Here is a 112,559-nt window from a genome sequence, read left to right on the forward strand (position 1 = left end):
TGGCCCTGGACCTGCTGACCACCGACGAGGACACCGGTGAGGTCACTGTCCGTTCCGCCGGTCGGAAGGTCGTGATGGACCTCCACATCACCGACGGCACGCTGCGAGGTGAGAACCCCGTCGGCAGGTGGGGAGACAAGCCGGTCACCACCGCACAGATCAAGCAATGGCTCCGCTCCCGCGAGACCACCAGCATCATCGTCAGGCCCGTCATCAACCTGGCCGACTGCATCCCGGTCGACTCCTACGAGATCCCCGACCGCCACAAGCACCGCGTCCGCTCACTTCGCCACACCTGCAGCTTCCCGAACTGCACCACACCCGCCGTGAAGTGCGACATCGACCACGAGATCCCACATCGCGAGGGCGGACCGACGTGTCCGTGCAACCTCCACCCGCTCTGCAGACGACATCACCGCGCCAAGACCTTCAGTGAGTGGCGCTACCTGAGCCTCGCACCCGGCCACTTCCTCTGGACCAGCCCGCACGGGCGGCTCTTCCTCGTCGGACCCGGCGGCACGAGAGCCCTCGACCCACCCAAGGCGATCGAGCCCTGACAGACCGCCTCAACCCCGCCGAGTGAGCACCATCGGCGGGGTACAGGCACGCCTTCATCGTCGGTCGAGGAGGCCACCCGCGGCCGCCGGTGGTCGAGGAGGCCGCCCGCGGCCGTCTCGAGACCACCCGCCACGGTGCACCCACCTGCCCGTGGGCGAGTTCCGGCACCGGGTCACCAGGTCTCGAGATGGTCGCTGCGCGACCTCCTCGACCAACGGGGGTCGGTCCCGGTGCACCCACCTGCCCGTGGGCGAGTTCCGGCACCGGGTTGCCGGGTCTCGAGATGGTCGCTGCGCGACCTCCTCGACCAACGTGGGCGAGTTCCGGCACCGGGTTGCCGGGTCTCGAGATGGTCGCTGCGCGACCTCCTCGACCAACAGGGGGTCGGTCCCGGTGCACCCACCTGCCCGTGGGCGAGTTCCGGTACCGGGTTGCCAGGTCTCGAGATGGTCGCTGCGCGACCTCCTCGACCAACGGGGGTCCGCTCCGATGTACCCCGTCTGCTCGTGCCCGGGTGCGGCACCGGGTTGCCGGGTCTCGAGATGGTCGCTGCGCGACCTCCTCGACCAACGGAGACCGGCCCCCCGAGTGCAGTCCGGACGAGCTCAGGCGGGCTGTCGCAGCGCTGCCTGGTAGCGCCGCCGGTAGAAGGGCTGGGCGAGCAGTGCGGCAGGGAACAGGAGCCGTCGCCACCCGCCCGATGCGCGGGTCAGTGACCGGAGGGTCAACCACACGGTTCCGTCCGTCGCGCGGTGGACGATGAACGCCTCCTCGCCGGACACGGGATGGCCGGGTCGGGTGCCGTAGGCGAAGCCACGGCGGTCCGGAAGATCCACGACGTCGACCACCCGGACCGGTTCCTGCAGGCGCACCGGGCCGATCCTGGCGACCAGGGTGTAGTCGCGGTCGGGGACGACGTGGAGGTCGTCGGAGGCCGAGGCGGCAGAAGGCCGTACGTCGAAGCCGCTGCGGGTCTTCACTCCCCACTGCAACACGTCGGCGGCGGAGGCCCAGGCGGCGTCGCCGCGTCCGATCACCACCGAGCTCTCGAAGCGTCGGTAGCCGTCCGGCCGCCGGTCCCAGGTGCGCTCGTGGATCTGCGTCTGCGTCACCGCGTCGTAGCTGAGACCGGGCGGCACCACTCCTAGATCCCGATCGGGTGCCAGACCGTCTTCGTCTCCACGAAGGCGGTCATCGCACCGATGCCGGGGTCGGCGGACCAGTCCGGTTCGGCAGCGGGGGCGCGGCGGACCCGCTTGAGGTTGTCGGCGGCAGCGACCTCGAGCGAGGTGGCGAGCTCGGTCGAGCCGGCGACACCGGCCAGGTCGATGGCGTTGACGTCCATGTGCGCGGCCAGCCAGGGGCCGAGCGCGGCGGCGTCACCGGTGAGGATGTTGATCACGCCGCCGGGGACGTCGGAGGTGGCGAGCACCTCGGCGAAGGTGACGGCCGGCAACGGGCGGTCGTACGACGACACGACGACTGCCGTGTTGCCGGTGACCACGACGGGCGCGACCACGGAGACCAGGCCGAGCAGCGAGGACGACTGCGGCGCCAGGACGCCCACGAGGCCGGTCGGCTCGGGAGCGGAGTGGTTGAAGAACGGCCCGGCCACGGGGTTGGCGTTGCCGACCACCTGGGCGAGCTTGTCCGCCCAGCCGGCGTACCAGACCAGTCGGTCGACGGCGGCGTCCACCTGCGCGCGCGCCGCGGCGGCGGTGCCACCCTCGGACTGCTTGACGGCCTCCTCGAACTGCGGGCGACGGTCCTCCATGACCTCGGCGATCCGGTAGAGGACCTGGCCGCGGTTGTAGGCGGTGCGCGCGGACCAGCCGCCGAAGGCCTTGCGGGCCGCGACGACGGCGTCCCGCACGTCCTTGCGCGAGGCGAGGGCGGCGTTGGCCACGAACTTCCCCAAACTGTCGGTGACCTCGTAGGAGTGGCCCGACTCCGAGCGGGGGAAGGCCCCGCCGATGTAGAGCTTGTAGGTCTTGCGGACGTCGATGCGCGCCATCAGGCCTCCTCCGCCTTCAGGTAGGCCGCCAGGCCCTGGCGGCCGCCCTCACGGCCGTAGCCGGATTCCTTGTAGCCGCCGAACGGGCTGGCCGGGTCGAACTTGTTGAACGTGTTGGCCCAGACCACGCCGGCCCGCAACTCGTTGGCCATGTGCAGGATCAGCGAGCCCTTCTCGGTCCACACCCCGGCCGAGAGGCCGTACGGCGTGTTGTTGGCCTTCTCGACGGCCTCGGCGGGCGTCCGGAAGGTCAGGACCGACAGGACCGGTCCGAAGACCTCCTCCCGCGCGATCCGGTGGGCCTGGGTGACGCCGGTGAAGATCGTCGGCGGGAACCAGAAGCCGCTCGAGGGCAGGTCGCACTCCGGCGCCCAGCGCTCGGCGCCCTCCTCCTCGCCGATGCCGGCGAGCTCGCGGATCCGGTCGAGCTGCTCGCGGGAGTTGATGGCACCGATGTCGGTGTTCTTGTCGAGCGGGTCGCCGACGCGCAGCGTTCCCATCCGGCGCTTGAGCCGGGACAGCACCTCGTCGGCGACCGACTCCTGCACGAGGAGGCGGGACCCGGCGCAGCAGACGTGGCCCTGGTTGAAGAAGATGCCGCCGACGATGCCCTCGATGGCCTGGTCGATGGGGGCGTCGTCGAAGACGATGTTGGCGGCCTTGCCGCCGAGCTCCAGTGTCGCCTTCTTGTCGGTGCCCGCGATCGCGCGGGCGATGGCCTTGCCGACGCCGGTGGAGCCGGTGAAGGCGACCTTGTCGACGTCGGAGTGTCCGACGAGGGCCTGGCCGGTCGAGCCGGCGCCCGTGACGATGTTGACGACGCCCGGCGGGAGGTCGGCCTGCTGGCAGATCTCCGCGAACAGCAGCGCCGTCAGGGGAGTGGTCTCGGCCGGCTTGAGGACGACGGTGTTGCCGCACGCCAGGGCGGGGGCGATCTTCCAGGCCAGCATCAGCAGCGGGAAGTTCCAGGGGATCACCTGGCCGGCGACGCCGAGCGGCTGCGGGTTCGCGCCGAGGCCGGCGTGCTCCAGCTTGTCGGCCCAGCCGGCGTAGTAGAAGAAGTGCGCGGCGACGATGGGTACGTCGACGTCGCGGCTCTCCTTGATCGGCTTGCCGTTGTCGATCGACTCCAGGACGGCCAGCTCGCGGCCGCGCTCCTGGATGATCCGGGCGATCCGGAAGAGGTACTTCGCGCGCTCCTTGCCGGACATCCGCGACCAGCCGCGGAACGCCCGACGAGCGGCCTTCACGGCCAGGTCGACGTCCGCGTCGGACGCTTCGGCGATCTCGGCGAGGGTCTCCTCGGTGGCGGGGTTGATCGTCTTGAACGACGAACCGTGGCCATCGACGAAGTCACCGTCGATGAACAGCCCGTAGGACGCCTTGATGTCGACGATGCTGCGCGACTCGGGTGCTGGTGCGTACTCGAAGGCCATGTGTCAGTCCAGGGTGAAGTAGTCGGGACCGCTGTAGCGGCCGGTGGTCATCTTCGTGCGCTGCATCAGCAGGTCGTTGAGCAGCGTCGAGGCGCCGAAGCGGAACCAGTCCGGGTCGAGCCAGTCGTCGCCGGCGATCTCGTTGACCATGACGAGGTACTTGATGGCGTCCTTGGCGGTGCGGATGCCGCCCGCCGGCTTCACGCCGATCTGCACGCCGGTGGCCTCGCGGAAGTCGCGGACGGCCTCGAGCATCACCAGGGTCACCGGCAGCGTGGCGGCCGGCTGGACCTTGCCGGTGGAGGTCTTGATGAAGTCGCTGCCCGCGAGCATCGCCAGCCACGAGGCGCGGCGGACGTTGTCGTAGGTCTGCAGCTCGCCGGTCTCGAAGATCACCTTGAGGTGGGCGTGCGATCCGTCGGGACGGGCGCAGGCGTCGCGGACCGCGACGATCTCCTCGAACACCTGGAGGTAGTGGCCGGCGAGGAAGGCGCCCCGGTCGATCACCATGTCGATCTCGTCGGCGCCGGCCGCGACCGCGTCGCGGGTGTCGGCGAGCTTGATCGCCATCGACGCACGACCGCTGGGGAAGGCGGTGGCGACGGCGGCGACGTTGACCCGGTCGCCGACGACCGCCTTCACCTCGCCGACCATGTCGCCGTACACGCAGACGGCCGCGACCGAGGGGCAGCCCGGGTCGGCGGGGTCGGGGCGCAGGGCCTTGCTGGCCAGCGCGCGCACCTTGCCGGGCGTGTCCTGGCCCTCGAGCGTGGTGAGGTCGACCATCCGGATGGCGAGGTCGAGTGCCCACGCCTTCGAGGTGGTCTTGATGGAGCGGGTCCCGAGTCCGGTGGCGCGCGCCTCCGCGCCGACCTGGTCGACGCCGGGAAGGCCGTGGAGGAAGCGGCGGAGCGAGGCCTCGCTGGCCGTCACTTCGGAGTACGCCGCGAGTCCCTGGACGGGATCGCTGGGGGCGGTGGTCGGCATCCCCTCAGCATAGGGTTGCAATCGTGCGGAACGAAGGTGTCGAGAAGTCGGAGCTGTTCAGGTCGGGCGGGATCGTGGTCGGGGCCATCGGCCTGGTGGCCGCGGCGGTCGTGCTCGTCTACAGCACCGCGGTCGTCGGGTTCGACCCCCTGACCTGGTCCGCGACGCTGCTGCTCGCCGTCATCGTGTGGTCGGTGCTGATCCGCCCGGCCGTGGTCCTGCACGTCGAGGAGCTGGAGGTGCGCAACGTCTCGCACACCCTGCGCATCCCGTACCAGCGCATCCGCGAGGTCGAGATCAACCAGGTCACCCGGGTGCACACTCCGGAGCGGACCTACGTCGCGGGCGGCTTCGGGCGCAGCCGCGGCACCATCCGCAAGGACGCGCGGGTGGCCCCGGACGCCAAGCTCGGTCAGCACTCGCTGGGCCACCTGGTCGAGGAACGGATCAACCGTCGCGCCACCGAGGCGAAGCGGACGGCCGTCGAGGGCGCCGAGGTGGCACCGGTCCGCCGCACCTGGGCGGCGGCGGAGCTCGGTGCCGGTGCCGTGCTGGTGGTCGCGACCCTGCTCGCCTCTGTCCTGCGCTGACCTGCCCGAGCGGTCAGATCCCCGCCGCAGCGGCGATGTCGGCGCGCAGCCCGGCCAATCGGGTCGCCGCGTCGGCGCGCGCAGCGGCCACGTCGCCGTCAGCGACCGGCACCACGACCTCGAGGTAGCACTTGAGCTTCGGCTCCGTGCCGCTCGGTCGTACGACGACCCGGCTGCCGTCGTCGGTCCGGTAGCGCAGGCCGTCGGTCGGCGGGAGGTCGGCGGATCCGACGGTCAGGTCCTCGGCGGACGTGACGGCCGAGCCGCCCAGCGAGGTCGGCGGGGTGGCGCGCAGACGCTCCATGGCGGTCGCGATCTGCCCGAGGTCGGTGACCCGCACCGAGAGCTGGTCGGTGGCGTGCAACCCGTGCGCGACCGCGATGTCGTCGAGCAGGTCGAGCAGCGAGCGACCGGCGTCCTTGGCCTCGGCGGCGATCTCGCAGAGCAGGAGTGCGGCGGTGACGCCGTCCTTGTCGGCGACGTTGACGGGGTCGACGCAGTAGCCGAGCGCCTCCTCGTAGCCGAACACCAGGTCCGGGAGGCGACCGATCCACTTGAAGCCGGTGAGGGTCTCCGCGTAGCGCTGCCCGTGCGCGGCGGCCATCGTGCCGAGCAGGGAGGACGAGACGATCGAGGTGGCGTAGACGCCGGTGCGTCCGGCCCGCAGCAGGTGGTCGGCGAGGAGGGCGCCCACCTCGTCGCCGCGCAGCATCCGCCAGCCGCCGTCCGGGTCCGGCACGGCGGCCGCGCAGCGGTCCGCGTCGGGGTCGTTGGCGATCACGATGTCGGCACCGTTGCGCTCGGCGAGCGCCACGGCGAGGTCGATCGCACCGGGCTCCTCCGGGTTGGGGAAGGAGACGGTCGGGAAGTCCGCGTCGGGGTGCTCCTGCTCGGCCACGATCTGCGGCTCGGTGAACCCGGCGGTCTCCAGCACGGCCGGGAGCGCGCCGCCGCCCACGCCGTGCAGTGGCGTGTAGACGATCGCCAGGTCGCGCGGGCCGTCGCCCGCGATCGACGCCGCGGTGTCGAGGTAGGCGTCGACGATGCCCTCGTCGAGGACCCGTCCGCCGGTCGACTCGAGCGGCTCGCGCGCCACGGCGCGGAGCGAACCCACCGCAGCGATGTGCTCGGCGATCCCGGTGTCGGCGGGCGGCACGATCTGGCTGCCGTCGCCGAGGTAGACCTTGTAGCCGTTGTCCTGCGGCGGGTTGTGGCTCGCGGTGACCATCACGCCGGCCGCGCAGCCGAGCTCGCGGATCGCGTAGGCCAGCAACGGGGTGGGCAGCGGCCGCGGCAGCAGCAGCGGCTTCAGGCCGGCGCCCGCCATCACCTCCGCCGTGTCACGTGCGAAGACGTCGGAGTTGTGGCGGGCGTCGTACCCGATCACGACGGGCGTGCCCGGCTCGGTCCCGCCCGCGATGAGGTACGACGCGAGGCCGGATGCCGCGCGGATGACCACGATCCGGTTCATCCGGTTCGGCCCGGCACCGAGCGCGCCGCGCAGGCCCGCCGTGCCGAACTCGAGCGTGCCGCGGAACCGGTCGGCGAGGTCGACGCGCGCATCGGCGTCGCCGGCCTCGACCGCGGCGATCACCCGGGTCAGCTCGTCGCGGGTCTGCTCGTCCGGATCCTCGGCGAGCCAGGCCTGCGCGCGGGTGATCAGGACGTCGGTGTCGGGCGTGGTCACCGGGCCACGTTAGCCCCGGTCAGGCGTCGATGCTGCTCAGGTCGCCGTACCGGTCCCCGGCGACTGCGTCGCGGGGCACCGCGACCTCCAGTGCGGCGAGGTCGGCGGCCGTGAGCGTGACGTCCGCGGCACCGACGTTCTCCTCGAGGTAGCGCACCCGCTTGGTGCCGGGGATCGGCACGACGTCCTCGCCCTGCGCGAGCACCCAGGCGAGGGCCAGCTGGCCGGGCGTGCAGCCGTGGGTGCCGGCCAGCGCGGCGATCTGCTCGACGAGGGTGAGGTTGGTGGCGAGGTTCTCGCCCTGGAAACGAGGGAAGTAGGCCGTCGAGCGGCTGTCGCCCTCAGCAGGGGTGGCGGTCATGGCACCGGTCAGGAGTCCGCGGCCGAGGGGCGAGTAGGGAACCAGCCCGATGCCGAGCTCACGCAGGACGGGGAGGATCTCGTCCTCGAGGTCGCGGGTGAACAGCGAGTACTCCGTCTGCAGCGCGGTGATCGGGTGGGTCGCGTGGGCGCGGCGGACGGTCTCGGCCGATGCCTCCGAGAGGCCGAGGTGGCGCACCTTCCCGGCCTCGACGAGCTCCTTCATCGCACCGACGGTGTCCTCGATCGGGACGGTCGGGTCGACGCGGTGCTGGTAGTAGAGATCGATGTGGTCGACACCGAGGCGCTGCAGCGAGGCGTCGCACGCGGCGCGGACGTAGTCGGGGCTGCCCTGGATGCCGCGGCGAGCGCCGTCGGGACCGCGGTCGATGCCGAACTTGGTGGCGAGCTGCACCTCGTCGCGACGTCCGGCGACCGCCTTGCCGACGAGCTGCTCGTTGGTCCAGGGGCCGTACATGTCAGCGGTGTCGAGGAAGGTGACGCCGAGGTCGAGCGCGCGGTGGATGGTCGCGATGCCGCCGGCCTCGTCCGGGGCGCCGTAGAAGTCGGACATGCCCATGCAGCCGAGTCCCAGGCCGGAGACGGTGAGGGGGGAGGTGGTTCCGAGAGTGCGGGTGGAGATCGTCATGACCACCAGCAAACCCCTTGGAGTGCGCTCCAGGTCAAGCGCTGGCCGAGAGTTTCTCCAGGGTGTGCTCGTAGATGCCGATCTTGTGGTCGATCGCCCCGAGGTGGGCGGTCACCTCGGCCAGTTGCCGCAGCACGTCCTCGCGGTGGGCCTGGAGCAGGGCCAGTCGCTCCTCCTCGTTGCCCTCGCCGGCACGCACGAGGTCGGCGTACCTCCGGACGTCCCGGATCGGCATGCCCGTGGCGCGCAACCGGGTCACCAGCGTGATCCAGCGCAGGTCGGCCTCGGCATAGGTCCGGTGGCCGCTGCTGGTGCGGGGGACCGCACGCAGGAGGAGGCCGTCCTTCTCGTAGTAGCGCAGCGTGTCGGCGCTCAGGCCGAGCTCGTCGGCGGCTGCGGCGATGCTCACTCCGGTCATCTGCCGATCTTCCTCCCTGGAGTGCACTCCAGGTCAAGTGGCCGGTCCGTGCGGCCGCGGCATGATGGCGGCATGGAGGCCAGGTTCGAGTTCACCGATGCCTGGGACGTCGCTGCTCCGGTCGACGCCGTCGCGACCGCGCTCACCGACCTCGAGCACTATCCGCGCTGGTGGCCGCAGGTCCGTGCGGTCGCCAAGCTCGGGCCGGACACCGCCTGGGTGTGCTGCCGCTCCGCGCTGCCCTACACGCTCGACCTCGTGCTGGACGCCGTCACGCGCACACCGCCGGTCGTCGAGGTCGCGCTCGGTGGTGACCTCGAGGGATTCGCCCGCTTCACGCTGACCCCGACGGACGGCGGGACCCGGCTGGACTTCGCGCAGGCGGTCACCGTCACGGGGCTGCTGGCCCTGGCGTCGTACGTCGGCCGGCCGGTGCTGAGCTGGAACCACCGCCGGATGATGGCCGGCTGTCGCGAGGGCCTCGCCTCAGCCGTTGCGGGCTGACGACCTGCGGTGACGGTGCCGCCACGGTTGGAGGACCACGACGAGGACGAGCCCGATGGCAGCGCCGACCAGGGCGCCGGTGACGTTGTCGACCACGTCGGTGACGTCGCAGGCACGGTCGATCCGGGCGAGCTCGAGCTGGGTCTTCTCGATCAGCGCGGAGTAGCCCGCGAGGCCGATCAGGCCCAGTGGGGCCAGCAGCCAGCCCGAACGCCAGCGAGCGACCGCCAGCAGCAGCAGGGCTCCCGCCGGCACGAAGAGCACCGTGTTGAGGGTGCGCTGCCCGGACTCGAAGATCCAGAAGCCCTCAGGGGCCGGGCCGCCGATGTCCCAGGAGCACGTGGCCATCCGGGTCTCGGCGGCGACGATGCCGGTGTGCGCGGAGGTCGGGACCAGGGTGACCAGTCCGATCACGGCGAGCGACCAGCCGAAGCCGGCGATCGAGATCGCGGAGACCCAGCCCAGGGAACGGGCCAGGAGCAGGCCGAGCAGCCCGAAGACGACCGCCGAGGCGGTGACCCCGAGCAGCATCACGCCCGTGCCGCCGAACTCGACCATGGGGCAAGAGGCTATCGGCCCCCACCCAACGCCTGTGCGCGCTGTCGGGCGATGAACTTCGTGGCCATCTTGTTGACGAAGGTGGGGGACAGGCGACCGAGCCGCCAGGCGAACCGGGCCTGACGCGGCTCGACGACGTAGGCCTCGTCGGCAGCGATCGCCTCCAGCACCCGTCGTGCCAGCACGTCGGGATCGACCGGATGCTTGATGCCCTGGCCCTCGAGGTAGAAGTCGCGGCCGCGGAAACGACCGATCTCGCCCTTGTCGAGGATCGGGGTGTCGACGGCCGCCGGGCAGACCACGGTGACGCCGACGCCGTGCGCCGCCGCCTCGGTGCGCAGCGCGAGGGACAGGCCGACGACGGCGTGCTTGGTGGTGACATAGGAGGTCATCAGGCCCGCCGCCATCAGGCCGCCCATCGAGGCGGTGTTGACGATGTGGCCCGAGCCCTGCGCGATCATCCGCGGGTACGCCGCGTGGACGCCGTGCACGACGCCGCGCACGTTGACGTCGATGATCGCGTTCCACTGCTCGAGCGAGAGGTCCTCGGTGTTGCCGAGGAAGGTGATGCCGGCGTTGTTGAAGACCAGGTCGATCCGGCCGTGTGCCGCGACCAGCGCGTCGACGGCACCTTCGACGTCCTCGGCGGAGGTGACGTCGACCCGTCGCGCGGTCGCCGTGCCCGGGCCGCTCACGCCGGCGGCCACGGAGGTGGCCGCGGCGAGGTCGAGATCGGCGCACAGCACGTGCGCGCCGTCGCGCACGAGGGTCCGGGTGAGGGCGGCCCCGATGCCGGAGCCGCCACCGGTGACCAGGGCCGTGCGGCCCGCGAGGCCGGTCCGGTCCGTGCGGCTCACCCGAACGCCTTCTCGACGAGCCCGACGAGGTCGGGGTAGCGCTTGAGGTGGGCGCCCCCGTTGATGTCGAGGGTCTCGCCGGTGATCCAGGCGGAGTCCGGCGAGAGCAGGAACCGGATCGCGGCGGCGATCTCGCCCGGCTCGCCCGGACGACCGAGGGCGGTGTTGTCGACGTACTCATCGCGCACCCCGGGGATGTCCATCGCCGGAGCGGTGAGCGGGGTGATGACGAGACCGGGGGCGACGGCGTTGACCCGCACCCCGCGGCTGCCGAGCTCGAGGGCGGTGACCTCGGTGAGGGCGACCAGGCCTGCCTTCGAGGCGCAGTACGCCGCGAGGCCGGCGCCGGGCTGGCGGGCGTTGAGCGAGGACAGCGAGACCAGCGAACCTCCGTCGGCGACCCGCTGTCCGGCGTGCTTGAGGACGAGGAAGGAGCCGGTCAGGCAGACGTCCACGACCCGGCGCCACTCGGCGGCGTCGTGGTCGACGACCCGCGCGAGGGTGCTGACGCCGGCGCAGTTCACGACGCCCTGGAAGGCGCCGTGCTCGGCGAGGACGTGGTCGAAGAGGGCGGCGACCGAGGCCTCGTCGGTCACGTCGACCTCGACGTCGGCCTCGGTGCCCGGCAGGTCCGCCACGACCACCCGGTGGTCGGAGGCGTCGAGCACCTGTGCCGTCGCACGGCCGATCCCGGATGCGCCGCCGATCACGACTGTCACCTGCATGGAAACTCCTGACGCTCGTCGGTGGTGATTGACACGTGTCAACTCACCGGCTTAACGTGACGCCCGTCACCCAGTGTTGTCAAGCAAGGAACAGGTCTCTCCGGGAACGGCGGGGGCGAGGAGGAAGTCATGGGCGGACCACGCGTCGCCGTGATCGGGGCCGGGATCAGCGGCCTGACCATGAGCAAGATGCTGGCCGACTACGGCCTGGAGTTCGCGACCTTCGAGTCCTCGGACCGGGTCGGTGGCAACTGGGCGTTCGGCAACCCCAACGGGCACAGCAGCGCCTACAAGTCGCTGCACATCGACACCTCGAAGCACCAGCTGTCCTTCAAGGACTTCCCGATGCCCGAGGAGTACCCCGACTTCCCGCACCACACGCAGATCAAGGACTACCTCGACGCCTATGCCGACGCGTTCGACATCCGCCGGCACATCGAGTTCGAGAACGGCGTGGTCCACGCGCGCCGCTCCCCGGAGGGAGGGTGGGACCTCGACACCCAGCGCACCGGCACCCGGCACTTCGACGTGCTGCTCGTCGCCAACGGCCACCACTGGGACCCGCGCTTCGCCGTGAAGCCGGGCGAGTTCACCGGCCTGACGATGCACTCGCACGCCTACATCGACCCGCGCTCGCCGCACGACCTCACCGGCAAGCGGATCCTGATCATCGGCCTGGGCAACAGCGCCGCCGACATCGCGGTCGAGCTGTCCAGCAGGACCCTCGACAACGAGGTCGTCATCTCGACGAGGTCGAGCGCCTACATCGTGCCGAAGTACTACGGCGGCACGCCCGCCGACAAGTACTACCGGACCTCTCCGCACATCCCCGTGGCCTGGCAGCGCAAGGTCCTCCAGACCATGCAGCCGATGATGGGACGCCCGACCGACATGGGCCTGCCCGCGCCCAACCACAAGTTCTTCGAGGCCCACCCGACGCAGTCGGTCGAGCTGCCGCTGCGCATGGGATCCGGGGACCTGCGGGCAAAAGGCGACATCGAGCGCTTCGACGGGCAGACCGTGCACTTCGTCGACGGCACCTCCGAGGACTTCGACGTGGTGGTCCACGCGACGGGGTACAACATCACCTTCCCGTTCTTCGACGAGGACCTGATCAGCGCGCCGGAGAACGAGATCCGCCTCTACAAGCGGGTCTTCAAGCCGGGCATGGACGACATCGCGTTCGTCGGCTTCGCCCAGGCCACACCGACCCTGTTCCCGTTCGTCGAGTGCCAGACCCGCATGGTCGCGGCCTGGCTGGTCGGGCGCTACGCCCCGCCGGCGGAGGCCGAGATGGAGCGGGTGATCGACGAGGACCAGCAGAAGTACACCGCCCACATGGTCCAGCGGCCGCGGCACACCCAGCAGCTCGACTACTTCCTGTACGAGCACGACCTCCGGGTGAAGGAGATCCCCGCCGGACTGGCCCGGGCAGGCACCCGGTGAGCGAGGAACGCGCCTGGGCGCGGCTCGTCGACCGGCGCAGCGTCAACCGTGGCGACGTACGTCGCGAGGCGCTGTTGAACGCCTTCGACGAGCTGCTCCGTGAGCAGACCCTCGACGAGGTCAACGTCGCGGAGATCTCCCGGCGCGCAGGGGTCACCCGGTCGGCGTTCTACTTCTACTTCGAGAGCAAGGCCGTCGCGGTGCTCGCCCTGATGGCCGCGTTGTACGACGACGCGTCGGACGCGACCGACCTGCTGGTCAAGGCCGAGGGGGACCCGCGCGAGCGGATCCGTGCCGTCATCACCACCCTCTTCGACTCGGTCGACCGCACACCGCACACCTACCGGGCGCTGCTGGAGGCGCGCGCGAGCAGCCCGTCGGTCCAGGACCTCTGGGACGCCGGACGTGCGGAGTTCGCCTCGATGGTCGCCGAGATGATCACCCGGGAGCGGGCCGCCGGCCGTGCGAGCGACGGCCCCGGCGTCCCGGACGCCGCGACCCTCGCCGCGGTGCTGCTCGACCTCAACGACCACTCCGTCGAGCGGCACGCCCGGGGCACCGGTCCCGGCCGCGAGCAGCACATCGACGCGCTCACCCACCTCTGGATCAACGCCGTCTACGGGAGCACCTCATGACCCCCTTCACCTTCACCTCCGGTGGCGTCACCTGCGCCGCCTCCCATGTCGCGGGCCGCGACGGCGCACCCGTCGTCGTGCTGGCGCACGGACTCGCCGGCACGCAGGACGCCGGCATGTGGCCCTTCGCCGAGGCCTTCGGGGCAGCGGGCCTGCACGCGGTCACCTTCGACTACCGCGGCTTCGGCGCCAGCGGCGGTGCCGAACGCCAGGTCGTCTCGCTCGCCGCCCAGATCGCCGACCTCCATGCGGCCGTCGACGCGGCGAAGCGGCTGCCCGGCGTGGATCCGGAACGGATGGTGCTGTGGGGGATCTCGCTCGGTGGCGGCCACGTCGTCAGCGTCGCGACGGAGCGCTCCGACATCGCGGCCGTCGTCTCGGTCGTCCCCCTGGTCGACGGCCTCGCCGCCGCCCGGCTCGCGGCCAAGCACCACACCCCGGGCCAGCTGCTCGCGTCCACCGGTCGCGGCATCGCCAGCGCCGTACGCCGTCGGGCGGGCCGTGGTCCCTCGATGATCCCGGTCGTCGCGCGTCCCGGCGAGATCGGTGCGCTCACCGTCAGCGGCGCCTACGAGGACTACCTCGCGGTCGCCGGCCCGACCTGGCGCAACGAGATCGCGGCGGACGTCGTGATGGAGCTCGGCACCCGGGCGCCGGCGAAGGCTGCGGCCGACCTGGAGGTCCCGTGGCTGGTGCAGGTCGCGGACTTCGACCGCAGCGCGCCGCTGCAGGCGGCGATGAAGGCGGCCTTCGCCGGGCGCGCCGAGGTGCGGCACTACCCGGGCGACCACTTCGACCTGTTCGCCGGGAAGCCGTTCCACGAGCCCGCAGTACGCCATGCTGTTCACTTCCTGGTCCGGCAGTTCCCGGACCTCACTCCGGAGAACACCCCGGAGAACACCCCGGAGAACATCGAGGAGCAGGCATGTACGACGTCGTCGTGAGCAACGGCCGTTGGTTCGACGGCACCGGAGCGCCCTCGGCCGTGCGCCATCTCGGCATCCGTGACGGCCGCGTCGTCACCGTGAGCGCAGAGGCGCTCGACACCACCGACTGCCCGCGGGTGATCGATGCCGCCGGCAAGTGGGTGCTCCCGGGCCTGGTCGACATCCACACGCACTACGACGTCGAGGTCCTGGTCCAGTCGGGCCTGGAGGAGTCGCTGCGGCACGGCGTCACCACGACCTTCCTCGGCTCCTGCTCGCTCTCGACGGTGCACTCGAGCGCGTCCGACGCCGGCGACCTGTTCGGCCGGGTCGAGGCGATCCCGCGACCGCACGTCGTCGAGGCGCTGAAGGACCGGACCTGGACCACGGCGGGCGAGTACGTCGAAGCCCTCGAGAAGCTGCCGCTCGGCCCCAACATCGCCGCGTTCATCGGCCACTCCGACATCCGCGCCACCCGGATGGGCCTGGAGCGATCGACCGACTCCTCGGTGCGTCCGACCAGCGCCGAGCTGAACCGGATGGAGGCCGACCTGGTCGACGCCCTCGACGAGGGCTTCATCGGGATGTCCTCGCAGCAGCTGATGTTCGACAAGCTCGACGGCGAGACCTGCCGGTCGCGGACCCTGCCGTCGACGTACGCGAAGGGCAAGGAGCGGCGCCGTCTGAACCGGGTGCTCCGCGCCCGTGGCCGTGCCCTGCAGGGTGGACCCGACGTCGGGCGCCCGCACAGCCTGGTGCAGATGGCGTTCAGCAGCGCGGGCTACGGCCGCAAGCCGGCGCTCAAGGTCAGCCTGCTCTCGGCGGCCGACATCAAGGCGATCCCGTTCGTGGCGTACCTCTTCCCGTTCCTGGCTCGCACCGTCAACCGTTGCGGCGGAGACCTGCGCTTCCAGCACCTCCCGGTGCCCTTCGAGGTGTACGCCGACGGCATCGCGCTGGTCATCTTCGAGGAGTTCGGTTCTGGTGCCGCGGCCCTGCACCTCTCCGACCGGATCGAGGAGCAGCGTGCGTTGCTGCAGGACGAGGAGTACCGCCGCCGGTTCCGCAAGGACTACGACGCCAAGTACGGCCCCCGGGTCTGGCACCGCGACTTCTTCGACGCCCAGATCACCGAGTGCCCGGACGCGTCCGTCGTCGGGAAGACCTTCGGCCAGGTGGGCGTCGATCGTGGCGGCCTGCACCCGGTCGACGCCTTCCTCGACCTCGTCGTGGAGCACGGCGACAAGGTCCGGTGGCGCACCACGATCTCCAACCACCGCCCGAAGGTCCTCGACATGCTGAGCGCCGATCCCGGTGTGCAGCTCGGCTTCTCCGACGCGGGCGCGCACTTGCGCAACATGGCGTTCTACAACTTCGGCCTGCGCCTGCTGCGCCGGGTCCGCGACGCGGAGCGCGCCGGTTCGCCCTTCATGAGCCTCGAGCAGGCCGTGCACCGGCTGACCGGCGAGCTGGGGGAGTGGTACGGCATCGAGGCCGGCCACCTGCGCGAGGGCGACCCCGCCGATCTGGTCGTGATCGACCCGGAGCGGCTCGACGACTCCCTCGACGCCTATGCCGAGGCGCCGGTGGCGGCCTACGGCAACCTGTCACGCATGGTCAACCGCAACGACGCCACCGTGACGGCAGTGCTGGTCGGTGGCGAGCTCGTGGTGGACCAGGGCGTCCCGACCGAGACGGTCGGGGTGCGACGGACCGGGAGGTTCCTGCGGGCTCAGGCCGCGCGGTAGCGCTCGATCTGTCCGCCGAGCTCGTCGAAGAGCGCCTGGTTGAGGCCGAACACGACCCGGACCTCGTCGACGACGCGGCCGACCTGCTCGGGGGACAGGCCGAGGCCGTCGAGCGCGGCACGGTAGGAGTCCTTGAACAGCTTCGGCTTCGGGATCTCGGTGAACTCGTAGAACGCCGTGCCGCGGTCCTCGGGCACGTCGTAGGTGCGCCGGAGGATGCGGCCGATGATCTGGCCGCCCGACAGGTCGCCGAGGTAGCGGGTGTAGTGGTGCGCGAGCAGCAGCCCGGCCCAGTCGGCCTGCTCGATCTGGGCGACGTACGCCGCCGCTGCGGGTGAGTCGACCCCGGCCGGGTCCACGCCGGGCGCCCAGTGGGCGAGGTCGGCATCGATGGCGGCGAGCCGCTCGAGTGCCGAGTCGTGGATCGGCGCGATCAGCGGGTCGGAGGAGTGGCGCGCGATGGCCGTCTCGAGGGCGGCGTACACGCGGCGCAGGCGCAGCAGGAGGTCGGTGTGTGCCTGGATGTCGAGCTTGCCCTCGAGCAGCTCGGACATGAAGGTCGACCCCTCGGCGGCCTCGTGCTCGGCGCGGGAGCCCTCGCGCATCGCGGCGGACAGCGTCACGGCCTCGTCGCGGACGGTGGTGGCCACGGACATGGGGGAACTCCTCGGGGAGTCGTTGGGGGCGTCGTACGACGGCGTCGACAGGTTGTTGACTAAGTGTCAGGAAAAAGCGCCGGCGATGTCAAGACCGCGAGGCCAAAATTCTTAGGTTTGCCTAACTCATGTGGCCGAGGCCGCGGAGAACGAACTCCTCGACCGCGCCCACGGGCAGCTGGCGGGTCGCCAGGGCGGCATGGAGCAGCGACATCGCTGCCTTCCGGTCACTGACCCGGAAGGCTCCGCTCGCGATCCCCTCGTCGAGGATCTGCTCGAGCACCTCCTCGACGGCCGCGACGTGGTCGTGGATCTTCTCCATCGCCTCCTCCGAGAGGAGGTGGTAGAGGATCCCGCCCATGCCGGTGTGGAACTGCTGCCCCGCGCGCAGCTGGTGGCGCAGGTAGACCCGGATCCTTGCGACCGGGTCGGGCACCAGGTCCAGGTCGCGCCGGAGGTCGGCCAGGTAGTGCTGGGTCTCCTCGGTCGCGAACGCGACCACCACCGCTTCCTTGTTGTTGAAGTGGTGGTAGATCGCGGTGCGGCCGATGTCGGCCCGCGCTGCGATCTGGGCCATCGTGATGGCGTCGAAGCTGCGCTCGTCCATCAGCTCGGCGAAGGCGTCGAAGATCTTGCGCCGCACCAGGTCGCGGTGGGCGTGGACGGTGTCGGCAGCGATCTTCGGCACGATGTCGATTCTAGGGTCGGGAGCGGTCGGGAGACGGTGGACGACGCGCGCAGGCGACGGTCGGGGGACCGTCGACTGCGCGCGCCTGTCCATCAGGGAGCCGTGGTCAGCGCTTCGCCGTGGCGAACTTCAGCGTGTACTTGCCGGCGTTGACCTGGCTGCTCCCGGCGTACGACGCCGTCAGCACGTAGGTCCCCTTGGCCAGCTTCGGCAGCGCGAAGGTGACCGTGCCGGCCGACGTCACGTTGGCCTTGGCCGACTTCACGGTCTTGCCCTTGGCGTTCTTGACCGCGATCGTCACCGCGCCGGTCGGCTTCACGCCGGCCTTCACGGTGATCCGGATGCCACCGGCCTTGGCGCCGGTCGGCTTGCGGGGCGACCAGGCACCGCTCACCTTGGAGGCCACCTTCGCGATCTTGACCGTCGTGCTCTTCGTCGAGCCCGCGACGTTCGCGTCACCGGCGTACGTCGCGATCACCGTGTAGGTGCCGACGACCCGCTTGGCGAGGGCCACTGTGGCCACACCGTCGGCGTCGAGTGCCGCCGACGCCGACGAGGTCGAGCCCGTCGAGCTCTTGAGCTGCACCAGCACGTCGCCCGTGGGGACGACGCCGTCCTCGGAGGGGTCGACGGTCACCTTGACGGAGCCGGCCGCGAGCGGCGTCGGCACCTTGGTGACCTGCACGGCCGTGGTGGAGGTCGCCCTGGCGATCGTGAAGTCCGTCGAGGCCGTCGCCGTCGTGATGTTGGCGTTGCTGTTGGCTGCCCCGTCGTACGACGCGGTGAGGGTGTAGTCGCCCGCGCTGCCGGCGGGCAGGGTGATCGTCGCCTCACCGGCGGTGAGGGCGGACGGGGCGGTGACGACGACGTTGTCGGCCGCGTCGGTGATCGTGTAGCTGGCGTTGCCGGTTGCGGCCCCGCCGTCGGCGTCCTCGACCGAGATCGTCGCTGCGCCGCTGGCGGTGCGGGTCGGAACGGTGTCGACGGTCGCGGTGGCGGTGCCCGGCGCGGCGGCGAAGGTGATCGGCGTGTAGGTCTCGTAGAGCGGCTGGGTGGCACCGGAGCCCGGGTAGGTGTAGATCCCGTAGTTGACCGCGGTGGCGACCGAGGCGGCCGCGGTGTCGGCCGCCGCCTTGTCGACCGTCAGGGTGGCGGTGAAGGAGCCGTCGGGGGCGAGCTCGATGGCGCCGGCGTTGGGACCTCCGACGGTGCCCATGTCAGCCGCGAGGACGGCCCACTGCTGGGAGCTCACCTTGCGCAGCGAGCTGGCGACCGAGGCCGACGGCTTCCACACCTCCGGGAACTTGCCGAAGACGACGTACGCGCCGGCGGGCTTGCCGGACAGTGGCTGGCGGGTGCCGGTGGCCAGCGCGGGATCGAACCCGGTGCCGGTCACCGTGACCTCGTGCGCGCCGTTCGGCAGCAGCTCGACGTCGCTGACCTCCACGGCCGGCGGGGGCGGCGTGGCGTCGAACGACACCTCGAGCGGGAGGGTGGGCTTGCGCGCGTCGGCGCCGCCGCCGGTGGAGTACCAGTAGGGGCCGCCGCCGGTGAGCTGCTGGAAGTCGACGAAGCTCGACGGGAAGGAGCCCCAGCTGCCGCCGGTGCGGACCTGGGGGCTGCTGGAGGCGGGCGCGGTGTACTCGACCTCGGTGTAGGCCGGGGTCGAGGTGAAGCCCAGGGTGGCGACGTCGACGCCGCTCAGCGTGGCGAGGGTGACCTCCTGGTCGGCGAGGTCGTTCCACACCGCAGGGTTCGCCATGTCGGCGGCGTAGCCGTCGACGGTGGCGGTGACCTCGCCGGTGCCGTCGGCGTCGACCGTCAGCTCCGGGTCGGAGAGGTAGAAGAACGTCATGCCGGAGTAGTAGAGGATCGTGGCGTCGCCGTCCCACTGGATCGAGGCGGTGTTCGCGGCGACGTCGACCTCACCGGTGCCGTTGCGGAAGACCAGCTGGTTCTCCCCGCTGATCCCGTTGCCGGTCGTGCCCGTCGTCCCGGCGGCGTTCTGCCGGGTGCCGACGAAGGTGGTCGGGGCGTAGCCGCCACCGGTCTGGAGGTCCTCGATGGTGACGTTGCCGTCGGTGTTCTTCCACCCGGCGGCGGCGCCGTCGGTCCAGGTGGCGCCCTCGTCGGCGGTCTTGAGCGCCTGGCTCTTGCCGGGGTTGCCGACCTTGCCCGCGGACATCAGGTTCCACGTGCCGGGGGCGAAGGCAGCACTGCCGGACTCGACATTGATGCCCCAACGGAGGACGGCGTCGTCGACGCTGACGGTGGCGGCGTGGGCGGCAGGGGCCGTGGCGGCCCCCAGGACGGCGAGTCCTGTGGCGGTGAGGGCTGCGGCAGCAATGCCGGCGATGCCCCGACGTACGGTTCTCATCGGTTTCCTCTCAGGCGGTTCATCAGGGGGTTGAGCTGGGGGTTCAACAGGGTGATTCCGCCCGCTCCGAGCAGCAGCAGGAATCCGAGGGCCCACTCCCAGCCCCGGTTCACGCCGATCGGGCGGTCCGGGGTGGTCGGGGAGGAGGCGAGTGCATAGGCCACCGGCGGCTGGTACGACGCCGGGGTCGAGGCCGCGACGGCGGCGGCCGGGTCGAAGGGCCGGACGGGCAGGACCGGGCCGGGAGGCTGGAAGGTGCTCGTCGGCAGGGCCGGGCCCCGGGGCTGGGTGATCGGCGGTGCCTGGCCGGTGGGGTTCTCGGGCTGCTCGGTCGGCGTGGTCGGGGTGAGGGGCGGTGCCTCGGGCTCGATGGCCGTCCCGGCGTCCCAGCTGACGGTGAGTGGCTTGGTCGGCTTGAAGCGGTCGCCGCTGCCTCCGGAGGAGTACCAGTAGGCGCCCATGCCGACCTTCTCGAGGAAGGCCAGCATCGCCCCCGGCACCGCGCCCCAGCTGGCGCCGGTCCGGACCTGGGCGACGGCGCCGGCGGGCGCGTCGTAGCGGACGCCGAGGTACTTCGTCGGGGCGGTGAACCCCTCGTCCGCTGCGAGCTCCTCGACACCGACGCCCTCCAGGTCTGCCAGCGTGACCGGCGTCGCGGGGACGGGCGCCCAGACCGAGGTGTCCTCCATCGAGCTGGAGTAGCCGGAGCCGGAGGCGGTGATGCGGGCGCCGTCCGGGGTGACCTCGAGGACCGGATCGGTCACCGTGTAGAAGCTCATGCCGGAGTAGTAGAAGACGGTGAAGGAGCCCTTCCAGCGGATCGTCGCGGTGCCCGCATCGGGGTCGACCTCGCCCGTGCCGCCGGTGATGACGACCTGGTGGTTGCTGAAGATCGCGACGCTCGGACCGCCGAGGGACTGGCCGTCGGGACCGGTCTTCAGCCCTTCGAAGGTCGCGAGCACGGGACCGGCCGAGGTGTTCTTCTCGATCCGGACCCTGCCGCTCGTCGCGCGCCAGGCGGTGGCGCCGGTGCCGGGCCACTTCGCGCGGGCATCGATGACCTGCCCACCGCTGCCCGGGTCGGGCGCCTTTCCGGCGGAGAGGAAGTTGAAGGTGCCGGGCGCGAAGGCGTTGTTGTTGCTCTCGTCGTTGACGCCCCAGCGCAGGACCGCGTCGTCGACGGTGAACGCTGCGGGGCCTGCGGGATCGGTGCCCTCGTCGGCCGGTTCGTCGGCCGGTTCGTCCGACGGCTCGTCGCTCGCAGCCGAGGAGACGGCCTGCTCGGCCTGCTGGGCCTGCTCGGTCGGCTGCTCGGTGGGCTGCTCGCTCGAGGTCGTGCTCGCCTCGGTGGGGGCCGGGTCGTCGGCGGTCGCGGGGGCGAGCGAGGTGAGGAGCAGGCAGAGCGCGGCCGCGAGGGCGAGGACGAGGGGGACCAGTCGGCGTGTCATCACGCGACCCCGAGCGGGGTCCGCGGACCGCGGCGGCGCAGCAGCAGCCGCAGCGCCACGACGAGGACGGCGATCGCGAACAGGGCTCCTGCGGCGATCAGGAAGATCCGTGAGTCGCTCAGCCCGTCGTCGGAGGCGTCGGCCGCAGCGGGGACGACGGCGGGCTCGTCCGCCGCGCGCACGGCGAACCGCTCGCTGGCCCGGCTGCCCGAGGCGGCACCGGAGAGGCGCAGCTCATGGGTCCCGGCCGCCAGGGTCGCCGGCAGCGGCAGGATGCCGGCGACCTCGCCCGACGGTCCGGCCACCAGCGGCCCGATGCCGGCGGCGCCGTCGTCGAGCACGCCGATCACCTGCTCGCCCGGACGGAAGCCGGTCCCGGTGAAGGCGAGGGTGTTGCCGACCTTGGCGGTCAGCCGGTCGGTGAGGACCTTGGGCTTGCCGGTCGCCTGCTGGGCGCCCGAAGCGGTGCCGTTCGCGGGCGTGTCGCCGGTGGCCACCGACTCGCCGGTCGTCGTCGCGTCCTGCGGCGTCGCGGACTGCTCCTGCTGCCCGGCCGGCGCGGCGTCGTACACGCTGGCGAACCGGACCGGTGTGAAGGTCTCGTTGGCGGCGTTCTTCACGCCGTGGGCGCCGATGGTGATCACGCCACAGGTGACCTTGCGGCAGTCGACCGAGACGATCTTCCCGTTGCGGTCGACGCTCTGGAAGGTCGGACCGGGCACGGTGAGCTTCATGCTGAAGCTGCCGCCCTTGCCGAGCACGGCGTTGGCCTCGGAGGCGGTGGAACTGCCGGGGAAGGCGATGAACTTCAGGTAGCCCTGGTTGTCGGCGGCGTTCTCCGAGTCGGGGATGTAGCGGTAGTCGCTGCCGGTCACGCCGCCGCGGGACGGCTTCCAGGAGCCTCCGCGCGGGTCGTCGACCCAGCCGAACATCAGGTAGACGCCACCGAAGCCGCCCTGGACGGACTGGAAGCCGCGGCCCTTGATGGTCAGCGCCGTGCGGTAGGTCAGGTCGGCGGTCGCGCCGCCGCGGTCATTGGTGACCGTGATCCGGGCGGCCGCGTGGGCCGGTGCGGTGGTGCTGGCGGTGAGGCCGGTGGCGAACAGTCCGGCCAGCAGGGCGACGCTGAGGGAGCGGGCAGCGGCCCGCGCGAGGAAGGTCATGCGGTCTCCTCCCGGGAAAGGGACGTACGGCGGTCCGGGAGCACGAGCAGCTCACCGGTCGCCGGGTGGGCGAGGACATCGATCGGGTGGTCGTAGACGAGGCTCAGCAGCGGAGCGGTGAAGACCGAGGCGGGCGGACCCTCGGCGGTGACCCGGCCGTGGTGGAGAAGCGCGACGCGGTCGGCCCATGCCGCCGCGAGGGACAGGTCGTGGAGCACCACCACCACAGCCGCACCGGTGGCCGCCTCGGCGCGAGCCCGGCTCAGCACGGCCTCCTGGTGGCCGATGTCGAGTGCGGCGGTCGGTTCGTCGAGGAGCAGGATGCCGGTGCGCTGGGCGAGCACCCGCGCGAAGGAGGTGCGACCCTTCTCGCCACCGGAGAGCAGGCTGAAGGACTGGCCGGCGAGACGCTCCACATCGGTGCTCTCCATCGCCTCGGCGACCACGCGGTCGTCGTCGTCCTCCTCGGGGTGACCGCGCCACGGAGCGCGGCCCATCCGGACGACGTCACCTGCGGGGAACGGGAAGGAGATCCGGTGCTCCTGGGTGAGCACGGAGCGTTCGCGCGCCATCTGGCGCAGCTTCCACTCGCCGAGTGGGCGGCCGTCGAGTCGCACCTCGCCGTCGTCGGGGGTGACGTCGCCGGCGAGGACCGAGAGCAGCGTCGACTTGCCGGCACCGTTGGGTCCGACCAGCGCGAGGACCTCGCGACGGCGTACCTCCAGGTCGACGGAGTCGAGGATCGGTCGGTGGCCGTAGCTGAGGCTGATGCCGTGGGCCGTCAGGGCGGCGGTGCCGGACAGGCTCATGCCCAGCCTCCCGCGGTGCGGCGGGTGCGGCGCAACAGCCAGAAGAAGAAGGGGCCGCCGACCAGCGAGGTCAGCATCCCGAGGGGCAGGTCGGTGTAGGCGATGGCCGTGCGGGCCACGGTGTCGGCGCAGATCAGGACGAGCGCGCCCGCCAGCAAGGAGGCGATCAGCAGGGTGCGGTGGCCCGGCCCGGTGATCATCCGCACCAGGTGGGGCACCACCAGGCCGACGAAGGCGACGATGCCGCAGAAGCTGACGGCGGCGGCGGTGAGCATGGCGACCACGACGATCAGCAGGATCCGCAGCCCTTCGACGTTGACCCCGAGGTGGCGGGCAGAACGCTCGCCGAGGGCCAGCAGGTCGAGGCTGCGCGAGCAGGCGAGGGCGATGGTCACGCCGAGCGCGGCGAGTGGGGCGACGACCACGACGTAGCTCCAGCGGCTGCCGTTGAGGCTGCCCAGCTGCCAGAAGACGATCGATTCGCGGGCCTGGGTGTCGCCCAGGAACATCAGCATCGCGAGGAGTGCGCCGGCCACGGCGTTGACCGCGATGCCCGTGAGGACCAGGGTCACGACCTCGGTGCGTCCGTCGGAGCGCGAGAGTGCGTAGACGAGCAGTGTGGTGACCAGGCCACCGAGGAAGGCGCAGACCGGGATCGACCAGTCGCCGGCGAAGCGGAGACCGAACACGATGGCGGCGCCGGCGGCGACGGCTGCCCCCGAGGAGACGCCGACGACGCTCGGCTCGGCGAGCGGATTGCCGAACACGCCCTGCATGGCGGCACCCGCCACAGCGAGCGAACCGCCGACGATCACGGCCATCGCGATCCGCGAGAACCGGACGTTCCACAGGGTGTACTCGCCGCGGGGGTGGCTGGGGAGCGGGCCGATGTCGAGCCCGACCCGGTGGGCGATCGAGCCGAGGATCTCCTGCAGGGGGATCTTCAACTGGCCCGAACCGCAGGCGACCAGGGTCGCGACGACCAGTGCGGCCACGAGGAAGACGTACAACAGCACGACACGCCGCCGGCGCTTGCGGTCGAGCGTCGGGGCGACGGTCGGCGCGACGGGCGCGGCGGACAGGACGGCCGTCATGAGGCGTCCGGGAGGCTGTCGGGGGCGTAGAGCGCGACCGCGAGGGCGTTGAGCACGTCGGCGGTTCGCGGGCCGTAGCTCAGGACCTGGTCGTCGTCCATCGCGATGATGCGCTCGTTCTCGCCGGCCGGGGTCTGCGCGAGCGCGGGGAACTGGTCGAGCAGCCCGTCCACGCCGCCCACGGAGTCGAGGCCCTTGTTCATCATCAAGATGGCGTCCGGCTGGGCCTGGATCAGGCCCTCGTCGTTGACCGGCTTCATGCCGTCCCAGCCGATCTCGCTGCTGACGTCGTAGCCGCCGGCGGCGGTGACCAGGGCGTCGGCCCCGGAACCACGGCCGAACATGTAGTAGACGTTGGCCTGCCCGCGCACGTAGAGGAAGACCATGCGCAGCTTGCCGGTGACATCGGCTGGAGCGACCTTTGCGATCTCTGCCTGGACGGCGGCGGCCTCGGCCTCGATCCGCTTGCCGAGCTCACGGCCCTGCTCCGGCACACCGAGCGCCTCGGCGACCTCGGAGGTCAGCGTGGAGAGGTTGTCCAGGTTGCGCTCGGCGTCGACCACCACCACAGGGATCCCGGCCTCGCGGATCTGCAGGACGACGCTCCACGGCCCGAGGGAGGTGTCGGTGACCAGGACCGTCGGGTCGAGCTCGAGGATGGCCTCGGCGTTGAGCTCGTGGCCGTTCTGGGTCACCAGCGGACGGTCCTCGATCTCCTCGTAGGCGGAGGAGACGTCGCGGCCGATGATGTTCTCGCCGAGGCCGAGCTCGAAGACGGTCTGCGAGAGCGTGCCGTAGATGTCGAGCGCCAGGATCCGGCTGACGTCGGTGACCCTCACCTGCGTGCCCTGCGCGTCGGTGACGCTCGCCGGCAGCTGGGGGACCGGGTTCTCCTCGATCGGGCGGATGTCGGGCTCGGGCAGGTTGATGTCGACCGCGCCCTTCCACGACCGTGGGTCGGCCAGCGGTGTGACGTCGGCGATCGAGGGGACCTCGGTGACCGGCCCGTCCGTGCCGTGCCCGCCGGCGCCGTCGAGGACCGGTCCGCACCCGACGACGGCCACCAGGAGCAGACCGAGGGTGGCGATGCGAGCGGTACGACGGGGGGTGCGGTGCGAGGGCATACAGGCGACTCTTTGCTGTCAGAGTGTCAGGAAGTGCAGGCAAAGGTGACCCTAACACGTACCTAAGGCATACCTAATCCGCAGACAGAATTGAGCGCGATTGCCACACCGAATCGCTTGCTGACGGCGGTCGCGGGCGGCTGACGACCTGTCAAGGAGAGCGCCGACGCCTCCCGTTGACCGTGGGGCGGCGCGCCGGTAGAGTCGGGGTCACTGAGGGTTGCCTTACCTAATGAGAACGCCACATTCTTCGAGGTGGGGCAACCCTCAGTGATCGGCTGGGCCGCCCTGGCGACGTGCGACGTACTCGGAGGCCTCGGTGCCCCAGGGCCGGCCGAGCGCGTCGGCCTTCCCCGGCTGTCCGAGGGTGAGGGTCAGGAAGGGGTCGTTCCCGGCAGGCCGGGCGTCGAGGACAGGTCGATAGGCGTTGCGGGCGGCGTACCGCACGCCGTCCGGAGCCTCGTCCGCACGGTCGTCCAGCACGTCCAGCTGGGCGTGCAGGTAGGGCCAGAGCGCAGCGCCGTACGCCACCGGGGTCAGGTCCTCCGGCAGGACCACTCCGGGCAGCTGGACCAGGGCGGTGACCGTCTCCCGTTCCAGCTCGTCGACGGCCACGGTGTAGGCGCCGGGTGTCGCCGCCGGAAGCTCGTCCAGGCTCGGGCGGAGGCTGCGCCACAGCGCGAGGGTGCGCGCTGACGTCAGTCCGTCGGAGGTGACCAGGAAGCCCGGCTCGTCGCTGCCGGCGGCGGCCGCGACGGTGATCCCTCCGGTGGTCCGCAGCACCGGGTCGGACAGCACGACGCCGAGTGCCGCAGCGACCGCATCGGGCCCGGGATCGTCCAGCTGGAGGCGGACCTCTCGTCGCCACGCCACGCTCACCGACGCCTCCGGCAGCGCCCGGGCCGCAGCCAGCAGGACCTCGGCACCCTGCTCCGGCGTCCCGGACGCGGTGGCGGCGGCCCCCGTGGCGATGTCGCAGTCGTCGCGCTCGCGGGTGTCCTCCCAGCTCGCAGGACCGCAGTCCACGGAGAGGATCCAGTCGTGCGGGGCGAGGCCGTCGACGGCGACGAACACCTCGGTCAGCTGCTCGACAGTGATGTCCTGCTCGACGTCGACCACGACCACGGTCCCGGACTCGTCCTGGTCCACGAGCTGTTCGCCCACCTCGGCGGAGGCGACGCCCGGCAGGCCCGCCAGGTCCTCCTCGGCGCCGCCGGAGCGGTCGCGGTCACCGCCGTCGCAGGCCACCAGCGCCGCGGACACGGTCAGGGTGAGCACCGCCGTGCGGACGCGGTCGAACGAGGACATGGACCGGTCCTACCCTGCGGGAGGTCATCGACACCACTTCGTCGCGTTTCGTGGGGGCCGTGGCGGGGGATCAGGACCAGGTGGCCGACCCGGAGCAGCAGTACGCGCAGCTCGTTGCCGGCGAGCCCTCCCGGATCCGGGAGATCGCCGCCGACATCGGCGCCCAGGACCCGGCCGTCATCACCGCTCTCGACCACGTGAGCGACGGCATCGGTGCGACGCGCTGGACCGGCGGCCTGGCCAGCGCACCGGCCGCACTCGCCGGCAGGATGATCTACGTCGACGGAACGCTCGTGTCCTGGCGGCTGCACCGGGCATCGAGCGTGCTCGACGCCCTGGCGGGCGACCTCGTGGACCTGGAGGACTGGGCGCTGCGGGGCATCCAGTTCTGGCGACGGCGCGACCCCGCACTCGACGCTGCGCAGGTGGAGACGTTGCGGGCATCGGTGAGCCTCTACCTCGCCGTCTACGCGGCGTACGCCAGCGTCCGGCTGCAGTCGGCCGCCACCGAGCTCACGACCTTCGACGCCGAGATCGTCGAGTGGCTCCGCAACGGCGCGGGCAAGGACTACGACGTCGGGGTGAAGTACGGCGGCCACCGGGGTCCGCGGATCCCGGACACCGTGGCCAACGGGGACGGCAACGGCTGGACCCCGCAGGGTCTGGCCCACGACGGTGACGGCCACTTCGTCACGACGTCCTACCGGACCGACGCGGGCGAGCTCGGCAACCCCGATGACGACGTGGACGACAGCCAGCTGTCGGTGATCGACGACCGGACGGGCGAGGTGGTCAGCCAGGTGCAGCTCAACGGCTGGGGCGGGGCGGTGCCCCCGCAGCACTCCGGCGGCGTGGCGATCAACGGCGACCGCGTCTTCGTCGTCGGCGGCGGCAAGCTCTACGAGTACTCCATGGCCGAGATCCGGGAGGCCGGGCCCGGTGGTGCGGTCACGCCGGTGAGGACGCCTGATGACATCGGTGGCGCGACGTCGTACGTCACCGTCGCCAACGGCAACCTCTACCTCGGCAACTACGGCGGCAGCGAGGTGACCTCGCACCCGCTCGACGGGGACGGACGCCCCGATCTCGACGGCGGGACGACCTACACGACCCCGGACGGCACCAACGGCATCGCCGTCCTGCCGGACGGCAGTCACGTCTACTCCGTCAACGCAGGGCGGGGAGCACCCGGCGAGCTGGTCGTCGACAACCACCCCTCGCCCGGCGGGCTGGACGCGGACCACACGATCGAGATCGGCAACCTCCCCGAGGAGCTCGTCCTCGTCGACGGCCAGCTCGTCGTGGCCAACGAGGCCGGCGCCGACGACTACGCCCCCTGGGACGAGGACGGTCGCGACGGCGCCGGTGACGACGGGGTGAAGGACACCGGAGGGTCCGAGAACACCGCGGCCGAGGACTTCTGGGCGCAGACCCACCTGCACTCGATCCCGCTCGAGGCGCTCGACGGCCCGGGGGCCGACGGCTTCTACGTCGACCCCATCTCGCTCGAGGACGGCGCCCGGGAGCTGTGGCGGTGCAGCGACGCCCTCGATGTCGCTCGCACCGCACTGCTCGGACTGCACCTGCCGGCGAGCCTGTTGCCGGAGGTGTCCGGGGCCGACGCGCTGAGCACGGCCCTCGACACCCGCCTGGACGAGGACCGCGGCGACCTGGTGGACCTGGCCGCTGCCGGGGACCGGATCGGGAACTCGCTCAAGGACACCGCCGACGACTACACGGTGACCGACCTGCTCACCGGACGGACGATCGACGCCCAGGCGCGCGCGCTGGTCGACGGCTGATCGGGGCTGACCGGCCCGATCCGGGCGACGGGGTCCGGGGGAGTCAGATCCGGGGGAGTCAGATCCGGGGGACGACCTCGCCGAGCAGTGCCCCCATCCGGGTGGCCGCGGCGCGCCCGGCCTCGAGCACCTCGGCGTGGTTGAGCGGCTCGCCGCTCAGGCCGGCCGCCAGGTTGGTGACCAGGCTGATGCCGAGGATCTCCATGCCTGCCTCGCGGGCGGCGATCGCCTCGAGCGTCGTGCTCATCCCGACCAGGTGGCCGCCGAGGATGCCGGCCATGCGGACCTCGGCAGGGGTCTCGTAGTGGGGGCCGGTGAACTGGACGTAGACGCCCTCGTCGAGCGTCGGCTCCACGGTGCGGCACAGGTCGCGCAGTCGCGAGGAGTAGAGGTCGGTGAGGTCGACGAAGTTCGCGCCGACGATGGGGGACTCCCCGGTCAGGTTGATGTGGTCGCTGATCAGCACCGGGGTCCCGGGCGTCCACGTCTCCTTGAGACCGCCGCAGCCGTTGGTCAGCACGATGGCCCGGCAACCGGCGGCCGCAGCCGTCCGCACGCCGTGCACGACCGCAGGAACGCCGCGGCCCTCGTAGTAGTGGGTCCGGCTGAGGAAGGCCAGCAGGTGCCGGTCCGGCGCCCCGTCGAGCCCGGGCAGCCGGATCGAGCGGATCTTCCCCGAGTGGCCGGCGACCGCGGACGCCGCGAAGCCGGGCAGGTCGGTCACCTGGATCTCGGTCGTGTTCTCGCCGGTCGGGTCCAGTGCCTCGGCGGCCGGCAGCCAGCCGGAGCCGAGCACGAGCGCGACGTCGTGACGAGCGACGCCGGTCAGCTCGGCGAGGCGGACGGCGGCCGCGTCGGCCAGGGCGTACGGCGAGGGGGAGTCGTTCACGCAGGCGAGACTACTGCTCACCAGGTCGCGACGACGGCTTCCGGCACGTATCCGTGACGCACGCGCTGCGGGTGGTTGCCGACCTGCAGGTAGGCGACCTCATCGCCCGTGCGGGTCGACAGCACTGCCACGGCGTCGTCGTCGGAGAGCGACACCCAGCAGGTCTCGTCCAGGCCCTCGGTGGACCAGTACGGCTTGCCGTAGCGGTGGCCGGTGGTCTCCTCGTCGAAGTAGGTCGCCTCGCCGGTCGCGACGTCGACGAGGGCGGCGTAGTCGTCCATCGTTCCCGCCACGCACAGCGTCTCGCCGTCGCCGCTGATCGCGATGCCGTGGTGCGCCGAGTCGTTGACGTAGGCCTCCCGCAGCATGGTCGGGACCCGGTTCTCCAGGTCGACGACGTCGACGACGGCGCCCGTGGCGGGCTCGGGCTCGCCGCCGAGCGTGTAGTCGGAGGTGCCGTTGAGGTCGGCCGCCTCGGTGTCGAAGACGACGTAGCCGTGCAGGAAGGAGACCTGCAGGTAGAGCAGTCGACCGTTGGGGTGCACGGCGACGGGGCGCACGGCGCTGCTCATCCCCGGGTGTCCGGCCTCGGCCAGCTCCTTGCCGATGTTCCAGCGGTCCAGGACCTCGAAGGAGTCCGCGTCGACGTACTGCAGCCACCGGTCGGCCTTCACGGCCTCGTCGAGCGCCGACCACGGCAGCCTGGCGAGCAGCTTGTCGAGGCCGAGCGTGCTCAGGCCGAGCTTGTTGAGAGGCAGGCCCAGCAGAGAACCGTCGGCCGGGTCGAGGTCGTCGGCCGGTGTGTAGACCCGGCCGATCGAGGCGTGCAGGATCCGCTCGCCGTCCTCGGTGTAGTTGCTCTCGTGGGGGGTCTCGCCCGACGGGAAGGTCCGGAGCCGGTCGCCGACGCGGATCTTCGTGCCGTTGGGCAACGTCTCGTCGACCATCGAGTACTCGATGACCTGGCGCTCGGTCGAGTCGGAGACGAGCAGGCGGGAGCCGTCGTTCGAGACCTGCATGTGGTCGGTCCGGTAGCCGTCCATCTGCTGCTCACGCACGATCGAGTCGGTCCGTCCGGCGGTCGCCTTCGCGATGTCGATCCACACCACGTCGGCGAAGCTCGGCCGCGAGACCGCGAGGTACTTGCCGTCGACGGTGGTGAACATGTCGTCGACGTACTGGTTGTGTCCCTGTCCGGGACCGGCGTTGATCGCGAGGTAGAAGACCGTCGCGAGGGGGCTGCGCAGGATCCGCTGCGTCTCCTCGGCCTTGTCGGGAATCAGGTTGACCCCGCGCTTGAGCACCTCGAGGGAGCGGGCGTCGACGATGCTCGCCGTGCCCTCCCAGTTGTTGCCGACCCACATGACGGAGCGGAGGCCGCTCTCGGCGGGCCGCAGCGCGATCGGGAGGTCCAGCGCCGCGTCCTTCTCGGGCACCACCTCCTCCGGCGCGGCGGAGGTGCCGCAGGCGACGAGGGTCGCGGCGGCGAGGAGGCCGGCAGTGGTCGTGAGGGCACGGTGGAGGCGGGAGGACCTGCGCATAATGTGACAACGTTTCACATTTGCTCCGGGTCACGGTCGTCCGACCGCAGGATGAGAACCTGTTACAGGCCGGTGGAGCGGCAGTCGCGGCGCCGCAGTGCGCTGACGTAGTCGTCGGGCGCGTCGGCGGCCTCGGCGGCATTCGCGAGCACGCCGAGGTACGACGCCGAGGGGAGCCCGCCCTCGAAGGCGTCCAGCACGTAGGTCCATGCCACGACCTCGCCGGCCATGGTCGAGATCCGCACCTTGGTGCGGCGGTACAGCCCGGAGTCCGCGGACTCCCACTGGTCGAGGTTGGGCTCGTCGAGCGGGCTGACGTCGTACACGGCGACGAAGACCTGCTCGAAGGGGTCCTGGACGATCGTCGCGAGCGCACCGTCCCAGCCGTGTTCCTCGCCGCCGAAGGTCAGGCGCCACCCGCCCAGCCAGCCGGTGGTCTGCAGCGGGGAATGGGGGCATCGCTCGCCCATCCGCACCGGGTCGAGGTTGGTCCCGTAGGCGGCGTACGACGTCACGGGCACAGGCTAGTGCCGTCAGGCCCGTGACGTCGTACCCGCACCGGTCAGGAACCCGTGTGGAGCAGGTGGTTGGCCGGGGTGGCCGGTGAGCAGATGATCAGCAGCACGCACGAGCGGGCGGTTCCGCTGATCCTGCCCTTGGTGGTGGCGGCCAGGATCGCGGAGCTGACCGCACTCGGCGAGGCCGCCGGGTGCGTCTGGAGGTAGAGCGCCGCCGCGGCCGCGACATGCGGCGAGGCCATCGAGGTGCCGCTGATGGTGTTGGTGCCGTTGGCCAGCCACGTCGAGGTGATGTCGACGCCGGGTGCGAACAGGTCGACGCAGGTGCCGCGGTTGGAGAAGCTGGCGCGGGCGTCGGTCCGGCCGCTGGCCGCGACGGTCAGGGCGGCCGGCACCCGGGCGGGCGACTTCGTGCACGCGTCGGTGTTCTCGTTGCCGGCGGCGACGGCCATCGTCACGCCGTCGTCGATGACGCGCTGGACGGCCGCGTCGAGTGCGGTCGACGCGCTGCCACCGAGGCTCATGTTGGCGGCGGCGGGCTGGCCGGCCTGGTGGTGGGCGACCACCCAGTCGAGGCCCGCGATGACGGCGGAGTTGGACCCCGAGCCGCCGCAGTCGAGCACCCGGACACCGATCAGGCGAGCCTGCTTGGCGAGACCGTTGTCCGTGCCACCGATGGTCCCGGCGACATGGGTGCCGTGACCGTTGCAGTCCGTGGCGTCGGCGTCGTTGTCGATCGTGTCCCTCCCGGACACGGCGCGGCCGCCGAAGTCGGGGTGCGTGGTGAGGATGCCGGTGTCGACGACGTACACGTCGACGCCGCTTCCGGTGCTCGTGAAGGTGTAGGAGTTGTCGAGCGGCAGGTTGCGCTGGTCGACGCGGTCCTGGCCCCAGCTCGGCGTCGGCGACTGGGTGTCGCTCGCGCGCACCGTCCGGTCGAGCTCGACGGCCTTGACCCGGGTGTCTGCCCTCAGCAGGGACAGCAGCGAGTCGGTCAGGGTCGCGGCGAAGCCGTGGAGGACGTTCGAGTAGACGTGGTTGACCCGACCGCCCTGGCGCGCGACCAGGGTGTTCGCCGTGGCGCGCACATCGGCGCCGGGCTGGAGGGTGACGATGACGTCCAGCAGACCAGCGGCCCGCGCGGGAGCCTGGTCGACCGGAGCTGCCGGAGCAGCCAGGGCGGCCGCCGGGGGGAGTGAGACGAGGCCGGCGAGTGCGAGTGCACAGGCGGCGATGATTCCGAGAATCCGAGACATGAGGGAGCTGCTTCCTCTTCGTGGACGACGACCCCGTGCCGCCGTACCAATGAGTAGGGGCACTTTGCCCTGAGCGTGATGCCGGACACAAGCACCTGCCCTACTAGGCTGGTCCCGTGACCCACTTCGATGTCCTCGTCCTCGGTGCCGGCCCCGGCGGATATGTCGCCGCGATCCGCGCTTCACAGCTCGGCAAGTCCGTTGCCGTGATCGAGAAGAAGTACTGGGGCGGTGTGTGCCTCAATGTCGGCTGCATCCCCTCCAAGGCGTTGTTGAAGAACGCCGAGCTCGCGCACACGCTGACCCACGACAAGGCCAAGTTCGGCATCGAGGGTGACGCGACGATGGCCTACGGCCCGACGCACGCGCGCTCGCGCCAGGTGAGTGCCGGCATCGTCAAGGGTGTCCACTTCCTGATGAAGAAGAACAAGGTCACCGAGATCGACGGCTGGGGCACGCTGACCGGACCGAAGTCCGTCACCGTCAAGCTCGAGGACGGTTCGAGTGCCGACTACACCTGCGACAACCTGATCATCGCGACCGGCGCCACCGTGCGCACGGTCCCGGGTGTCGAGGTCAACGGCAAGAACATCGTCAGCTACGAGGAGCAGATCCTCGACGAGAACATCCCGTCCTCGATGATCATCGGCGGCTCGGGTGCGATCGGCGTCGAGTTCGCCTACGTCATGAAGAACTTCGGCGTGGACGTGACCATCGTGGAGTTCCTCGACCGGATGGTCCCGACCGAGGACGCCGACGTGTCCAAGGAGCTGGCCAAGCACTACAAGAAGCTCGGCGTGAAGGTGCTGACCTCGACGGCGGTCAAGGGCGTCGAGGACACCGGCTCGGGCGTCAAGGTCCGCATCGCGCCCGCTGCTGGCGGTGAGGAGCAGGTCCTGGAGGCCGACAAGTTCCTCGCAGCCTTCGGCTTCGCGCCCCGCACCGACGGCTACGGCCTCGAGGCCGCCGGCGTCGAGCTGACCGAGCGCGGCGCGATCGCGATCGACGACTTCTGCCGCACCAACGTCGAGGGCGTCTACGCCATCGGTGACGTGACCGCGAAGATGATGCTGGCCCACGTCGCAGAGGCCCAGGGCATCGTGGCGGCCGAGACGATGGCCGGTGCCGAGACGATGCCGGTCGAGTACGACTTCGTCCCCCGGGCGACCTACTGCCACCCGCAGATCGGCTCCTTCGGCTACAGCGAGCAGCAGGCCAAGGACAAGGGGTACGACGTCAAGACGGCCACCTTCCCGTTCTCGGCCAACGGCAAGGCCCAGGGCCTGGGCGAGGCCGTCGGCTTCGTCAAGATCGTCGCGGACGCCGAGTACAACGAGATCCTCGGTGCCCACATGATCGGCTCCAACGTCACCGAGCTCCTGCCCGCGCTCACGCTCGCGCAGAAGTGGGACCTGACCGCCGACGAGGTCGGACGCAACGTGTTCGCCCACCCGACGCTCTCCGAGGCGGTCAAGGAGGCGATCCACGGGATCGCCGGCCACATGATCAACCTCTGAGCTCCGCGCCATGACCCGTGTGGTGATCCTCGGCGGCGGCCCCGGCGGCTACGAGTCGGCGCTGGTGGCCGCGCACCTCGGTGCCGAGGTGGTCGTCGTCGACTCCGACGGTGTGGGCGGCTCGGCCGTGCTGACCGACTGCGTGCCCAGCAAGACCCTGATCGCCACCGCCGAGGTGATGAGCGAGCTCGAGGAGGCCGGCGAGCTCGGGATCGAGGTCGCCTCGCCACGGGTCGACCTCGCGAAGGTCAACGCCCGGGTGAAGGCGCTCGCGCTCGCGCAGTCCGCCGACATCGGCAGCCGCCTGGCCCGCGAGGGCGTCACGGTCGTCAGCGGCAGGGGACGCCTGGACGGTCCCGCGCGGGTGGTCGCCACCCTCGAGGACGGCTCCGAGGCGTCGTACGACGCCGACGCGATCCTGATCGCGACCGGCGCCTCGCCCCGCGTGCTGCCTTCCGCCCAGCCGGACGGCGAGCGGATCCTGACCTGGGAGCAGGTCTACGACCTCGACGCCGTCCCCGAGCACATGATCGTGGTCGGCTCGGGTGTCACCGGCGCGGAGTTCGCCAGTGCCTACCAGGCGCTGGGCATCCCGGTCACCCTCGTCTCCTCGCGTGAGCGGGTGCTGCCGGGGGAGGACCCCGACGCCGCGCAGGTGCTCGAGGACGTCTCCACCCGTCGCGGCATGACCGTGCTCGGGCAGTCCCGGATGCAGTCGGTGTCCCGCTCCGGCGACGTGGTCACGGTGACCCTCGCCGACGGCCGCCAGGTCACTGGCTCCCACTGCATCCTGGCCCTCGGGTCGGTCCCGAACACCGAGGGACTCGGCCTGGCCGAAGCAGGTGTCCTCCTCGACGAGGGCGGTTTCGTCAGCGTCGATCGGGTCTCGCGCACCTCTGCCCGCGGTGTCTACGCCGCCGGTGACTGCACCGGTGTCTTCATGCTCGCCTCCGTCGCGGCCATGCAGGGTCGGATCGCGATGGCGCACGTCCTGGGCGATGCGGTGCAGCCGCTGGACCTGTCGGTCGTCGCCTCCAACGTGTTCACCGCGCCGGAGATCGCCACCGTCGGGGTCACCCAGAAGCAGGTCGACGCGGGGGAGGTGCTGGCCGAGGTGGTCATGCAGCCCCTGGCGACCAACGCCCGCGCCAAGATGCAGGGGATCACCGACGGCTTCGTGAAGCTCTTCGTCGCGCCGGGCTCGCGCAGCCTGCTCGGCGGCGTGGTCGTGGGCCCGCGGGCCTCCGAGCTGATCCACCCGGTGGCGCTCGCGGTGACCGAGCGGCTGACCGCCGATCAGGTGGCGCTGACGTTCACGGTCTATCCCTCGATCAGCGGCTCGATCGCCGAGGCCGCCCGCCGACTCCACCAGACCTGAGCCCTGCGAGAATGCAGCCATGCGCGTGCACCTCGGTTGCGACCATGCCGGCCTCGAGCTCAAGTCCCACCTCACCGACTGGTTGACCGAGCACGGCTACGAGCCGGTCGACCACGGCCCCTTCGTCTACGACGCCCTCGACGACTACCCCGTCTTCTGCCTGCGCGCCGCCGAAGGTGTGCGCGCCGACCGTGAGGCGGGCCTGGACAGCCTGGGCGTCGTGATCGGTGGCTCCGGCAACGGCGAGCAGATCGCGGCCAACAAGGTGCCGGGCATCCGGGCCGCGCTGGCCTGGTCCGAGGACACCGCCAGCCTCGCCCGCGAGCACAACGACGCCTGGGTGGTCGCTGTCGGCGGCCGGATGCACACCCTGGACGAGATGACGCGCCTGGTCGAGGTCTTCCTCTCCACGCCGTTTCCCGGCGACGAGCGCCACGTGCGCCGAATCGCGCAGATGACCTCCTACGAGACCACCGGCGACCTGCCGCCGCTGCCCGCATCTGCCCTCGGACAGGGGCAGCCCGGGCCCGGCGATGCCTGAGGGGCACACCCTCCACCGCCTTGCCGGTGCCCTCACCTCGACCTTCGGCGGCGCCGTCGTCCACGCAGGCAGCCCGCAGGGCCGCTTCGCGGCCGGTTCCGCGCAGGTCGACGGCACCCTGCTCGTCGACGCCGAGTCCTGGGGCAAGCAGCTGTTCATCCGTTTCGACGGCGACCGCTTCGTCCACGTGCACCTCGGCCTGTACGGCACCTTTGAGGTCTCCGGAGACGTCGAGGAGGTGCCGGCGCCGATCGGTCAGGTGCGGCTGCGCCTGGTCCGCCCGGCTCGCGCGGAGCGGCGGGCGGCGTACGCCGACCTGCGCGGTGCCACCACCTGCGCCCTGGTCACGGCCGAGGAGCGTGCCGCGGTCCTCGCCAGGATCGGTCCGGACCCGCTGCGCGCCGACGGCGACCCGGATCGTGCCTGGGCGCGAATCGGACGCAGCTCGGCGCCGATCGGCACCCTGCTGATGGATCAGTCGGTCCTGGCGGGGGTCGGCAACGTCTACCGCGCCGAGGTCCTGTTCCGGCACCGGATCCATCCACTTCGACCCGGTCGCACGCTTCGGGTCTCGCAGTGGCGTGCGATCTGGGACGATCTGGTCGTGCTGATGGGGGAGGGCGTGATGACCGGGCGGATCGACACCGTCCGGCCCGAGCACCTGCCCGAGGCCATGGGGCGCCCGCCGCGGGTCGACGACCACGGCGGCGAGGTCTACGTCTACCGGCGCGACCAGCGTGCCTGTCACGTCTGCGGTGCGGTCGTACGGACCCAGGTCCTCGGCGGACGCAACCTGTTCTGGTGCCCCCGATGCCAGCCGGTCTTCCGGTCGCGAGCGGCCCGATGATCGCGGTCGGTCGTCGCTGGGCCCGGTCCGACGCGGGCATCGCCTCGGTCCTGGCCCTCGCCCTCGCCGGGGTCGTGGTCGGCATCGCAGTGATGCCCGAGAAGGTCCCGATGAACATGGTCTTCCTGCCGCTGGTCCTCGGCATCCTGTTCCTGAGCAGCCGGGTCCTGCCCTGGTTCGCGGCGTACGTCATCCTCGCGCTGTGCGCGGCGGCGTTCTTCCAGGAGGAGTTCACGCCCCGGATCGTGGTCGCGCTGGCAGTGATGCTCAGCGTCGCGATCCTGGTCATCTACCTGACCGTCCAGCGCGGGCAGCTCGCCGTGGGCCCGCTGCGCGGCCAGTCGATGCTGGTGGACCTGCGGGACCGCATCCTCGCCCAGGGCGAGATCCCGACCCTCCCGGACGGCTGGCTGGTCCAGTCCGCGCTGTCCTCGGCGGGTGGCTCGCCCTTCGCCGGCGACTTCTTCGTGGCGACCACCAGCGAGCGCGGTCAACGCATCGAGCTCGTGGTGGTGGACGTGTCCGGCAAGGGTGAGGCTGCCGGCACCAGGGCCCTGCAGCTCTCCGGTGCGATGGGTGGCCTGGTGGGTGCGCTCCCGGCCCACCGGTTCCTCCCCGCCGCGAACGACTACCTCCTCCAGCGCTCTTGGGAGGAGGGCTTCGCCACCGCGGTGCACCTCTCGGTCGACCTGGCCACGGGCATCTTCGAGCTCCGCAGCGCCGGCCACCCCCCAGCCCTGCAGCGGCACGCCGGTTCGGGCCGCTGGGAGGTGCTGGGCGCCGAGGGTCCCGTGCTCGGGGTGGTCGAGGACGTCGAGTTCGTCGGGCTGCGCGGACGGCTCGCGCCGGGCGACGCGCTCCTGCTCTACACCGACGGCATGGTCGAGGAACCGCGTCGCGACATCGAGCTCGGCATCGACCACATGATGGGTGAGGCGGAGTCGCTGCTGCGCCGATCCTGGGACGGCCTCGCCGAGCGGTTGGTCGACCTGGTGGGCTCCCCGGACGACGACCGGGCCCTGCTCCTCATCCACCGTCGCTCGTAGGGGCTGTCCGCGAGGGCCCCTCGGTTGGGGCGGGCGTGCTGCCATGTGGCACGATTGCCGTGCCTTTCGACGCGCGTGAGCACGGCGGCAGGAGCCGGGGATGTAGCTCAATGGTAGAGCCTCAGTCTTCCAAACTGATTACGCGGGTTCGATTCCCGTCATCCCCTCGAAGTGCGGTCTGTGCCCATGGTGACGTGGGCTCCGGCTGCTCGACGGGGCGTAGCGTAGTGGCTAGCGCGCCTGCTTTGGGAGCAGGAGACCGCAGGTTCGAGTCCTGTCGCCCCGACCCGATCATCCTGATCGCACCAGCGGGCCCCCGGCCCGTGCACCACCCACCTGACCAGTAGGAGAACACCTGTGAAGAGCGCCGTCGAGACCTTGAGCCCGACCCGGGCCAAGCTGACCGTCGAGGTGCCCTTCGAGGAGCTCAAGCCGAGCCTCGACGCGGCGTACCAGAAGATCGCAAAGCAGATCAACGTCCCCGGCTTCCGCCGCGGCAAGGTCCCGCCGCAGGTGATCGACCGCCAGGTCGGTCGCGGCGTGGTCCTGGACGAGGCCATCAACGAGATGCTGCCCAAGGCGTACGTCGAGGCCCTCACCGAGAACAACCTGACCCCGCTGGCGCAGCCGGACATCGAGGTCACCAAGTTCGAGGACAACGAGGCGCTGGAGTTCACCGCCGAGGTGGACGTCAAGCCCGAGATCGAGCTCCCGGCGTACGACGCGCTTGCGGCCAGCGTCGAGGACCTCGCGGTCAGCGACGAGGACGTGACCGAGCAGGTCGACGCCCTTCGTGAGCGCTTCGGCACCCTCATCGACGTCGAGCGCGCGGCGCAGGACGGCGACTTCGTGGTCATCGACCTGGTCGCGACCAACGACGGCGAGGTCGTCGACGGCGCCGAGATCGCCGGCTTCTCCTACAAGGTCGGCAGCGGCGGCATGATCGAGGGCCTCGACGCCGCTCTGGTCGGCGCCGGCGTCGACGAGGAGAAGACCTTCACCACGCAGCTCGTCGCGGGCGACCTGGTCGGCCAGGACGTGGAGGTCAAGGTCAAGGTCACCCAGGTCCAGGAGCAGGAGCTCCCCGAGCTGGACGACGACTTCGCCCAGGAGGCGTCCGAGTTCGACACCCTCGAGGAGCTCCGCGAGGACGTCCGCGAGCGGCTGACCCGCGGCAAGCGGCTCGAGCAGGCAGCGGCTGCCCGCGACGCCGTGCTCGAGACGCTGCTGGAGCAGGTCGAGATCCCGCTTCCCGAGGCCATGGTCACCGAGGAGCTCAACGCGCGTCGCGCCAACCTGGAGCAGCAGCTGCAGATGTCCGGCGTCACGCTCGAGAAGTACCTCGAGGACGAGAGCCAGACCCTGGAGGAGTTCGAGGCCGACCTCGAGCGCCGGGTCCGGGACGCGGTCGCCGCCCAGTTCATCCTGGACGAGATCGCCGACAAGGAAGAGATGGGCGTCGACCAGGGCGAGCTGACCCAGCACATGATTCGCCGTGCGCAGCAGTCCGGTCAGGACCCGCAGGAGTTCGTGAACCACATGTTCGAGCACAACCACGTGCCCGACATGGTCCAGGAGATCCGCCGCGGCAAGGCACTCCAGCTCCTCGTCGAGGGTGCTGAGGTCAAGGACGAGTCCGGCAACGTCGTGGAGCTGAAGAACCTCCGTGGCGACGGCAGCATCGGTGAGGACGAGCCCGAAGCCCCTGAGGCCGAGCTCGAGGAGTCGGCCGACGAGGCTCCCGAGGACGCCGAGGAGACCACCGAGGCCTGAGTGCCTCGACAACTACCCGCTTGAGTGCACAGTCGTGCACTCAAGCGGGTAGTGTGCTTTTCATGAAGAAGGGACCTGCGCTCGTCGAGGCGCTCGCGCTGGCGGTGGGTGTGGCCGACGACCTGCTGCTCGCGACCGCACGCGACACGCACACCGCGATCTCGAAGCGCGCCCACGACGCGGTCCGCCTCGGTGCCGGGCCCGCCGCCCGGCCGGCCGAGGCGCTCCACCGCGGGATCGCGAAGGTCGTCTACGGCTCCGTGGGACTGACCCTGCGCGCGGCCGAGGCCGGTCTGGGCCACCTCGCCGAGGTGGGCATCGGGCCAGAGCTGGAGGCGGGACCGCGCGGCCGCTTCGTCAGCTCGGCCGTCAACGGCCTGATCGGCGAGGAGCTGCGCCGCGAGCGTCCGCGCCTGTCGATCGAGATGGGCGTGCGCCACCGGGGCCGCGACGTCGAGCTGACCCCCGACGGGCTGGCCGCGGCCTTCCCCGAACCGACCTCCCAGCTCGTCGTCTTCCTGCACGGACTGTGCGAGACCGAGGACTACTGGCGCCGCCACCGCGACCGGATCGGTTCGACGTACGGCGAGATGCTGGCCGGCCAGGGGTGGACCCCGGTCTACCTGCGGGCCAACACCGGCCTCCCGTTGCGCGAGAACGGCGTCATCCTGGCCTCGCTGATGCAGCAGCTGGTCGATGCCTGGCCGGTCGGTGTCACCCGGATCGCGCTCGTCGGACACTCCCTCGGCGGCCTCGTGCTGAGGGCCTCCTCCGCCGTCGTGGCCCGTGGCGACGCGCCTGCTGCCTGGACCGAGATGGTCAGCGACGTCATCACCCTGGGCACCCCCCACCTCGGCTCGTGGTTCGCAGTCGGCGCCGACCACGCCAGCCGGAACCTGGCCCGCGCGCCCGAGGTGGCCGCGTTCGGCCGAATCATCGACCGCCAGGCCCCCGGGATCCACGACCTCATCGAAGGGCTCGCCGAGGACGTCCCGCCGCTGCCGCACGCCCGCTACCGGCTGGTCTCGGCCACCCTGACCCGCTCGCCCCAGCATCCGCTGGCGCGCGCGATCGGCGACCTGCTCGTCACCCCGCACTCCGCGGTCGGCCGCGACCGCCACGGCAGGTCGCTCTTCCCCGGTGCCGACGTGCTGCACCTGAGCCACACCAACCACTTCGGCCTGCTCAACCACCCCGAGGTCCACCAGGCGCTGTCGCGCTGGCTGAGCGCCCGTGAGCTGGAAGCCGCCTCGTGAGCACCCGATCGGGTCACCACGGCTGAGCCTCACTACTCACCTCCCGCGGCCCCGTGCCCGCGAGGCTGGAGCCATGACCGAGATGCGCTCGACCGACGCCCCTGCTGCTCCTGACGCCCCGACCCGCCGCGCCGCGGTGGTGTGCAGCGCCATCGCCCTCGCGGTCGGCCTGCTGGAGATCGCTGCCGGCGTCGTGTTCTGGTACCTCACCTCGGTCGACACCTCGGACGACCCGCTGGTCGGGATCGGCTACGTCTTCGCGATCGCGCTCGCGGCGCCGGGGATGCTCGGCGTGGTCCTCGCCGCCCTGGGCTGGCTCCTCGCCCGTCGTACGGCGGGCCTCGGCCTGGCCATCGCCGCGCTGGTCGTCGCAGCGGGACCGGCGATGCTCTACCTCTGGCTCGTCGTTCCCTGGTTCTGATCGGCCGCGCCGTCGGCGGGAGTGACCCGAAATCTGCTGTCGGCGAACAGCGGCGGTTATCGCGTGGTTCTGCCTCTGCGGACGGCTAGTGTCGCTCGCGTGACTCAGAATCTTCCCGGTGGCCCGGTGAACGGCCATGAGATGAACGGCGGCGCGGGGATCAGCTTCCTCGACGACAACATCTACAGCCGGTTGCTGCGCGAGCGGATCGTGTTCCTCGGCTCCGAGGTCCGCGACCAGAACGCCAACGCGATCTGCGCCCAGCTCCTGCTGCTGTCGGCCGAGGACCCCGAGGCCGACATCTTCCTGCACATCAACAGCCCCGGTGGCTCCGTGGACGCCGGCATGGCGATCTACGACACGATGAACTACATCCCCAACGACGTCGCCACCGTCGGCATGGGCCTGGCTGCCTCGATGGGCCAGTTCCTGCTGTGCGCGGGCACCGCGGGCAAGCGCTACGCCCTGCCCCACGCCCGGATCATGATGCACCAGCCCTCGGGCGGCATCGGCGGCTCCGCCTCCGACATCCGGATCCAGGCGCAGCAGAGCCTGCTGCTGAAGAAGCAGCTCGGCGAGCTGATCGCGTTCCACACCGGCCGCTCCGTCGAGGAGATCGAGACCGACTCCGACCGCGACCGGTGGTTCACCCCGCACCAGGCCCTCGAGTACGGCCTGATCGACAAGGTGATCACCAACGCTCGCGAGACCACCGCCGAGGGCCGCCCTGCCCACAAGAAGGACTGATCATGAACTACTACATTCCCCAGTGGGAAGAGCGAACCTCGTACGGCGTGCGCCGGATCGACCCCTACACCAAGCTCTTCGAGGACCGCATCATCTACCTCGGCACGCCGATCTCCGACGACGTCGCCAACGCCGTCATCGCCCAGCTGCTGTGCCTGCAGTCGATGAACCCCGACCAGGACATCAGCATCTACATCAACTCGCCCGGTGGCTCGTTCACCGCGCTGACGGCGATCTACGACACGATCAAGTTCATCAAGCCGGACGTGCAGACGGTGTGCATCGGTCAGGCGGCCTCGGCCGCGGCGATCCTGCTCGCCGCCGGTGCCAAGGGCAAGCGGTTGGCGCTGCCCAACAGCCGGATCCTGATCCACCAGCCCTACACCGAGGGCCAGGGCGGACAGATCTCCGACCTGGAGATCCAGGCCAACGAGATCCTGCGCATGCGCGAGCTCCTCGAGAAGATGATCAGCGATCACTCGGGCCGGCCGATCGAAGAGGTGAGCCGCGACATCGAGCGCGACAAGATCCTCACGGCCCAGGGAGCCATCGAGTACGGCCTGATCGACTCGATCCTCGAGTCGCTGAAGACCACCCCCGCAATCGCCTGATCGAGAAGGACCCGATGAGCTCCTCGACGTACACCTCGTGTCACGCCCCCGTCGGGGCGTGGCAGGGAGTACCGTCGGGGAGTTCACATCTGAGGAGGACCCGTGGCACGCATCGGTGACGGTGGCGACCTGTTGAAGTGCTCGTTCTGTGGAAAGAGCCAGAAGCAGGTCAAGAAGCTCATCGCTGGTCCGGGTGTCTACATCTGTGACGAGTGCATCGATCTCTGCAACGAGATCATCGAGGAGGAGCTCGCCGAGGGCTCCGAGGTCGACCTGGCCGAGCTCCCCAAGCCCAAGGAGATCTTCGAGTTCCTGAACTCCTACGTCATCGGGCAGGAGCAGGCGAAGAAGTCCCTCGCGGTCGCGGTCTACAACCACTACAAGCGGGTCCAGGCCGGCGTGCAGCCCGGTGTCGGCCCCGACGCCCGCGGCAAGCACGCCAAGGACGAGGTCGTCGAGGTCGCGAAGTCCAACATCCTGGTCATCGGTCCGACCGGGTGTGGCAAGACCTACCTCGCGCAGACGCTCGCCCGGATGCTCAACGTCCCCTTCGCGATCGCCGACGCCACGGCGCTGACCGAGGCCGGCTACGTCGGTGAGGACGTCGAGAACATTCTCCTCAAGCTGATCCAGGCCGCTGACTACGACGTCAAGAAGGCCGAGACCGGCATCATCTACATCGACGAGATCGACAAGGTCGCCCGCAAGGCGGAGAACCCGTCGATCACGCGCGACGTCTCGGGTGAGGGCGTGCAGCAGGCACTGCTGAAGATCATCGAGGGCACCACCGCCTCGGTGCCGCCGCAGGGTGGTCGCAAGCACCCGCACCAGGAGTTCATCCAGATCGACACCACGAACATCCTGTTCGTCGTCGGCGGTGCCTTTGCGGGTCTCGAGCACATCATCGAGCAGCGGGTCGGCAAGAAGTCCCTGGGCTTCACCGCCGAGCCGCGCGGCCAGGCCGAGCGGGCCGCTGAAGACCTGCTCGCGCAGGTGCGCCCCGAGGACCTGACCAAGTTCGGCCTGATCCCCGAGTTCATCGGCCGTCTGCCGCTGATCGCGAGCGTCAGCCCCCTCGACCAGGCTGCCCTCGTGCAGATCCTGACCGAGCCGCGCAACGCCCTGGTCAAGCAGTACAAGAAGCTCTTCGACATCGACGGTGTCGAGCTCGAGTTCACCGAGGACGCCATCGCCGCGATCGCCGACAAGGCGCTCGAGCGGGGCACCGGTGCCCGTGGGCTGCGCGCGATCATCGAAGAGGTCCTGCTCTACGTGATGTACGACGTCCCGAGCCGCGGCGACGTGGAGAAGGTCATCGTCAACGGCGACGTCGTGCTCAACGACGTCGCGCCGACCCTGGTCCTCCGCGAGACCAAGCCGAAGAAGAAGTCTGCGTGAGCCGCTGCCCTTCGTCGTGGTGACGGCGGGTGGGTGTGCGCGGACGCTTCATCACGGTATGTAGGTGAGAGGGCGCTTCCGTGGCGGAGTTCCGCGCGGGAAGTGCGGACTCGGCTACATCCCGTGATGAAGCCGACCTGCGGAGATGGGCGATCCGAGACCACTCCCCGTCCACAACGCCCCGGACGTGATCGGTTGTCCACAGGTGGCGGTTGAGGTCGTGGTTGACCCCGGTTGATCGGCCGAGGATCCAGGCATGGATCCTTTGCGCATTCTCACGAGCACGTGCGGCTTCTTCACTCGCCAGGAGGCCCTGGGAGCTGGCTACCAGGACAAGCAGATCACGCAGATGGTGCGTGTCGGTGTGTGGATCCGTATTCGTCGGGGCTACTACGTCTTCGCGGACGAGTGGCAGGGGGCCGACGCGATCAGGCGCCATCGGGTGAGGTGCGCTGCCGTTCAGCGTTCGCTCGGTCCCGCCGTGGCGCTGAGTCACGGGTCGGGCGTGGTCGACCATGAGATCGATGCGTGGGGACTCGACCTCAGCAAGGTCCACGTCACGCGCCTCGACGGTGCGCAAGGACGGGTGGAGGGTGATGTCGTCCACCACGAGGGCGTCTCGGTCGCAGAGGATGTGATGGAGACCGCGTTCGGCCGGGTGCTCGTCGCAGATCGTTGCGTCGTCGAGGCGGCGTCGCGCCACGACAACGAGACGGCGCTGTGCCTGCTGGACGCGGGGCTGCGGTCACAGCTGTTCGACGAGCAGGCGTTGATGAGGCGCCACGCGCAGATGCTCCAGTGGCCATTCATGCGCCACCTCCACCTGCCGGTCAGGATGGCGGACGGACGTTCTGGATCGGTGGGGGAGTCGCGCGGGCGTTGGTTGTTCCGTCTCCTCGGGTTCCCCGCGCCACAATTGCAGTGGGAGGTTCGCGATGCCCGTGGGAATCTGCTCGGGACATGCGACTGGGCCTGGCCCGAGCACAAGCTGCTGGGCGAGTTCGACGGCAAGGTGAAGTACGGGCGCCTCCTGCGTCCGGGGCAGTCCGCGGGAGACGCGGTCCACGACGAGAAGATCCGAGAGGACCTGTTGCGTGAGGAGACCCAGTTCGCCATGGTCCGTCTGACCTGGCGGGACTACGAGCATCCCGCTGCCCTCGGAGCCCGGCTCGACCGGTGGCTTCCGCGCACTCGCTTCTCCGCGGCCTGATGCGGGCCTGATCCCGGCACGGGGTGATGCGCGGCCGGGTGCGGTTGCTGACGCTTCATCACGGGATGTAGCCGAAGGGGCGCTTCCGTGGCGGAGTTCCGCGCGGGAAGTGCGGACTCGGCTACATCCCGTGATGAAGCCACCCGGACTCGCCTACATCCCGTGATGAAGCCACCCGGACTCGCCTACATCCCGTGATGAAGCCACCCGGACTCGGCTACATCCCGTGATGAAGCCACCCGGACTCGCCTACATCCCGTGATGAAGCCGTGACGCCCGAGTGTCAGGTCTGGTCGTCGGCGATCTCGGCGGTGACCGTGATCTCGTTGGCGTCGGCGTCGACCGTGAAGACCAGGTCGCCGGAGATCTTGCCGGCGGCGACCAGGTCGCTGGTGGCGACCTCGGCGTCGCGCACAGCCCTCTCGGGGCCGGTGACCTCGACGCGCGAGAGCGGCGTCTTCATGTTGACCTTCGCCTGCGACTTCGCGCCGCGGATCCCGCCGAGGGCGGCCGAGACGGCGTCGATGACGGTGCCGTCGGAGGCCGCCGCGGAGCCGAGCTCGGTGACGGTGGGCCAGGCGGCGAGGTGGACCGAGCCCTCCTGCCACCAGGACCAGACCTCTTCGGTGACATAGGGCAGGAACGGCGCGAGCAGACGCAGCTGCACCTGCAGGGCGCACGCGAGGGTGGCCCGGGCGGAGTCGGAGGCATCGCCGCTGTCGGCGTACGCACGCTCCTTCACCAGCTCGAGGTAGTCGTCGCAGAACTCCCAGAAGAACTTCTCGCTGACCTCGAGCGCGGTCGTGTAGTCGTAGGCCTCGAAGGCCTCGGTCGCCCTGCGGACGACGCCGGCCAGGCGCCCCAGCAGCGCCGTGTCGACGGGCTGGCTGACCAGTGCCGAGCTGAACTCGGTCGCGCCGACACTGCCGAGCACGAACTTCGACGCGTTGAGGACCTTCATGGCCAGTCGGCGCCCGACCTTCATCTGGGTCTCGTCGAACGGCGAGTCCAGGCCGGGGCGGGCGATGGCGGCGCGCCAGCGGACCGCGTCGGCGCCGTACTTGCCGAGGATCTCGTCGGGGACGACGACATTGCCCTTCGACTTGGACATCTTCTTGCGGTCGGGATCGACGATGAAGCCCGAGATCATCGCGTGCGACCAGGGCGCGGCGTCGTTCTCGAAGTGGGCGCGCACGACCCGCGAGAACAGCCAGGTGCGGATGATGTCGTGGGCCTGGGTGGCCAGGTCCATCGGGAAGACCCGCGACCAGAGATCCGGGTCGGACTCCCAGCCGCCCGCGATGTGCGGGGTGAGGGAGGAGGTCGCCCAGGTGTCCATGACGTCGGGGTCGCCGATGAACCCGCCGGGCTCGCCGCGCTGGTCCTCGGTGTAGCCGGTCGGTGCCTGCGTCGAGGGGTCGATCGGGAGCTCGGCCTCGGTGGGAAGGAGCAGCCGTGCGTAGTCAGGTTCGCCCTCGGCGTCGAGGGGGTACCAGACCGGGAACGGGATGCCGAAGAAGCGCTGGCGCGAGATCAGCCAGTCGCCGTTCAGGCCGCCGACCCAGTTGTCGTACCGGTGCTTCATGTGGGGCGGGAGCCACTCGATCTCCGCGCCGCGCGCGATCATCCGGTCGCGGACCGCGGCGTCGCGGCCGCCGTTGCGGATGTACCACTGGCGGGTGGAGACGATCTCGAGGGGCTTGTCGCCCTTCTCGTAGAAGTTCGCCATCCGCTGGGTCGGCTTGGGGTCACCGTCGAGGTCGCCGCTCTCGCGGAGCTTGGCGACCATCGCCTCACGGGAGGAGTGGACGGTCTTGCCCATCAGGTCCTCGTACGCCGCGCTGGCGGTCTCCGAGGAGAGCCACTCGGGCGTCTCCCGGGTGAACCGGCCGTCGCGACCGATGACCGTGCGGACGGGCAGCTGCAGCTCGCGCCACCAGGTGACGTCGGTGAGGTCACCGAAGGTGCAGCACATCGCGATGCCCGCACCCTTGTCCTTCTCGGCGGCCGGGTGGGCCAGGACCGGGATCTCGACGCCGAAGACGGGCGAGGTGACCATCTGGCCGAAGAGGTCCTGGTAGCGCTCGTCGTCGGGGTGCGCGATCAGCGCGACCGCCGACGGGATCAGCTCGGGACGGGTCGTCTCGATGAAGACCGGCGAACCGTCGGCACGGTGGAAGGACACACGGTGGTAGGCGCCGGCGTAGTCACGCGCCTCGAGCTCGGCCTGCGCCACCGCGGTCTGGAACGTGACGTCCCAGAGCGTGGGTGCCTCCTGGAGGTAGGCCTCGCTGCGGGCGAGGTTGCGCAGGAAGGCGCGCTGGCTGACGGTCTGCGCCTTCGCGCCGATCGTCGTGTAGGTGATGTTCCAGTCGACACTGAGGCCGAGGGTGCGCCAGAGGGTCTCGAAGACCTTCTCGTCCTCCTCGACCAGCTGCTCGCACAGGGCGATGAAGTTGGGTCGGCTGATCGGGACCTGGCGCTTCGGGTCCGGCTTCTCCGGCGGGGTGAAGTCCGGGTCGAAGGGCAGCGACGGGTCGCAACGGACGCCGAAGTAGTTCTGCACGCGTCGCTCGGTGGGCAGGCCGTTGTCGTCCCAGCCCATCGGGTAGAAGACGGACTTGCCCTGCATCCGCTGGAAGCGGGCGATCAGGTCGGTGTGGGTGTAGGAGAAGACGTGCCCGACGTGCAGGCTCCCGCTCACGGTCGGCGGCGGGGTGTCGATCGCGTAGACGTTCTCGCGCGGCTGCGTCCGGTCGAAGCCGAACGTGTTGTCCGCCTTCCACTGCGTGGACCACTTCTCCTCGAGCCCCTCGAGGGCCGGCTTGTCCGGTACGACCAGTGCGCGAGTCGGTGCGCTGGTCTGGTCCGGGGTCTGCTGGCTGTCGCTCATGGTCCTGAATCCTAGTTCGCACGGCCCCCGGGCCTTTAACCGCGGGCTATTCTCCAACGATGCGCTCGTCGGTCCGTACCGCCCTGGTCGCACCCCTCGCTGCCCTCGTGGCGGTCCTCGTGGCTGCTCTCGGAGGACTCCTGGTCGTCCCGCCGGCCCCGGCGGCCGGCCCGCAGGTCGCGGCTGCTGCCGCGCCGACGTCGTACTCCCTGCAGGGGGCGGGCTACGGCCACGGTGTCGGGATGTCCCAGTACGGCGCCCAGGGAGCTGCCGGCAAGGGCCGGAGCCACCGGCAGATCCTCGACTTCTACTACCCGGGGACGGCTGTCGGTACGGCGAACGGCAGCGTCCGGGTGCTGATCACTGCCGAGACCCGGACCGCCCTGGTGATCTCGCCGCGCCCCGGTCTCTCGGTGCGCTCGGTGGATGCCGGTACGTCCTGGCCGCTGAGCCGGACCGGCGCGAAGCTGTGGCGGATCACGCCGTCGGCCGACAACTCCATCAGTCGGGTCTGGGTCTACACGACGAGCTGGCAGCTGGTGCGCAACATCCCGGGGGAGGCGGAGTTCGTGTCCACCTCGCTGCGCCTGCACCTGCCGACGGGATCGCTCGTCTACCGCGGCAACCTCCGATCGGCCGTCTCCGAGGACGGTCGTGACGTCGTCAACGTCGTCGCTCTCGACGTCTACCTGCGTGGCGTCGTACCCATCGAGATGCCTGCCCTGTGGCGGCCCGCAGCCCTGCGGGCGCAGGCGGTCGCGGCACGGACCTATGCGGTGCACGAGCGGGACACGACCGATCGCGGGCACTTCGACGTCTACGACACGACCCGCTCGCAGGTCTACCGCGGAGCCGGGGTGGAGGCGAGGACCACCAACGACGCGATCCTGGCCACCCGCGGCGAGATCCGCACGCACGAGGGCGAGGCCGCCTTCACCCAGTTCTCCTCCAGCAACGGCGGCTGGACCGTTGCCGGTTCGCGGCCCTACCTGCGGGCCCGCGCCGACTCCTACGACCCGGTGCGCACGTGGACCGACACCGTCACCGCCGCCGAGATCCGTGCCGCGTGGCCCAAGGTCGGCGCCGTTCGCGCGGTGCAGGTGCGCCAACGGGACGGCAACGGGGCCCACGGCGGGCGGGCCACGGTCGTGCGGATCGCTGGTACGACGACCACCATCGACGTCACCGGAAGCGCCTTCCGCTCGGCCCTCGGCCTGCGCTCCACCCTTTTCCGTTTCAACTGAAATCGTCATCGATGTAACGGACCATGAGGTCCATGACAGGTATCGGTTATGCGTGAGAAGTTGCTGACCCTGCTGGGCGGGGCACCCTTGGTCGTCGTCGGTCTCGTGGCAGCGTCGGTGACGCCTGCTGATGCGGCCGCCCCGGCCACCTGTCGTGGTCTGACCGCCACGATCGTGGGCACCTCGGGCGCCGACGACCTGACCGGAACCCTCGGTCCGGACGTCGTGGCGCTGGGGGCGGGCAACGACCGATTCCAGGGTCGGGCCGGCAACGACGTCATCTGCGGTGAGGGGGGCCGCGACACCATCACGGGTGGCTACGGCAACGACACGATCAACGGCGGCAGTGGCGACGACCGGATCGCCGGCGGCCCGGACAACGACTACCTCCTCGGCAGCACGGGCGCCGACGCCATGTCGGGCGAGGACGGCGACGATCGTTTCAACGGCGGCCGTGACAAGGACGTCGTGAGCTACCGCAGTGCGCTGCACCCGATCACGGTCGACGGTGCTGCGGGTGTCATCGACGGACAGGGGCACGACGTCTATGTCCAGGTCGAGACCGTGCAGGGCACGGCCGACGCGGACGTCATGACTGGCGGCCCCGGCCCGGATCACTTCGTGGGCGTCGCCGGCGCCGACACCATCACGGGCAATGGCGGCAACGACACCCTCGAGTCCGACGGCGGGACGGCCGACGGCGGCGACGGTGCGGACCTGCTGGTCGTGAAGCGCGGCATCGCGCGCGGCGGGGCCGGGACCGACGTGCTCCAGCTCTCGACCGACGCCCGTGCGTACGGCGGAGCGGACAACGACTTCTTCCGTCTGGGCGCCGGCAAGACCACTGCCTTCGGTGAGGCCGGGGACGACACGTTCACCGTGCGCACCCGTCACGCCCGTCCCTATGCCAGTGGTGGCGCGGGCGACGACCAGGTGAGCTTCCACGGCTTCGATCGCCGGGCCCGGATCAACCTGGGCCGCGGCGAGGCGCGCTGGGACCGGGTCGGGCTGATCGAGCTCCGATCGATCAACCTCGCCTATGGCTCGAGCTACAACGACATCATCTACGGGTCCCGCTTCAACGACCTGCTCAACGGTGGCGCCGGCCGCGACCAGCTCTACGGGCTGGCCGGGACCGACATCCTCGACGGTGGCACCGGACGTGACTACGCCAACGGCGGCAGCGGCGCCGACATCTGCGGGGCCGAGGTCCGGCGCGGTTGCGAGATCGGCGGCAGGCGCTGAGTCAGGGGACTGGCTCAGGGGGACTGGCTCAGGGGGACTGGGCCGCCGCGGGACGGTGCAGGACCGCCCGGCAGACCAGCCCCACGACCAGTGCCCAGAACGCGGCACCGATGCCGAGCACGGTGACGCCGGAGGCGGCCACGACGAGCGTGGCGGCGGCTGCCTCGCGCTCCACCGGATCGGCCAGGGCTTCAGCCAGTGACGCACCCAGGGTGCCGAGCAGGGCGAGGCCGGCGGCCGCCTGCATCAGGCCGTCCTCGGCGGCAGCCACCATGGCTGCCAGTGCGGAGCTGGCCACCGCCAGTACCAGGTAGGTGATCGAGGCGGAGACCGCTGCGATCCACCGCCGTGAGCGGTCAGGGCCCGCGGCCGGACCGGCCGCCAGGGCCGCGCTGATCGCGGCCAGGTTGATCGCGTGCCCGCCTGCGGGGGCCCCGACGATCGTGCCGATGCCGGTCACGGCGAGGGATTCGCGCCACGGCACCTGGTAGCCGAAGCTGCGGGTCACCGCGACGCCCGGCACGTTCTGCGAGGCCATCGTGACGACGTACAGGGGAAGGGCCACGCCCACCAGGGCCGAGACCGTCCAGTGGGGGGTCGTCCAGGTCAGGCTCGGCGCGAGGGCACCGGTGTCGACGTGCGCCGTGGCAAGGACCGTCCCGAGCGCCACGGCGAGGGCGGCGGGCACCGCCCACCGTGGAGCCAGGCGGAGCAGCACCAGCCAGGTCACGATGACCGGTGCGATCACCAGGGGCGCGTCGACCAGTGCCGTGACCGGCGCCAGGCACAACGGGAGCAGCACGCCGGCGAGCATCGCGCGCGCCAGGCTCTGCGGGATGGCCGCCACGAGGTCGCCGAGCCGGGGAACGAGGGCGGTCAGCACGATCAGCACGCCCGTGACGATGAACGCGCCGACGGCGGCACTCCACCCACCGGCGACGCCGGCGGTCGATGCGAGCAGGGCGGCGCCCGGTGTCGACCACGCCAGGATCAGGGGAGTCCGGTGCCGCACGGAGAGCCAGAGCATGCCGAGGGCCTGGGTCACCAGGAGGACCAGCAGCCCGGAGGCCGCCTGGCTGGGGGACGCACCGACAGCGGTCAGCCCCGCGAGGACGACGACGAACGAGCTGCTGAAGCCGACCACCGCCGTGACGACACCAGCCATCACCGGACCGTGGGAACTCTCTTCTGACACCTCGCCTCCCTTCCGCGCGTCACGAAGTGTGGCAGTTCCTCCGCCGAAGTGCGTAGGTTGCTCCGCCGAAGTGCGCCGTTTTCTCCTGCGAAGTGCGGGCCTTTCTCCGCCGAGGTGCGTCCTTCGTCGTACCGCTCGAGCAAGACGGCGTACGTCGACGGAGCAACCCGCGCATCTGGATGGAGAAAACCCCGCACTTCGGCGGAGAGAACCGCGCACTTCGTAGGGGCTGGGGGAGTGTCAGAAGGGAGGAGTGCCCGTTCCGGCGACCCGGAAGCGGCCCCACGGATCCTTGTCGGAGAGCCGGGCAGCGGCCTCGCCGTGCTCGGTGCGCACGGTGACCGTCGCTCCGCTGCGGACGGCGGCGAGGGCGCCGCTGTCGCTCACCCGGCCGTACCAGTGGAAGTGTCCGTCGAGCGGGGAGAAGGCGCCTCGCAGGGTCACGGCGACCTCGTGCTCCGCGTCGGGCGTGCGGACGATCGCCGGGCCGTCGTACGCCTCGCGGGGGTCGTGGCGACTCACCCGTCGGTGCCCTTGCGCAGCGGACGGACGGTGGCGTCCCCGGCCATCGGGTCCAGGGCCGTGAGCTGGACGCCGTGCTCGGCGGCCGCGCCCGAGAGGGCGTGCCAGATGAAGTCGCCGAGGTAGCCCGCGGCCGCGGCGCGCGACATCGTGCGCCGCTCCAGCCACCACTGGCCGACCGAGCTGCCCAGCCCGACGACCGCGTGCGCCCACGGCTCGGCGGCCCCGGCGTCGCCGCCGAGCTGGCGCAGGGCGTCACCGAGGAGGCGGGCCAGCTTGGCCGCGATCTGGTCCTTGCCCGCGGCAAGCGGGTCACCGCCGGCGTGCTGACGGGTCAGCAGCAGGAAGGCCTGGGGGTGCTCGGCGATCGTGTCGAGGTACGCCGCAACTCCTGCGGTCACCCGGTCCCGGGTGGGTGCCGGGAGCAGGACCGCCGTGATCACCCGGTCGAGGACCAGGGCCGTTCCCCAGGCCCCGACCGCGGCGTGCAACTCGGCCTTGTCGGCGAAGTAGCGGTAGAGCACCGGCTTGCTCACGCCGGCCTCGGTGGCGATGTCGGACACCGACACATCAGGTCCTAGCGAGTCGATCGCACGCACCGCTGCCCGGACGAACTCCTCCTTGCGCTGGGCCCGGTGGTCGTCCCAGCGGGTCGCGCGGCCGTCGGCCTTGACGTTCGATGCCATGGACAGCAGAGTACCGTTAGATGTTACTGACAGTCATATCTAGTTTCAGGAAGGTCCTCGATGACGCTTCTCGACCCGACTGCAGAGGTCGCTTCCGAGGCGCTCGCCGCGCGACTGATGCGCTCGGCGGCCCGCCAGTCCTACGATCCCGACGTCGACCTCGACTGGGACGCGCCGCCGGTGCCCGGCCTGTGGTGGATGCAGCCGGAGCGGATGTCGTTGTACGGCACGAAGATGTGGGACCGGCTCGACGAGGAGCAGCGGATCGCGCTGTCCGCCCACGAGGTGGCGAGCATCGCCAGCGTCGGGATCTGGTTCGAGATCGTGCTGATGCAGCTCCTGCTGCGTGATGCCTACGTCGCGGACCCCACCTCAGCGCGCACCCAGTTCGCGCTCACCGAGGTCGGCGACGAGACGCGGCACACGGTGATGTTCGGGCGCGCCATCGACGCGATGGGGGTGCCGGCGTACGGCCCGCGTCCCCACATCCGCCGGATCGGCCGGCTCGGCCCGGTCGCCCTGCGCGGCCCCGGCGCCTATGCCTCGATCCTGATCGGCGAGGAGCCCGTGGACCGGTGGCAGCGTGAGCTCGCCCGCGACGAGCGCGTCCAACCGCTGATGCGGATGGTCTCGCGGATCCACGTGACCGAGGAGGCGCGCCACGTCACGTTCGCGCGCGACGAGCTGGTCAGGGCGGTGCGGGGCATGAAACGCACCCGGCTCGCCTGGCACCAGGCCCTGACCGCCCAGGTCGCCTACGTCACGATGCGCTCGCTGGTCCACCCCGACGTGTACGCCGCCGTGGGGCTCGACCCCGAGGAGGCCCGCCGACAGGCGCTCGGCAACGAGAACTACCGCGAGACGATCGCCTGGATGGGGGAGAAGGTCGTCCCGTTCCTCGAGGAGAACGGCATGGTCGCTGCCTCGCAGCGGCGGACCTGGCGGGCGTCCTTCCTCATCCGCTGAGCGGACCTGCGAACGGCGCCCGCGCCGCGATCACCGCGGCATAGAGCTCGGCCGGGAGTGCGGCTCCCTCACGGCGTACGCCGTGGGCGGGGATCTCGACCAGACGGTTGAGGCGGACCTCGCTGGGCCGGCCACGGGGGTCCCAGCTGCCGGTGCCGACATCCATCCAGAACCGGCCCGCCGCGGCCTCCTGGGCCTCGTCGCGGTCGTGGTCCTTGCTGGTCATCACCAGGCAGCGCAGGACGTCGCCGGCGGGCTCGCGGACGATCCCGATGACGAGGACCGGCCGGTCCTTGCCCTGTTGCGGGTCGTCCTCGTAGGGCACCCACGCCCAGACCACCTCGCCCGGGTCGGGACGACCGTCGGCCACCGGAGCCCAGGTCCCGTCGGGAACGTCGTCGCTCATCGGACCACCTCGCGCGCTCGGTCGTGGGCCACGTCGAGGAACTGGTCCACCAGTCCGGGGGTGGCAGCGGAGGCCAGGACGAGCGCGGCCTCCACCGGGACGTCGGCAACCTCGACGCGCCCCTTGCCGCCCGCGGTCGTCGCGGCGACGCTCACCAGGCCGGCGCGGCGCTGGAACCACGTGGCACGCAGGTTCCAGCCGATCACGTGCTCGGAGCCGAGCGCATCGCGGCTCCGCAGCACCGAGCCCGACCTCGTCACGACGTACCCGTCGAGGTGGGCGTGCCCGAGGCTGCGGGCACGGTCGGTCGCCAGGGCCAGGGCGACCACGAGCGCAGCGGCGGCGATCGCGGCCAGCCAGGTGGGTCCGCCGAGTGCCAGCCCCACGCCCACGGGTACGACGACGAGGGCGGCCCCGAGCAGGGCACGGGTGAAGCGGCGCGTGGTGGCTGCGCGGCCGTGGCGAACCAGCGGACCCGAGGCAGGGGCGGCGGTGCCCAGGACGGCCCGCGTGACCTCGGCCGCGGTGCGTGCGGGGGCGGGCGGGAGCAGCACGGCAGATCCGGCGCGGTCGGAGCCGAGCCCGGTGACGATCGCACCGACCTTGCGCCCGCGGGCCAGGCGGAGGGCCGCCGGTTCGCCGATCGTGACGCCGGCGAGACGCGTCACGTCGATGCTCGTCTCGCGGCGGGTGAGCAGGCCGCGTCGTACGTGCCAGGCCGCACCCTGCCGGGACAGCGCGAAGCCGGCGTTGGTCAGGAGGTAGCCGGCGAGGGCCAGGGCCACCGCCAGGACCAGCGCCCCGACGGCGACGGCGAGCACGAAGCCCGGGCCGATGCCGGCGATGTCGTCCTCGGTGATCCGGATGTCGACGAACTCGGCGAGCTGGCCAGCGGCTGCGGCCACGGCGCCGGCAGCGACCAGCACCGCGCCGCTGAAGGGGGCGTACCAGAGCCAGCGCGGGGTGAACGTCACGACGACGACCTCGGGATTCCCGCCCACGGCCGCAGGGTCGGTCGCACCGCCGCGCCGCTGCAGCAGGTGCTCGCGCAGTGCGGTGGCGTGTTCCCGGGGCAGGGCGTCGAGCTCGAGGCGTTCGTCGGAGTCGGTCGCCACGCTTCCGGTGCCGATCACGACCGTGGCCAGCCCCAGGAGCCGGTGGATCAGGGAGGCGGAGAGGTCGACGGTGCGGACCCGGTCCAGCGGGGTCGAGAGGGTGTGGCGCTGGAGCAGGCCGCGCTTGAGCTCGACCCGCGCCTCGCTCACCCGGTAGGTCGTCGTGAGGTAGCGCACGACACCGAGGCCGACGGGCAGGCCGACGCCGAGCAGGGCCCACGGGCCGGTGCCGGACGCGCCGCCGGCGATGAGCAGACCGATCAGCACGGGGAGGAACTTCACCAGCTCGGTGATCGGGTGGACCAGCAGCATCCGCGGGTCCAGGCGCTGCCAGGGCGTCACGTGGCGTCGCCCTCGACCAGGTCGGCCTTGCGGGTGAGCTCATCGACCAGGGCGAGGGCGGTGGTGCGGTCCAGGCCCTCGATCTGCAGCGGTCCGGCAGCGGAGGCCGTCGTCACGGTGACCGTCGCGAGCCCGAACACGCGCGCCAGCACGCCCTGGGCGAAGTCGACGGTCTGCACCCGCGACATCGGGGCGATCCGTCGTTCCCGCGCCCACCAGCCGCGCTGGGTGTAGACCGCGGTGGCGGAGACCTCCCACCGGTGCACCCGGTAGCGCCACACGGGTACGACGACCGCGACCGTCACGCAGGCCAGGATCGCGCCGCCGGCCAGCAGCCACCGCCACGGGTCCGCCACCCAGACGACGGCCGCGATGCTGGCCCCCACGGCCACGGCGGCCGCCTCGAGTCCGATCTCGAGCTGCCACATCGTCCGGGCCCGGGGGCTGACTCGATGGGCGGGGTCACGCAGCTGGTTCACGCGCCGAGCCTACGGGGAGCGCACAGGCCGGGACCATCGTCCCTGTCATCGTGCGAGCGGTGCAGTCCGGGATGACTAGGCGGGACCACCCGGCGGACGAAGTCCGGTCAGAGGTGGGCCGTTGGTGGGGTCCCGATCGGTGTTTGTGCCTAGCCTGACGGGGTGCTGGACACCTTCACGTTGCGCGTCGCCTTCGGGCTGATCGCGTCCTGCGTGCTCGTGCTCTTCTACGTCGCGACCTACCGCTCGACCCGGTCGGCCTACAGCGGCTGGTGGTGCGTCTCGCTCGCCTGCTTCGTGGGTGGTGCGCTGCTCTACCTCTTCAACGGCACCCCGCTCCAGGTGGTCGCCAACCCGCTGGGCAACGCCATCGGCGTGAGTGGGGCGGGTGGTGTCTGGGCGGCCGCCGCCTCCCTGCGCGGCCGGGCGATGCCGACCTGGCAGCTGGCGATCGCCCCGGCCGTCGTCCTCGCGGCAGCGCTGCTCGACGACCCGGCGAACGACGTGTGGTCGGGCGGGGCGATCTACCTGGCCGCCATGGCCTTGCTCATCGGCCTGTCCTCGTGGGAGCTGTGCTGCCACCTCGCCGGACGCATCCCGGACCTCGCCCAGGAGTCGGTCGACTTCGCCATCAGGGCGATGGCGATCACCTCGGGGACGATCGCGGCCTTCTACCTCGCGCGCGCCCTGGTGTTCGTGATGGCGGGTCCCGGCAGCGACCTGTTCGTCCGCGGCTTCGGGCCGCCGCCGACCACCCTGCTGACCCTGGTCCTGCTGGTGGTGGTGACCTTCAGCATGGCCACCCTCGGCCACGCCCAGCAGACGACCGAGCTGCGGGTCCGCGCGACCCGGGACCCGCTCACCGGGCTGCTCAACCGCGCCGAGTTCTGTCGTGCGGCCCAGCGCGAGATCGACCGCAGCCGGGCCGGGGCGGGCGTCGCGGTGCTGGTGGCGGACCTCGACCGGTTCAAGAGCCTCAACGACTCGGCGGGCCACGCGGCCGGCGACCGTGCGTTGAGCGCCTTCGCCGAGGCGTGCGAGGCAGTCGTCGGTGCTCGCGGACTGGCCGGTCGGCTGGGGGGCGACGAGTTCGTGCTGCTCACCCCGGCGGAGGATCCCGAGGAGGTCGCGGCCGCGATCGGACGGGAGTACGGCGGCGGGGAGCCCCTGCCGACGGTCAGCTTCGGCATCGCGGTCGGCGGGGGACCGGGCGAGGACGTCGATGACCTCATCGCGCGAGCCGACGCCGCCCTCTACCGGGCGAAGGCCGGCGGTCGGGCGCGCATCGCGCGGTGACGCCGGGCGCCGGACAGCCCCCGAGAACGACGATGCCGCCGCGACCAGAGGTCGCGGCGGCATCGTGCCGTGGTGGGGAGCTCAGTCCTTGAGTTCGCAGATGACCTCGCCGTTGCCGACCGTGGCGCCGACCTCGGCGGTGAGGCCGGTGACGGTGCCGGCCTTGTGGGCCTTCAGCGGCTGCTCCATCTTCATCGCCTCCAGGACGACGACGACGTCGCCCTCGGCGACCTGCTGGCCCTCCTCGACGGCGACCTTGACGATGGTGCCCTGCATCGGGGAGGCGACGGAGTCACCGGACGCCGCGGCGCCGGCCTTCTTGCCGCCGGCCCGCTTCGGCTTCTTCGCGGCAGCGCCGCCGCCGACCGACAGGCCACCGAGGCCTGCGGGCAGGACGACCTCGACGCGCTTGCCGCCGACCTCGACGACGACCCTCTGCTTCTCGGTCGGCTCGTCCGCCTCGCCGGCGGTGCCCTGGTAGGGCTCGATCTTGTTGTCGAAGTCGGTCTCGATCCACGTCGTGTAGACGTCGAAGGAGCCCTCGCCGGTCGGGTTGGACGCCGCCACCCAGGCCGGGTCGCGGGTGATGACCTCGTGGAAGGTGATCGCGGTCGGCATGCCGTCGACCTCGAACTCGGAGAGCGCGCGCCGCGAACGCTCGATCGCCTGGGTCCGGTCGCGGCCGGTGACGATCAACTTGGCGACGAGGGAGTCGAACGCCCCGGGGACGGTCTCGCCCTTCTCGTAGCCGCCGTCGACGCGGACACCGGGACCCTGCGGCGGGTTCCACGCGGTGAGCGTGCCGGGCGCGGGCATGAAGTTGTTGCCGCCGTCCTCGGCGTTGATCCGGTACTCGATCGAGTGGCCGCGGATCTCGGGGTCGTCGTAGCCCAGCTCCTCGCCGGCCGCGATGCGGAACATCTCGCGGACCAGGTCGATGCCGGTGACCTCCTCGGACACGCAGTGCTCGACCTGGAGGCGGGTGTTGACCTCGAGGAAGGAGATGGTGCCGTCGGCGGCGACGAGGAACTCGCAGGTGCCCGCGCCGACGTACTTGGCCTCGCGCAGGATCGCCTTGGACGACTCGTACAGGCGCTTGTTCTGGTCCTCGGTGAGGAACGGCGCGGGCGCCTCCTCGACGAGCTTCTGGTGCCGGCGCTGCAGCGAGCAGTCGCGGGTGGAGATCACCACGACGTTGCCGAACTTGTCGGCCAGGCACTGGGTCTCGACGTGGCGCGGCTTGTCGAGGAACTTCTCGACGAGGCACTCGCCGCGGCCGAAGGCCGACACGGCCTCGCGGACGGCCGACTCGTACAGCTCGGGGATCTCCTCGAGGGTGCGCGCGACCTTGAGGCCACGGCCACCGCCGCCGAAGACCGCCTTGATGGCGACCGGGAGGCCGTGCTCCTTGGCGAAGCCGACGATCTCGTCGGCGTCCTTGACCGCGTCCTTGAGGCCGGGGGCCAGCGGCGCGCCGGCCGCGAGGGCGATCTGCTTGGCCTTGGCCTTGTCGCCGAGGCCCTCGATGGCCTCGGGGGAGGGGCCGATCCAGATCAGCCCGGCGTCGATGACGGCCTGGGCGAACTGGGCGTTCTCGGCGAGGAAGCCGTAGCCCGGGTGCACCGAGTCGGCGCCGGACTTCTTCGCGATGTCGATGATCTTCTCGATCACCAGGTAGGAGTCGCCCGGAGTGGATCCGTTGAGCGAGTGGGCCTCGTCGGCCAGACGTACGAAGAGTGCGTCGGCGTCGGGCTCGGCGTAGATCGCGACGCTGCCGATGCCGGCATCCTTCGCGGCACGGATCACACGGACGGCGATCTCTCCACGGTTGGCGATGAGGACCTTGCGCAGCGGCTGCACGGACTGGGTCACGGTTACTCCTGTCGAGCGATGGGGGCGATGGATCGCACGCCAACGACGGAGTCTAGGACCACCCGGGACCCGTCCCCGGACCGCGTCCCGCGAACCGGTCAGTAACACCCGGTTCGGCTGCCCACCCGCCAACTCGGTTAGCAATCGTTAACCTTCTCGCCTACGATGGACCCCATGAGCCAGTTCGAGCTGTCCCGCGAGCACGAGGAGTTCCGCCGGACCGTCCGGGACTTCGCCGAAGCCACCATCCGTCCGCACGTCGCCGAGTGGGACAAGTCACACCACTTCCCGACCGACGTGGTCCAGAAGATGGGCGACCTCGGCCTCTTCGGCCTGACGGCCCCTGAGGAGTACGGCGGCGCCGGCATCGACCCGGCCGACGGTCCCTTCACCTCGCTCTGCATCGCGATCGAGGAGCTGGGCCGCGTGGACCAGTCGATGGGCGTCACGCTCGAGGCCGGCGTCGGCCTCGGGATCAACCCGATCCTCACCTTCGGCTCGGACGAGCAGAAGAAGACGTGGCTGCCCGACCTCGTCGCGGGCCAGCGCCTGGCCGGGTTCGGCCTCACCGAGCCGGGCGCCGGCTCGGACGCCGGCGCGACGAAGACCCGCGCCGAGCAGGACCCGTCCTCGGGCGAGTGGACCATCAACGGCGGCAAGCAGTTCATCACCAACTCCGGCTCCTCGATCACCTCCGTCGTGAGCGTCACCGCGCGCACGGGCATCTCGGACTCGGGCAAGCCCGAGATCTCCGCGATCATGGTGCCGGCCGGCACTCCGGGCTTCGTCGCCGAGCCGGGCTACGACAAGCTCGGGTGGCACATCTCCGACACCCATCCGCTGTCCTTCACCGACTGCAGGGTCCCCGCGGAGAACCTCCTCGGGGAGCGCGGCCGCGGCTATGCCCAGTTCCTCGCCACGCTCGACGACGGCCGGGTGGCCATCGCCGCGCTGGCGGTCGGCCTCCTCCAGGCCTGCGTCGACCTCTGCGTCGAGTACTCCCTGGACCGCCAGACCATGGGCGGGCCGATCGGACGCAAGCAGGGGGTGGCCTTCCAGATCGCCGACCTCGAGGTGATGCTGCACGCGTCGCGGCTGCTCACCCACCGCGCCGCCGCGATGAAGGACGCCATGCTCGGCGGGGGCGGACCGAGCATGAAGGAGTTCAAGCAGGCTGCCTCGGTCGCCAAGCTCTACTCCAGCGAGTCGGCGGTCACCGCCACCCGCATCGCCACCCAGGTCTTCGGCGGCTACGGCTTCATGGAGGAGTACGCCGTCGCGCGTTTCTACCGCGACGCGAAGATCCTGGAGATCGGCGAGGGCACCTCGGAGATCCAGCGGATGCTCATCGCCCGCGGGCTCGGCCTGCCCGTCGAGTAGGCCCCTGTCGGGCCCGGCGTCGCCGCGCCACCGCGAACCCGATCAGGCAGACCACGGCGACGCCCACCACGGCGGCCACGTCCCGGCGGTCGAACCCGCTGTCGTCGTCGCGGTCGTCGGGCCGGTCCTCCGGCCCGACCTCGGGCGCGGCCTGCAGCGTGCCGTCGACCAGTCGGGAGCCCGCCTGGGGACCGATCATCGACTCGATCGGTGTGTAGTCCGGGATTCCCTGCGCCGCGGCGCCCGTCGTGGCGAGGGTGAGTCTCGCGCGAACCGCGAGGTCCTCGGCGGCGGTGCCTCCCTCGATCTCGTTCGTGCCGCCCCAGCGCACCAGCACGTAGTGGATGCCGGCGAGTGACTCGGTGTTGATCGTCGCGTCGTAGGAGTCGCGGTTCGGGTAGGACACCACATGGGACTGTGCGCCGGTCCGCAACCGGGCGCCGGCTCGCGGACGGACCGTCCAGTCGTCCGGCGCGCGGGCGCCGAAGGCCACCTGGCTCGTGCCGAGCATCGGACCGACGATCTCGACGGCGATGCCGTCGGGGTGCGGAGCGCCGTCGGGCAGTCGCGTGTCGAGCTGGGCCTGCAGCGACTGGTCCCAGTTGAGAGGGACCGCCAGGACTGCCGTGCGGCCCGGTCGCAGCGTCACGGTGTAGGTGCCGTCGCCGACGACGGGAGCATTGGTCGGCGTGGTCCCGGCAGGGATCCGGCGGGCAGGGGTGGCCGGCTCCACCGGGGTCCAGGTGGGCAGGTCCGGCTCGGGCAACAGGTCGAAGGAGTACTGCGACAGCGGAGGTTCCTCGAAGACGAGGAGCTCGACCTCGCGGCCGACGTCGGCCCTGTCTCCCGGGACGCCCAGCGCGAGATGCAGGTCCTCGGCGACGGCGCACTCGTGATCGGTCACGTCGGTCCACGTCGAGACGGCGGTGAAGAGCAGCGGCGCCGGCTCGCCCGGGGTCGGCCGGAACACCCCGCTGCTGCCGCACCCCTGACTGCCGGGCGTCGTACCGATCTCGAGGCGGAGCCCTTCGCCCACCGAGTCGCCCGCCCCCACGAACAACGCGGCGACGTGGAAGGTGGTGCCGTCCTCGGTGCGGGGCAACCGGTAGTGCAGCGGGCCGTCGGCGGGGAGTCGGTCGAGGTAGCGACCGGTCCTCAGCGGCGGCGCCTCCTCCGGATCGCTCGCTCCGACGACGGGTGTGCCGGCGAGGGCCGGTCCAGGGTCCTCGTCCGTGCGGGCAGCCACGGAGGACACCGGCAGGACGGTTGCGGCGAGGAACGCCGCGAAGCAGCCGAGCAGCGGGCGGGGCAGCGGGCGGGTCAGCGGGCCCACAGGTCGGTCCACCGGTGCCCGAGCTCGCCGACGAGCCCGCGCAGCAGGGGCAGGCTCACCCCGACCACGTTGTGGTGGTCGCCCTCGATGCCGGTCACGAAACCGCCACCCAGACCGTCCACCGTGAAGGCCCCGGCGACATGGAGGGGCTCGCCGGTCGCGACGTAGGCGGCGATCTCCTCGTCGCTCACGTCGGCGAAGTGGACGGTGGTCGAGGCAGTGGCCGCCGCTTGCTGTCCCTTCGCGACATCACGCAGGCAGTGGCCGGTGTGCAGCACGCCGGACCGGCCGCGCATCGCCTGCCACCGCCGGACCGCGTCCTCGGCGTCGTCCGGCTTGCCGAGGGCCTCGCCGTCGAGCTCGAGGACCGAGTCGCACCCGAGGACCAGCGCCTGTTCCGGCAGGGCAGAGCCGTCCGCGACGGCAGCGCACTTCAGCTCGGCCAGGCGCAGCGCCAGCTCGGCCGGGGGGATGCCACTGACCTGGGACTCGTCGACGCCGGACACGATCACCTGCGGCGCGAACCCGGCGCTCCGCAGGGTCGCCAGACGGGCGGGGGAGGCAGAGGCGAGGACGAGGTTCGGCACGACCTCACCCTAACGAGGGCGTTCGCGCTCCAGCCCGAGCCATCCGGCGAGCGCATCGATCCGGGCGTCGACGGCGTCGCCGATCTCGGGCTCCCAGGGATGGTCCTCGTGGATCGCGTGGACGCGCAGGACGCCGGCCTTGCGGTCGGCCTTCGCGTCGAGCTTCCCGACCAGGCGGTCGGCGTACACGATCGGCAGGGCGAAGTAGCCCCAGCGCCGCTTCGCGGCCGGCTTGTACATCTCCAGGACGTACTCGAAGTCGAACAGGTCCAGGGCCCGGTCGCGGTCGTACACCAGGCGGTCGAAGGGGGAGAGGAAGGTGCAGCGGCCCTCGAAGGGCTCCTCGGACGCGACCAGCGCGTCCGGGTCCACCTGCCAGGTGCCGGACACGCCGTCGACCTGCACCTGCTCGCCGAGGTCGCCGATCGGCGACGGCTCACCGGGGGAGCGCAGGGGCTTCGCGCGACTGATGCCGAGCGAGGCGAGGCGTCGCTGGTCGCGCAGTCGACGGGCTTCGGCAGGTGGGGGTCGGAACAGGTCGGCCGGGTGGACGCGCTCGGCGAGGTCCCACCGCCGGCTGCGGCCCTCCCGGCCCGCGATCGCGACCTCGCCGGTGAGGCACAGTGCCTCGAGCATCCGGTTGGCGTTCTTGTCGTCGTTCCACCCGGTCGATTCGTAGGGGACCTCGGGGTCGTTGGGCAGCGCCGCAGCGACGACAGGACCTTCCTCGCGCAGGTGGTCGAGCACCCGGCGGCGATAGCGGGCGTTGGCCTCGATCCAGGCGCGGGTGCTCGGGTGCACCCACTCGTCGGCGACCGAGAGGTGGATGCCGATGTCGTCCATGGTCCGGATGAAGGTGACGTGCTCGGTCAGGGAGCGCTCGGTCTCGAGCGCGAACACCAGGTCGGAGGGGTCGTAGGCCTCGCCCAGGCGTGACCACGCCACCAGGTCGGGGCTGCGGATGATCGCCGTCGTCGGGTCGATCTGGAGCAGGGTGAGGTGATCGACCATCGCCACCAGCGATTCCGGGTGCCAGGCATCGAGCAGCTGGGCTCGTACGGCGATCTGGCGAGCCTGCTGGCGATCGAGGGTGAGCACGGTGGTGTCCTCAGAGGCGCCCGAGGGCCGCCTTCAGCGGGTCGAGCCCCAGTGAGCCGAGGTCGAGCGCGGCCGTGTGGAACGCCTTCAGGTCGAAGGCGCTGCCGTGCCGTGCCTGCGCGTCGGCGCGGGCGTCGAGCCAGATCCGCTCGCCGACCTTGTACGACGGCGCCTGGCCCGGCCAGCCGAGGTAGCGGTTGACCTCGAAGCGCAGCGAGCCGTCGTCCATCCGCGAGTGCGCGCGCATGAACTCGAAGACCCGGTCGGCGTCCCAGACCTCGCCGGGGCGCCAGCCGAAGGGGTTGTCGGCCGGGATGGTGAGGCCCAGGTGCACACCGATGTCGACGATGACCCGGGCCGCGCGGAAGCCCTGCATGTCGAGGAACCCGAGCCGGTCGCCGGGGTCGTCGAGGTGGCCGAGCTCGTCCATCAGGCGCTCGGCGTAGAGCGCCCATCCCTCGCCGTGACCACTCACCCAGCAGAGCAGTCGCTGCCAGCGGTTGAGCAGGCCCGCCTGGTGGACGGCCTGGGCGCACTGGAGGTGGTGACCGGGCACGCCCTCGTGGAAGACGGTGGTCGTCTCACGCCACGTGGAGTACTTCTCGTGGTCGTCGGTGAAGGAGAACCACATCGTCCCGGGACGGGAGAAGTCCTCCGAGGGAGGGGAGTACCACGCGCCGCCGTCGTTGATCGGGGCCACCTTGCACTGCAGGGTCCGCAGCGGGTCGGCGATGTCGAAGTGCACTCCGTCGAAGGCGGCGAGGACCGAGTCGGACTTCTCCTGCATCCAGGCCTGGAAGGCGTCGCGGCTGCCGCAGTCGCGGGCCGGGTCGGCGTCGAGGGCGGCCACCGCGTCGGCGACGGACCCGCCGGGGACGATGCGGCGCGCGGTCGCAGCCATGTCGTCCTCGATCCGCTTGAGCTCCTCCCAACCCCACTGGTAGGTCTCCTCGAGGTCGACGCTCGCACCGAGGAAGTAGCGCGACGCGAGGGCGTAGGTCTCGCGACCGACCCCGTCGACCTCGCGACCGCGGGGCTGGAGGTCGGTCTCGATGAAGCGGCCGAAGTCGGCGTACGCCGCAGACGCCTGCCCGGCGGCTGCGCGGAGCCGGTCGCCCAGCGCGTCGGGGGCATCGGCGACCGCCCGCTCGAAGTAGTCGCCGGCCGCACCCTCCTGGCCGGTCCAGCCGCGCACCTGGGCGGCCACCTCGGCGTACTGACGACGGGCGGAGATCCGACCAGCGGCGGCCTCCTCGAGGAGCGTCGTGCGGTAGCCGTCGAGGGCGGTCGGGATCGCGGAGAGCCGGGAGCCGATCGCGTCCCAGTGCTCCGGTGTCTCGGTCGGCATCAGGTCGAAGACCTCGCGGATCGCGTGGATCGCGCTGCTGATCACGGAGAACTCGCTGCGCTCGACGCCGGCCTCGGTGCGTTCGACGGTGAGGCCGACGCGCTCGAGGAAGGCGTCCTTGGCGACCTGCTCGCGCTCGTCGGCGACGGCGAGTCCGGCCACCTCGCCGAGGGCGACCCGGTGCAGCTCCTCGCGGGCCGCGAACCCGTTGGGCGAGAGGTCGGGCAGGGCGTCGTCGTGGCCGGGGATCCCGGCGAAGGTGGCGGTGAGGGGGTCGAGGGCCGCCAGGTCCTCGACGAGCTGTTCGCTGCGCACGTCCACGAGTCGCGTCATGGCCGCCACCCTAGGTCTCCTCGCCGACAAGGGCACGGGAGTATCGCTCCGCCAGCACCCGCAGGTGGTCGACCAGCGCGGGGGGCGACTCGACCGTGAAGTCGAGCCCGAGCATCCCGATCCACACGGCGACGACCTCCAGGCTGTCGCCACCGGTCACCAGCACGCACCGACCCTCGGAGCGCGTCTCGACGACACCGACCGCGGGATTGATCCGGGCCAGCACCTCCTCGGCGGGTGCGTCGATCACCAGCCGGGCGTGCACCGCCCAGCCGGTCCGGGCGACCTCCCGGACCACGAGCTCGGTCAGCTCGCCCGGGGGAGCGGACGGGGTGAAGGAGCGGCCGCCGGGAAGGCGCAGGGTCAGCCAGTCCACGCGGTACGGCGCCCAGGTGTCGGTCGCGGCATCGCGGCCGACCACGAACCAGCGCCGTTGCCACGCCACCAGTCGATAGGGCTCGAACTCGACCCGCTCGTCGACCTCGTCGTGGCGCAGGAAGGCCCGGAGCCCGCGGCGGTCTCGGATCGCGGCGGCGATCTCGGTGAGGACCCCGGGGTCGACCGCCGGGTCCTCGACGTTGGAGTCGGTGTTGGCCGGCCCGGCCTCGGTGGCGTCGCGCAGGCTCGCGATGTGCCGCCGCAGCCGGTCGGGGAGAACGTGCTCGAGCTTGATCAGGGCCCTGCCGCCGCTGTCCTCGAACCCCGCGACGCCGGTCACCGTGCGCAGCCCGACGGCGACGGCCACGGCTTCCTCGTCGTCGAGCAGCAGGGGCGGCAGCTTCGCGCCGGTTCCCAGCCGGTAGTGGCCGGCGCGACCGCGTTCGGCCTCGATCGGATAGCCGAGCTCGCGCAACCGACCCATGTCGTTGCGCACGGTCCGGTCGGTCACGCCCAGGCGCGCGGCGAGCTCGGGGGCAGTCCATTCGGCGCGCGTCTGGAGCAGCCCGAGGAGTTCCAGGACCCGTCCTGAAGTCTTCTTCACATCGGTGATCTAACAGGAACGAAGGGTTCCGGATTGCCTCATAACGTCGGTTTCAAGAGGAAGGGCCACCCCACCAAGGCCCACCACAACCGAGAGGCACGACGATGACCGCGCAGATCACCCCCTTCAAGATCGACGTTCCCCAGGCCGACCTCGACGACCTGCAGGCCCGGCTCGAGCGCACCCGCTTCGCCCCGGCCGTTCCCGGCGACTCCTGGGAGTACGGCACGCCGGAGTCCTACCTGCGCGACATGGTCGAGCAGTGGAAGTCCTACGACTGGCGTGCCACCGAGGCGCGGATCAACGAGCACGCCGGCCACGTCACCGAGATCGACGGTCAGCGGATCCACTTCCTTCACGTCCGCTCCGAGGTCGAGGGCGCGACGCCGCTCCTGCTCGCGCACACCTACCCCGGCTCGATCATCGACTTCCTCGACATGATCGGCCCGCTGGTCGACCCGGTCGCCCACGGCGGGAGGGCCGAGGACGCGTTCCACGTCGTCGTGCCGTCGATGCCCGGGTTCGGCTGGTCCACCCCGGTGGTCGACACCGGCTGGACGATGAAGAGGGTCGCGGCGGCGTACGACGTGTTGATGCGGCGCCTGGGCTACGACGCGTACGGCGTCCACGGCAGCGACGGCGGCGCGATGGTCGGCCGCGAGCTGGCCGTGCTGAACCCCGAGGGCTTCCTCGGCGCCCACGTCCTGCACCTGTTCTCGTTCCCGTCCGGCGACCCGTCGGAGTTCGAGGGCTTCGGCCCCGAGGAGTACGCCGCGCTCGAGCACATGCAGTGGTTCCAGTCGGTCGGCGGCTACAACTCGATGAACGGCACCCGGCCGCAGACGGTCGCCGCCGGCCTGGCCGACTCCCCGGTCGCGGTGCTCGCCTACAGCGAGCTGTTCGAGAGCTTCGGCAACGGCACCAGCCTGGTGACGCCGGAGCAGGTCCTCGCCCAGGCGACGCTCTACTGGCTGACCAACACCTATGGCTCTGCGGCGCGCTACCACTACGAGGAGCAGCACTCCGGTGCCGAGCAGGTGGTCAGCCAGGGCCGGATCGGTGTGGCGGTCTTCAAGGACGACTTCCAGACCATCCGCTCGCTCGCCGAGCGCGACAACGCGAACATCCAGCACTGGTCGCGGTTCCCGAGCGGCGGGCACTTCGCCGCGATGGAGGTCCCGCAGGACGTGGTGGGCGACCTTCGGGCGTTCTTCGCCTGACCCGCACCCGTCGTCAGTGCCCGGTCGGCCTCAGGTCGCCCGGGCACTGCGGCGTGCGCCCACCAGCAGTGCACCGCCGACCAGCGTCTCGAGCACGATGAAACCACCCATCTTCGGGCTCGGGGCACCCTCGAAGAGCGCGGATGCCGCGCGTCCCGCAGCCATGCCGAGGGTCGCCAGTCCGATGCTCGTGCCCGAGGAGGGACTCGCGGCCAACGTCGCCGCGAAGGCGAGCGGGAGGCCGCCGTACACGGCCCGGATCTCGGTCCGCGAGTCTGCGTCCGGTGCGGTGCTGCCGATCACGGCCGGCACCAGACCGGGCTTGAGGAACGAGGCGAGTCCGAGGCCGGCGTACGACGCGGCGCCGATCGCGATGAGGGGGTTCATCCGTTCATGCTCCCCGACAACGACGATCGGCGGCGATGACCTCCGAGGTCATCGCCGCCGATCAGTCAGATCATCCGGGTGTCGTTCAGCGCGGCAGGCTGCTGGAGCGCCAGGCGCCACGGCCATGGGCCGCGGGCCGCCCGGGATAGGTACGCACGGCGCGGGCCGGCGAGGCCCACTCCGACGGGACCGGCTCCTCCGCCGGTGTCTCTCCACCCAGGGCGGAGAGCACCGCGACGATCGCGGCGACCTCCTCAGGGGTGGTGTCCGGCGTGATGATCCGGAGCAGCGGGGCTGCCTCGACCACCGGCTCGGTGTCGATCTCGTTCGTCATCTCAGTCCTCTGGTTTCGACGCGAGTCGGCTAGAGCGGAATGTTCCCGTGCTTCTTCGGCGGCAGCGTCTCGCGCTTGGTGCGGAGCAGACGCAGTGCCTTGACGACCTCGGCGCGGGTCTCGTGCGGCATGATCACGCCGTCGATGTAGCCACGCTCGGCCGCGATGAACGGGTTGGCCAGGGTGGTCTCGTACTCGTCGATCAGCTCGGCGCGTCGGGCCTCGACGTCGCCGCCGGCCGACTCGACCGCGGCGAGCTCCTTGCGGTGGATGATGTTCGCCGCACCCTGGGCGCCCATGACCGCGATCTGACCGGTCGGCCACGACAGGTTGATGTCGGCACCGAGGTGCTTGGACCCCATGACGTCGTACGCGCCGCCGTAGGCCTTGCGGGTGATGACGGTGACCAGCGGGACGGTGGCCTCGGCGTAGGCGTAGATCAGCTTGGCCCCACGGCGGATGATGCCGTTCCACTCCTGGTCGGTGCCGGGCAGGAAGCCGGGCACGTCGACGAAGGTCAGCACCGGGATGTTGAACGCGTCGCAGGTGCGGATGAAGCGCGCGGCCTTCTCGGACGCGTCGATGTCGAGGCAGCCGGCGAACTGCATCGGCTGGTTGGCCACGACGCCGACGGGACGACCCTCGATCCGGCCGTAGCCGACGATGATGTTCGGCGCGAACAGTGCCTGGACCTCGAGGAAGTCCTGGTCGTCGAGGATGGTCGTGATGACGTCGTGCATGTCGTACGGCTGGTTCGGGCTGTCCGGGATCAGCGTGTCGAGGGCGAGGTCCTCCTCGGACGGCACCAGGTCGGACACCTCGTCGAAGGACGGGGCCTCGTCCAGGTTGTTCTGCGGCAGGAACGACAGCAGCGCCTTGACGTACTCGAAGGCGTCCTCCTCGTCGGAGGCCATGTAGTGCGCGTTGCCGGACTTGGTGTTGTGCGTGCGGGCGCCGCCCAGCTCCTCCATCGAGACGTCCTCGCCGGTGACCGTCTTGATGACGTCGGGTCCGGTGATGAACATCGCCGAGGTGCCGTCGACCATGATGTTGAAGTCGGTGACCGCGGGGGAGTAGACGTGGCCGCCGGCGCAGTTGCCCATGATCATGCTGATCTGGGGGATCACGCCGGAGGCGTGCACGTTGCGACGGAAGATCTCGCCGTAGAGGCCGAGGGAGACCACACCCTCCTGGATGCGGGCGCCGGCGCCCTCGTTGATGCCGATGATCGGGCACCCGGCCTTCATCGCCAGGTCCATGACCTTGGTGATCTTCTCGCCGTAGACCTCGCCCAGGGAGCCACCGAAGACGGTGAAGTCCTGGGAGAACACGCAGACCTGGCGGCCGTCGACGGTGCCGTAGCCAGTGATGACGCCGTCGCCGTAGGGGCGGGTCTTCTCGAGACCGAAGGCGGTCGAGCGGTGCCGGGCGTACTCGTCGAGCTCGACGAAGGAACCCTCGTCGAAGAGCATCGCGATGCGCTCACGGGCCGTCTTGCGGCCCTTGGCGTGCTGCTTCTCCTGCGCCTTGGCGGCGGGGGCATGCACTGCCTCGTCGGTACGACGCTCCAGGTCGGCGAGCTTTCCTGCCGTGGTGTGGATGTCGATGTCTGCCGGCTGCGGCTGGGCGGTCAACGTGGGCCTCCTGGTTCTTCGACGCCCCCGGGGTTTCCATGAGGCGCCTGCTGCGACAGGGTAGTGCCCGTGACTCTCGGCTCGCCCCAGCACCCGGACCGTGGACCCCTCGACCGTGATCGGATCGACGGTGCCTTCGCGCTGACGCCCGGCCTCACCCTCGAGCTCCTCCCTGCAGCGCCGTCGACCAACGAGGTCGCCGCGGAGCGCGCCCGCGCGGGAGCGGCCGAAGGGCTGGTCGTCGTCGCCGACCACCAGCAGGCGGGGCGCGGTCGTCTCGACCGGGTGTGGTCGACGCCTCCCGGCACGGCGGTGACCTTCTCGCTGGTCCTGCGGCCGAGCGTCCCTGCGGCGTCCTGGCCCTGGCTGCCACTCCTGGTCGGCCACAACGTCGCCAAGAGCCTCACCTCGCGTGGGTACGACGCCCGGGTGAAGTGGCCCAACGACGTGCTTCTCGACGGCGACCTCAAGGTGGCCGGGATCCTCGTCGAGCGGGTGGACACCCCCGACGGCCCGGCGGCCATCGTCGGCGTGGGCATCAACGTGGCGACGACCGCCGAGGAGCTGCCCGTGCCGACGGCGACCAGTCTCGCGATCTCGGCGCCGGGGGCACCGGACCGTCACGAGGTCCTGATCGAGGCCGTCAGCGCGATCCGTGAGGGCTACGACATCTGGCAGGCCGGCGGAGAGCTCGGTACGGCGCGCCTCGCGACGTCGTACCGCTCCCACTGCGCGACCCTGGGCCGCGAGGTCCGGGTCGACCTGCCGGGCGGCGGCGAGCTGACCGGGCGAGCGGTCGACGTCGACGCCGACGGCCGCCTGGTGGTCGAGACCGCGAACGGCCAGGAGCGGGTCGGCGCCGGCGACGTGGTCCATGTGCGCCCGACCGACTGACGCACGTGGGATGATCCACCCGTGGCCATCTCCAAGAAGCTGCTCAACCCGGGCGAGCGACTGATCATCAGCACCCGCCAGCACCCGAAGGCACTGTTCCTTCCGATCCTGGTGCTGGTCGTGCTGCTCGCCGTCGCCGTGGCCGCACAGGTCACGCTCGAGGACTCCGGCATCCAGCAGGTCCTGGGCTACATCGTGTGGGTGGTGGCGATCCTGGGGATCCTCTGGTTCTCGGTGCGGCCGTTCTTCGTGTGGCTCACCACGGTGCACGCGTTCACCGACCGGCGCCTGATCACCCGCTACGGCATCATCACCCGCCGCGGACACGACATCCCGCTCGCGCGGGTCAGCGACATCTCCATCGAGATCAACCTGATCGACCGCCCCTTCGGGTGCGGGAGCCTGCTCATCGCCGACGCCTCGACCCACGGTCTGGTCCGGCTCAACGACATCCCCCACGTCGAGGCTGCGCAGCGCCAGCTCAACGAGCTGCTGCACGAGCTCCACCAGGGCCCCGGCGTGCGCCGCGACGAAGGTGTCTGACAGCGATTCCGAGCTGACCCCCCTCGCCGCCGAGGAGCCACAGCTCACTGCCGCCGACGTCGCCGAACGTGCGGGTCTACCGCTCGAGAAGGCGCGACGGCTGTGGCGCACCCTCGGCTTCCCCGAGCACGGTGACGAGCGCGCCTACACCCAGTCCGACGTGGGCGCCCTGCAGCTGATGGGCGACCTGCTCAACCAGGGCGTCATCAACTACGACGTCGCGCTCAACGTCGCCCGCGGCGTCGGGCTCACGATGGCCCGGCTCGCCGACTGGGAGGTCGGCGAGCTCGTCCATCGCGTTGACGAGGTCTTCATCGAGCAGGGCGGGGGCAGGGACGAGGACGCCACCGCGTGGGTGCTCGACCGGTTCGGCGGGCGCTTCGAGGAGCTCCTGATCTACGCCTGGCGCCGTCACCTGGAGGCCGCCGTCGTGCGGATGCAGTCGATGCGGGCCATCGACGCCGACCCGAACATCACCGACCTCAGCGTCGGTTTCGCCGACATCGTCGGCTTCACCGCACTGTCCAACGAGGTCACCCGCGAACGCATCGGCGAGCTGGTCGACATCTTCGAGGGCCGCTGCGGCGACGTGATCGCCCGCGAGCAGGGCCGGCTCATCAAGAGCATGGGTGACGCGGTCCTGTTCGTGAACGACGACCCCATGGCTGCCTTCGCGACCGCCGAGGGGATCATCAACGTCATCGGCCGGGACCCGCGGATGCCCGACGTCCGGGTGGGCCTGGCGACCGGTGGTGTCGTCCTCCGGCTCGGTGACGTCTTCGGGCCGCCGGTCAACCTCGCCGCCCGCCTCACCCAGGTGGCGCGACGCAACCGGATCATCGTCGACCACGCGACCGCGGACCTCCTCCCGGCCGACCAGATCGAGTCCCGTCCGCTCCCGCCGCGGCCGGTCCGCGGCTTCGGGGTCGTCGAGCCGGTCGCCGTACGACGCGCCTGACCTGCCCGACCCGTCCGCCGCCCCTCGGATCCGAGGGGCCGGGGTAGGCAAAATTCTCAGCGTTTCCCCTCGGACACGGCAATGCGGTATTTACCTTTGCTCTCGTGATCGAGGTGCAGGACGTACGGGTCGATCCCTCGACCCGACGCGCATGGCGGGGGGACCGCGAGGTCGTCCTGTCGCGCAAGGAATTCGACCTCGTCCACGCCCTGATCTCCCGGGCCGGCTCGGTCGTGACCCGCGAGGAGCTCATGCGCGAGGTCTGGGGGGTCACCTTCTGGACGTCGTCGAAGACCATCGACGTCCACCTCGGCTGGGTGCGCCGCAAGCTCGGGGACGACACCCGGCAGCCGCACCTGATCACGACGATCCGCGGCCAGGGCCTCCGCTTCGAGCCCGGTCTCCCCGCCGACCTGACCGGCTCCGCGTAGTCACGGTCCGGGTCGCTCGGCTGGTTTCCTCAGGATCCGCCGCGTTGCGTAGGGTTCGGCCGTGCCCCTGACCGATCCCACCGCCAGCCCGGAGCGGGCGCCACGCATCGCTGTCATCGGTGGCGGCCAGCTCGCGCGGATGATGGCCCAGCCGGCGATCGCGCTCGGTGTGCCGCTGCGCCTGCTCGCCGAGGCCGAGGGGGTCTCCGCCGCCCAGGTCATCGTGGACCAGCAGGTCGGCGACCACCGCGACCTCGCCGCACTCCGCTCGGTGACCGAGGGCTGCACCGTCGTGACCTTCGACCACGAGCACGTGCCGACCGAGCACCTGCGCGCGCTCGCTTCGGACGGCGTGATCGCCCATCCCGGCCCCGAGGCGCTGGTGCACGCGCAGGACAAGATCGTGATGCGCGAGGCGATGACCCGCCTCGGCGCTCCCCAGCCCCGGTGGGCCGTGGTGTCGTCGGTCGCGGAGGCCGAGAAGTTCGGCCTCCCGTGCGTGCTCAAGACCAGTCGTGGCGGGTACGACGGCAAGGGCGTCTGGTTCGTCCGGACGGCCCAGGACGCCGCCGAGGCGCTCGCCGTCGCCGAACAGGCCGGCGTCCGGATCCTGGCCGAGGAGCTGATCGAGTTCCGCCGCGAGCTCTCGGCGCTGGTCGCCCGCTCGCCCAGCGGTCAGGCCGCGGCGTACCCGGTCGTCGCCTCGCTCCAGGTCGACGGCGTCTGCCGCGAGGTCATCGCACCGGCACCCGACCTCGACCCGGCGCTCGCGACCTCGGCCCAGCAGCTCGCGCTGCGCATCGCCGGGGAGCTCGGCGTGACCGGCATCCTGGCGGTCGAGCTCTTCGAGGCGGTCGCCGCCGACGGGTCGACCCGGGTGCTGGTCAACGAGCTCGCGATGAGGCCGCACAACACCGGTCACTGGACCCAGGACGGCGCGGTCACCAGCCAGTTCGAGAACCACCTGCGCGCGGCGCTCGACCTGCCGCTCGGATCGCCCGAGCCCCGCGCCCGATGGACGGTGATGGTCAACATCCTCGGCGGCGAGGACAGCTCCGTCGGGCGCTTGTACGACGGCTACCCGCACGCGCTGGCCCGCGACCCCGGCCTCCGGGTCCACCTGTACGGCAAGGACCTGCGGCCGGGCCGCAAGGTCGGTCACGTCAACGTCTTCGGGGACGACCTCGAGGACTGCCTGGAGCGGGGGCGTCACGCGGCGGCCTGGTTCCGCGGCGATCTCGGCAACGAGAGCGAGTGACGTCCGCGGCGGGCCAGACAATAGGCTCGCGCCCATGACTGCACGTGTGGGCATCGTGATGGGCTCCGACTCCGACTGGCCGGTGATGCAACTCGCCGCCGAGGCGCTGGCGGAGTTCGACATCGAGTTCGAGGCGGACGTGGTCTCCGCGCACCGGATGCCCGAGGAGATGCTCGCCTACGGCAAGGACGCCGCGGGCCGTGGCCTGTCGGTCATCATCGCCGGCGCCGGTGGTGCCGCCCACCTGCCCGGGATGCTGGCGGCCGTGACGCCCCTCCCCGTCATCGGGGTCCCGGTGCCGCTGAAGTACCTCGACGGCATGGACTCCCTGCTGTCCATCGTGCAGATGCCCGCCGGTGTGCCGGTCGCGACGGTGGCGATCGGCGGCGCGCGCAACGCTGGCCTGCTCGCCGTCCGCATCCTCGCAGCGACGGACCCCGACCTGCAGGAGCGGATGACTGCCTTCCAGGCCGAGCTCAAGGCGGCGGCCCACGCGAAGGGTGCGGTGGTCCGGGGCCAGTCATGAGCCCTGTGGGCGCGGGACGTCTGGTGGGTGTCGACCTCGCCCGCACGATCGCGCTGGTCGGGATGATCGCCACCCACGTCCTCGACGGACGCAACAGCGCCGGTGAGCTCACGGTCGTCCAGGAGATCGCCGGGGGACGGGCCTCGGCGCTCTTCGCCGTCCTGGCGGGGGTGAGCATCGCGCTCGTCAGCGGTGGGTCCGAGCCGCTGCGCGGCCGCGCCCTGCGTCGTACGACGACGGGGCTCGCGGCGCGCGCGGTGCTGGTCGCTGCGATCGGCCTCCTGCTCGGCATGCTCGACACCGGGCTGGCCATCATCCTGGCCTACTACGGCGTGCTCTTCCTGCTCGTCCTGCCGTTCCTGCGGCTGCAGGCGACCGCGCTGGCGATCCTGGCGGCGGGGTGGATCCTGGTGGTGCCCGTGCTGTCCCACCTGGTGCGCCCGGAGCTGCCCGAGCGCCGGTTCGAGAGCCCCGAGCTCGCGCACCTCACGGAGCCGGGTCCGCTCCTGGCGGACCTGCTGCTGACCGGCTTCTACCCGGCCCTTCCGTGGCTCGCCTACCTCTTGGCCGGGATGGCCCTGGGACGCATCGACCTGCGCGGCGCGCGGGTCCCGTACCGCCTGGTCGGCGCCGGCCTCCTGCTGGCCGTGATCGCGACGGCGATCTCACGCCTGCTCACCTCGCTCCTGGAGGTGAGGAGCGCGCTGATTCCGTTCCGGGTGACCACCCACGACGAGCTGCTCGTGATCCTCGCCGACAGCCAGCACGGCGCGACGCCGACGGGCGGCGCATGGCAGTGGCTGCTGGTGGTCTCGCCGCACTCGGCGACGCCCTTCGACCTGGTCCAGACGATCGGCAGCGCGATGGTGGTCCTCGGCCTGGCGCTCGGCGCCGCAGCGATCCTCCCTCGGCCCGGACGCAGGGTGCTGGTGCTGCTCGCCGGAGCCGGCACGATTCCGTTGACGCTCTACACGCTGCACGTGCTGATGCGGACCTCGACGGTGTGGCCCGACGAGCAGCCGGACAGCTTCGGTTGGCATCTCGCCGTGGTCCTGGGGCTCGGTGCGGTGTTCTCGCTCGGGGGATGGCGTGGCCCGCTGGAGTGGGCCGTGGGCTGGCCGGGGCGTCGGCTCAGCCGCGCCGGCGCCACTCGATCGCCGGGCACGTGTCCATGACCATCGGCACGCCGGCCGCGACCGTGCGCTCGAACGCGGCACTGTCGACCACGCCCAGCTGGAACCACACGCCCCGCGCGCCGATCGCCACTGCCTCGTCGGCGAACCGACCGGCCTCCGAGGACCGCCGGAACACGTCGACGACGTCCACGGCGAAGGGGACCTCGGCCAGGGTCGCGTAGCCCTTCTCGCCGAGGACCGTGTCGTCATCGGTGGCGAAGCGCGGGTGGATCGGGACGACCCGCTTGCCGCGGGACTGCAGGAGTCGGGCGATCTCGAACGCGGTGCGGCCGGGGTCACCGGACAGGCCCACGACGGCCCAGGTGGTGCAGTCGTCGAGCATGAGGTCGATCGCAGCCGGTTCGAGGTGGTCGGTGCTCATGACGTCTCAATGCCCGGAGCGTCCGGGATCTTCCCCGACGCCGGGGGAGTGAGCGCCTCCCGCACCTGACGCAGGACCTGGTCGACGTCGGGGTGGGCGCCGGTGATGACGATCGTCGAGGCCGCCGACGACGCCTGGCTGCGCAGCAGGGACAGCCCGAGCGAGAGCGACTGGTCGAGCAGCGTGCGGGTCTGGTCCGCGCCGTCGACCTCGCCGCGCAGCCACTGCCTGAGCACGTGGTTGTGGGCGATGACCACGGAGGCCGCGACCAGCTCGGCGCGCAACGGTCCGTCGCTCTCGGGGGCGAGCCACCGGTGGATGTGCTGGGCGAACAGCCGCACGTAGCGCTGGACACTCGCGATCTCCCGGTCGCGGATGGCGGGAACGGTGCTGGCGAGGCGATAGCGCGCCCGGGCGGTGCCGCCCTCGTCGAGGTACTGCTCGAGGACGATGCCGGCGGCCTCGCGGAGCGCGATCTGCATGCCGCTGGCGGTCCCGGTGGCGAGGCGACCGGCGACGCGGCCGAGCAGGGCCTCGTGGTCGGGGAGGACCACGTCCTCCTTGCCCCGGAAGTGGCGGAAGAAGGTGCTGCGTCCGGTCCCGGCGAGGGTCGCGATCTCGTCGACCGTCGTGGCGTCGTACCCCCGTTGCGCGAAGAGCTCGAAGGCGGCGGCGACGAGACGGTCGCGAGTAGTGGTGGCCACGTGCTCAGGCTAACTCGACGGAACGGAGTCTCACAGTTATGATACTGAGTGTCAGTCGAGTCGAGCTCGTCACCCGCGACACCAGGAGCAGTCCCGTGAGCGATCACCCCATGTACGCCCTCTCCGAGGAGCACCAGGCGATCCGCGAGGCCGTGCGCGCGGTCTGCGACGCGAAGGTCGCCCCGTTCGCTGCGGACGTCGACGAGCAGGCCCGCTATCCGCAGGAGGCCCACGACGCGCTCCTCGCCTCCGACTTCCACGCCCCGCACGTCCCCGAGGAGTACGGCGGCGCCGGCGCCGACGCCCTCGCGACGGTCATCGTGATCGAGGAGGTCGCCCGGGCCGACGTGTCCGCCTCGCTGATCCCCGCGGTCAACAAGCTGGGTTCGCTGCCCCTGATGATCGGCGGCAGCGAGCAGCTGAAGAAGAACTACCTCAGTCGCCTCGCCTCCGGTGACGGCGGCTTCTCCTACTGCCTCTCCGAGCCCGACGCCGGCTCGGACGCCGGCAACCAGAAGACCCGCGCCGTGCGCGACGGTGACGACTGGGTGCTCAACGGAACCAAGCGCTGGATCTCCAACGCAGGGGAGTCGGAGTTCTACACCGTGCTGGCGATGACCGACCCCGACGCCCGCACCCGCGGCATCTCCGCCTTCGTCGTGGAGAAGTCCGACGAGGGCGTCTCCTTCGGTGCGCCGGAGAAGAAGCTCGGCATCAAGGGCTCGCCCACCCGCGAGGTCTACCTCGACAACGTCCGCATCCCCGGCGACCGGATCATCGGCGAGGAGGGCAAGGGCTTCGAGTACGCCATGAAGACCCTCGACCACACCCGCGTCACCATCGCCGCGCAGGCCGTCGGTGTCGCCCAGGGTGCGCTCGACTACGCGCTCGGCTACGCCAAGGAGCGCCAGCAGTTCGGCAAGTCGATCGCCGAGTTCCAGGGCCTCCAGTTCATGCTCGCCGAGATGGGCATGAAGATCGAGGCAGCCCGGCAGCTGACGTACGCCGCCGCCGGACGCTCCGAGCGCGGCGACGCCGACCTCACCTTCTTCGGTGCCGCAGCCAAGTGCTTCGCCTCCGACGTCGCGATGGAGGTCACCACGAACGCCGTCCAGGTCCTCGGCGGCTACGGCTACACCCGCGACTACCCGGTCGAGCGGATGATGCGCGACGCCAAGATCACCCAGATCTACGAGGGCACCAACCAGGTGCAGCGCATCGTGATGGCTCGCCAGCTCCTGGCAGGAGTCCAGAGCGAGCTCTGAGCTGACGGCGCAGCTCCCGCTGGGTACTCCTGTGCCACGCTGACGCGCGACGGCGCGGTCGATCGCGCTGGTACCGCTCGAGGAGGGTTCGCGTTGGCAGTGTTCAGCTGGATCGACTTCTGGCCCTCGTCCGGACGGGAGGACCAGCCATGGACCGACGATCCTGCGACCGATGCGCTGGTGAAGTCGGCGTGCCGGGTGTCGGGGGCCTATGCCGAGGCGTTGGGGGACGAGCGTCTGGAAGGTCCCTGGGGGAGCTTGCAGTTCTCCTCCCACCTGCACGACGACGATCGGGTCGAGCTCCAGGTCGACACGGACGATGACCGCACAGGCTGGACGTCCGGCGCCGTTTTCGTCCCCGAGGCCGTCGCCGAGCTCTCTGCACACGACCGCGCGCTCCTCGTCCTCGACCTGATCCACCACGCTGTCGTCGAGCTGGCGCCGCACCGCGGCTGGTCGCTGGAGGCGATCGAGCGGGTGCGGGATCGGGTGCTCGCCCAGGATCTGGAGTTCTCCTGGGCCTCACCCTGGAAGTCCAGCCCTGACCGGTCGATGGCCGCACGGGTCGTGTTCCGGGTCGATGACGACGGACGCGGCCGGGCGCAGGTCGAAGTGCGTGACCGGAGAACCGATGAGCTGATTGCACGGTCGGCGCCGGCGCTCGCCTACAACGCCCTGGTCAACTTCAGGGCGAGTGCGAAGACGCTGCGCTGGGCCAGGCGGAGCGTCCAGTTCGTCCCGAGGACCGGATCGCCGCACGGAGAGGTCGTGATCGGGCTCGACCCGGACCTCGGCGAGATCCATCCGGAGTCGTCCGCCGACCGGGGACATGCGGGGGAGGCCGCTGTCGAGACACCTGCGATCGTGCTGGCGCCGTACGGATCCCACGTCGAGGACAAGACACCCGGGATCGAGCTGTCCATGGGCTTCGGTGTCGAGCTCTCGGCCTGGCTGGTCCCGGACGTCGACGGCACCTACTTCTCCGAGCTCATCGAGCTCGAGCTGTTCGACCGGATCGGCTCGGGCGAAGCGGGCATCGACAAGTGGCTCGACGGTCTGCCCGTCGAGCTCTCGGTCGAGTACCACCTGCCTGCTCACCTCGAATGGTTCGGTGAGTACGGCGTCCGGCTGCGCCGCACCAAGAAGTGCCTGTCGGTCGTCCTGCTGCGCGACGGGACCTGGATGGCGGGCGACGGCGTGCCTGAAGCGGCGGTGCGCCTCGAGATCTCGGCCGCGGCCGATCAGGTCGTGGCTGCGTTGAGTGCGCGAGTCGCCCGGGAGACGAACCGCTAGCAAGGCGGGCGGCCTCAGCGGGCTGCCCGCGGACCGCAACCCGAATTCGGTTCGCGAAATGTCCCTCCCGTGGCATAACTCACGACCAGTGAGGCTGTTGAGTCTGTAGGGCACGCCACTCGGAGGCGCGTCTCCATCAGAGATGTCCGCCAATCCGGGGGGATGAGGTCAGCATGCGTCGACTTTTGGTATCGGTGTTCGCCGCCGCTGTGGCGATGGCGCCGGTCGGACTCGGGGGCACGCCCGCGCAGGCCGACGACAGCTACGCGCCTGAGGTGCCCACGAGCTGCAACGTCGCCGCCCCGACGGTCAAGGTCGGCAAGCGCGTCGTGTTGGAGATCGAGGTCTCCTCCAACAGCAACCTGCCCGAGGTCGGTTCGGTGGACCTCGCGATCTCGACGGTCGGCTCGGCCCGCGCTGCCCGCACGTCGCGTCTCGCGGCCAAGGGCGTCGTGTGGACCAGGACCGTGCGCTACGAGGGTTCCCCCATCGAGGTCGTCGGACCGAAGCTCCCCCGCGGTCGCTATCGCGTGACCATGGAGTTCACGCCGGACAGCGGCGAGTTCATCGGTTGCCGCAACGCGGCCAACTTCCGGGTCGGTGGCGGCGGCTCGGTCGACGAGGAGCCCGACGACAACGGCAACCTCCCCAACACCGGCGGTCCGCACCTCTCGCTGCTCCTCATCGGGCTGGCCCTCCTGGCCGGCGGCGGTGGCGTTCTGGCGGAGAGTCGGCGCAATCGCGTGACGCGGAGGATCGCGTAGCGTTGGATGGTGGCGCCGGCCCCGGGACGGGGACCGGCAGAGGGAGGGACACCCATGTCACACACCGATGAGCCCGTCGTCGACGAGGCCACCGGGAACGACGGCACCGACGCGACGACCGACGGTTCGCGCCAACGCCGTCGCCGCACGCGCCCCGTCGCCGACGACGCCAAGGCCTCCGTGTCGACCCGGCGCCGGCTCTCCTTCTGGACCGGTCTCGGCCTGATCGCGGCCGGCCTGGCCATCCTGGCCTGGGTCGCCTGGCAGTTCTGGGGCACCAACTGGCAGTCCGAGCGGCGTCAGGGCGACGTACGTCGCGCCCTGCTCGACGGCTGGGCCGACGGCAACGACGTCGTACGCACCGACTTCGGCAACGCGAGCGCCATCCTGCGCATCCCCCGCTTCGGTGACGACTACGTCGTGCCGGTCCTGGAGGGATCCTCCGACGAGGTCCTGGCGGCAGGTGTCGGTCACATGCAGGACACCGAGGCCGGTGGTGAGGGCAACTACGTCCTCGCCGGTCACCGGGTCACCCACGGTGAGCCCTTCGCCGACCTCCCTGACCTCGAGCCGGGCGACGAGATCCTCGTCGAGACCCGCGCGGCGACCTACACCTACGTGCTCGACACCGGCGGTGAGGACCTGATCATCCCGTTCACGCAGACGTGGGTCCTCGACAAGTCGCCGGTCAATCCGCGCGAGGGAGGCACCCAGCCGCCTGCCGACATCGACGGCCAGCCGAACGACCACATCATCACCTTGCTGACGTGTTCGGAGATCTTCCACACCGACAATCGATCGGTCCTTTTCGGACACTTGGTCGAGACAACTCCCACGAATGGGCAATGACCCACTAGGATCATCGCGAAAGCGCTTCCCGTCACTTAATGACGAGCCGGGTCGTCGCATGGGGAGAGGCTCTAGGAGGATGTTGTGTTGAGGAAGCTGATCGCGCTCGGAGCGCTGTCCGCTGCGTTGGTAGCAGTGCCTGCCGGAACGGCAGTAGCCGAGCCGTACACGCCGCTGATCCCCACGCAGACCCAGATCGAGGTCGTTCGTGCGGAGCCGGGCAAGCCCGTCCTCCTGGATGTCAGCGCGAGCGCCAACTACCCGACGCCGCCCGAGGGTGACATCGAGGTCCAGATCTCTGCTGCGTCGAGCACGGCCCGTGGAGCGCGCGCCGTTGCTGCGGCGCCGCTGTTCACCACCACCGTCCACTTCGTCGACGACGCAGTCCGGGTGACCGGTCCGGTCCTGCCGCGGGGTCGCTACATCGCGAGCGCCGCGCTGACGCCCGACAACAGCGGTCTGTTCCTGCCGTCCGACGACACCACCGCGTTCCGCATCCGCCTCGGCGGCGGCCCGGGTGACGAGGACGACAACGACAACGGTGGCCTGCCGAACACCGGTGGCCCCAACGTCATGTGGCTGCTCCTGGGCACGGGCCTGCTGGCCGCCGGTGCCGGTGGTGTCGGCTTCGGCCGTCGTCGCGAGGTCACAACCGCCTGACATCGCTCGAGAAACATCCGCAACCGGCCGTCCCGACAGGGGCGGCCGGTTGTGATTTCGGCCCGTCCCCGCGCTCCGTACCGCAACGGCCTAGGCTCGGATCCGTACCCCGTCCCGAACCACCGGAGGTCCTCATGCCCTCGCTCCGCTGCCCCTGTGCCGTCACCCTTCGTGGTGAGAACGACGACGAGCTGGTCGAGAAGGTGCAGGAGCACCTCGCCGCCGAGCACCCCGGACGGGAGTACTCGCGCGACGAGATCCTGATGATGGCGATGTGACCAGAGGTCACACCGCCCGCTGATCAGCGGATCGGCGGGAGCTCGGAGGCCTTCCCGGTGAACCGGGGAGCGCGCTTGTCCAGGAAGGCGGCGACGCCTTCCTTGCCGTCCGCGAGCGAGGTCCAGTACATCGCCAGCGAGTCGCTCAGGTGCGCCTCGAGGGGATCGGCCGCTGCGCCGTTGCGGTACAGCATCTGCTTGGCCAGCCCGAGCGCCACCGGCGAACGGTCGACGACGAAGGAGCGCGCCAGCTCCTGGGCGGCCGGCAGCAGGTCCTCGGGAGCATGGACGCTGCGGACCAGTCGTCCCGCGAGCGCCTGCTCGGCGGTGAGGATCTCGGCCGAGTAGACCCACTCGAGCGCCTGCTGGATGCCCACGATGCGGGGCAGGAACCAGCTGGAGCACGCCTCCGGCACGATGCCGAGCCGGCCGAAGACGAAGCCGATGCGTGCCTTCTCGGAAGCGAGCCGGATGTCCATCGCCAGGGTCATGGTCGCGCCGATGCCGACGGCCGGGCCGTTGATCGCCGCGATCACCGGCTTCGGCAGTGCGTGGATCGCCAGGGTCACCTTGCCGCCGGTGTCGCGGATCCCGGTGTCGTAGGGCTCCTGGTCGTAGGCGGCCCGGAACTCCTCCGGCGTGGGGGACAGTGACTCGTCGAGCCCGAAGACGTTGCCCTCGGCGCTGAGGTCCATCCCCGCGCAGAACGCCCGGCCCGAACCGGTGACCACCACGGCACGCACGGCGTCGTCGCGAGCGTCGGTGAGGAACACCTGTTGCAGCTCGCGGGCCATGGTCAGGTCGAACGCGTTGAGCGCGTCGGGACGGTGCAGGGTGAGGGTGGCGACGCCGTCGGCGTCGACCTCCCACGTGAGGGTTTCGTACACGGTGGTTCCTTCGGGTGGGAGGGCTCGCCGCTACTCGGCGAGACCGCTGGGCGTGCAGAGTGCGGTCGTGATGTCATCGGTGCGGTCCTCGATGACGGTGTCGAAGAGCTGCGCGGCCCGCTTCCGGGCCCAGGTCGCGTCGGCGCCGGCGAGCGGGACCGTGCAGGACTTGCCGGTGTCGGTCATCGCCAGTGCCCACTGGCCTGCGTCGACGGGACCCATGCCCTCGCCGAAGCGGAAGAAGTCGGGCACGGCGGCGTTGAGCTTCCAGTAGCGGACGGGATTGAGCACCGACCACGCCGAGAGGACCTTCGAGCCGACGGCCGCCACCACCTCGCGCTGCTGCTGCACGCGGGCGAGGTCCGAGATCGGGCTGTGCTTGCGGGCACGCGAGTAGGCCAGTGCGGTGATCCCGTCGACCCTCTGGCAGCCCTTCTTGATGTTCAGGCCCGAGTCGCGGTCGCGGATCCGCTTCTCGGGGCAGAGCTCGATGCCGCCGACGGCGTCGACGACGCCGACCAGACCGCCGAAGCCGATCTCGACGTAGCCGTCGATCCGGATGCCGGTGGCCTGCTCCAGGGTCTGCACCAGCAGGGGAGTGCCGCCCTTGGCGAACGCGGAGTTGACCTTTCCGACGCCGTGGCCGGGGATCTTCAGCGGCGAGTCGCGGGGCACCGAGATCAGCGTGGTGGGTCCGTCGCCGGTGTGCAGCAGCATGATCGTGTCGGTGAGCTCGCTCTCGGCGTCACCGGTGTGGAGCTTCTTGCGCTCCTCCGCGCTCAGGCCGGCTCGCGAGTCGCTGCCGACCAGGAGGTAGGTCGTCCCTGGCTGGTCCGCGGGCCGATCGCCCTCGGGCTCGTAGTCGACCTTGTCCACCTTGGTCCAGGTGAAGATCGGGACGGCCACGATGAAGGCGATCCACACGAGCAGCAGGGCCAGCACCAGGCGGATCCAGGTGCGCGGGCGCGACCAGGGGTTGCGCCGGGGAGCCCAGGTGGGTGGGGGCTGCTTGCCGTAGGGCTCCGGTGTGGCGCCGTACTGCTGCGGGGGCGGCAGGTGGTCGGGCTGGCGCGGGGGCGAGACCCCCGGGCGCGGCTGGACGGGAATCCGTCGGGTCGGCTCGGGATCACCCGACGACCCGTAGATCCAGTCGAACTCCGGGTCGTCCCCCGGACCTCCGTTGCCGGCGTCCCCGCCGTTGTTCCCACGCCCAGCCATGACAGGGACGCTACCGTCAGCCCGTGAGTGAAATCGTCGCGGCACGCACGCCGTCGTACTCGCGCATCGAGCTGGCGAGCGTCACGTCCCGTGCGCAGGCCAACCTGCTGGGCAACATCCATGGCGGCGAGATCGTCAAGCTCGCCGATTCGACGGCCGGTGTCGTGGCGCAGCGGCACAGCGGCGGGCCCTCCGTGACGGCTGCGCTGGACGAGATGGCGTTCCTCGAGCCGGTGCGGGTCGGTGACATCGTGCGGACCTCCGGGCAGATCAACTGGGTCGGGTCCTCGTCGATGGAGATCGGCGTGCGGATCGAGACCCAGCCGTGGGACGCCACGACCGAGTGGCGTCACGTCGGGTCCGCCTACTTCGTCTTCGTCGCGATCGACGGTGCCGGCGCTGCGCGACCTGTGCCGACGCTCGACGCCGAGAGCGAGGACGACCTCCGCCGCATGCGGGAGGCCGAGATCCGCCGGGCGCACCGCCTGGCGAAGCGTCAGGAGATCGAGGCCGCCCGGCTCATCTGAGCCCGGCTGCCACCTCGGTCAGGGCGGCCGCCACGGCGTCGACCGTGGCGGGCCGTGGTGGGGCGCCGTACGTCGACAGCTGGATCCTCCGGTGCGCGGTCAGCGCTCGGGCGAGGACGTCGGGGTGCTGGTGGGCGCGCAGTGCCAGCCCCGGCAGCACGGTCACACCGAGGCCTGCTGCGACCAGGGACTGCACGGCGACGTAGTCGTCGCTGGCGAAGGCGATCGCCGGGGCGAAGCCCGCTTCCTCGCACAGGGCAAGGAGCTCGCGGCGACAGCGCTCGCAGCCCGTGACCCAGGAACGCGTCGCGTAGGCAGCCAGGTCGACCGCACCACCCCGGTCCCGGCCCGGGCCGTCCGCCACGGGCTCGACCAGGTGGAGCGGGTCGTCCAGCAACGGCGTGGAGGAGATCTGTTCCGGCTCGGCCTGGTCGGGATAGGCGAACGTGAGCGCCAGGTCCACGGTCCCGGCGCGCAGCATCTCGTGCGCCTCCGGTGGCTCCGCCTCGGTGAGCTCCAGCTCGATGCCGGGGTGGCGGCCGGCGAGCAGCGAGAGGGCCGCAGGGACCAGCGTCGCGGCACCGGAGGGGAAGGCGGCCAGGCGCACCCGGCCCGCCTGGAGGCTGGTCGCTGCGGCCAGCTCGGCCTCGGCGCGGGCCATGAGTCCCAGGACCTCCTCGCCGCGCCGGGCCAGCCGCTCACCGTCGGGGGTGAGCCGGATGCCCCGCCCCGCCCGCTGGAGCAGGACGCTGCCCGTCTCGGCCTCGAGCCGTCGCAGGTGGTGGGAGATGGTCGGCTGTCCGTAGTGGAGCAGCGCCGCGGCGCCCGACACGGACCCGGTGCGGTGGACGGCGACGAGGGCTTCGAGGCGGCGAAGGTCGATCACCCGACCACAATAGATCGATGCCGTCGATTGATCCGGCTGACAGGAACTATTGGACCGATGAGTCGTCGGCGCGCGACGATGGGGCCGTGAGCATCGAGCTGACCTACGTGGACATCACCCGCGCCGCCGAGGTGGTCGCGCGTGAGCTCCCGGCCACTCCGTTGCAGGCACACCCGTTGCTCGACCTGGCCCTGCGCGAGCGAGGGATCGCGGCCGACGTGGTGATCAAGCACGAGCACGTCCTGCCGACCGGCTCCTTCAAGGTCCGCGGTGGGGTGCACCTCGCCGCGACCCTGACCGAGCCCGAGCGCGCCCACGGACTGGTCACCTGCTCCACGGGCAATCACGCCCAGTCGGTGGCGTACGGCGCCCGGTTGGCCGGCGTACGCGCCACGGTCGTGATGCCCGGCACGGCGCCCGCCGTCAAGCGCGACGCCGTGGCTGCCCTCGGCGCCGAGGTGCTCGTGCGCGGAGCGAGCCTGGGAGAGGCAGCCGAGGCGGCCCGCGCCCACGCGGCGAGCTCTGGTGGGTCGTTCATCTGTCCGACGGACCCGCGCATCGTGCTCGGGCACGCCACGGCGTACGGCGAACTGTTCGGCCAGGCGGCCGCCGCCGGCACCCCGCTCGACGCGGTCCTGGTGCCCATCGGCAGCGGCACGGGTGCCGCCGGCGCCTGCCTGGTCCGCGACGCGCTCGCGCCCGGCTGCCGGATCATCGGCGTCCAGTCGGCCGCGGCTCCCGCCGGCTGGCAGTCCTGGCGCAGCGGCCGGATCGAGCAGGCCCCCTCCACCACCCGGGCCTCGGGGCTGGCGACCACCACCGGTTACGAGCTGACCCAGCGCCTGCTGCGCGGCCGGCTCGACGACTTCCTGCTGGTCACCGACGACGACATCGACACGGCGGCCCGGCTGCTGGCCAGCCGTGCGCACACCCTCGCCGAGGGCGCCGGCGCCGCGGCCCTGGCCGGCCTGATCGCGTCCGGGCCCGGTGCCCGCGGCCTGGTCGCGGTGATGTGCACCGGGGCGAACGCCTCGGCGGACGAGATCGCTCGCCTGGCCGCAGCCTGAGCCGGACCTGTCGCAGCGCGGCGCGTCGCCACCCGTGTGGCGGGTGGGACTGGTGATACTGGGCGGGTGCGTGAGCCCGGAGCCGTCGATGAGCGTGCTGCCCGGGTCCGTTTTCGCCGGGCCCTGACCCTGATGGCGTTCACCCTGGTCGTCCCGGGGTCCGCCCAGCTCCTCGCCGGCAACCACCGCGTCGGCCGGATCGCGGTGCGCATCTGGGTCGCCACGCTGCTGGTGCTCGGCTTCCTCGGAGTCCGGCTCCTCATCGACCGTTCCTACGCCCTGCACCTGGCGCTCAGTCCGACCTTCCTGCTCGTGCTGCGGCTGTACCTCATCGCAGGCGCCATCGCCTGGGCCGCACTGTTCGTCGACGCGTGGCGGATCGGTCAGCCGCTCAGCCTGCGCCTTCCGCACCGTCGGGCCGTCGTCGGCATCAACGGCATCCTCTGCTTCTCCGTCGCCGGCACCATGCTGTTCGCCGCGCACCTCGCTGCCGTCCAGCGCGACTGGCTGACGATGTTCGTCGACGGGGACATCGGCGGCTCGCACGCCGGCCGCTACAACATCCTCCTGCTCGGCGGCGACTCCGGGGCCGACCGCTGGGGCTTGCGTCCCGACTCGATGACGGTGGCCTCGATCGACGCCCAGAGCGGTCGCACCGTCATGGTCGGACTGCCCCGCAACATGCAGAACTTCACGTTCCGCGAGGGCTCGGTCATGGACAAGCAGTTCCCCGAGGGCTTCAACTGCGACGGCTGCTACCTCAACGGGGTCAGCACCTGGGCCGAGGACCACACCGAGCTCTTCGACTCCGACACGCCGGGCATCGATGCCACGGTCCAGGCCATCGAGGGCATCACCGGCCTGGAGATGAACTACTGGGTCATGGTCAACATGAAGGGCTTCAAGCGACTCGTCGACGCCTTCGGTGGGGTCTCGCTCAACGTCCGCCAGCGGATCCCGGTGGGTGGCCTCGGCAAGGACGTCACCGGCTACATCGAGCCGGGCGAGCGCAAGCTCAACGGCTTCGAGGCGCTCTGGTTCGCCCGCTCGCGCGAGGGCAGCGACGACTACTCACGCATGGCCCGGCAGAAGTGCGTGATGACCGGGCTGCTGACCCAGATCAGTCCCGCCCAGGCGCTCACGAACTTCCAGGAGATCGCGCAGGCATCGAGCGCGATGATCCAGACCGACATCCCCGGTGGGGCGCTCACCGACTTCGTCGAGCTCGCCCTGCGAGCGCGCGAGGAGAAGGTGTCGACGGTCTCGCTCGTGCCGCCGCAGGTCAACACGGCGAAGCCGGACATCGAGAAGGTGCAGGCCATGGTGGCCGGCGCCATCGACCGTGCCGAGGGCAAGGTCAAGGCCGGCAAGAAGAAGACCGGCGACGGCAAGGTCACCGGCGGATCGATCGGCTCGCGCAGCGACGGCTACGCCGCCAACGAGACCGACGACGTCGCTGCCGCCTGCTGATCGCTGCTGCCGGGCCCTCAGGCCAGCGCAGCGACCACGGCGTCGTACGTCGCCCGGTCGGGAGCCGCGACGATGCCGCCCTGGAGGCCGCGCGGTGAGAGCGGCTGACCGTCGTGGCCGCCGATCACGCCGCCGGCCTCGGTGAGGATCAGGCTGCCTGGCAGGTGGTCCCACGGCATGCTGCGGCTGTAGACCAGCGCGGCGGCGTCGCCGGCCATCAGGCGCGGGTAGTCGACACCGCAGCAGGCCCAGGTGAGCTCCATCGTGCCGAGGTCGGCGAGCTCGCGACCGACCCACTGGCGACGTGCAGTGCGGTACGGCGCACCGGTGCCGGTCGTGACGACCAGCGGCTCGCCGTTGAGCGTGGCGCCGGAGCCACGCTCGGCGACGTACGCCTTGCCGTGCTGGGGCTGCCAGATCCAGCCGCGGGTCACCTCGTTGCCGACGACCTCGGCGACCATGACGGCGTGGTCGGGAGAGCCGTTGACGAAGTTCTTGGTGCCGTCGACGGGGTCGACGGTGAAGCCGTGCTCGGCCGCGTCGAAGCGCTGCAGCAGGGCCGGATCGGACGCCATCGCCTCCTCGCCAAGGATCACGGCGTCGGGGTAGGCAGCGTTGAGGGCGGCCGTGATGAGCGCCTCGGACTCGTGGTCCGCGATCGTCACCAGGTCGCCGGGGTTCTTCTCGGACACCTGGTGGTCGGCCAACGCCCGGAAGCGCGGGTTGATCACCTCGTCCGCCACGTCCTTGAGCAGGGCCAGCACGGAGTCGGTGTCCACACCTCCACGGTAGTGCGGCCGGGGCGCCAGTCGTGATTCGTCGTCCGTCATGCTGGTCACATGCGATTCACCGAGCACGAGCTGACCGTCGCGCTCGCCGGAGCGGGCAAGCTCGTGGTGGCGTCGAACCGCAAGCTGCGCCGCAAGGGCGTCGACATCGACACCGTGTGGGCCGAGATGGACCGCTTCCAGCGCTTCAAGGTCCTCGACGCACTCGGCGACCAGATCCTCCCGGTGCTCGTGGCGCTGCCCGACGTCGAGGTGGCCGCAGGCGCCCGGCCGTCGTACACGGACAGCGAGATCAGCGAGGTCGTCGCCCGACTCGCCGGTGACGGCCTCGGCCGGGTCAAGCGCGCCGTGGTGGTCAAGGCGCGGACCGCGCTCGTCCAGGCTGCGCTGGCCGCGCTCCCGCCCCGTCTCGATCCTGATGGTCTGGTGAGCGAGCAGTAGGGTGACGGCCGTGCGCGTGCAGGCGGTCGTGGTGACCTTCAACCGATTGCCCATGCTGCAGCGACTGATCCCGCGGCTGCTCGAGACCGACGGTCTGGAGCAGGTCCTCGTGGTCGACAACGCCTCGACCGACGGCACGGGGGAGTGGCTGGCAGGTCTGCAGTCCCCGGTCGTGCGCCACGAGACGCTCCCCACCAACACCGGTGGCGCCGGCGGCTTCCACCACGGACTCGGCTGGGCGGTCCGCGAGGGCGCCGACCTGGTCTGGTTGATGGACGACGACGGGATGCCCGCACCGGACTGCCTCGACCTGCTCCTGGCCCGCGTCGAGCGCGACGGCCTGGAGTTCTGCGGTCCCGCGGTGCTCGCCGAGCACGACCCGTCGCGACTCTGCTTCCCGATCCGCCTGCCAGGTGGCACCAAGGTCGTCCACGAGGTGGCCGCGGTCGAGGGGGCGGCCAGGGAGGGCCTGATCGACGGCGTCGTGATCCCGTTCAACGGCGTGCTCGTGACGCGGGACCTGGTCGAGCGGATCGGGCTGCCCCGCGAGGAGTTCTTCATCTGGGGCGACGACGTGGAGTACCTCTGGCGGGCCGAGCGCGCGGGTGCCCGGATCGCGACGGTCGTCGACGCGCACTTCCACCACCCCGCCACCGACGACCTCGGGACGCCGATGATGTGGGGCCGTACGACGTACAACCACACCCCGAGCGACCTCAAGCACTACTGCATGGCGCGCAACAACACGCTGAACCTGCGCGCCTACCGCGGGTGGGTCCACGTCCTGCTGTTCTGGCTCAAGACCGTGTGGTTCTACCTCGTCACCCGTCGCCAGCCCGGCCGGATCCCGTTGAGCGCCCGCGCGGCCGTGGCCGGCCTGCGCGGCGACTTCACGGGTCACCGGAGGTTCCTGCGATGACCGGCACCGACAAGGACACCGAGAAGGGCACCGAGAAGGTCGCCGTCGTCGTGGTGACCTACAACCGCGCCGACCTGCTCCGCGGCATGCTCGAGGGCCTGGCTGGCCTCGATCGGGCGCCCGAGGTGGTCTTCGTCGTCGACAACGCGAGCACCGACCACACCGCCGAGGTGCTGGCCGAGGCCGTGGCCTCCGGGATGCTGCCCCGCCTGGTCCCGATCACCTCGCCCGAGAACATCGGCGGCGCCGGCGGGTTCCACGCCGGTCTCAAGGCGGCGTACGACGACGGCAACGACGCGTTCTGGCTGATGGACGACGACGTCGTCCCCGCTCCCGACTGCCTCACCCGGCTGCTCGAGGTCGACGGGCCGTGCCTGATCGCCGTCCGCGAGGACCGCAGCGGTGCGCTGGTCGAGAAGGCCGCGCTCCGCTTCGACCTGGCCAACCCGCTCGCGATCCGGCCCAAGACGGCGAGCATCGACTCGACGTACCCGGACCGGGCCTCGATGCCGGCCACCGTCGAGGTGGAGAACGTCGCCTTCGAGGGGTTCTTCGTGCGCCGCACGGTGGTCGAGACGATCGGGCTGCCCGACCCGTCGTACTTCATCTTCTACGACGACGTGGACTTCGCGATCCGGGCCCGTCGTGCCGGGTTCGCGATCCTCGCGGTGCGTGACGCCGTCCTGGTCCGCCAGCTCGACTTCGACCAGCAGCACGACCTCGCGGGCTGGAAGGGCTACTACATGTACCGCAACCTGTTCGCGGTGCACTTCCGCTACGGCGAGAACGTCCTGGTCCGCCTCAAGCCGTGGCTGATCGCGCTCGTCGTGGTCCTCCTGAGCCCGCTGCGTGGGGGCCGCGCCGAGGTGCGCAACGTCACCCGTGGTGTACGTGACGCGCGTCGGATGCGGTCCCTACCGTCCCGATCCGTAGACTGACCCATCGTGTCACCTACTTCGTCGACCCCCGGTCTGCCCGATCTCGTCGTTGTCGGTTCCGGCTTCTTCGGTCTCACCATCGCTGAGCGCTGCGCCACCGACCTCGACCTCAAGGTGCTCGTCCTCGAGCGGCGCTACCACCTCGGCGGCAACGCCTACAGCGAGTTCGAGCCCGAGACGGGGATCGAGGTGCACAAGTACGGCACCCACCTCTTCCACACCAGCAACGAGCGGGTGTGGGAGTACGTCAACCGGTTCACCGCGTTCACGAACTACCAGCACAAGGTGTTCGGCAAGTACCAGGGACAGGTCTACTCCCTGCCGATGAACCTCGCGCTGATCAACAGCTTCTTCGGCAGGAGCCACACGCCGGACGAGGCGCGGGCGCTGATCGCCGAGCAGGCCAGCGAGATCGACACCAAGGACGCGAAGAACCTCGAGGAGAAGGCGATCAGCCTGATCGGGCGCCCGCTCTACGAGGCGTTCATCAAGGGCTACACCGCCAAGCAGTGGCAGACGGACCCCACCGAGCTCAGCGCCGAGATCATCACGCGCCTCCCGGTCCGCTACAACTTCGACAATCGCTACTTCAACGACAAGTACGAAGGCCTCCCGGTCGACGGCTACACCGCCTGGCTCGAGCGGATGGCCGACCACCCGAACATCGAGGTCCGCGTCGACACCGACTTCTTCGACGTGGCCGAGGAGTTCAAGGGCAAGGTCCCGATCGTCTACACCGGTCCCGTCGACGAGTACTTCGGCAACTCCGAGGGCCGCCTTTCCTGGCGCACGGTCGACCTCGAGTCCGAGGTCGTCGACGTCGACGACTACCAGGGCACCGGCGTGGTGAACGCCAACGACCAGGACGTCGCGTGGACCCGCGTGCTCGAGTTCAAGCACCTCCACCCCGAGCGCACCTACCTGCCCGGCAAGTCGGTCGTCGTGCACGAGTACAGCCGCTTCGCCGAGGACGACGACGAGCCGTACTACCCGATCAACACCGCCGAGGACCGCGCGAAGCTCCTGAAGTACCGCGACCTGGCCGCCAAGGAGCCGATGGTGCTCTTCGGTGGTCGACTCGGCACCTACAAGTACCTCGACATGCACATGGCGATCGCTGCGGCGCTCTCCATGTTCGACAACAAGCTCCGGCCGCACTTCGCTGACGGTGCCGAGCTCAAGAGTGGTGGGGTGGACGCATGACCACGACGACGGACCCGGGCGCCGCGGCGACCGTGAAGCGCGTCCTCCAGCGACAGATCCTGCCGCTGGACAGCGACGTCGACGTCCTGCCGCTCTATCTCGACCCCGAGGAGTCCAACCTCGACGAGGACAAGTACGTCGTCGGCGGTTCGCGGGGCGCCAAGGAGCTCAACGCCGCCTCGATCCGGCAGAAGACCTCGACCGGACGCACGGTGCGCCCCGACCAGGTGCTCTCCCGCACCGCCGTCCACATCCCGACGGGGGAGAAGCTCTCCTTCGGAACGTACTTCAACGCGTTCCCGGCGAGCTACTGGCGCCGCTGGACCCTCGTCACCGCGGTCACCCTCAGCGTGACCATCCGTGGTGCCGGCGCCACCCTCATCGTGAACAAGTCGATGGCCAACGGCCGCCAGCAGAAGGTCGCCAGCGGCGTGACCGACGCCGAGGGCTCGACCACCCTCACCTTCGACCTGCCGCTCGGTCCGTTCATCGACGGCGGCTGGTACTGGTACGACGTCCTGGCCGGCCACGGTGACGTGACCGTCGAGTCCGCCGAGTGGTCCGCCGACGTCCCGGCCGACCGTGCCGAGCACGGCACCGTCGACCTGGCCATCACCACCATGAACCGCCCGGACTTCTGCGCCGAGCTGCTCGTCCAGCTCGGCACCCCCGAACTCCTGCCCTACCTCGACTCCGTCTTCGTCATGGAGCAGGGCACCAAGCTCGTCACCGACAGCCCGACCTTCCCCGCAGCCCGGGCCGGCCTGGGCGAGAAGCTCCGGGTCATCGAGCAGGGCAACCTCGGTGGCTCCGGCGGCTATGCCCGCGGCCAGCTCGAGTCCGTCCGCAAGGGCACCGCGACCTACGCGATGATGATGGACGACGACGTCGTCTGCGAGCCCGAGGGCATCATCCGCGCGGTCACCTTCGGTGACCTCGCCCGCCGTTCGACCATCGTCGGCGGCCACATGTTCAGCCTCTACGCCAAGAGCCGCCTGCACAGCTTCGGTGAGATCATCCAGCCGTACCGCTTCTGGTGGATGTCGCCGCGCGACGGCTACAACGACTGGGACTTCGGTGCCCGCAACCTGAGGTCCGCGCGGTGGCTGCACAAGCGCCAGGACGTCGACTTCAACGGCTGGTTCATGTGCCTGATCCCGCGCAAGGTGCTCGAGGAGATCGGCCTGTCGCTCCCGCTCTTCATCAAGTGGGACGACTCCGAGTACGGCCTGCGCGCCAAGGCTGCGGGCTTCCCGACGGTCACCTTCCCCGGTGCCGCGGTCTGGCACGTGCCGTGGACCGACAAGAACGACGCGCTGGACTGGCAGGCCTACTTCCACCAGCGCAACCGCTACGTCGCGGCGCTGCTGCACTCCGGCTACCCCCGCGGTGGCCGCCTGCTCCCGGAGAGCATCGCCTTCGACCTGGCCCACCTGGTCTCGATGCAGTACTCCACCGTCGAGCTCCGCCTCCAGGCCCTCGAGGACGTCCTCGCCGGTCCGCACGGGCTGCACGGGATGCTGGCCACCCGCCTCGGTGAGGTCAACGCGTTCCGCAAGGAGTTCACCGACGCGCAGCTGCACGCCGACCCGGACGACTTCCCGCCCGTACGCCGGCAGAAGCCGCCGCGCAAGGGCAAGGACATGACCGAGGTCCCCGGCCGGCTCTCGAAGGTCATCACCGCCGGCCTCGCCCCGATCCGCCAGCTCAAGGAGCCCCGCGACCTCGCGAAGGAGTTCCCCGAGGTGGAGGTCCGCGCGATGGACGCCAAGTGGTACCGCATCGCCAGCTTCGACTCAGCGGTCGTCTCCATGAACGACGGCACCTCCGCGGCGCTCTACGTGCGCGACCGCGACCGCTACAAGGCGCTCGTGCGCCGTACCATCGAGCTCCACCGCCGGTTCCGCCGCGACTGGGACGACATCGCGGCCGAGTACCGCGCCGCGCTGGGCGACATCACCTCGCCGGAGACGTGGGAGAAGACCTTCGCCCCCTGGACCGAGGGGGCGAGCGATGACTGACATCGCGACCGACGACCTGTCGCGCAACCCCGAGGACATCCCGCTCAAGCCGCCGTCCGCGGACAACGGGCTCTTCGCGGTCTTCCAGCGTCACTACCTGCTCCGGCTGCTGGTGCAGCGCGAGATCAGCGCCCGCTACCAGGGCTCCTTCCTCGGCCTGATGTGGTCCTACATCAACCCGCTGACCCAGTTCTTCATCTACTGGTTCGTCATCGGGTTCCTGTTCCAGCTCCACAAGGACCTGCCGAACTTCCCGATCCACCTGTTCTCGGCGCTGATCCTGGTCCACTTCTTCAACGAGACCTTCGGCGCGGGCACCCGGTCGATCATGCGCAACAAGGCGCTCGTCGTGAAGATGGCGATGCCACGCGAGATGTTCCCCGTGGCGACCATGCTGGTCTCGCTCTACCACGTGGTCCCGCAGGTCGTCGTGCTCGTGATCGCCTGCGTCCTGAGCGGCTGGACCCCCGACGCCGTCGCCGTGGTCTGCCTGGTCCTGGCGCTGCTGATCATTGCTGCGATCGGCCTGTCCGGGGCGCTGCTCTTCAGTGCCGCGAACGTCTTCTTCCGCGACTTCGGCAACATCGTCAACGTGCTGACGAACTTCGTCCGCTTCGGCGTCCCGATGATGTACCCCTACGCGATGGTGCACGACCGGTTCGGCCGCTTCGCCGACTACTACCTGCTCAACCCGCTGGCCGACGCTGTCGTGCTCTTCCAGCGCGCCTTCTGGGTGCCAACCATCAGCGACGCCGAGATGGCTGAGCTCGAGGCCAGGGGAGACGTGATCATGCCGGACAACCTGCTCACCCACGGCTTCGTGGCCCTCGCCTTCTGCCTCGTCCTGCTCGCCTTCTCCCAGTGGGTGTTCAGCCGGCTTGAGAACAAGATCCCGGAGCGCCTCTGATGACGACCTCGATCCTCCTGGAGAACGTCACCAAGGAGTTCACCCTCCGCTACCACCGGACCTTCAAGGAGGTCACGGTCGCCAAGGCCCGCGGGGTCAAGACCAGCGACCGGTTCAACGCCCTCGAGGACGTGTCCTTCAAGGTCGAGGCGGGCGAGTCGATCGGTCTGATGGGCCTCAACGGCTCCGGCAAGTCGACCCTGCTGAAGATGATCAACGGCGTCATGCGCCCCGACAACGGCACCCTGCTGACCCGCGGCCGCATCGCCGGCCTGATCGCCACCGGAGCCGGCTTCCACCCCCAGCTCAGCGGTGAGGAGAACCTCGTCCTCAACGCCGCCATCCTCGGCATGTCCGAGCGTGAGCTCAAGCGGAAGTACGACGACATCGTCGCCTTCGCCGACCTCGGCCGCACCCTCGAGGCACCCGTCGGCCACTACTCGTCCGGCCAGCGCGCGCGCCTCGGCTTCGCCGTCGCCGTCCACGTCGACTCCGACATCTTCCTCGCCGACGAGGTCCTCGCCGTCGGCGACAAGCCCTTCCGCGCGAAGTGCATGAAGAAGATGATGGAGATCCGCGACAGCGGCCGCACCCTCGTCTACGTCAGCCACTCACCCGCCTCGGTCGAGAAGATGTGCAGCCGCGTCATCGTCCTCGAGAAGGGCCGCCTCGGCTTCGACGGCGAGCCCAAGGCCGGCATCCACTACCTCGAGTACGACACCCCCGACAGTGACAACGAGATCACCGACGACGAGATGGGCAACGACATCTGAGTTGGATGGGCCGAGCGTGTCGCTCATCGAGTGACTCGCCCAGTCGGTCTGACGGCAAGACAGTCGCTCTCGCTCGTCAACGGCTCGGCGGATGAGTGTCCCTCGTGGTCCATCGGCCGCCGCGAAGTGCGTGGTTTTCTCCATCCAAGTGCGTCTCGTGCACCCCCGCCGTCGTACCTGGGCGGAGAAAACGCGACCCCTGGCCGGAGAGAACCGCGCACTTCGCGCACCACGGCGCAGCCGACCCCCTCAGGCCCGGCCACCACCCGCCGATCGAGAAATCTGCACGTTGTCGGCGTGTCGACTGGAAATTACAGCCGTGTAGTTACTCACCGCCTCTTCACAACTCCTGTGACGCATGTGAAAGTTGCTACTCGTGTGACACCTTCCCCGGCACACAGGTCTGGAGCAGCAGCCATGTCGAAGCACGTCCTGGAGGGCCCGCAGCGGGCTCATCGGATCAAGTTCGTGACCCTTTGCCAGCAGATGCTGGCGCTCGCGGTCGTGGTCGCGGTGCTCACGCCCGCCGCCCGTACGGTGACGATGGACGTTCGTCCGACCCACCCGCTCGACCTGTCGCCGAGCGACGTCGCGCTCCAGGCGGCGCCCACCGAGGTGCCCACCGCGCCGGTCGAGGCCGAGGTCGAGGAGTACGCCCTGACGCCCCAGGACGACGCTGGCGGCTCCGGAGCGAGCTCTGAGGTGCACGCGAGCGAGAAGCTCACTGCCGATGGCGGGGAAGTCATCAACAGCGACGTGGTGCCGGTCGAGGGGTACGGCACGGTCGGCGTGACGTGGGATCGCGCCAACGAGGTCTCCGACGACGCGATCGGGATCCAGGTCCGCACGAAGACCGGGGACTCCTGGTCGGGCTGGACGGACGCGGAGTACCACGACGAGCACGGCCCCGACCCCCGTACGGCGGAGGGCCGCAACGCCCGTCCCGGGACAGACGCACTGCTGGTCGGCCACGTCGACGCCGTCCAGGTGAAGGTGACGACCCAGGACGGCGCGCCGACCGACATGAAGCTCGCCGTCGTCGACCCGGGCGACGCCGCCTCGACCGCGAAGGAGAGGCCCGCGATCGACACGTCGCGTCTGTCCTCCAGCGCGTCGGTGGACGACGGCACGACCGGGGACCCCGCGAGCGACACCCCGCTGACCGAGCAGCCCTCGAGCGACGGTGACCTGGCGATGCAGGCCGGCGTGGTGACACCGAAGCCCAAGATCTACTCCCGGGCCCAGTGGGGGGCCGACGAGTCGATCCGGGATGCGTCGTCACTGAGCTACTACGAGGTGCACGCAGGCTTCGTGCACCACACGGTCAACGCCAACAACTACACGTCGGCGGAGGTGCCCGGGATCATCCGGAGCATCTACAACTACCACGTCAAGACGCGCGGCTGGAGCGACATCGGCTACAACTTCCTGGTCGACAAGTACGGCCGGATCTGGGAGGGCCGCGCGGGCGGCGTGGACCGCCCTGTGGTCGGCGCGCACACCCAGGGCTACAACCAGTACTCCTTTGCGATGTCGGCCATCGGCAACTACGAGACCGCGCAGCCGACGTCCGCGATGATCACGGCGTACGCCCAGGTCTTCGCCTGGAAGCTCTCCCTGCACGGCGTCTCGGCCAGCAGCACCAGCCAGCGGGTCGGGTCGAAGTCGTTCAGGGCGATCAACGGTCACCGCGACGCAGGGAGCACTGCGTGTCCGGGGCGCTACCTCTATGCGCAGATCCCGGCGATCCGCACGAAGGCGCGGGCGCTGCAGAAGTCGTGGAGCGGTCGTGAGCTCGAGTCGAACATGGCCGGCGCGAGCCAGCCGGACCTGATCGTGCGTCGTGCGTCGGACGGTCGCGGCATGGTGTTGCCGATCCGGCCGAGCGGTGGGCGCTACATCTTCGACGCCCCGATCAGCACCGGCCGCAACTTCACGGGTCTCACCAAGTTCTGGAAGGCGGGCGACTGGGACCGGGACGGCGAGGTCGACGTGATCGGCGTCCGTCGCTCCGACAAGCGCCTGCTGTTGTACCGGGGCCTCGGCGGCGGCAAGCTCGCCACCGGTGTGGTCCTCAGCGGTCCGATCACCGCCTGGCGCCTGGTGGCGCCGGTGGGTGACGTCACCGGCGACGGCTGGCCGGACCTGATGGCCCAGTCGAAGGCCGGGGCCGCGATGCGGATCTACCCGGGCAACGGCCTGTCCGGCTTCAAGACCAGCTATCCGGCGTACGCCGCGATCGGGGACGGCGAGCACCTCGCGGTGGGCCGCTGGAACACCGACGGGGCGCCCGACAGCATCGTGCGTCGCGGCAACGTCCTGACGCTCTACCTGGGCAACGGGCCCGGTGGTTGGACCTCGGCCAAGACGCTCAAGGGCACGGCGACCAACTACGACTGGTACGTCCCGGTGGCGTCGGTGGACCCCGAGGGGCACACGGACATCATTGCGAGGGACAAGCGCAACAACAACGTCTACTTCATCCCGGTGACGACGGCCGGCTTCGGTACGCCGGTGATCGTGGCGCGGGCGACGGGTTACGACATGGCCGGCTGACCGGCGCCACCACGAACGGCTTGTCCTGGTCGTCTAGGCAGGGAAGCGGGCAGTGGCACGCTCGGCGGCGTACGCCGCCTCGAGCAGGCCCTGAACGGCCTTGGCGACCAGGACGAGTGAACCGCCCTGGGTGAGCGGTTCACTGAAGGTCGCGGGCTCCGAGAGGGGATTCGCGACCGAGAGGAGGCGGCCGCCGCCCACCAGCGTGCCGGCGGCTGCCTCTCCCCACAGCGTGGCGTGGGTGACCTCGCCGGCGGGGGAGGAGAGCGCGATGTCCTCGGGACCGGGCGGGTCCCACGGTGTGAAGGCGTCGGGCTGGGACCAGATCTCCACCCCGACGTCGCGTACGCCGGCCGGCAGCGGGTCCTTGAACCGCACGCCCATCGGCAGCAGTGCGCAGGCGAGCACCTCGACGTCGGGACCGTGGGCTGCCCACCCCTCGACGGCGTCGGGGCCGCAGACCACGGCGGACAGGTCGGTGGCCGGGTCGGCCGGGTCCGGCAGGGGGACGACGACCAGTCCGGCGTTCCAGGCCGCGCCGACGAAGACGGTCCCGAGCCAGTGCGGCGGCAGGTCGATCCCGATCCGGTCACCGCGCTCGAGGCCGAGTTCGTCGACCAGCAGGGAGCTGGCCTTGGCGACCCAGTTGGCCCACGTGGTCACCGAGAGCTCCACGCGTTCGCCGGTGTCGTGGTCGTAGAAGGTGACCAGCGGCTGCCCGGGGTCGTTGCGGAGTCGTCTGGTCAGTACGTCGGCGAAGGTGGTCGCGCTCCCGGTCGTCACTGTGTCGAGGATAGGGTGCCGCGCATGGTCGCTGACGAGATCCCCGGCTTCTGGGCCGTGGTCCCCGCGGGCGGAGCCGGCACCCGGCTCTGGCCGCTGTCCCGTTCCCGCTCGCCGAAGTTCCTCCACGACCTCACCGGTTCTGGTCGCACGCTGCTCGAGCAGACCGCTGATCGCCTCTCGCCGCTGGTGGGGGACCGGGTGCTGGTGGTGACCGGCGAGGCCCACCGTGACGCCGTCCGCGCCCAGCTGCACACGTTGCCCGAGGACGCCGTCCTCGCCGAGCCGTCGGCCCGCGACTCGATGGCGGCGATCGGGTTGGCTGCGGCCGTCCTGGAGCGCCGCGAGGCCGAGGTGATGGGCTCCTTCGCCGCCGACCACGTGATCGGCGACGTCGAGGCCTTCAGCCGGACGGTGGCGGACGCCGTTGCCGCCGCCCGCGAGGGCTGGCTGGTCACGATCGGGATCGAGCCGACCTTCGCGTCCTCGGCGTTCGGCTACATCCACCAGGGCGATGCGCTGGAGGGCCACCCCGGTGTGCGCCGGGTCGTGGAGTTCGTCGAGAAGCCGTCGGTGCCCGTTGCCGAGGAGTACCTCGCCACCGGCCGCTACCGGTGGAACGCCGGGATGTTCGTCGTACGCCCCACCGTGCTGCTCGACCTGCTCGCCGAGCAGGATCCCGCCTTCGCGGCCACGCTGCGCGCGATCGCCGCCGAGCCGGACCGCCTCGCCGAGCTCTGGGACACCCTCCCGCGGATCGCGATCGACCACGCCGTGGCCGAGCCTGCCGCCACGGCGGGCAAGGTGGCCACGGTCCCCGGCGGCTTCGGTTGGGACGACGTCGGCGACTTCGACTCCCTCGCCACGCTGCTGGGCGCCGACGAGAAGTGCACGGTCCTCGGCGAGGAGTCCCTGACCCACCTGATCGGCGCCACCGGCATCGTGGTGCCCGGCTCAGGACGGGTCGTGGCCGTGATCGGCCTGGACGACGTGGTCGTCGTGGACACCCCCGACGCCCTCCTGGTGACCACCCGCGCGCGTGCGCAGGAGGTCAAGAACATCGTGGCTGCCCTCAAGGACCAGGGTCGTACGGACCTGACCTGACGGGTGGCCCCGCTGGCCGCGAAGTGCGTGGTTCTCTCCACCGAAGTGGCTGGTCTTCTCCGCCGAAGGCCCCGCGCTCGCGCCGTGGTTCATACGCTCGGCGTGCCGCCAGGCGTTCCCAGCCACCTACCGGAGCCAACTGCGCGCGCGGCAGCGCGTCGGGAGCGAAGCTCCGGCAGCTTGCTGCCCCCGCCGCAGCGGAGACGCGCTCGCGCAGAACTACGGAACGAAGGGCTCGGGCGCGTCGGTGAAGGGGTACTTCTTCATGAAGCTCTTCAGGGCCTCGCCGCTGGCGTCGGTGCAGTACTGCCACGCGCCGAACGACTTCTCGTTGGCGGCGTCGTTGCGCCAGTGGGTGAAGGCGATGTGCTGACCCTTGGGGAAGCCCTTGCCGGTCTCCTTGGCGTCGTCGGACGTCCACGGGGCGGCCTTGAACTTCAGGCGCTGGTTCGTGTCGTTGGCGTCGAGGGTCGCGGCCATCGCCTTGATCGCGGCGATCTCCCCGGAGTTCTTGGCGGCGGTGGCGTCGTACCAGAGGATCGTGTAGCCGTGCTCGAGGTTGTGCACGAGTGACTCGAGCTCGGGGCGGGTGTCGGCCGTGTAGTACCGGTCGGTGATCGGGGCGGGCGCGAGGCCGGCCTCGTTCCAGTGCGCGCCGAAGGCCGGGGGAGCTTCCTCGTAGGTGACCTGCTGGTCCTTGTCGACGTGGTCGCCGCTGCCCGTGGCCTCCTTCTCGGTGATCTCACCGCAGGCGTCGGCGCTGGCGCCGATGTCGGCCAGGTCCTTGCCCGCGTAGCGCTGCTTCTCGATCGCGGTCTTGATCGGATTGAACGCCGCAGCGCCCACGATCAGGAAGGCGACGAGCACGCAGATACCGACGATGGCCCTGCCCTGACGCTTCTCGGCGCTCTTCTGCTTGCGCCTGATGTCGTCGATGACTTGGCGACGGTCCGACTTCTCGGACTTGCTTGACTTGGCCACGGTGCGGGGCTACCTCGTCTGGGTGGGTGCGGCGGAACGCGGTGAGTCTACGGAGTCCGTGGGCGAAGGCGCAGGTCGGTGTCGTCATCGACCACTGACCAGCCGTGGGCGAAGGCGACGATGTCGACCGCTGCGCGCTTCTCGGAGGGGCAGATGACCTCTCCCGACGGGTCCACCGCGGCAGTGATTCCGGCTCGCCCGAGGGCTCCGGCGAGGTCGTGGGAGTCGACGGGCGAGCCGAAGGGGGCCTGCCCCGAGGCGTCGCCGGCGACAGCGCGTACGACGGCCTCCCGGGCGCCGTACCCGAACAGGTCGGCGCCCTCGGCCCGGATGAGTACGGCGGCACCGGACCCGTCCTCGCCGGGAGGCAGCACGAGGTCGCCACGACCCCGGACCAGGGCGCAGGGGCGGGCGCCGAGCTTGCTCTGGGCGAGCTCGGCGGCGCCGGCGATCTCGTCGGCGACGGCGGGTGCGGTCACGGCGAGCTCGTTGCCGTGGGCGTCGAGGCGACCGGCGAACGACTCCAGGACCCGCAGGCCGGCGGCACCGATCGCGATGTCGGTCTGGCCTTCGCGCCAGGCCCGCCCGGCGGTGTCGGTCACGATCACGCCGACGTTCGCGCCGGTCCGCTCGGCGACGGCCCGACGGAGGTGGCGGGCCGAGGCGTCGGGGTCCTCCGGGAGCAGCACGATGGAGCCGACCTCCACGTTGGAGGCGTCGATGCCGGCGGCAGCCATGATCAGGCCGAGCCGGTTGCGCACGATCCGGGTGGGGCCGCGGTGGGCGACCAGGCGGACGCTCTCCGCGTCGATCCACGACTCGCGATCGCCCCGGACGACGCGTCCCTCGGCCTTGCTGACGACCTTGCTGGTCACCACGAGGATGTCGCCGTCGACGACCGTGCCCGCGCCGAGGGCCTCGAGCAGGGCCGCAGCGAGGTCGGTGCCCGCCTCGATCTCGGGTACGCCGTCAGGGGCGATGACGCTCAGTGCGCCGGGCATCAGCGGCCGCTCACCAGGTCGAGGGCGGCGGCAGCCATCGCTGCGGTCGCGTCGTGGTCGGTCATCATCAGGGGGACCGCTGCGGCGTCGATCCCTGCGGCGCGGAGGCGGTCGAGCTGGTCGGCATCGCGCGTGTCGACGAGCCAGCCGTCGAGGACCCCGCCGTTGGCCCGGGCGCCGTAGTTGAGGCCCACCCCGGCGGCGCTGACCTCGACGCCGATCGCGTTGAGCATCTGCTCCGCCATGCCGCGCACGTGCGAGGCGCCGACGATCGGGGAGAGGCCGACGACGCGTGCGGACGTGGCCCGGATCGCCTCGCGGACGCCGGGGACGCCGAGGATCGTGCCGACGGAGACGACGGGGTTGGACGGCGGGAGGATCACGACGTCGGCGCCGGTGATGGCGCCGAGGACGCCGGGCGCCGGGGTCGAGGAGTCGAGGCCGACGAAGACGACGTTCTCGGCCGGCACCTGCGCGCGCAGGCGGACCCAGTACTCCTGGAAGTGCATGACGCGCTTGCCGCTCGCCGCCTCGGCGTCGGCGACGGCGACGTGGGTCTCGACCCGGTCGTCGGTCATCGGGAGCAGGGTCACCTGCTCGCCGTACACCGGCTCGAGCCAGCGTCGGCACAACGCCTGGGTGACGCTGGACAGCGGGAATCCGGCGTCGAGCATCTGGGTGCGCACCAAGTGGGTCGCGATGTCGCGGTCGCCGAGGCCGAACCAGGTCGGCTCGACGCCGTACGCCTCGAGCTCGGCCTTCGCGCTCCAGGACTCCTCGCGCCGTCCCCACCCGCGCTCGAGGTCGATCCCGTCGCCGAGGGTGTACATCACGGTGTCGAGATCGGGACAGACCTTGAGGCCGTGGACCCACCAGTCGTCGCACGTGTTGGCGATCACCTTCACGTGGGCGTCGGTGCCCACCCCCGGCAGCGCTCCCGTGCGAATGGCGTACAAAAGTCCCTGGAGGAACTTCGCGCCACCCATGCCGCCCGAGAGGACGGTGAGGTGCTGCGGTTTCGCATCTGGTGTCTCTTCCACGAGGGTCAACTGTGCCAAGTGCCCGCGACCTTGGTCCCGGCGGGCCGCGTATAGCAGATTCGGCCTTGACTCTTTGGGTATGACACGTATGTAATTCCACATGTGTCGTTCGGGCACGGGTCGAGTTGTAAAGGGGCGAAAACGTGAGAGAACTCTTCCTGGTCGAGGCAGAGTCAGAGGAACTTGGTTGGCAGGAGCGCGCTCTGTGCGCTCAGACCGACCCTGAGGCGTTCTTCCCTGAGAAGGGTGGATCGACGCGCGAGGCCAAGAAGGTCTGCCAGACCTGCGAGGTTCGCGTGGAGTGCCTGGAGGCAGCTCTGGGCAAGGACGAGCGGTTCGGGATCTGGGGCGGACTCTCCGAGCGGGAGCGACGCAAGCTCAAGAAGCGCGCCGTGTGACGCGTGTCAGACCTTCCTGCTGACGGTTCGCCCCCTTCGGACCGTCAGACGTAAGGTCTGACCTCGTGTCGCAACAACCCGAGGTCGCTGTCCTCCTGGTCAGCCACGACGGCGCCTCCTGGCTGCCGGCTGTCCTCGAGGGGTTGCTCGCGCAGACGGCGCCGATCAGCGCCGTCGTCGCGATCGACACCGCGAGCAAGGACGACAGCCCGGGCCTGATCCGTGCCGCCCTCGACGGCCGCGTCCCCCTCGCGGTCCGTGACCTGCCCGGGTCCACCGGCTTCCCCGAGGCCATCGACGACGGTCTGCTCGCCCTGAGGGCCGCGGGCCGGGATCCGGAGTGGATCTGGATCCTCCACGACGACGCCCGACCCGCTCCGAGTGCCCTCGCCGAGCTGCTGGCCGCCAGCCTCGCGCACGCGGAGGCGGACATCCTCGGCCCGAAGCTGCGCGAGTGGCCGTCGCTGCGGCGCCTGCTCGAGCTCGGCGTGACCATCAGCGGCACGGGTCGGCGCGAGACCGGCCTCGAGCGCGGTGAGTACGACCAGGGCCAGCACGACGACGTCCACGAGGTGCTCGCGGTCAACACCGCCGGGATGCTGGTGCGCCGCCGCGTCCTGACCGAGCTCGGCGGCTTCGACCGGGCGCTGTCGATCTTCGGCAACGACATCGATCTCGGGTGGCGGGCTGCCGCGGCCGGTCGCACGACGCTGATCGTCCCGCGGGCCGTCGTGTTCCACGCCGAGGCCGCCCATCGCGGGATCCGTCGGACTCCGCTCACCGGCCGCCACACCCACTTCCAGGAGCGTCGCGCGGCACTCTTCACGCTGCTCGCGAACTGCCGCAGCGCCACGCTGCCCTTCCAGGTGCTGCGCCTGGCGATGGGCACGCTGCTGCGGGTCCTGGGACTGTTCTGCGTGCGCGCCGTGGGCGAGGGGCTCGACGAGGTCGCCGCGCTGATCTCGGTGCTGCGTCACCCCGGTGACGTCCGTGCCGCCCGTCGCACGCGTGCCGAGGCGGTCGCGAGGCTGCGAGGCGCCGACGGCGCCGACCAGACACGGGTACGACGACTGCTGGCGCCCTGGTGGCTGCCCTACCGTCACGGGCTCGACTTCTTCGGCGACCTCGTCGACGCGGCGACCAGCCAGGCCGCCGACGTCGCGGACCGGCGTCGCGCGGCTGCGGCCGAGCGGGACGCCGCCACCGCTGCACCTGCCGCCCGCCACCGCGACGACGACGAGGACTTCGCCGACACCGGGTGGGCGGTGCGCTTCTTCACCAGCCCGACCGCACTCGCCACGGCGGTCGTGGTGATCGCGCTGCTGGTCGGCGTCCGCGACGTCGTCGGTGGCGTGAGCGGTGGAGCGCTGTCGCCGACCCCGGGCTCGGCGGGCGACTGGTGGCGCCTCCACCTGGAGGGCTGGCACCCGATCGGCTTCGGCTCGGAGGTCCCGGCGCCGGCGTACGTCCTGCCGCTGGCCGTGCTCGGCACCCTCGCTGGGCCCTCCCTGCTCGTGTCCCTCCTGATGGCCCTCGCCGCACCCGTCGCGCTCTGGGGTGCGTGGCGCTTCCTGCGGGTGGTCGGCCGGCTCGTCACGCCGTACGGCGCCCCCCGCTGGTTGCTGCTGTGGGGATCGGTCACCTGGGCCCTCGTGCCGCTCGCGTCCGGCGCGTGGGGTGGCGGCCGGTGGGGCGTGGTGGTCGCTGCGGCCGTCCTGCCGTGGCTCGCCCATGCCGCCCTCGGTTTCGCCGACCCCGACGCCGCCCACCGCTGGCGCGCCGGCTGGCGCACCGGTCTGGCGCTCGCCCTGCTCACCGCGGTCGCGCCCTCGGCCTGGCTCGTGTTCGCGGTCCTGATCGGCATCCTGCTGGGGTTCGCGGTCCGCCTGGTCCCCAACGAGGTGGGGGAGCGATCGGTCTGGGGGCCACCCGTGGCCGCGATCGCCGTCCCGCTGCTCGTGCTGGTGCCCTGGTGGCTGCCCGCGCTCCTCGAGGGAGCCGTGCTGACGACGGTCCTGGACGTCGGCCGCTGGCCGGTGGCCGCGACCTCCGGCTGGGACCTGCTCGCCGGTCGGCTCGGTGACCTCGGCGCCCCCACCGTCGTCGGCTTCGCGCTGCCCGTGCTCGCCGTGCTCGCCCTGATCCCCAAGGCGACCCGGATCCCGGTGCTGGTCTGCTGGGTGGTCGCTGCCGTGACCGCGGTCGTCGCGATCCCGCTGGCCGTGACCTCGGTGGGCCTGGTCGGCGCCGGCTCCCAGCAGCCCGGTGTCGGGATCGTCCTCCTGCTGCTGCAGGCGTCGTGGCTCACCGCTGCGCTGCTCGGCGGGCTGTCCCTGCACCACCTCGGCGACCAGCGTCGTCCGGTCCAGGCGGGGCTCGCGCTCGTCGGCCTGGTCGGCGTGCTGGCACCGCTCGTGGGACTGGTCTGGTTCGCCGGTTGGGGAGGCGAGGACCTCGCCGACGACCAGCCCTCCGACGTCCCCGTCTACATGGCGCAACGGGCCGAGCAGGCCGACCAGGACGGCGTCCTCGTCCTGCGCGGCAGCATCGACGAAGGCCTGCGCTACGAGGTGCACCGCGGTGACGGCCCGACCCTCGGCGAGGACGAGATCGCCGCCCTCACCTCCGAGGACGAGGACGCCACCGCGGTCATCCGTGGCCTGGTGACCTCGCCGGACCCCGACGCTGCTGGGGAGCTCGCCCGCCGCGGCATCCTGTACGTCGTCCAGGCCCAGCCGGTCGACGGGGAGATCTCGGCCAGCCTCGATGCGACCTCCGGCCTCGTGCAGGCGAGCTCCGCGCGGGGCACCCGCGCCTGGCAGGTCGATCCCGGCCCCGAGCCCCTCCCCGAGCACTCCTCGTGGGCCCGCGGGATCCTGCTGATCGCCCAGGGCGCAGCGATCCCGGTGCTCGTCGTGCTCGCCCTGCCCCCGCTGCGAAGGAGTCGCGATGAGTGAGACCGCGAGCGGCGGACGCCGCGCCTCGACCGGCCGGGAGCGCCGTGTCGACGTGCTCGTCGGCCTGGCGATCCTGCTGCCCGCCCTCGTGGCCGTCAGCGTCGGTCTGATCGGCTCCGAGGACGACCCGTTCGGTGGACCCCGGCTGCCGACCACGGCGGCCCTCACCTCGGCCACGGTCGTGTGCCCCAGTGGCGTGACGAGCGGCGGGAGCGTCCGGGTGACCCGCGTTCCCGAGGTCCCCGGCGGTGAGCTGAGCGTCGGCGACGACACGATCACCGTCGAGGCAGGCGCCAGCGTCGCCGTACCCGCACCGGACGGTCCGGTCGTCCTCGACGGCCAGGGCCGGGCCGCCCCCGGCATCGCCGCGGGCCGCGACGAGCCGCTCGCCGTTCCCGAGTGCCGGGCGCCGTCGTACGACGAGTGGCTGGTCGGTGTCGGCGCGTCCGCCCGTTACGCCACGACGATCGAGCTGGTGAACCCCGACGACAGCGACGCGGTCGTCGACCTGGCGCTGCAGGGTGAGGACGGACCGATCGAGGAGCCCGCCCTGCGCGGCCTCGAGGTGCCCGCGAACAGCACACGGCAGGTCGACCTGGCCGCCGTCGCGCCGCGTACCGAGACCACGGCCGCGCACCTCACCGTCGTCCGCGGCCGGGTGACGGCGACGGCGCGCAACACCTCGGACCCGCTCGGTCGGGGACGCGTCACCACGGACTTCCTCCCGGCCGACACCGAGGCCGCCACCGACAGCCTGATCCTCGGCGTGCCGGCGGCACCCACCCAGCTGATGCTCCACCTCGCCAACCCCGGGGACGACGAGGTCCGGGTGACCACGCGCCTCGTGTCAGGCGAGGCCGTCTTCACGCCGACCGGTGCGGAGGAGGTCGACGTCGCGCCGCACTCGATGGTCTCCGTCGATCTCACCGAGGTCCTGTCCGGCGACGTCGCGAAGGGCGTGGTCGGGATCCAGGTCGACTCCACGGGGCCCGTGGTGTCGTCCGCGATGGGCCTGGTCCGTGGCGACCTCGTCCTGCTCGCTCCGGCGCCCGAGCTGAGTGACCCGGCCGCGACGGTGCTGCCGCGGGGCGCGAAGACCCTCCTGCTCGGCGGAGCCACCCGCACCGGCGTCGTCCACGTCGTGTCGTACGACGCCCGCGGCACCGTCCTCGCCGACGAGCGGGTCGAGACCGGCGCCGGTCGGGCCGACAGCCTCGCGCTGCCGCCGGGCGCGGTCTCGGTCACGGTCGAGGCCCGCAACACCCGGATCCACGCCGTGGTCAGCATCGCGACCGGCGGCAGGACCCCGGGCCTCGCGACCGTCCGGGTCCGTCCGGCCGAGCTGCGCGCGCAGATCCCCGTCGTCGTGCCGGAGTAGGACCCCTGAGGGCGTGGGTCAGTCGTCGTCGGCCGAGTAGCGCGGGTCGACCTCGCCCGGGTCGACGCCGAGCAGCTCGGCGACCTGCTCGACCACGACGGTCAGGATGATCGCCTCGAGGTCGGCGCGGTCGGTGGCCCGGTGCTCGAGCGGGCGGCGGAAGACGACCAGCCGCGACGGGGTCGCGCCGCTGCCGCGCACGAGGGACGACAGGGGGACCCGCCCCGAGTCCCAGTCGTCGGGCAGCTGCGGGGTGTCCTCCACGGCGTACTCGACCAGGCCGAGGTGCTCGGACCACCGGGCATCGATCTCGGTGACCACGTCGAGCATGATCCGGTCGAACACCTCGCGGCGGCTGCGCGGTCGGGGCGGGGTGTGCTCGCGCGAGGGCCAGGTCAGCGGCAGCACGGCCGGTCCGCGCATCCCACGCCCGCGACGGTCACGTCGCGGGGGCCCGGTTCGCCCGGCCAGCCCAGTCGGCTCGGCGTCCCCCTGATCCTCGGTCACGATCAGCGAGCCTATCCAGCGCGGGGGCGCCGGACGGGTACCGTCTGCCGCGTGAGCGCGATTCCGGCAGCGCAGGGGCTGCGAACCTGCTCGCGCACTGCGTGTGCGCGTCGAGCAGTGGCGACCCTGACCTACGTGTACGCCGACTCGACGGCCGTCCTCGGCCCGCTGGCGACCTTCGCCGAGCCGCACGCCTACGACCTGTGCGACCAGCACAGCGAGCGTCTCTCGGCCCCGCGTGGGTGGGAGGTGCTCCGGCTCGCCCTGGGCACCCAGCAGTCCGGCCCGAGCGGTGACGACCTGCTCGCCCTCGCCGACGCGGTCCGGGAAGCAGCACGCCCCGTGCGCCCGCCGGTCGAGCAGCCGCGCGAGACCGGCCGCGAGACGGCCCGCAAGGGTCATCTGCGCATGCTCACCTCTGACGACTGACCGGCAGCGACCGGTGGACGGGCGTCCACTAGTGTCAGGCCCATGGCCAGCGCCACGACCTCCCCGGACAACCTGAGCAAGGTCTTCAAGGCCTACGACGTGCGTGGCATCGTCGGTGAGCAACTCGACGAGGACCTCGCCCGCGCGGCGGGTGCGGCCTACGTCGAGGTCCTCGGCGTCGACGCGATCGTCGTCGGCTACGACATGCGGCCGAGCTCGCCGGCCCTGGCCGGTGCCTTCGCGGACGGTGCGACCAATGCGGGCGCTGACGTCACGATGATCGGGCTCGCCTCGACCGACCAGCTGTACTTCGCCTCGGGCCACCTCGAGCTGCCGGGCGCGATGTTCACCGCCAGCCACAATCCGGCTGCCTACAACGGCATCAAGATGTGTCGTGCGTTCGCCCAGCCGGTCGGCGTGGAGAGCGGCCTGGCCGAGATCCGCGACCGGATCGCCGCTTCGGAGACCTCCGCCGCCGGCAACGGTGCGACGAACGGGCGGACCGGTTCGATCGGTTCCCATGACGTGCTGCAGGCGTACGCCGCCCACCTGCTGGCCCTCGCTCCGGTGACCGGCCGCACGCTCAAGGTCGTCGTCGACGCCGGCAACGGCATGGCGGGGCACACGGCTCCCGCCGTCTTCGACCGGCTGGCGGGACAGGTCGAGATGGTGCCGATGTACTTCGAGCTGGACGGCACCTTCCCCAACCACGAGGCCAACCCGATCGAGCCCGCCAACCTGGTCGACCTCCAGAAGCGGGTCATCGCCGAGCGCGCCGACATCGGTCTGGCCTTCGACGGCGACGCCGACCGCTGCTTCCTCGTCGACGAGCGCGGCGAGCTGGTCTCGCCGTCCACGCTGACGGCGCTGATCGCGGCCCGCGAGCTGGCCAAGGAGCCGGGCTCGACGATCATCCACAACCTGATCACCTCGCGGGCGGTGCCCGAGATCGTCACCGAGCTCGGTGGCAAGCCCGTGCGGACCCGGGTCGGTCACTCCTACATCAAGGCGACGATGGCCGAGACCGACGCCATCTTCGGTGGCGAGCACAGTGGTCACTTCTACTTCCGAGACTTCTGGCGTGCCGACTCCGGGATGCTCGCCGCGCTGCACGCGATGGCGGCGCTGGCCGAGGCCGACGTGCCGCTCTCCGCGCTGCTGGAGAGCTACGAGCGCTACCCGCTGAGCGGCGAGATCAACAGCACGGTCGAGAACCAGGGCGCCGTGCTGGCGACGCTGGAGGACACCTACGGCGGCCGCGACGGCGTCTCGATCGACAAGCTCGACGGGCTGAGCATCAGCCATGCCGACTGGGCGTTCAACGTCCGTGCCTCCAACACCGAGCCGCTGCTGCGGCTCAACGCCGAAGGAAAGGACGAGCCCACCATGGCCCGAGTCCGCGACGAAGCCCTTGCGATCATCCGGGGTGGCAAGTGAGCACCCCCGAGATCTCGCCCGAGCTGCTGGCGATCATCGTCTGCCCCGCCTGCCACGGCGACCTCATCGTGACGGCGGCCGACGCCGGGACCGAGCTGGTCTGCGGTGGCTGCGGCCTGGCCTACCCCGTGCGCGACGGCATCCCGGTGCTGCTCGTCGACGAGGCCCGCAAGCCGGTCTGAGAGGCCTCGCCATGGTCTGGTTCGACGAATCCCGCCTGGACGACGAGCGTGCGCTCGCCACGGCCGACCTGCGCCTGCGCAGCCTTGCCGAGGCCGGTGCGCGGGTACGCCGCGAGGTCGGTGAGTCGGCCGAGGCGATCGCCGAGGCGGTGGGCCGGGTGGGCGAGAGTCGGCCCCGCGCGGTCATCGCGGCAGGTCCGGACTCACGGCTCCTGCGAGCGGTCCTCGAGCCGTTCTGCCCCGTCCCGTTCGTGGCCTGGCCCGCACCGGCGCTGCCCGGCTGGGCCGGGAGCCTGGACCTCGTCGTGGTCCTCGCCCCCGAGGGCGGCGACCCCGGCACCGCACTCGCGGTGGCCGAAGCAGCACGTCGGGGCTGCCAGCTGGTCGTGGCGGCACCACCGGACTCGCTCGTCGCGGAGCACGCCACCGGTCGGTGGACGACGTTGCTGCCGACCCGGACCGGTGACCAGCTCGCGACCGCGGTCGCGATGTTGTCCTTCCTCGACCAGGTCCAGCTGGGCCCGACCGCGGACCCGGAGGCCGTCGCTGAGGCGCTCGACGTCGTCGCCATCGCCTCGTCCCCGAACCGCGACATCTCGATCAACCCCGCCAAGATGCTCGCCATCTCGCTCGCCGACGCCAGCCCGCTGGTGTGGGGCGGCTCCGTGCTCGCGGCCCGCGCGGCCCGCCGGGTCGCCGAGTCGATCCGTCGTACCTCCGGCCGCACCGCCCTCGCGGGCGACGCCGAGCACCTCCTGCCGGTCGTCGAGGCCGCCCGGCCGCGCAACGTCTTCGCCGACCCGTTCGCGGACGAGTCGGGGGAGCGGCGTCCGGTGCTCGTGATCCTCGACGACGGGGTCGACGACCCGGTCGTGCGCGACCAGCGGATCCGGCTCGAACAGGCCGCGCTGGGACACGACGTGCGCATCGAGCACGTCTCCTCCGAGGCGGTCGGCAACGTCAGCCGCTACGCCTCGCTGCTGCTCAACGGCACCTACGCGGCGGAGTACCTCCGCCTGGGTCTCGTCGACGACTGACAGTCCCTGACGGTCGGTGAGACCTGGGTCACGGGTCTCCTCCGGCCCCGGCCGGGTACCACTCCCCAATGCCGTCCTCGCGTGATCCGTGGCTCGACAACGCCAAGATGGGTCTGATCGTCCTCGTGGTGGTCGGCCACACCTGGGCGCTGCTCCCGTTCGACGGCCCGAGCGGTCACCTGTACGACTTCGTGTACCTGTGGCACATGCCGGCGTTCGTGTTCCTCTCCGGCTACCTCTCGCGCAGCTTCACCTACGCCCCCGAGCGGATGTGGCAGCTCGTCACCACGCTGCTCGTGCCCTACGTCCTCTTCGAGGGCGCGCTGGCCCT

At 70.9% G+C, this 112,559-nt stretch carries 109 protein-coding genes and 2 tRNA genes (1 of these 111 running past the window's edge); 61 read left to right on the top strand and 50 right to left on the bottom strand.

Annotation, left to right across the window (positions count from 1 at the left end):
- Positions 1-557, top strand: a 557-nt coding sequence (locus ASE01_RS24755) for an HNH endonuclease signature motif containing protein (RefSeq protein WP_162260264.1), incomplete at its 5' end; no start/stop codon positions are given.
- A gap of 606 nt (positions 558-1,163) precedes the next feature.
- Here the strand turns inward: ASE01_RS24755 and ASE01_RS03340 are convergent.
- The 4 genes from ASE01_RS03340 to deoC are packed head-to-tail and all read right to left on the bottom strand — an operon-like array spanning position 1,164 to position 4,995.
- Positions 1,164-1,700: a DUF1990 family protein gene (locus ASE01_RS03340; protein ID WP_056748618.1), complete on the bottom strand. Its 537-nt coding sequence runs from the start codon at positions 1,698-1,700 to the stop codon at positions 1,164-1,166.
- Between the two features lie 2 nt (positions 1,701-1,702).
- Positions 1,703-2,572, bottom strand: a complete 870-nt coding sequence (locus ASE01_RS03345) for an aldehyde dehydrogenase family protein (protein WP_056748619.1) — start codon at positions 2,570-2,572, stop codon at positions 1,703-1,705.
- On the bottom strand, positions 2,572-4,008 hold the full coding sequence (locus ASE01_RS03350) for an aldehyde dehydrogenase family protein (RefSeq protein WP_056748620.1): 1,437 nt from the start codon (positions 4,006-4,008) through the stop codon (positions 2,572-2,574). The genes ASE01_RS03345 and ASE01_RS03350 overlap by 1 nt, the downstream gene beginning before the upstream one ends.
- A 3-nt stretch (positions 4,009-4,011) precedes the next feature.
- Entirely contained in the window at positions 4,012-4,995 is a 984-nt protein-coding gene (deoC, locus tag ASE01_RS03355) for a deoxyribose-phosphate aldolase (RefSeq protein ID WP_056748621.1), read from the bottom strand.
- Between the two features lie 23 nt (positions 4,996-5,018).
- On the opposite strand from deoC, the gene ASE01_RS03360 reads away from it, so the two are divergent.
- Entirely contained in the window at positions 5,019-5,585 is a 567-nt protein-coding gene (locus ASE01_RS03360; protein ID WP_056748622.1) for a hypothetical protein, read from the top strand.
- A gap of 13 nt (positions 5,586-5,598) precedes the next feature.
- Here ASE01_RS03360 and ASE01_RS03365 read toward each other — a convergent pair whose 3' ends face one another.
- From ASE01_RS03365 to ASE01_RS03375, 3 genes are read right to left on the bottom strand one after another with little or no spacing between them, the layout of a single operon-like run.
- Entirely contained in the window at positions 5,599-7,272 is a 1,674-nt protein-coding gene (locus ASE01_RS03365; protein ID WP_056748623.1) for a phospho-sugar mutase, read from the bottom strand.
- Positions 7,273-7,291: 19 nt separating this feature from the next.
- Positions 7,292-8,281, bottom strand: coding sequence for an aldo/keto reductase (locus tag ASE01_RS03370; protein ID WP_082605800.1), 990 nt, complete (start codon positions 8,279-8,281; stop codon positions 7,292-7,294).
- Positions 8,282-8,315: 34 nt separating this feature from the next.
- Positions 8,316-8,699 carry a MerR family transcriptional regulator gene (locus ASE01_RS03375; protein WP_056748624.1) on the bottom strand — a complete coding sequence of 128 codons (384 nt, stop codon included), beginning with the start codon at positions 8,697-8,699 and terminating at the stop codon, positions 8,316-8,318.
- A 72-nt stretch (positions 8,700-8,771) separates the two neighbouring features.
- Here ASE01_RS03375 and ASE01_RS03380 point away from each other — a divergent pair, with 72 nt between their 5' ends.
- Positions 8,772-9,203, top strand: coding sequence for an SRPBCC family protein (locus tag ASE01_RS03380; RefSeq protein WP_056748625.1), 432 nt, complete (start codon positions 8,772-8,774; stop codon positions 9,201-9,203).
- Here ASE01_RS03380 and ASE01_RS03385 read toward each other — a convergent pair.
- From ASE01_RS03385 to ASE01_RS03395, 3 genes are read right to left on the bottom strand one after another with little or no spacing between them, the layout of a single operon-like run.
- Entirely contained in the window at positions 9,186-9,761 is a 576-nt protein-coding gene (locus ASE01_RS03385; RefSeq protein WP_056748626.1) for a VanZ family protein, read from the bottom strand. The genes ASE01_RS03380 and ASE01_RS03385 overlap by 18 nt on opposite strands.
- Positions 9,762-9,772: 11 nt before the next feature.
- Positions 9,773-10,618 (bottom strand): SDR family NAD(P)-dependent oxidoreductase, encoded by an 846-nt coding sequence (locus tag ASE01_RS03390; protein WP_056748627.1) that lies wholly within the window; start codon positions 10,616-10,618, stop codon positions 9,773-9,775.
- Complete coding sequence (locus tag ASE01_RS03395) at positions 10,615-11,343, bottom strand: SDR family NAD(P)-dependent oxidoreductase (RefSeq protein ID WP_056748628.1); 729 nt, start codon at positions 11,341-11,343, stop codon at positions 10,615-10,617. Before ASE01_RS03395 ends, ASE01_RS03390 begins: the two co-directional genes overlap by 4 nt.
- 129 nt (positions 11,344-11,472) lie before the next feature.
- On the opposite strand from ASE01_RS03395, the gene ASE01_RS03400 reads away from it, so the two are divergent.
- The 4 genes from ASE01_RS03400 to ASE01_RS03415 are packed head-to-tail and all read left to right on the top strand — an operon-like array spanning position 11,473 to position 16,098.
- On the top strand, positions 11,473-12,789 hold the full coding sequence (locus ASE01_RS03400) for a flavin-containing monooxygenase (protein ID WP_056748629.1): 1,317 nt from the start codon (positions 11,473-11,475) through the stop codon (positions 12,787-12,789).
- The gene (locus tag ASE01_RS03405; protein ID WP_056748630.1) at positions 12,786-13,424 is read left to right on the top strand and encodes a TetR/AcrR family transcriptional regulator; all 639 of its coding nucleotides are present in this window, start codon (positions 12,786-12,788) and stop codon (positions 13,422-13,424) included. Before ASE01_RS03400 ends, ASE01_RS03405 begins: the two co-directional genes overlap by 4 nt.
- On the top strand, positions 13,421-14,368 hold the full coding sequence (locus ASE01_RS03410) for an alpha/beta hydrolase (RefSeq protein ID WP_056748631.1): 948 nt from the start codon (positions 13,421-13,423) through the stop codon (positions 14,366-14,368). Before ASE01_RS03405 ends, ASE01_RS03410 begins: the two co-directional genes overlap by 4 nt.
- Complete coding sequence (locus ASE01_RS03415) at positions 14,350-16,098, top strand: N-acyl-D-amino-acid deacylase family protein (protein ID WP_056748632.1); 1,749 nt, start codon at positions 14,350-14,352, stop codon at positions 16,096-16,098. Before ASE01_RS03410 ends, ASE01_RS03415 begins: the two co-directional genes overlap by 19 nt.
- On the opposite strand, the gene ASE01_RS03420 is transcribed toward ASE01_RS03415, so the two are convergent.
- The 9 genes from ASE01_RS03420 to ASE01_RS03460 all read right to left on the bottom strand — a co-directional run bounded on the left by ASE01_RS03420 (position 16,083) and on the right by ASE01_RS03460 (position 26,765).
- On the bottom strand, positions 16,083-16,754 hold the full coding sequence (locus tag ASE01_RS03420; protein ID WP_056748633.1) for a heme oxygenase (biliverdin-producing): 672 nt from the start codon (positions 16,752-16,754) through the stop codon (positions 16,083-16,085). The genes ASE01_RS03415 and ASE01_RS03420 overlap by 16 nt on opposite strands.
- A gap of 121 nt (positions 16,755-16,875) precedes the next feature.
- Entirely contained in the window at positions 16,876-17,442 is a 567-nt protein-coding gene (locus tag ASE01_RS03425; RefSeq protein ID WP_056748634.1) for a TetR/AcrR family transcriptional regulator, read from the bottom strand.
- A gap of 106 nt (positions 17,443-17,548) precedes the next feature.
- Positions 17,549-19,819, bottom strand: coding sequence for an Ig-like domain repeat protein (locus ASE01_RS03430; protein WP_056748635.1), 2,271 nt, complete (start codon positions 19,817-19,819; stop codon positions 17,549-17,551).
- Positions 19,816-21,267, bottom strand: a complete 1,452-nt coding sequence (locus ASE01_RS03435; RefSeq protein WP_056748636.1) for a hypothetical protein — start codon at positions 21,265-21,267, stop codon at positions 19,816-19,818. Before ASE01_RS03435 ends, ASE01_RS03430 begins: the two co-directional genes overlap by 4 nt.
- A complete protein-coding gene (locus ASE01_RS03440) occupies positions 21,267-22,430 on the bottom strand; it encodes a hypothetical protein (RefSeq protein ID WP_056748637.1) in 1,164 nt (387 codons plus the stop codon). The genes ASE01_RS03435 and ASE01_RS03440 overlap by 1 nt, the downstream gene beginning before the upstream one ends.
- The gene (locus ASE01_RS03445; protein ID WP_056748638.1) at positions 22,427-23,239 is read right to left on the bottom strand and encodes a heme ABC transporter ATP-binding protein; all 813 of its coding nucleotides are present in this window, start codon (positions 23,237-23,239) and stop codon (positions 22,427-22,429) included. Before ASE01_RS03445 ends, ASE01_RS03440 begins: the two co-directional genes overlap by 4 nt.
- The gene (locus ASE01_RS03450; RefSeq protein ID WP_056748639.1) at positions 23,236-24,333 is read right to left on the bottom strand and encodes a FecCD family ABC transporter permease; all 1,098 of its coding nucleotides are present in this window, start codon (positions 24,331-24,333) and stop codon (positions 23,236-23,238) included. Before ASE01_RS03450 ends, ASE01_RS03445 begins: the two co-directional genes overlap by 4 nt.
- On the bottom strand, positions 24,330-25,457 hold the full coding sequence (locus ASE01_RS03455) for a heme/hemin ABC transporter substrate-binding protein (protein ID WP_056748640.1): 1,128 nt from the start codon (positions 25,455-25,457) through the stop codon (positions 24,330-24,332). The genes ASE01_RS03450 and ASE01_RS03455 overlap by 4 nt, the downstream gene beginning before the upstream one ends.
- 267 nt (positions 25,458-25,724) lie before the next feature.
- Positions 25,725-26,765: a hypothetical protein gene (locus tag ASE01_RS03460; protein WP_056748641.1), complete on the bottom strand. Its 1,041-nt coding sequence runs from the start codon at positions 26,763-26,765 to the stop codon at positions 25,725-25,727.
- A 59-nt stretch (positions 26,766-26,824) separates the two neighbouring features.
- Between ASE01_RS03460 and ASE01_RS03465 the strand changes: the two genes are divergently transcribed.
- A complete protein-coding gene (locus ASE01_RS03465) occupies positions 26,825-28,567 on the top strand; it encodes a hypothetical protein (RefSeq protein ID WP_157537067.1) in 1,743 nt (580 codons plus the stop codon).
- A gap of 58 nt (positions 28,568-28,625) precedes the next feature.
- Here ASE01_RS03465 and ASE01_RS03470 read toward each other — a convergent pair whose 3' ends face one another.
- The 4 genes from ASE01_RS03470 to ASE01_RS03485 all read right to left on the bottom strand — a co-directional run bounded on the left by ASE01_RS03470 (position 28,626) and on the right by ASE01_RS03485 (position 32,771).
- Positions 28,626-29,456, bottom strand: a complete 831-nt coding sequence (locus tag ASE01_RS03470) for a purine-nucleoside phosphorylase (protein WP_200958748.1) — start codon at positions 29,454-29,456, stop codon at positions 28,626-28,628.
- Positions 29,457-29,473: 17 nt separating this feature from the next.
- A complete protein-coding gene (locus ASE01_RS03475; protein ID WP_056748644.1) occupies positions 29,474-30,997 on the bottom strand; it encodes a YncE family protein in 1,524 nt (507 codons plus the stop codon).
- 62 nt (positions 30,998-31,059) lie between these two features.
- On the bottom strand, positions 31,060-31,512 hold the full coding sequence (locus tag ASE01_RS03480) for a gamma-glutamylcyclotransferase (RefSeq protein WP_082605786.1): 453 nt from the start codon (positions 31,510-31,512) through the stop codon (positions 31,060-31,062).
- A gap of 47 nt (positions 31,513-31,559) precedes the next feature.
- A complete protein-coding gene (locus ASE01_RS03485; protein WP_082605787.1) occupies positions 31,560-32,771 on the bottom strand; it encodes a S8 family peptidase in 1,212 nt (403 codons plus the stop codon).
- Between the two features lie 116 nt (positions 32,772-32,887).
- Between ASE01_RS03485 and lpdA the strand changes: the two genes are divergently transcribed.
- The 14 genes from lpdA to ASE01_RS03555 all read left to right on the top strand — a co-directional run bounded on the left by lpdA (position 32,888) and on the right by ASE01_RS03555 (position 45,516).
- Positions 32,888-34,288, top strand: a complete 1,401-nt coding sequence (gene lpdA, locus ASE01_RS03490) for a dihydrolipoyl dehydrogenase (RefSeq protein ID WP_056748645.1) — start codon at positions 32,888-32,890, stop codon at positions 34,286-34,288.
- 10 nt (positions 34,289-34,298) lie between these two features.
- Complete coding sequence (locus tag ASE01_RS03495; protein ID WP_056748646.1) at positions 34,299-35,666, top strand: NAD(P)H-quinone dehydrogenase; 1,368 nt, start codon at positions 34,299-34,301, stop codon at positions 35,664-35,666.
- A gap of 19 nt (positions 35,667-35,685) precedes the next feature.
- A complete protein-coding gene (locus ASE01_RS03500; protein WP_056748647.1) occupies positions 35,686-36,207 on the top strand; it encodes a ribose-5-phosphate isomerase in 522 nt (173 codons plus the stop codon).
- Positions 36,200-37,054, top strand: a complete 855-nt coding sequence (locus tag ASE01_RS03505) for an Fpg/Nei family DNA glycosylase (protein WP_056748648.1) — start codon at positions 36,200-36,202, stop codon at positions 37,052-37,054. Before ASE01_RS03500 ends, ASE01_RS03505 begins: the two co-directional genes overlap by 8 nt.
- Positions 37,018-38,100 carry a PP2C family protein-serine/threonine phosphatase gene (locus ASE01_RS03510; protein ID WP_056748649.1) on the top strand — a complete coding sequence of 361 codons (1,083 nt, stop codon included), beginning with the start codon at positions 37,018-37,020 and terminating at the stop codon, positions 38,098-38,100. Before ASE01_RS03505 ends, ASE01_RS03510 begins: the two co-directional genes overlap by 37 nt.
- Before the next feature lie 96 nt (positions 38,101-38,196).
- Positions 38,197-38,267: transfer RNA gene (locus ASE01_RS03515), tRNA-Gly, on the top strand.
- A 46-nt stretch (positions 38,268-38,313) separates the two neighbouring features.
- A tRNA-Pro gene (locus ASE01_RS03520) sits at positions 38,314-38,386 on the top strand.
- 71 nt (positions 38,387-38,457) lie between these two features.
- Complete coding sequence (tig, locus tag ASE01_RS03525; RefSeq protein WP_056748650.1) at positions 38,458-39,873, top strand: trigger factor; 1,416 nt, start codon at positions 38,458-38,460, stop codon at positions 39,871-39,873.
- Between the two features lie 62 nt (positions 39,874-39,935).
- Positions 39,936-41,129, top strand: a complete 1,194-nt coding sequence (locus ASE01_RS03530) for an esterase/lipase family protein (protein WP_056748651.1) — start codon at positions 39,936-39,938, stop codon at positions 41,127-41,129.
- Positions 41,130-41,202: 73 nt separating this feature from the next.
- A complete protein-coding gene (locus tag ASE01_RS03535) occupies positions 41,203-41,550 on the top strand; it encodes a hypothetical protein (protein WP_056748652.1) in 348 nt (115 codons plus the stop codon).
- A 141-nt stretch (positions 41,551-41,691) separates the two neighbouring features.
- Positions 41,692-42,297 (top strand): ATP-dependent Clp protease proteolytic subunit, encoded by a 606-nt coding sequence (locus ASE01_RS03540; protein WP_056748653.1) that lies wholly within the window; start codon positions 41,692-41,694, stop codon positions 42,295-42,297.
- Between the two features lie 2 nt (positions 42,298-42,299).
- Positions 42,300-42,908 (top strand): ATP-dependent Clp protease proteolytic subunit, encoded by a 609-nt coding sequence (locus tag ASE01_RS03545; RefSeq protein WP_056748654.1) that lies wholly within the window; start codon positions 42,300-42,302, stop codon positions 42,906-42,908.
- 102 nt (positions 42,909-43,010) lie between these two features.
- A complete protein-coding gene (clpX, locus tag ASE01_RS03550) occupies positions 43,011-44,306 on the top strand; it encodes an ATP-dependent Clp protease ATP-binding subunit ClpX (protein ID WP_056748655.1) in 1,296 nt (431 codons plus the stop codon).
- Positions 44,307-44,562: 256 nt separating this feature from the next.
- Positions 44,563-45,516, top strand: a complete 954-nt coding sequence (locus ASE01_RS03555) for a type IV toxin-antitoxin system AbiEi family antitoxin domain-containing protein (protein ID WP_056748656.1) — start codon at positions 44,563-44,565, stop codon at positions 45,514-45,516.
- 283 nt (positions 45,517-45,799) lie between these two features.
- Here ASE01_RS03555 and valS read toward each other — a convergent pair whose 3' ends face one another.
- The gene (valS, locus tag ASE01_RS03560) at positions 45,800-48,409 is read right to left on the bottom strand and encodes a valine--tRNA ligase (protein WP_056748657.1); all 2,610 of its coding nucleotides are present in this window, start codon (positions 48,407-48,409) and stop codon (positions 45,800-45,802) included.
- Positions 48,410-48,468: 59 nt separating this feature from the next.
- On the opposite strand from valS, the gene ASE01_RS03565 reads away from it, so the two are divergent.
- Entirely contained in the window at positions 48,469-49,653 is a 1,185-nt protein-coding gene (locus ASE01_RS03565; RefSeq protein WP_056748658.1) for a SpoIID/LytB domain-containing protein, read from the top strand.
- Positions 49,654-49,701: 48 nt separating this feature from the next.
- Positions 49,702-50,898, top strand: a complete 1,197-nt coding sequence (locus tag ASE01_RS25390) for a calcium-binding protein (protein WP_056748659.1) — start codon at positions 49,702-49,704, stop codon at positions 50,896-50,898.
- Between the two features lie 28 nt (positions 50,899-50,926).
- On the opposite strand, the gene ASE01_RS03575 is transcribed toward ASE01_RS25390, so the two are convergent.
- The 3 genes from ASE01_RS03575 to ASE01_RS03585 all read right to left on the bottom strand — a co-directional run bounded on the left by ASE01_RS03575 (position 50,927) and on the right by ASE01_RS03585 (position 53,301).
- Positions 50,927-52,063, bottom strand: a complete 1,137-nt coding sequence (locus tag ASE01_RS03575; protein ID WP_056748660.1) for a benzoate/H(+) symporter BenE family transporter — start codon at positions 52,061-52,063, stop codon at positions 50,927-50,929.
- Positions 52,064-52,333: 270 nt separating this feature from the next.
- Positions 52,334-52,615 (bottom strand): DUF4873 domain-containing protein, encoded by a 282-nt coding sequence (locus ASE01_RS03580; RefSeq protein ID WP_056748661.1) that lies wholly within the window; start codon positions 52,613-52,615, stop codon positions 52,334-52,336.
- Positions 52,612-53,301: a TetR/AcrR family transcriptional regulator gene (locus ASE01_RS03585; protein ID WP_056748662.1), complete on the bottom strand. Its 690-nt coding sequence runs from the start codon at positions 53,299-53,301 to the stop codon at positions 52,612-52,614. Before ASE01_RS03585 ends, ASE01_RS03580 begins: the two co-directional genes overlap by 4 nt.
- Positions 53,302-53,361: 60 nt before the next feature.
- On the opposite strand from ASE01_RS03585, the gene ASE01_RS03590 reads away from it, so the two are divergent.
- Complete coding sequence (locus ASE01_RS03590) at positions 53,362-54,267, top strand: AurF N-oxygenase family protein (RefSeq protein WP_056748663.1); 906 nt, start codon at positions 53,362-53,364, stop codon at positions 54,265-54,267.
- Here the strand turns inward: ASE01_RS03590 and ASE01_RS03595 are convergent.
- From ASE01_RS03595 to ASE01_RS03605, 3 genes are read right to left on the bottom strand one after another with little or no spacing between them, the layout of a single operon-like run.
- On the bottom strand, positions 54,257-54,673 hold the full coding sequence (locus ASE01_RS03595; protein ID WP_056748664.1) for a type II toxin-antitoxin system PemK/MazF family toxin: 417 nt from the start codon (positions 54,671-54,673) through the stop codon (positions 54,257-54,259). The two genes, ASE01_RS03590 and ASE01_RS03595, sit on opposite strands and share 11 nt — an antisense overlap.
- Positions 54,670-56,130, bottom strand: coding sequence for a PH domain-containing protein (locus tag ASE01_RS03600; RefSeq protein WP_157537069.1), 1,461 nt, complete (start codon positions 56,128-56,130; stop codon positions 54,670-54,672). The genes ASE01_RS03595 and ASE01_RS03600 overlap by 4 nt, the downstream gene beginning before the upstream one ends.
- Positions 56,127-56,609: a PH domain-containing protein gene (locus tag ASE01_RS03605; RefSeq protein WP_056748666.1), complete on the bottom strand. Its 483-nt coding sequence runs from the start codon at positions 56,607-56,609 to the stop codon at positions 56,127-56,129. Before ASE01_RS03605 ends, ASE01_RS03600 begins: the two co-directional genes overlap by 4 nt.
- 162 nt (positions 56,610-56,771) lie before the next feature.
- Between ASE01_RS03605 and ASE01_RS03610 the strand changes: the two genes are divergently transcribed.
- Positions 56,772-57,905, top strand: a complete 1,134-nt coding sequence (locus tag ASE01_RS03610) for a GGDEF domain-containing protein (RefSeq protein WP_056748667.1) — start codon at positions 56,772-56,774, stop codon at positions 57,903-57,905.
- An 81-nt stretch (positions 57,906-57,986) separates the two neighbouring features.
- Here the strand turns inward: ASE01_RS03610 and ASE01_RS03615 are convergent, their stop codons facing one another.
- Positions 57,987-59,756 carry a biotin carboxylase N-terminal domain-containing protein gene (locus tag ASE01_RS03615; protein WP_200958750.1) on the bottom strand — a complete coding sequence of 590 codons (1,770 nt, stop codon included), beginning with the start codon at positions 59,754-59,756 and terminating at the stop codon, positions 57,987-57,989.
- Between the two features lie 195 nt (positions 59,757-59,951).
- Between ASE01_RS03615 and ASE01_RS03620 the strand changes: the two genes are divergently transcribed.
- Complete coding sequence (locus ASE01_RS03620; protein WP_056748669.1) at positions 59,952-61,157, top strand: acyl-CoA dehydrogenase family protein; 1,206 nt, start codon at positions 59,952-59,954, stop codon at positions 61,155-61,157.
- Here the strand turns inward: ASE01_RS03620 and ASE01_RS03625 are convergent.
- The 5 genes from ASE01_RS03625 to ASE01_RS03645 are packed head-to-tail and all read right to left on the bottom strand — an operon-like array spanning position 61,123 to position 66,838.
- Positions 61,123-62,490, bottom strand: coding sequence for a hypothetical protein (locus tag ASE01_RS03625; RefSeq protein ID WP_056748670.1), 1,368 nt, complete (start codon positions 62,488-62,490; stop codon positions 61,123-61,125). The two genes, ASE01_RS03620 and ASE01_RS03625, sit on opposite strands and share 35 nt — an antisense overlap.
- On the bottom strand, positions 62,478-63,077 hold the full coding sequence (locus ASE01_RS03630; RefSeq protein ID WP_056748671.1) for a Maf family protein: 600 nt from the start codon (positions 63,075-63,077) through the stop codon (positions 62,478-62,480). Before ASE01_RS03630 ends, ASE01_RS03625 begins: the two co-directional genes overlap by 13 nt.
- 9 nt (positions 63,078-63,086) lie before the next feature.
- Positions 63,087-64,175 (bottom strand): DNA glycosylase AlkZ-like family protein, encoded by a 1,089-nt coding sequence (locus tag ASE01_RS03635; protein WP_056748672.1) that lies wholly within the window; start codon positions 64,173-64,175, stop codon positions 63,087-63,089.
- A gap of 10 nt (positions 64,176-64,185) precedes the next feature.
- The gene (locus ASE01_RS03640) at positions 64,186-65,856 is read right to left on the bottom strand and encodes a DUF885 domain-containing protein (RefSeq protein WP_056748721.1); all 1,671 of its coding nucleotides are present in this window, start codon (positions 65,854-65,856) and stop codon (positions 64,186-64,188) included.
- A 10-nt stretch (positions 65,857-65,866) separates the two neighbouring features.
- Positions 65,867-66,838: a helix-turn-helix transcriptional regulator gene (locus tag ASE01_RS03645; RefSeq protein WP_056748673.1), complete on the bottom strand. Its 972-nt coding sequence runs from the start codon at positions 66,836-66,838 to the stop codon at positions 65,867-65,869.
- Positions 66,839-66,942: 104 nt separating this feature from the next.
- Here ASE01_RS03645 and ASE01_RS03650 point away from each other — a divergent pair, with 104 nt between their 5' ends.
- The gene (locus ASE01_RS03650) at positions 66,943-68,058 is read left to right on the top strand and encodes an epoxide hydrolase family protein (protein WP_056748674.1); all 1,116 of its coding nucleotides are present in this window, start codon (positions 66,943-66,945) and stop codon (positions 68,056-68,058) included.
- Positions 68,059-68,088: 30 nt separating this feature from the next.
- Here the strand turns inward: ASE01_RS03650 and ASE01_RS03655 are convergent, their stop codons facing one another.
- The 3 genes from ASE01_RS03655 to ASE01_RS03665 form a co-directional block, all read right to left on the bottom strand.
- Complete coding sequence (locus tag ASE01_RS03655) at positions 68,089-68,445, bottom strand: DUF4345 family protein (RefSeq protein ID WP_056748675.1); 357 nt, start codon at positions 68,443-68,445, stop codon at positions 68,089-68,091.
- Positions 68,446-68,530: 85 nt separating this feature from the next.
- A complete protein-coding gene (locus ASE01_RS03660; RefSeq protein ID WP_056748676.1) occupies positions 68,531-68,779 on the bottom strand; it encodes an acyl-CoA carboxylase subunit epsilon in 249 nt (82 codons plus the stop codon).
- Positions 68,780-68,808: 29 nt separating this feature from the next.
- Positions 68,809-70,413 (bottom strand): acyl-CoA carboxylase subunit beta, encoded by a 1,605-nt coding sequence (locus ASE01_RS03665; RefSeq protein ID WP_056748677.1) that lies wholly within the window; start codon positions 70,411-70,413, stop codon positions 68,809-68,811.
- A gap of 69 nt (positions 70,414-70,482) precedes the next feature.
- Here ASE01_RS03665 and ASE01_RS03670 point away from each other — a divergent pair, with 69 nt between their 5' ends.
- From ASE01_RS03670 to ASE01_RS03700, 7 genes are all read left to right on the top strand, one after another.
- A complete protein-coding gene (locus tag ASE01_RS03670) occupies positions 70,483-71,307 on the top strand; it encodes a biotin--[acetyl-CoA-carboxylase] ligase (protein WP_082605789.1) in 825 nt (274 codons plus the stop codon).
- A 21-nt stretch (positions 71,308-71,328) separates the two neighbouring features.
- A complete protein-coding gene (locus tag ASE01_RS03675; protein WP_056748678.1) occupies positions 71,329-71,850 on the top strand; it encodes a PH domain-containing protein in 522 nt (173 codons plus the stop codon).
- Positions 71,843-72,808 carry an adenylate/guanylate cyclase domain-containing protein gene (locus ASE01_RS03680; RefSeq protein WP_082605790.1) on the top strand — a complete coding sequence of 322 codons (966 nt, stop codon included), beginning with the start codon at positions 71,843-71,845 and terminating at the stop codon, positions 72,806-72,808. The genes ASE01_RS03675 and ASE01_RS03680 overlap by 8 nt, the downstream gene beginning before the upstream one ends.
- Positions 72,809-72,912: 104 nt before the next feature.
- A complete protein-coding gene (locus ASE01_RS03685; protein WP_056748679.1) occupies positions 72,913-73,239 on the top strand; it encodes a winged helix-turn-helix domain-containing protein in 327 nt (108 codons plus the stop codon).
- A gap of 61 nt (positions 73,240-73,300) precedes the next feature.
- Positions 73,301-74,497, top strand: coding sequence for a 5-(carboxyamino)imidazole ribonucleotide synthase (locus ASE01_RS03690; protein WP_268788648.1), 1,197 nt, complete (start codon positions 73,301-73,303; stop codon positions 74,495-74,497).
- Between the two features lie 34 nt (positions 74,498-74,531).
- Positions 74,532-75,023 carry a 5-(carboxyamino)imidazole ribonucleotide mutase gene (gene purE, locus ASE01_RS03695; RefSeq protein WP_056748680.1) on the top strand — a complete coding sequence of 164 codons (492 nt, stop codon included), beginning with the start codon at positions 74,532-74,534 and terminating at the stop codon, positions 75,021-75,023.
- On the top strand, positions 75,020-76,198 hold the full coding sequence (locus tag ASE01_RS03700; protein WP_082605791.1) for a heparan-alpha-glucosaminide N-acetyltransferase domain-containing protein: 1,179 nt from the start codon (positions 75,020-75,022) through the stop codon (positions 76,196-76,198). Before purE ends, ASE01_RS03700 begins: the two co-directional genes overlap by 4 nt.
- Here the strand turns inward: ASE01_RS03700 and ASE01_RS03705 are convergent.
- Complete coding sequence (locus ASE01_RS03705; RefSeq protein ID WP_056748682.1) at positions 76,155-76,580, bottom strand: CoA-binding protein; 426 nt, start codon at positions 76,578-76,580, stop codon at positions 76,155-76,157. The two genes, ASE01_RS03700 and ASE01_RS03705, sit on opposite strands and share 44 nt — an antisense overlap.
- Positions 76,577-77,284: a TetR/AcrR family transcriptional regulator gene (locus tag ASE01_RS03710; protein WP_056748683.1), complete on the bottom strand. Its 708-nt coding sequence runs from the start codon at positions 77,282-77,284 to the stop codon at positions 76,577-76,579. The genes ASE01_RS03705 and ASE01_RS03710 overlap by 4 nt, the downstream gene beginning before the upstream one ends.
- 110 nt (positions 77,285-77,394) lie before the next feature.
- Between ASE01_RS03710 and ASE01_RS03715 the strand changes: the two genes are divergently transcribed.
- From ASE01_RS03715 to ASE01_RS23820, 6 genes are all read left to right on the top strand, one after another.
- A complete protein-coding gene (locus ASE01_RS03715; protein WP_157537074.1) occupies positions 77,395-78,549 on the top strand; it encodes an acyl-CoA dehydrogenase family protein in 1,155 nt (384 codons plus the stop codon).
- A 93-nt stretch (positions 78,550-78,642) separates the two neighbouring features.
- Positions 78,643-79,842, top strand: a complete 1,200-nt coding sequence (locus ASE01_RS03720; protein ID WP_157537071.1) for a hypothetical protein — start codon at positions 78,643-78,645, stop codon at positions 79,840-79,842.
- A 173-nt stretch (positions 79,843-80,015) separates the two neighbouring features.
- Positions 80,016-80,606: an LPXTG cell wall anchor domain-containing protein gene (locus ASE01_RS03725; protein WP_082605793.1), complete on the top strand. Its 591-nt coding sequence runs from the start codon at positions 80,016-80,018 to the stop codon at positions 80,604-80,606.
- A 54-nt stretch (positions 80,607-80,660) separates the two neighbouring features.
- The gene (locus ASE01_RS03730) at positions 80,661-81,455 is read left to right on the top strand and encodes a sortase domain-bontaining protein (RefSeq protein WP_082605794.1); all 795 of its coding nucleotides are present in this window, start codon (positions 80,661-80,663) and stop codon (positions 81,453-81,455) included.
- Between the two features lie 87 nt (positions 81,456-81,542).
- Positions 81,543-82,115, top strand: coding sequence for an LPXTG cell wall anchor domain-containing protein (locus ASE01_RS03735; protein WP_157537072.1), 573 nt, complete (start codon positions 81,543-81,545; stop codon positions 82,113-82,115).
- A gap of 134 nt (positions 82,116-82,249) precedes the next feature.
- Entirely contained in the window at positions 82,250-82,393 is a 144-nt protein-coding gene (locus ASE01_RS23820) for a DUF1059 domain-containing protein (RefSeq protein WP_082605795.1), read from the top strand.
- 23 nt (positions 82,394-82,416) lie between these two features.
- Here the strand turns inward: ASE01_RS23820 and ASE01_RS03740 are convergent, their stop codons facing one another.
- Complete coding sequence (locus ASE01_RS03740) at positions 82,417-83,280, bottom strand: crotonase/enoyl-CoA hydratase family protein (protein ID WP_056748688.1); 864 nt, start codon at positions 83,278-83,280, stop codon at positions 82,417-82,419.
- A 30-nt stretch (positions 83,281-83,310) separates the two neighbouring features.
- Positions 83,311-84,498 carry an LCP family protein gene (locus ASE01_RS03745; protein ID WP_056748689.1) on the bottom strand — a complete coding sequence of 396 codons (1,188 nt, stop codon included), beginning with the start codon at positions 84,496-84,498 and terminating at the stop codon, positions 83,311-83,313.
- A gap of 23 nt (positions 84,499-84,521) precedes the next feature.
- Here ASE01_RS03745 and ASE01_RS03750 point away from each other — a divergent pair, with 23 nt between their 5' ends.
- Positions 84,522-85,025 carry an acyl-CoA thioesterase gene (locus tag ASE01_RS03750; protein WP_056748690.1) on the top strand — a complete coding sequence of 168 codons (504 nt, stop codon included), beginning with the start codon at positions 84,522-84,524 and terminating at the stop codon, positions 85,023-85,025.
- Here the strand turns inward: ASE01_RS03750 and ASE01_RS03755 are convergent.
- Positions 85,018-85,911, bottom strand: coding sequence for a LysR family transcriptional regulator (locus ASE01_RS03755; protein WP_056748691.1), 894 nt, complete (start codon positions 85,909-85,911; stop codon positions 85,018-85,020). The genes ASE01_RS03750 and ASE01_RS03755 overlap by 8 nt on opposite strands.
- 86 nt (positions 85,912-85,997) lie before the next feature.
- Here ASE01_RS03755 and ASE01_RS03760 point away from each other — a divergent pair, with 86 nt between their 5' ends.
- Positions 85,998-86,978 (top strand): threonine/serine dehydratase, encoded by a 981-nt coding sequence (locus tag ASE01_RS03760; RefSeq protein WP_056748692.1) that lies wholly within the window; start codon positions 85,998-86,000, stop codon positions 86,976-86,978.
- A gap of 66 nt (positions 86,979-87,044) precedes the next feature.
- Positions 87,045-88,448, top strand: a complete 1,404-nt coding sequence (locus ASE01_RS03765; RefSeq protein WP_056748693.1) for an LCP family protein — start codon at positions 87,045-87,047, stop codon at positions 88,446-88,448.
- Between the two features lie 17 nt (positions 88,449-88,465).
- Here ASE01_RS03765 and ASE01_RS03770 read toward each other — a convergent pair whose 3' ends face one another.
- Positions 88,466-89,227 (bottom strand): inositol monophosphatase family protein, encoded by a 762-nt coding sequence (locus tag ASE01_RS03770; protein ID WP_056748694.1) that lies wholly within the window; start codon positions 89,225-89,227, stop codon positions 88,466-88,468.
- 60 nt (positions 89,228-89,287) lie between these two features.
- Here ASE01_RS03770 and ASE01_RS03775 point away from each other — a divergent pair, with 60 nt between their 5' ends.
- The 8 genes from ASE01_RS03775 to ASE01_RS03810 all read left to right on the top strand — a co-directional run bounded on the left by ASE01_RS03775 (position 89,288) and on the right by ASE01_RS03810 (position 98,994).
- A complete protein-coding gene (locus tag ASE01_RS03775) occupies positions 89,288-89,677 on the top strand; it encodes a hypothetical protein (protein WP_056748695.1) in 390 nt (129 codons plus the stop codon).
- 10 nt (positions 89,678-89,687) lie between these two features.
- The gene (locus tag ASE01_RS03780) at positions 89,688-90,596 is read left to right on the top strand and encodes a glycosyltransferase family 2 protein (RefSeq protein WP_235535847.1); all 909 of its coding nucleotides are present in this window, start codon (positions 89,688-89,690) and stop codon (positions 90,594-90,596) included.
- Positions 90,593-91,534 (top strand): glycosyltransferase family 2 protein, encoded by a 942-nt coding sequence (locus ASE01_RS03785; protein ID WP_056748696.1) that lies wholly within the window; start codon positions 90,593-90,595, stop codon positions 91,532-91,534. Before ASE01_RS03780 ends, ASE01_RS03785 begins: the two co-directional genes overlap by 4 nt.
- 6 nt (positions 91,535-91,540) lie before the next feature.
- Positions 91,541-92,737, top strand: a complete 1,197-nt coding sequence (glf, locus tag ASE01_RS03790; RefSeq protein ID WP_235535848.1) for a UDP-galactopyranose mutase — start codon at positions 91,541-91,543, stop codon at positions 92,735-92,737.
- A complete protein-coding gene (locus ASE01_RS03795; protein WP_056748698.1) occupies positions 92,734-94,758 on the top strand; it encodes a glycosyltransferase in 2,025 nt (674 codons plus the stop codon). Before glf ends, ASE01_RS03795 begins: the two co-directional genes overlap by 4 nt.
- On the top strand, positions 94,751-95,665 hold the full coding sequence (locus ASE01_RS03800; RefSeq protein WP_056748699.1) for an ABC transporter permease: 915 nt from the start codon (positions 94,751-94,753) through the stop codon (positions 95,663-95,665). Before ASE01_RS03795 ends, ASE01_RS03800 begins: the two co-directional genes overlap by 8 nt.
- A complete protein-coding gene (locus ASE01_RS03805) occupies positions 95,665-96,438 on the top strand; it encodes an ABC transporter ATP-binding protein (RefSeq protein ID WP_056748700.1) in 774 nt (257 codons plus the stop codon). Before ASE01_RS03800 ends, ASE01_RS03805 begins: the two co-directional genes overlap by 1 nt.
- 417 nt (positions 96,439-96,855) lie before the next feature.
- Positions 96,856-98,994, top strand: coding sequence for an N-acetylmuramoyl-L-alanine amidase (locus tag ASE01_RS03810; protein ID WP_056748701.1), 2,139 nt, complete (start codon positions 96,856-96,858; stop codon positions 98,992-98,994).
- Positions 98,995-99,027: 33 nt separating this feature from the next.
- Here the strand turns inward: ASE01_RS03810 and ASE01_RS03815 are convergent, their stop codons facing one another.
- Complete coding sequence (locus tag ASE01_RS03815; RefSeq protein ID WP_056748702.1) at positions 99,028-99,777, bottom strand: TIGR03089 family protein; 750 nt, start codon at positions 99,775-99,777, stop codon at positions 99,028-99,030.
- Positions 99,778-99,801: 24 nt separating this feature from the next.
- Here ASE01_RS03815 and ASE01_RS03820 point away from each other — a divergent pair, with 24 nt between their 5' ends.
- Complete coding sequence (locus ASE01_RS03820) at positions 99,802-100,881, top strand: mannose-1-phosphate guanylyltransferase (RefSeq protein WP_056748703.1); 1,080 nt, start codon at positions 99,802-99,804, stop codon at positions 100,879-100,881.
- A gap of 219 nt (positions 100,882-101,100) precedes the next feature.
- Here ASE01_RS03820 and ASE01_RS03825 read toward each other — a convergent pair whose 3' ends face one another.
- From ASE01_RS03825 to cofD, 3 genes are read right to left on the bottom strand one after another with little or no spacing between them, the layout of a single operon-like run.
- Positions 101,101-101,862 (bottom strand): DUF3105 domain-containing protein, encoded by a 762-nt coding sequence (locus ASE01_RS03825; RefSeq protein WP_056748704.1) that lies wholly within the window; start codon positions 101,860-101,862, stop codon positions 101,101-101,103.
- 47 nt (positions 101,863-101,909) lie between these two features.
- Positions 101,910-102,863: a coenzyme F420-0:L-glutamate ligase gene (cofE, locus tag ASE01_RS03830; protein ID WP_056748705.1), complete on the bottom strand. Its 954-nt coding sequence runs from the start codon at positions 102,861-102,863 to the stop codon at positions 101,910-101,912.
- On the bottom strand, positions 102,863-103,903 hold the full coding sequence (gene cofD / locus ASE01_RS03835) for a 2-phospho-L-lactate transferase (RefSeq protein ID WP_235535849.1): 1,041 nt from the start codon (positions 103,901-103,903) through the stop codon (positions 102,863-102,865). The genes cofE and cofD overlap by 1 nt, the downstream gene beginning before the upstream one ends.
- A gap of 143 nt (positions 103,904-104,046) precedes the next feature.
- Here cofD and ASE01_RS03840 point away from each other — a divergent pair, with 143 nt between their 5' ends.
- The 3 genes from ASE01_RS03840 (at position 104,047) to ASE01_RS03850 (ending at position 108,636) form a co-directional block, all read left to right on the top strand.
- Positions 104,047-104,301 (top strand): WhiB family transcriptional regulator, encoded by a 255-nt coding sequence (locus ASE01_RS03840; protein WP_056748707.1) that lies wholly within the window; start codon positions 104,047-104,049, stop codon positions 104,299-104,301.
- 65 nt (positions 104,302-104,366) lie between these two features.
- A complete protein-coding gene (locus tag ASE01_RS03845; protein ID WP_056748708.1) occupies positions 104,367-107,258 on the top strand; it encodes a glycosyltransferase in 2,892 nt (963 codons plus the stop codon).
- Positions 107,251-108,636 (top strand): DUF5719 family protein, encoded by a 1,386-nt coding sequence (locus ASE01_RS03850; protein ID WP_056748709.1) that lies wholly within the window; start codon positions 107,251-107,253, stop codon positions 108,634-108,636. The genes ASE01_RS03845 and ASE01_RS03850 overlap by 8 nt, the downstream gene beginning before the upstream one ends.
- A gap of 18 nt (positions 108,637-108,654) precedes the next feature.
- Here ASE01_RS03850 and ASE01_RS03855 read toward each other — a convergent pair whose 3' ends face one another.
- A complete protein-coding gene (locus ASE01_RS03855) occupies positions 108,655-109,143 on the bottom strand; it encodes a metallopeptidase family protein (protein ID WP_235535850.1) in 489 nt (162 codons plus the stop codon).
- Positions 109,144-109,194: 51 nt separating this feature from the next.
- Between ASE01_RS03855 and ASE01_RS03860 the strand changes: the two genes are divergently transcribed.
- The 5 genes from ASE01_RS03860 to ASE01_RS03880 all read left to right on the top strand — a co-directional run.
- Positions 109,195-109,572, top strand: coding sequence for a DUF3499 domain-containing protein (locus tag ASE01_RS03860; protein WP_200958749.1), 378 nt, complete (start codon positions 109,195-109,197; stop codon positions 109,570-109,572).
- 42 nt (positions 109,573-109,614) lie between these two features.
- Complete coding sequence (locus tag ASE01_RS03865; RefSeq protein WP_056748711.1) at positions 109,615-111,009, top strand: phosphomannomutase/phosphoglucomutase; 1,395 nt, start codon at positions 109,615-109,617, stop codon at positions 111,007-111,009.
- Positions 111,010-111,020: 11 nt separating this feature from the next.
- Positions 111,021-111,191 (top strand): Trm112 family protein, encoded by a 171-nt coding sequence (locus tag ASE01_RS03870; RefSeq protein WP_157537075.1) that lies wholly within the window; start codon positions 111,021-111,023, stop codon positions 111,189-111,191.
- Positions 111,192-111,202: 11 nt separating this feature from the next.
- Positions 111,203-112,228 (top strand): SIS domain-containing protein, encoded by a 1,026-nt coding sequence (locus ASE01_RS03875; RefSeq protein WP_056748713.1) that lies wholly within the window; start codon positions 111,203-111,205, stop codon positions 112,226-112,228.
- A 68-nt stretch (positions 112,229-112,296) separates the two neighbouring features.
- Positions 112,297-112,559, top strand: the 5' portion of a protein-coding gene (locus ASE01_RS03880) for an acyltransferase family protein (RefSeq protein WP_056748714.1). 802 nt of this gene lie beyond the right edge of the window; 263 of the gene's 1,065 nt are visible here — the first part of the coding sequence; its start codon is at positions 112,297-112,299; its stop codon lies off the right edge, out of view.

Source organism: Nocardioides sp. Root190 (genome assembly GCF_001428565.1).
Taxonomy (GTDB): domain Bacteria; phylum Actinomycetota; class Actinomycetes; order Propionibacteriales; family Nocardioidaceae; genus Nocardioides.

Bases quoted from the DNA above. Each gene is read 5' to 3' on its own strand.
- ASE01_RS03345 (WP_056748619.1), bottom strand. From the start codon at position 2,572: ATGGCGCGCATCGACGTCCGCAAGACCTACAAGCTCTACATCGGCGGG.
- ASE01_RS03350 (WP_056748620.1), bottom strand. From the start codon at position 4,008: ATGGCCTTCGAGTACGCACCAGCACCCGAGTCGCGCAGCATCGTCGAC.
- deoC (WP_056748621.1), bottom strand. From the start codon at position 4,995: ATGCCGACCACCGCCCCCAGCGATCCCGTCCAGGGACTCGCGGCGTAC.
- ASE01_RS03370 (WP_082605800.1), bottom strand. From the start codon at position 8,281: ATGACGATCTCCACCCGCACTCTCGGAACCACCTCCCCCCTCACCGTC.
- ASE01_RS03375 (WP_056748624.1), bottom strand. From the start codon at position 8,699: ATGACCGGAGTGAGCATCGCCGCAGCCGCCGACGAGCTCGGCCTGAGC.
- ASE01_RS03380 (WP_056748625.1), top strand. From the start codon at position 8,772: ATGGAGGCCAGGTTCGAGTTCACCGATGCCTGGGACGTCGCTGCTCCG.
- ASE01_RS03385 (WP_056748626.1), bottom strand. From the start codon at position 9,761: ATGGTCGAGTTCGGCGGCACGGGCGTGATGCTGCTCGGGGTCACCGCC.
- ASE01_RS03395 (WP_056748628.1), bottom strand. From the start codon at position 11,343: ATGCAGGTGACAGTCGTGATCGGCGGCGCATCCGGGATCGGCCGTGCG.
- ASE01_RS03400 (WP_056748629.1), top strand. From the start codon at position 11,473: ATGGGCGGACCACGCGTCGCCGTGATCGGGGCCGGGATCAGCGGCCTG.
- ASE01_RS03410 (WP_056748631.1), top strand. From the start codon at position 13,421: ATGACCCCCTTCACCTTCACCTCCGGTGGCGTCACCTGCGCCGCCTCC.
- ASE01_RS03415 (WP_056748632.1), top strand. From the start codon at position 14,350: ATGTACGACGTCGTCGTGAGCAACGGCCGTTGGTTCGACGGCACCGGA.
- ASE01_RS03420 (WP_056748633.1), bottom strand. From the start codon at position 16,754: ATGTCCGTGGCCACCACCGTCCGCGACGAGGCCGTGACGCTGTCCGCC.
- ASE01_RS03430 (WP_056748635.1), bottom strand. From the start codon at position 19,819: ATGAGAACCGTACGTCGGGGCATCGCCGGCATTGCTGCCGCAGCCCTC.
- ASE01_RS03435 (WP_056748636.1), bottom strand. From the start codon at position 21,267: ATGACACGCCGACTGGTCCCCCTCGTCCTCGCCCTCGCGGCCGCGCTC.
- ASE01_RS03440 (WP_056748637.1), bottom strand. From the start codon at position 22,430: ATGACCTTCCTCGCGCGGGCCGCTGCCCGCTCCCTCAGCGTCGCCCTG.
- ASE01_RS03445 (WP_056748638.1), bottom strand. From the start codon at position 23,239: ATGAGCCTGTCCGGCACCGCCGCCCTGACGGCCCACGGCATCAGCCTC.
- ASE01_RS03450 (WP_056748639.1), bottom strand. From the start codon at position 24,333: ATGACGGCCGTCCTGTCCGCCGCGCCCGTCGCGCCGACCGTCGCCCCG.
- ASE01_RS03455 (WP_056748640.1), bottom strand. From the start codon at position 25,457: ATGCCCTCGCACCGCACCCCCCGTCGTACCGCTCGCATCGCCACCCTC.
- ASE01_RS03460 (WP_056748641.1), bottom strand. From the start codon at position 26,765: ATGTCCTCGTTCGACCGCGTCCGCACGGCGGTGCTCACCCTGACCGTG.
- ASE01_RS03475 (WP_056748644.1), bottom strand. From the start codon at position 30,997: ATGCGCAGGTCCTCCCGCCTCCACCGTGCCCTCACGACCACTGCCGGC.
- ASE01_RS03485 (WP_082605787.1), bottom strand. From the start codon at position 32,771: ATGTCTCGGATTCTCGGAATCATCGCCGCCTGTGCACTCGCACTCGCC.
- ASE01_RS03495 (WP_056748646.1), top strand. From the start codon at position 34,299: ATGACCCGTGTGGTGATCCTCGGCGGCGGCCCCGGCGGCTACGAGTCG.
- ASE01_RS03500 (WP_056748647.1), top strand. From the start codon at position 35,686: ATGCGCGTGCACCTCGGTTGCGACCATGCCGGCCTCGAGCTCAAGTCC.
- ASE01_RS03505 (WP_056748648.1), top strand. From the start codon at position 36,200: ATGCCTGAGGGGCACACCCTCCACCGCCTTGCCGGTGCCCTCACCTCG.
- ASE01_RS03510 (WP_056748649.1), top strand. From the start codon at position 37,018: ATGCCAGCCGGTCTTCCGGTCGCGAGCGGCCCGATGATCGCGGTCGGT.
- ASE01_RS03530 (WP_056748651.1), top strand. From the start codon at position 39,936: ATGAAGAAGGGACCTGCGCTCGTCGAGGCGCTCGCGCTGGCGGTGGGT.
- ASE01_RS03535 (WP_056748652.1), top strand. From the start codon at position 41,203: ATGACCGAGATGCGCTCGACCGACGCCCCTGCTGCTCCTGACGCCCCG.
- ASE01_RS03540 (WP_056748653.1), top strand. From the start codon at position 41,692: ATGAACGGCGGCGCGGGGATCAGCTTCCTCGACGACAACATCTACAGC.
- ASE01_RS03545 (WP_056748654.1), top strand. From the start codon at position 42,300: ATGAACTACTACATTCCCCAGTGGGAAGAGCGAACCTCGTACGGCGTG.
- ASE01_RS03555 (WP_056748656.1), top strand. From the start codon at position 44,563: ATGGATCCTTTGCGCATTCTCACGAGCACGTGCGGCTTCTTCACTCGC.
- valS (WP_056748657.1), bottom strand. From the start codon at position 48,409: ATGAGCGACAGCCAGCAGACCCCGGACCAGACCAGCGCACCGACTCGC.
- ASE01_RS03565 (WP_056748658.1), top strand. From the start codon at position 48,469: ATGCGCTCGTCGGTCCGTACCGCCCTGGTCGCACCCCTCGCTGCCCTC.
- ASE01_RS25390 (WP_056748659.1), top strand. From the start codon at position 49,702: ATGCGTGAGAAGTTGCTGACCCTGCTGGGCGGGGCACCCTTGGTCGTC.
- ASE01_RS03575 (WP_056748660.1), bottom strand. From the start codon at position 52,063: ATGGCTGGTGTCGTCACGGCGGTGGTCGGCTTCAGCAGCTCGTTCGTC.
- ASE01_RS03585 (WP_056748662.1), bottom strand. From the start codon at position 53,301: ATGGCATCGAACGTCAAGGCCGACGGCCGCGCGACCCGCTGGGACGAC.
- ASE01_RS03590 (WP_056748663.1), top strand. From the start codon at position 53,362: ATGACGCTTCTCGACCCGACTGCAGAGGTCGCTTCCGAGGCGCTCGCC.
- ASE01_RS03595 (WP_056748664.1), bottom strand. From the start codon at position 54,673: ATGAGCGACGACGTTCCCGACGGGACCTGGGCTCCGGTGGCCGACGGT.
- ASE01_RS03620 (WP_056748669.1), top strand. From the start codon at position 59,952: ATGAGCCAGTTCGAGCTGTCCCGCGAGCACGAGGAGTTCCGCCGGACC.
- ASE01_RS03640 (WP_056748721.1), bottom strand. From the start codon at position 65,856: ATGACGCGACTCGTGGACGTGCGCAGCGAACAGCTCGTCGAGGACCTG.
- ASE01_RS03650 (WP_056748674.1), top strand. From the start codon at position 66,943: ATGACCGCGCAGATCACCCCCTTCAAGATCGACGTTCCCCAGGCCGAC.
- ASE01_RS03655 (WP_056748675.1), bottom strand. From the start codon at position 68,445: ATGAACCCCCTCATCGCGATCGGCGCCGCGTCGTACGCCGGCCTCGGA.
- ASE01_RS03660 (WP_056748676.1), bottom strand. From the start codon at position 68,779: ATGACGAACGAGATCGACACCGAGCCGGTGGTCGAGGCAGCCCCGCTG.
- purE (WP_056748680.1), top strand. From the start codon at position 74,532: ATGACTGCACGTGTGGGCATCGTGATGGGCTCCGACTCCGACTGGCCG.
- ASE01_RS03700 (WP_082605791.1), top strand. From the start codon at position 75,020: ATGAGCCCTGTGGGCGCGGGACGTCTGGTGGGTGTCGACCTCGCCCGC.
- ASE01_RS03705 (WP_056748682.1), bottom strand. From the start codon at position 76,580: ATGAGCACCGACCACCTCGAACCGGCTGCGATCGACCTCATGCTCGAC.
- ASE01_RS03715 (WP_157537074.1), top strand. From the start codon at position 77,395: ATGTACGCCCTCTCCGAGGAGCACCAGGCGATCCGCGAGGCCGTGCGC.
- ASE01_RS03725 (WP_082605793.1), top strand. From the start codon at position 80,016: ATGCGTCGACTTTTGGTATCGGTGTTCGCCGCCGCTGTGGCGATGGCG.
- ASE01_RS03730 (WP_082605794.1), top strand. From the start codon at position 80,661: ATGTCACACACCGATGAGCCCGTCGTCGACGAGGCCACCGGGAACGAC.
- ASE01_RS23820 (WP_082605795.1), top strand. From the start codon at position 82,250: ATGCCCTCGCTCCGCTGCCCCTGTGCCGTCACCCTTCGTGGTGAGAAC.
- ASE01_RS03745 (WP_056748689.1), bottom strand. From the start codon at position 84,498: ATGGCTGGGCGTGGGAACAACGGCGGGGACGCCGGCAACGGAGGTCCG.
- ASE01_RS03775 (WP_056748695.1), top strand. From the start codon at position 89,288: ATGCGATTCACCGAGCACGAGCTGACCGTCGCGCTCGCCGGAGCGGGC.
- ASE01_RS03785 (WP_056748696.1), top strand. From the start codon at position 90,593: ATGACCGGCACCGACAAGGACACCGAGAAGGGCACCGAGAAGGTCGCC.
- ASE01_RS03795 (WP_056748698.1), top strand. From the start codon at position 92,734: ATGACCACGACGACGGACCCGGGCGCCGCGGCGACCGTGAAGCGCGTC.
- ASE01_RS03800 (WP_056748699.1), top strand. From the start codon at position 94,751: ATGACTGACATCGCGACCGACGACCTGTCGCGCAACCCCGAGGACATC.
- ASE01_RS03805 (WP_056748700.1), top strand. From the start codon at position 95,665: ATGACGACCTCGATCCTCCTGGAGAACGTCACCAAGGAGTTCACCCTC.
- ASE01_RS03810 (WP_056748701.1), top strand. From the start codon at position 96,856: ATGTCGAAGCACGTCCTGGAGGGCCCGCAGCGGGCTCATCGGATCAAG.
- ASE01_RS03820 (WP_056748703.1), top strand. From the start codon at position 99,802: ATGGTCGCTGACGAGATCCCCGGCTTCTGGGCCGTGGTCCCCGCGGGC.
- cofE (WP_056748705.1), bottom strand. From the start codon at position 102,863: ATGCCCGGCGCACTGAGCGTCATCGCCCCTGACGGCGTACCCGAGATC.
- ASE01_RS03850 (WP_056748709.1), top strand. From the start codon at position 107,251: ATGAGTGAGACCGCGAGCGGCGGACGCCGCGCCTCGACCGGCCGGGAG.
- ASE01_RS03865 (WP_056748711.1), top strand. From the start codon at position 109,615: ATGGCCAGCGCCACGACCTCCCCGGACAACCTGAGCAAGGTCTTCAAG.
- ASE01_RS03875 (WP_056748713.1), top strand. From the start codon at position 111,203: ATGGTCTGGTTCGACGAATCCCGCCTGGACGACGAGCGTGCGCTCGCC.